This window comes from Aeromonas sp. EU05-FHT14A05 (assembly GCF_058791175.1).
This window is the reverse complement of record NZ_JBYTDH010000006.1, coordinates 54725-170067: the sequence shown is the minus strand read 5'-3', so window position 1 is coordinate 170067 and position 115343 is coordinate 54725. Positions and strand designations below refer to the sequence as shown.

At 61.6% G+C, this 115343-nt stretch carries 103 protein-coding genes and 1 pseudogene (2 of these 104 running past the window's edge); 44 read left to right on the top strand and 60 right to left on the bottom strand.

Annotated elements, in window-relative coordinates:
* Window positions 1-3333 carry the 5' portion of an AAA family ATPase gene (locus AC3WR3_RS11165; protein WP_492291877.1) on the bottom strand. 42 nt of this gene lie to the left of the window's left edge, so 3333 of the gene's 3375 nt are visible here — the first part of the coding sequence; it begins with the start codon at window positions 3331-3333; its stop codon lies beyond the left edge, outside the window.
* Window positions 3334-3720: 387 nt separating this feature from the next.
* Between AC3WR3_RS11165 and cysZ the strand changes: the two genes are divergently transcribed.
* Together cysZ and AC3WR3_RS11155 are read left to right on the top strand one after the other, a co-directional pair.
* Window positions 3721-4485, top strand: coding sequence for a sulfate transporter CysZ (gene cysZ, locus AC3WR3_RS11160; RefSeq protein WP_042649502.1), 765 nt, complete (start codon window positions 3721-3723; stop codon window positions 4483-4485).
* Between the two features lie 134 nt (window positions 4486-4619).
* Window positions 4620-5234 carry a trimeric intracellular cation channel family protein gene (locus AC3WR3_RS11155; protein WP_042649503.1) on the top strand — a complete coding sequence of 205 codons (615 nt, stop codon included), beginning with the start codon at window positions 4620-4622 and terminating at the stop codon, window positions 5232-5234.
* Window positions 5235-5328: 94 nt separating this feature from the next.
* On the opposite strand, the gene AC3WR3_RS11150 is transcribed toward AC3WR3_RS11155, so the two are convergent.
* From AC3WR3_RS11150 to AC3WR3_RS11135, 4 genes are all read right to left on the bottom strand, one after another.
* A complete protein-coding gene (locus tag AC3WR3_RS11150) occupies window positions 5329-5580 on the bottom strand; it encodes a DUF3862 domain-containing protein (RefSeq protein WP_202046917.1) in 252 nt (83 codons plus the stop codon).
* Between the two features lie 61 nt (window positions 5581-5641).
* A complete protein-coding gene (gene mepK, locus AC3WR3_RS11145; RefSeq protein WP_342058097.1) occupies window positions 5642-6187 on the bottom strand; it encodes a peptidoglycan L,D-endopeptidase MepK in 546 nt (181 codons plus the stop codon).
* 148 nt (window positions 6188-6335) lie between these two features.
* Window positions 6336-7817, bottom strand: coding sequence for a L,D-transpeptidase family protein (locus tag AC3WR3_RS11140; protein WP_492291876.1), 1482 nt, complete (start codon window positions 7815-7817; stop codon window positions 6336-6338).
* Between the two features lie 91 nt (window positions 7818-7908).
* A complete protein-coding gene (locus AC3WR3_RS11135; RefSeq protein ID WP_492291875.1) occupies window positions 7909-8676 on the bottom strand; it encodes a substrate-binding periplasmic protein in 768 nt (255 codons plus the stop codon).
* A gap of 310 nt (window positions 8677-8986) precedes the next feature.
* Between AC3WR3_RS11135 and AC3WR3_RS11130 the strand changes: the two genes are divergently transcribed.
* The 5 genes from AC3WR3_RS11130 to AC3WR3_RS11110 all read left to right on the top strand — a co-directional run bounded on the left by AC3WR3_RS11130 (window position 8987) and on the right by AC3WR3_RS11110 (window position 14526).
* A complete protein-coding gene (locus tag AC3WR3_RS11130) occupies window positions 8987-9532 on the top strand; it encodes a hypothetical protein (protein ID WP_025327877.1) in 546 nt (181 codons plus the stop codon).
* Window positions 9533-9588: 56 nt separating this feature from the next.
* A complete protein-coding gene (locus tag AC3WR3_RS11125) occupies window positions 9589-10626 on the top strand; it encodes a glycosyltransferase family 2 protein (protein ID WP_492291874.1) in 1038 nt (345 codons plus the stop codon).
* Window positions 10623-10994, top strand: coding sequence for a GtrA family protein (locus AC3WR3_RS11120; RefSeq protein ID WP_005324511.1), 372 nt, complete (start codon window positions 10623-10625; stop codon window positions 10992-10994). The genes AC3WR3_RS11125 and AC3WR3_RS11120 overlap by 4 nt, the downstream gene beginning before the upstream one ends.
* Window positions 10994-12160 carry a hypothetical protein gene (locus AC3WR3_RS11115; RefSeq protein ID WP_139436507.1) on the top strand — a complete coding sequence of 389 codons (1167 nt, stop codon included), beginning with the start codon at window positions 10994-10996 and terminating at the stop codon, window positions 12158-12160. The genes AC3WR3_RS11120 and AC3WR3_RS11115 overlap by 1 nt, the downstream gene beginning before the upstream one ends.
* 239 nt (window positions 12161-12399) lie before the next feature.
* Entirely contained in the window at window positions 12400-14526 is a 2127-nt protein-coding gene (locus tag AC3WR3_RS11110; RefSeq protein ID WP_492291873.1) for an alpha-amylase, read from the top strand.
* Window positions 14527-14597: 71 nt separating this feature from the next.
* On the opposite strand, the gene AC3WR3_RS11105 is transcribed toward AC3WR3_RS11110, so the two are convergent.
* Window positions 14598-15224, bottom strand: a complete 627-nt coding sequence (locus AC3WR3_RS11105) for a glutathione S-transferase N-terminal domain-containing protein (RefSeq protein ID WP_492291872.1) — start codon at window positions 15222-15224, stop codon at window positions 14598-14600.
* Window positions 15225-15383: 159 nt separating this feature from the next.
* On the opposite strand from AC3WR3_RS11105, the gene AC3WR3_RS11100 reads away from it, so the two are divergent.
* The 5 genes and pseudogenes from AC3WR3_RS11100 (at window position 15384) to AC3WR3_RS11080 (ending at window position 19232) form a co-directional block, all read left to right on the top strand.
* On the top strand, window positions 15384-16028 hold the full coding sequence (locus AC3WR3_RS11100) for a response regulator (RefSeq protein ID WP_005324525.1): 645 nt from the start codon (window positions 15384-15386) through the stop codon (window positions 16026-16028).
* 235 nt (window positions 16029-16263) lie between these two features.
* Window positions 16264-16365 (top strand): annotated as a pseudogene (locus AC3WR3_RS11095) (DNA-binding response regulator); the annotation flags it as partial.
* A gap of 88 nt (window positions 16366-16453) precedes the next feature.
* Window positions 16454-17035: a TetR/AcrR family transcriptional regulator gene (locus AC3WR3_RS11090; RefSeq protein ID WP_139436515.1), complete on the top strand. Its 582-nt coding sequence runs from the start codon at window positions 16454-16456 to the stop codon at window positions 17033-17035.
* 71 nt (window positions 17036-17106) lie between these two features.
* Complete coding sequence (locus AC3WR3_RS11085; RefSeq protein ID WP_492291871.1) at window positions 17107-17964, top strand: alpha/beta hydrolase; 858 nt, start codon at window positions 17107-17109, stop codon at window positions 17962-17964.
* Between the two features lie 122 nt (window positions 17965-18086).
* Complete coding sequence (locus AC3WR3_RS11080) at window positions 18087-19232, top strand: patatin-like phospholipase family protein (RefSeq protein ID WP_492291870.1); 1146 nt, start codon at window positions 18087-18089, stop codon at window positions 19230-19232.
* A 67-nt stretch (window positions 19233-19299) separates the two neighbouring features.
* Here the strand turns inward: AC3WR3_RS11080 and AC3WR3_RS11075 are convergent, their stop codons facing one another.
* Window positions 19300-21252, bottom strand: a complete 1953-nt coding sequence (locus AC3WR3_RS11075) for a cation:proton antiporter domain-containing protein (RefSeq protein WP_492291869.1) — start codon at window positions 21250-21252, stop codon at window positions 19300-19302.
* A gap of 252 nt (window positions 21253-21504) precedes the next feature.
* On the opposite strand from AC3WR3_RS11075, the gene AC3WR3_RS11070 reads away from it, so the two are divergent.
* On the top strand, window positions 21505-22407 hold the full coding sequence (locus AC3WR3_RS11070; protein ID WP_492291868.1) for a GGDEF domain-containing protein: 903 nt from the start codon (window positions 21505-21507) through the stop codon (window positions 22405-22407).
* 27 nt (window positions 22408-22434) lie between these two features.
* On the opposite strand, the gene tilS is transcribed toward AC3WR3_RS11070, so the two are convergent.
* Window positions 22435-23772 carry a tRNA lysidine(34) synthetase TilS gene (gene tilS / locus AC3WR3_RS11065; protein ID WP_492291867.1) on the bottom strand — a complete coding sequence of 446 codons (1338 nt, stop codon included), beginning with the start codon at window positions 23770-23772 and terminating at the stop codon, window positions 22435-22437.
* Between the two features lie 127 nt (window positions 23773-23899).
* Between tilS and AC3WR3_RS11060 the strand changes: the two genes are divergently transcribed.
* The 4 genes from AC3WR3_RS11060 to AC3WR3_RS11045 all read left to right on the top strand — a co-directional run bounded on the left by AC3WR3_RS11060 (window position 23900) and on the right by AC3WR3_RS11045 (window position 29207).
* Window positions 23900-25930 carry a M13 family metallopeptidase gene (locus tag AC3WR3_RS11060; RefSeq protein ID WP_492291866.1) on the top strand — a complete coding sequence of 677 codons (2031 nt, stop codon included), beginning with the start codon at window positions 23900-23902 and terminating at the stop codon, window positions 25928-25930.
* Window positions 25931-26045: 115 nt separating this feature from the next.
* A complete protein-coding gene (locus tag AC3WR3_RS11055) occupies window positions 26046-26483 on the top strand; it encodes a PliI family lysozyme inhibitor of I-type lysozyme (protein WP_492291865.1) in 438 nt (145 codons plus the stop codon).
* A 365-nt stretch (window positions 26484-26848) separates the two neighbouring features.
* Window positions 26849-28588 (top strand): ABC-F family ATP-binding cassette domain-containing protein, encoded by a 1740-nt coding sequence (locus tag AC3WR3_RS11050; protein ID WP_492291864.1) that lies wholly within the window; start codon window positions 26849-26851, stop codon window positions 28586-28588.
* 82 nt (window positions 28589-28670) lie between these two features.
* Window positions 28671-29207 (top strand): GNAT family N-acetyltransferase, encoded by a 537-nt coding sequence (locus AC3WR3_RS11045; RefSeq protein WP_492291863.1) that lies wholly within the window; start codon window positions 28671-28673, stop codon window positions 29205-29207.
* 59 nt (window positions 29208-29266) lie between these two features.
* Here the strand turns inward: AC3WR3_RS11045 and yjeH are convergent, their stop codons facing one another.
* Together yjeH and AC3WR3_RS11035 are read right to left on the bottom strand one after the other, a co-directional pair.
* The gene (gene yjeH, locus AC3WR3_RS11040; protein WP_492291862.1) at window positions 29267-30544 is read right to left on the bottom strand and encodes an L-methionine/branched-chain amino acid transporter; all 1278 of its coding nucleotides are present in this window, start codon (window positions 30542-30544) and stop codon (window positions 29267-29269) included.
* Between the two features lie 135 nt (window positions 30545-30679).
* Window positions 30680-31972 carry an HAAAP family serine/threonine permease gene (locus AC3WR3_RS11035; RefSeq protein ID WP_319917172.1) on the bottom strand — a complete coding sequence of 431 codons (1293 nt, stop codon included), beginning with the start codon at window positions 31970-31972 and terminating at the stop codon, window positions 30680-30682.
* A gap of 496 nt (window positions 31973-32468) precedes the next feature.
* On the opposite strand from AC3WR3_RS11035, the gene AC3WR3_RS11030 reads away from it, so the two are divergent.
* Together AC3WR3_RS11030 and AC3WR3_RS11025 are read left to right on the top strand one after the other, a co-directional pair.
* Entirely contained in the window at window positions 32469-33377 is a 909-nt protein-coding gene (locus tag AC3WR3_RS11030; RefSeq protein WP_139436644.1) for a LysR family transcriptional regulator, read from the top strand.
* A 101-nt stretch (window positions 33378-33478) separates the two neighbouring features.
* The gene (locus AC3WR3_RS11025) at window positions 33479-34885 is read left to right on the top strand and encodes an MATE family efflux transporter (RefSeq protein WP_492291861.1); all 1407 of its coding nucleotides are present in this window, start codon (window positions 33479-33481) and stop codon (window positions 34883-34885) included.
* Between the two features lie 76 nt (window positions 34886-34961).
* Here the strand turns inward: AC3WR3_RS11025 and accA are convergent, their stop codons facing one another.
* The 17 genes from accA to rpsB form a co-directional block, all read right to left on the bottom strand.
* Entirely contained in the window at window positions 34962-35912 is a 951-nt protein-coding gene (gene accA, locus AC3WR3_RS11020) for an acetyl-CoA carboxylase carboxyl transferase subunit alpha (RefSeq protein WP_025327902.1), read from the bottom strand.
* A gap of 16 nt (window positions 35913-35928) precedes the next feature.
* Window positions 35929-39408, bottom strand: a complete 3480-nt coding sequence (gene dnaE, locus AC3WR3_RS11015; RefSeq protein ID WP_492291860.1) for a DNA polymerase III subunit alpha — start codon at window positions 39406-39408, stop codon at window positions 35929-35931.
* Entirely contained in the window at window positions 39409-39999 is a 591-nt protein-coding gene (gene rnhB / locus AC3WR3_RS11010) for a ribonuclease HII (protein ID WP_492291859.1), read from the bottom strand. It lies immediately after the preceding gene.
* A gap of 80 nt (window positions 40000-40079) precedes the next feature.
* A complete protein-coding gene (gene lpxB, locus AC3WR3_RS11005; RefSeq protein WP_139436539.1) occupies window positions 40080-41219 on the bottom strand; it encodes a lipid-A-disaccharide synthase in 1140 nt (379 codons plus the stop codon).
* Complete coding sequence (lpxA, locus tag AC3WR3_RS11000) at window positions 41212-42003, bottom strand: acyl-ACP--UDP-N-acetylglucosamine O-acyltransferase (RefSeq protein ID WP_139436541.1); 792 nt, start codon at window positions 42001-42003, stop codon at window positions 41212-41214. Before lpxA ends, lpxB begins: the two co-directional genes overlap by 8 nt.
* A gap of 2 nt (window positions 42004-42005) precedes the next feature.
* A complete protein-coding gene (gene fabZ / locus AC3WR3_RS10995; protein ID WP_010673414.1) occupies window positions 42006-42467 on the bottom strand; it encodes a 3-hydroxyacyl-ACP dehydratase FabZ in 462 nt (153 codons plus the stop codon).
* 24 nt (window positions 42468-42491) lie between these two features.
* Window positions 42492-43511, bottom strand: a complete 1020-nt coding sequence (gene lpxD / locus AC3WR3_RS10990) for a UDP-3-O-(3-hydroxymyristoyl)glucosamine N-acyltransferase (RefSeq protein ID WP_139436543.1) — start codon at window positions 43509-43511, stop codon at window positions 42492-42494.
* Window positions 43512-43514: 3 nt separating this feature from the next.
* A complete protein-coding gene (locus AC3WR3_RS10985) occupies window positions 43515-44027 on the bottom strand; it encodes an OmpH/Skp family outer membrane protein (RefSeq protein ID WP_139436545.1) in 513 nt (170 codons plus the stop codon).
* A gap of 142 nt (window positions 44028-44169) precedes the next feature.
* The gene (gene bamA, locus AC3WR3_RS10980) at window positions 44170-46593 is read right to left on the bottom strand and encodes an outer membrane protein assembly factor BamA (protein WP_139436547.1); all 2424 of its coding nucleotides are present in this window, start codon (window positions 46591-46593) and stop codon (window positions 44170-44172) included.
* A gap of 34 nt (window positions 46594-46627) precedes the next feature.
* Window positions 46628-47980, bottom strand: a complete 1353-nt coding sequence (rseP, locus tag AC3WR3_RS10975) for a sigma E protease regulator RseP (RefSeq protein WP_492291858.1) — start codon at window positions 47978-47980, stop codon at window positions 46628-46630.
* Between the two features lie 64 nt (window positions 47981-48044).
* Complete coding sequence (gene ispC / locus AC3WR3_RS10970) at window positions 48045-49241, bottom strand: 1-deoxy-D-xylulose-5-phosphate reductoisomerase (RefSeq protein ID WP_492291857.1); 1197 nt, start codon at window positions 49239-49241, stop codon at window positions 48045-48047.
* The gene (locus AC3WR3_RS10965) at window positions 49241-50098 is read right to left on the bottom strand and encodes a phosphatidate cytidylyltransferase (RefSeq protein WP_041206258.1); all 858 of its coding nucleotides are present in this window, start codon (window positions 50096-50098) and stop codon (window positions 49241-49243) included. The genes ispC and AC3WR3_RS10965 overlap by 1 nt, the downstream gene beginning before the upstream one ends.
* 27 nt (window positions 50099-50125) lie before the next feature.
* A complete protein-coding gene (gene uppS, locus AC3WR3_RS10960; protein ID WP_139436553.1) occupies window positions 50126-50902 on the bottom strand; it encodes a polyprenyl diphosphate synthase in 777 nt (258 codons plus the stop codon).
* Window positions 50903-50974: 72 nt separating this feature from the next.
* Complete coding sequence (frr, locus tag AC3WR3_RS10955) at window positions 50975-51532, bottom strand: ribosome recycling factor (RefSeq protein ID WP_139436556.1); 558 nt, start codon at window positions 51530-51532, stop codon at window positions 50975-50977.
* A gap of 96 nt (window positions 51533-51628) precedes the next feature.
* Complete coding sequence (gene pyrH / locus AC3WR3_RS10950) at window positions 51629-52363, bottom strand: UMP kinase (protein WP_025327915.1); 735 nt, start codon at window positions 52361-52363, stop codon at window positions 51629-51631.
* Window positions 52364-52434: 71 nt separating this feature from the next.
* Window positions 52435-53316, bottom strand: coding sequence for a translation elongation factor Ts (gene tsf / locus AC3WR3_RS10945; protein WP_139436558.1), 882 nt, complete (start codon window positions 53314-53316; stop codon window positions 52435-52437).
* A 104-nt stretch (window positions 53317-53420) separates the two neighbouring features.
* Window positions 53421-54149 carry a 30S ribosomal protein S2 gene (gene rpsB, locus AC3WR3_RS10940; protein WP_025327917.1) on the bottom strand — a complete coding sequence of 243 codons (729 nt, stop codon included), beginning with the start codon at window positions 54147-54149 and terminating at the stop codon, window positions 53421-53423.
* Between the two features lie 358 nt (window positions 54150-54507).
* Here rpsB and map point away from each other — a divergent pair, with 358 nt between their 5' ends.
* The 4 genes from map to AC3WR3_RS10920 all read left to right on the top strand — a co-directional run bounded on the left by map (window position 54508) and on the right by AC3WR3_RS10920 (window position 59628).
* Complete coding sequence (gene map, locus AC3WR3_RS10935) at window positions 54508-55296, top strand: type I methionyl aminopeptidase (RefSeq protein ID WP_139436560.1); 789 nt, start codon at window positions 54508-54510, stop codon at window positions 55294-55296.
* Window positions 55297-55382: 86 nt separating this feature from the next.
* The gene (gene glnD / locus AC3WR3_RS10930; RefSeq protein ID WP_492291856.1) at window positions 55383-58028 is read left to right on the top strand and encodes a bifunctional uridylyltransferase/uridylyl-removing protein GlnD; all 2646 of its coding nucleotides are present in this window, start codon (window positions 55383-55385) and stop codon (window positions 58026-58028) included.
* Window positions 58029-58204: 176 nt separating this feature from the next.
* A complete protein-coding gene (gene dapD / locus AC3WR3_RS10925) occupies window positions 58205-59032 on the top strand; it encodes a 2,3,4,5-tetrahydropyridine-2,6-dicarboxylate N-succinyltransferase (protein ID WP_005330795.1) in 828 nt (275 codons plus the stop codon).
* Window positions 59033-59244: 212 nt separating this feature from the next.
* Complete coding sequence (locus tag AC3WR3_RS10920; RefSeq protein WP_202046941.1) at window positions 59245-59628, top strand: DUF3461 family protein; 384 nt, start codon at window positions 59245-59247, stop codon at window positions 59626-59628.
* Between the two features lie 178 nt (window positions 59629-59806).
* On the opposite strand, the gene ptsG is transcribed toward AC3WR3_RS10920, so the two are convergent.
* The 6 genes from ptsG to AC3WR3_RS10890 form a co-directional block, all read right to left on the bottom strand.
* Window positions 59807-61237, bottom strand: coding sequence for a PTS glucose transporter subunit IIBC (ptsG, locus tag AC3WR3_RS10915; protein WP_139436569.1), 1431 nt, complete (start codon window positions 61235-61237; stop codon window positions 59807-59809).
* Window positions 61238-61666: 429 nt separating this feature from the next.
* Window positions 61667-62650, bottom strand: a complete 984-nt coding sequence (locus AC3WR3_RS10910; RefSeq protein WP_492291855.1) for a MalM family protein — start codon at window positions 62648-62650, stop codon at window positions 61667-61669.
* A gap of 71 nt (window positions 62651-62721) precedes the next feature.
* Window positions 62722-63972, bottom strand: a complete 1251-nt coding sequence (locus AC3WR3_RS10905) for a maltoporin (RefSeq protein ID WP_492291854.1) — start codon at window positions 63970-63972, stop codon at window positions 62722-62724.
* Window positions 63973-64491: 519 nt separating this feature from the next.
* Window positions 64492-64932, bottom strand: a complete 441-nt coding sequence (locus AC3WR3_RS10900) for a flavodoxin (protein ID WP_139436573.1) — start codon at window positions 64930-64932, stop codon at window positions 64492-64494.
* Window positions 64933-65117: 185 nt separating this feature from the next.
* Window positions 65118-65864, bottom strand: coding sequence for a tRNA pseudouridine(65) synthase TruC (gene truC, locus AC3WR3_RS10895; RefSeq protein WP_139436575.1), 747 nt, complete (start codon window positions 65862-65864; stop codon window positions 65118-65120).
* A 70-nt stretch (window positions 65865-65934) separates the two neighbouring features.
* A complete protein-coding gene (locus AC3WR3_RS10890; RefSeq protein ID WP_139436577.1) occupies window positions 65935-66270 on the bottom strand; it encodes a YqcC family protein in 336 nt (111 codons plus the stop codon).
* Window positions 66271-66482: 212 nt separating this feature from the next.
* On the opposite strand from AC3WR3_RS10890, the gene AC3WR3_RS10885 reads away from it, so the two are divergent.
* From AC3WR3_RS10885 to AC3WR3_RS10865, 5 genes are all read left to right on the top strand, one after another.
* Window positions 66483-67508, top strand: coding sequence for a DUF3549 family protein (locus AC3WR3_RS10885; RefSeq protein ID WP_492291853.1), 1026 nt, complete (start codon window positions 66483-66485; stop codon window positions 67506-67508).
* 71 nt (window positions 67509-67579) lie between these two features.
* Window positions 67580-67876, top strand: a complete 297-nt coding sequence (locus tag AC3WR3_RS10880; RefSeq protein WP_025327929.1) for a DUF3301 domain-containing protein — start codon at window positions 67580-67582, stop codon at window positions 67874-67876.
* A gap of 66 nt (window positions 67877-67942) precedes the next feature.
* Window positions 67943-68179: a DUF2789 domain-containing protein gene (locus AC3WR3_RS10875; protein ID WP_025327930.1), complete on the top strand. Its 237-nt coding sequence runs from the start codon at window positions 67943-67945 to the stop codon at window positions 68177-68179.
* Between the two features lie 193 nt (window positions 68180-68372).
* Window positions 68373-68669 carry a hypothetical protein gene (locus AC3WR3_RS10870; RefSeq protein WP_041207059.1) on the top strand — a complete coding sequence of 99 codons (297 nt, stop codon included), beginning with the start codon at window positions 68373-68375 and terminating at the stop codon, window positions 68667-68669.
* A 9-nt stretch (window positions 68670-68678) separates the two neighbouring features.
* Window positions 68679-69464 carry a Zn-ribbon-containing protein gene (locus AC3WR3_RS10865; RefSeq protein ID WP_342058074.1) on the top strand — a complete coding sequence of 262 codons (786 nt, stop codon included), beginning with the start codon at window positions 68679-68681 and terminating at the stop codon, window positions 69462-69464.
* A gap of 94 nt (window positions 69465-69558) precedes the next feature.
* Here AC3WR3_RS10865 and syd read toward each other — a convergent pair whose 3' ends face one another.
* Window positions 69559-70107 carry a SecY-interacting protein gene (gene syd / locus AC3WR3_RS10860; RefSeq protein ID WP_202046948.1) on the bottom strand — a complete coding sequence of 183 codons (549 nt, stop codon included), beginning with the start codon at window positions 70105-70107 and terminating at the stop codon, window positions 69559-69561.
* 105 nt (window positions 70108-70212) lie between these two features.
* Here syd and queF point away from each other — a divergent pair, with 105 nt between their 5' ends.
* The 7 genes from queF (at window position 70213) to AC3WR3_RS10825 (ending at window position 79296) form a co-directional block, all read left to right on the top strand.
* Window positions 70213-71061, top strand: coding sequence for an NADPH-dependent 7-cyano-7-deazaguanine reductase QueF (gene queF / locus AC3WR3_RS10855; protein WP_265436251.1), 849 nt, complete (start codon window positions 70213-70215; stop codon window positions 71059-71061).
* A gap of 114 nt (window positions 71062-71175) precedes the next feature.
* Complete coding sequence (locus tag AC3WR3_RS10850) at window positions 71176-73446, top strand: hypothetical protein (protein ID WP_492291852.1); 2271 nt, start codon at window positions 71176-71178, stop codon at window positions 73444-73446.
* 85 nt (window positions 73447-73531) lie between these two features.
* Window positions 73532-75127 carry a GGDEF domain-containing protein gene (locus AC3WR3_RS10845; RefSeq protein ID WP_492291851.1) on the top strand — a complete coding sequence of 532 codons (1596 nt, stop codon included), beginning with the start codon at window positions 73532-73534 and terminating at the stop codon, window positions 75125-75127.
* A 158-nt stretch (window positions 75128-75285) separates the two neighbouring features.
* Window positions 75286-76641 (top strand): nucleotide 5'-monophosphate nucleosidase PpnN, encoded by a 1356-nt coding sequence (gene ppnN / locus AC3WR3_RS10840; protein WP_041206266.1) that lies wholly within the window; start codon window positions 75286-75288, stop codon window positions 76639-76641.
* Window positions 76642-76773: 132 nt separating this feature from the next.
* Window positions 76774-77583 carry a flap endonuclease Xni gene (xni, locus tag AC3WR3_RS10835; protein ID WP_429107272.1) on the top strand — a complete coding sequence of 270 codons (810 nt, stop codon included), beginning with the start codon at window positions 76774-76776 and terminating at the stop codon, window positions 77581-77583.
* A gap of 142 nt (window positions 77584-77725) precedes the next feature.
* The gene (locus tag AC3WR3_RS10830; RefSeq protein ID WP_025327939.1) at window positions 77726-78733 is read left to right on the top strand and encodes an isocitrate dehydrogenase; all 1008 of its coding nucleotides are present in this window, start codon (window positions 77726-77728) and stop codon (window positions 78731-78733) included.
* A 119-nt stretch (window positions 78734-78852) separates the two neighbouring features.
* On the top strand, window positions 78853-79296 hold the full coding sequence (locus AC3WR3_RS10825; RefSeq protein ID WP_202046953.1) for a hypothetical protein: 444 nt from the start codon (window positions 78853-78855) through the stop codon (window positions 79294-79296).
* A gap of 81 nt (window positions 79297-79377) precedes the next feature.
* On the opposite strand, the gene rlmM is transcribed toward AC3WR3_RS10825, so the two are convergent.
* The 6 genes from rlmM to dinB all read right to left on the bottom strand — a co-directional run bounded on the left by rlmM (window position 79378) and on the right by dinB (window position 85986).
* Window positions 79378-80472, bottom strand: coding sequence for a 23S rRNA (cytidine(2498)-2'-O)-methyltransferase RlmM (gene rlmM / locus AC3WR3_RS10820; RefSeq protein ID WP_025327941.1), 1095 nt, complete (start codon window positions 80470-80472; stop codon window positions 79378-79380).
* A complete protein-coding gene (locus AC3WR3_RS10815) occupies window positions 80465-80851 on the bottom strand; it encodes a DUF423 domain-containing protein (RefSeq protein WP_043130931.1) in 387 nt (128 codons plus the stop codon). The genes rlmM and AC3WR3_RS10815 overlap by 8 nt, the downstream gene beginning before the upstream one ends.
* Window positions 80852-80885: 34 nt before the next feature.
* Complete coding sequence (locus AC3WR3_RS10810) at window positions 80886-81524, bottom strand: alpha/beta family hydrolase (protein WP_404836980.1); 639 nt, start codon at window positions 81522-81524, stop codon at window positions 80886-80888.
* A 4-nt stretch (window positions 81525-81528) separates the two neighbouring features.
* Window positions 81529-82449 (bottom strand): transcriptional regulator GcvA, encoded by a 921-nt coding sequence (locus AC3WR3_RS10805; protein ID WP_042649544.1) that lies wholly within the window; start codon window positions 82447-82449, stop codon window positions 81529-81531.
* A gap of 282 nt (window positions 82450-82731) precedes the next feature.
* Complete coding sequence (locus AC3WR3_RS10800) at window positions 82732-84867, bottom strand: methyl-accepting chemotaxis protein (RefSeq protein WP_139436601.1); 2136 nt, start codon at window positions 84865-84867, stop codon at window positions 82732-82734.
* Between the two features lie 66 nt (window positions 84868-84933).
* Window positions 84934-85986, bottom strand: a complete 1053-nt coding sequence (gene dinB, locus AC3WR3_RS10795; protein WP_492291850.1) for a DNA polymerase IV — start codon at window positions 85984-85986, stop codon at window positions 84934-84936.
* 200 nt (window positions 85987-86186) lie between these two features.
* On the opposite strand from dinB, the gene AC3WR3_RS10790 reads away from it, so the two are divergent.
* Window positions 86187-86399, top strand: a complete 213-nt coding sequence (locus AC3WR3_RS10790; protein ID WP_139436605.1) for a hypothetical protein — start codon at window positions 86187-86189, stop codon at window positions 86397-86399.
* A gap of 73 nt (window positions 86400-86472) precedes the next feature.
* Here the strand turns inward: AC3WR3_RS10790 and nqrM are convergent, their stop codons facing one another.
* The 9 genes from nqrM to AC3WR3_RS10745 form a co-directional block, all read right to left on the bottom strand.
* On the bottom strand, window positions 86473-86697 hold the full coding sequence (gene nqrM / locus AC3WR3_RS10785) for a (Na+)-NQR maturation NqrM (RefSeq protein WP_005330718.1): 225 nt from the start codon (window positions 86695-86697) through the stop codon (window positions 86473-86475).
* Window positions 86698-86791: 94 nt separating this feature from the next.
* Entirely contained in the window at window positions 86792-87835 is a 1044-nt protein-coding gene (locus AC3WR3_RS10780) for an FAD:protein FMN transferase (RefSeq protein WP_139436607.1), read from the bottom strand.
* Window positions 87836-87838: 3 nt separating this feature from the next.
* Window positions 87839-89062 carry an NADH:ubiquinone reductase (Na(+)-transporting) subunit F gene (nqrF, locus tag AC3WR3_RS10775; protein WP_025327948.1) on the bottom strand — a complete coding sequence of 408 codons (1224 nt, stop codon included), beginning with the start codon at window positions 89060-89062 and terminating at the stop codon, window positions 87839-87841.
* A gap of 17 nt (window positions 89063-89079) precedes the next feature.
* Window positions 89080-89676, bottom strand: coding sequence for an NADH:ubiquinone reductase (Na(+)-transporting) subunit E (nqrE, locus tag AC3WR3_RS10770; RefSeq protein ID WP_005330713.1), 597 nt, complete (start codon window positions 89674-89676; stop codon window positions 89080-89082).
* 3 nt (window positions 89677-89679) lie between these two features.
* Entirely contained in the window at window positions 89680-90312 is a 633-nt protein-coding gene (locus AC3WR3_RS10765) for an NADH:ubiquinone reductase (Na(+)-transporting) subunit D (RefSeq protein WP_005303545.1), read from the bottom strand.
* Window positions 90305-91093, bottom strand: a complete 789-nt coding sequence (locus AC3WR3_RS10760; protein ID WP_202046957.1) for a Na(+)-translocating NADH-quinone reductase subunit C — start codon at window positions 91091-91093, stop codon at window positions 90305-90307. Before AC3WR3_RS10760 ends, AC3WR3_RS10765 begins: the two co-directional genes overlap by 8 nt.
* Window positions 91083-92312, bottom strand: a complete 1230-nt coding sequence (locus tag AC3WR3_RS10755; RefSeq protein WP_042649549.1) for an NADH:ubiquinone reductase (Na(+)-transporting) subunit B — start codon at window positions 92310-92312, stop codon at window positions 91083-91085. Before AC3WR3_RS10755 ends, AC3WR3_RS10760 begins: the two co-directional genes overlap by 11 nt.
* A gap of 3 nt (window positions 92313-92315) precedes the next feature.
* Window positions 92316-93659 carry a Na(+)-translocating NADH-quinone reductase subunit A gene (locus AC3WR3_RS10750; protein WP_492291849.1) on the bottom strand — a complete coding sequence of 448 codons (1344 nt, stop codon included), beginning with the start codon at window positions 93657-93659 and terminating at the stop codon, window positions 92316-92318.
* Between the two features lie 438 nt (window positions 93660-94097).
* The gene (locus AC3WR3_RS10745; RefSeq protein WP_041204526.1) at window positions 94098-94406 is read right to left on the bottom strand and encodes a BolA family protein; all 309 of its coding nucleotides are present in this window, start codon (window positions 94404-94406) and stop codon (window positions 94098-94100) included.
* Window positions 94407-94625: 219 nt separating this feature from the next.
* On the opposite strand from AC3WR3_RS10745, the gene AC3WR3_RS10740 reads away from it, so the two are divergent.
* The 6 genes from AC3WR3_RS10740 to AC3WR3_RS10715 all read left to right on the top strand — a co-directional run bounded on the left by AC3WR3_RS10740 (window position 94626) and on the right by AC3WR3_RS10715 (window position 99822).
* Complete coding sequence (locus AC3WR3_RS10740; protein ID WP_202046958.1) at window positions 94626-95759, top strand: methyltransferase; 1134 nt, start codon at window positions 94626-94628, stop codon at window positions 95757-95759.
* Window positions 95760-95788: 29 nt separating this feature from the next.
* On the top strand, window positions 95789-96361 hold the full coding sequence (locus AC3WR3_RS10735) for a YajG family lipoprotein (protein WP_139436616.1): 573 nt from the start codon (window positions 95789-95791) through the stop codon (window positions 96359-96361).
* Between the two features lie 15 nt (window positions 96362-96376).
* A complete protein-coding gene (locus tag AC3WR3_RS10730) occupies window positions 96377-96928 on the top strand; it encodes a peptidylprolyl isomerase (RefSeq protein ID WP_106886050.1) in 552 nt (183 codons plus the stop codon).
* A gap of 112 nt (window positions 96929-97040) precedes the next feature.
* The gene (locus AC3WR3_RS10725; RefSeq protein WP_492291848.1) at window positions 97041-97370 is read left to right on the top strand and encodes a hypothetical protein; all 330 of its coding nucleotides are present in this window, start codon (window positions 97041-97043) and stop codon (window positions 97368-97370) included.
* An 85-nt stretch (window positions 97371-97455) separates the two neighbouring features.
* Window positions 97456-98859: an AmpG family muropeptide MFS transporter gene (locus AC3WR3_RS10720; RefSeq protein ID WP_139436620.1), complete on the top strand. Its 1404-nt coding sequence runs from the start codon at window positions 97456-97458 to the stop codon at window positions 98857-98859.
* A gap of 156 nt (window positions 98860-99015) precedes the next feature.
* The gene (locus AC3WR3_RS10715) at window positions 99016-99822 is read left to right on the top strand and encodes a nucleoside-specific channel-forming Tsx family protein (RefSeq protein WP_005330693.1); all 807 of its coding nucleotides are present in this window, start codon (window positions 99016-99018) and stop codon (window positions 99820-99822) included.
* A 109-nt stretch (window positions 99823-99931) separates the two neighbouring features.
* Here the strand turns inward: AC3WR3_RS10715 and AC3WR3_RS10710 are convergent, their stop codons facing one another.
* Window positions 99932-100414, bottom strand: a complete 483-nt coding sequence (locus tag AC3WR3_RS10710) for a YajQ family cyclic di-GMP-binding protein (protein WP_139436622.1) — start codon at window positions 100412-100414, stop codon at window positions 99932-99934.
* 214 nt (window positions 100415-100628) lie between these two features.
* On the opposite strand from AC3WR3_RS10710, the gene AC3WR3_RS10705 reads away from it, so the two are divergent.
* Window positions 100629-101576, top strand: coding sequence for a ketopantoate reductase family protein (locus AC3WR3_RS10705; RefSeq protein WP_492291847.1), 948 nt, complete (start codon window positions 100629-100631; stop codon window positions 101574-101576).
* A 32-nt stretch (window positions 101577-101608) separates the two neighbouring features.
* Entirely contained in the window at window positions 101609-102184 is a 576-nt protein-coding gene (locus AC3WR3_RS10700; RefSeq protein WP_492291846.1) for a DJ-1 family glyoxalase III, read from the top strand.
* Window positions 102185-102300: 116 nt separating this feature from the next.
* Here the strand turns inward: AC3WR3_RS10700 and AC3WR3_RS10695 are convergent, their stop codons facing one another.
* The 10 genes from AC3WR3_RS10695 to AC3WR3_RS10650 all read right to left on the bottom strand — a co-directional run.
* Window positions 102301-103044: an immunity protein TsiV2 protein gene (locus tag AC3WR3_RS10695; RefSeq protein WP_492291845.1), complete on the bottom strand. Its 744-nt coding sequence runs from the start codon at window positions 103042-103044 to the stop codon at window positions 102301-102303.
* Complete coding sequence (locus AC3WR3_RS10690; protein WP_492291844.1) at window positions 103044-106229, bottom strand: T6SS effector BTH_I2691 family protein; 3186 nt, start codon at window positions 106227-106229, stop codon at window positions 103044-103046. The genes AC3WR3_RS10695 and AC3WR3_RS10690 overlap by 1 nt, the downstream gene beginning before the upstream one ends.
* Window positions 106226-107089 carry a DUF4123 domain-containing protein gene (locus AC3WR3_RS10685; RefSeq protein WP_492291843.1) on the bottom strand — a complete coding sequence of 288 codons (864 nt, stop codon included), beginning with the start codon at window positions 107087-107089 and terminating at the stop codon, window positions 106226-106228. The genes AC3WR3_RS10690 and AC3WR3_RS10685 overlap by 4 nt, the downstream gene beginning before the upstream one ends.
* A 5-nt stretch (window positions 107090-107094) precedes the next feature.
* The gene (locus AC3WR3_RS10680; protein ID WP_492291842.1) at window positions 107095-109125 is read right to left on the bottom strand and encodes a type VI secretion system Vgr family protein; all 2031 of its coding nucleotides are present in this window, start codon (window positions 109123-109125) and stop codon (window positions 107095-107097) included.
* 368 nt (window positions 109126-109493) lie between these two features.
* Complete coding sequence (gene hcp1, locus AC3WR3_RS10675; protein ID WP_025327970.1) at window positions 109494-110012, bottom strand: type VI secretion system effector Hcp1; 519 nt, start codon at window positions 110010-110012, stop codon at window positions 109494-109496.
* A 231-nt stretch (window positions 110013-110243) separates the two neighbouring features.
* Window positions 110244-111011 (bottom strand): LuxR family transcriptional regulator, encoded by a 768-nt coding sequence (locus tag AC3WR3_RS10670; protein ID WP_492291841.1) that lies wholly within the window; start codon window positions 111009-111011, stop codon window positions 110244-110246.
* A 620-nt stretch (window positions 111012-111631) separates the two neighbouring features.
* A complete protein-coding gene (gene arsB, locus AC3WR3_RS10665) occupies window positions 111632-112702 on the bottom strand; it encodes an ACR3 family arsenite efflux transporter (protein ID WP_492291840.1) in 1071 nt (356 codons plus the stop codon).
* The gene (arsJ, locus tag AC3WR3_RS10660) at window positions 112702-113940 is read right to left on the bottom strand and encodes an organoarsenical effux MFS transporter ArsJ (protein WP_492291839.1); all 1239 of its coding nucleotides are present in this window, start codon (window positions 113938-113940) and stop codon (window positions 112702-112704) included. The genes arsB and arsJ overlap by 1 nt, the downstream gene beginning before the upstream one ends.
* A 6-nt stretch (window positions 113941-113946) precedes the next feature.
* Window positions 113947-114963, bottom strand: a complete 1017-nt coding sequence (locus tag AC3WR3_RS10655; protein WP_492291838.1) for an ArsJ-associated glyceraldehyde-3-phosphate dehydrogenase — start codon at window positions 114961-114963, stop codon at window positions 113947-113949.
* 10 nt (window positions 114964-114973) lie between these two features.
* Window positions 114974-115343, bottom strand: the 3' portion of a protein-coding gene (locus AC3WR3_RS10650) for a phosphatase domain-containing protein (protein ID WP_492291837.1). Its footprint extends 128 nt past the window's final position; 370 of the gene's 498 nt are visible here — the last part of the coding sequence; its start codon lies off the right edge, out of view — the gene reads right to left on this strand; the stop codon is at window positions 114974-114976.

The window sequence follows — 115343 nt, the reverse complement described above, 5'->3', positions numbered from 1 at the left end:
CGACACGATGCGAGAAACCCCGGGCTCTTGCATCGTGACGCCTATCAGCTGCTCGGCCATCTCCATGGAGACCTTATTATGACTGATGTAAACGAACTGTACTGTGCTCGACATCTCTTTGACAAGAGAACAGAAGCGACCCACGTTCACTTCATCGAGCGGTGCATCCACCTCATCCAGCAGACAGAAGGGTGCTGGATTGAGTCTGAAGATGGCAAAAACCAGCGCAAGGGCGGTTAACGCCTTCTCCCCCCCGGAAAGCAGGGCAATGGTAGCATTCTTCTTGCCCGGAGGTCTTGCCATGATGCTCACTCCGGCTTCCAAAAGATCGTCCGAGGTCAGCTCAAGCCAGGCACTGCCCCCCCCGAACACTTTCGGGAACAGGGATTTTAAATCTTCGTTGACCTTATCGAAAGTGTCGCGGAAGCGTATTTGTGTTTCTTTATCAATTCTTTTAATGGCTTGGCTCAGGGTTTCCAGCGCCTGCTCGAGATCCTGGCACTGGTTTTCCAGGTAGCTTGCCCGGGTTTTCGCCTCTTCATACTCCTCCAGCGCCGCCAGGTTGATGGCGCCAAGTGCCTCCACCTGTGTCTCCAGGGTCTGGATCTCCTGGCGCAGCTTGCCACGATCGGCGGCGATCAGCACCGCCTGATCGAGATCCACCAGACGCACGCCCAGCTCTTCGAACTGCTCGTGCAGCCCCTGTCGCCGGGTCAGGTTGCGCTCCCGCTCCAGCCTGAGCTGGGCGAGCTTCTCCTGCAGGGCCACCAGCTGCTTGTGGTCGGCGCTTCTGGCCTGCTCCAGCTCGGTCAGCTGACGCTCCAGCTCGGCGAGCCGCTGATGGCAGGCGAGCTGCTGCGCCTCCAGGTTGCGTTGCTCCGCCAGCAGGGGCGAGATGTCCTGCACCGCCTGGGCGTCCGGCCCCTTGAGCTCGGCCAGTTCCAGCCCGAGCCGGGCCAGCTCCTGCTCGCGCAGGGAGATGAGCTGCGCCAGATTTTGCTGCGCCAGCTGCCAGCGCTGGCAGCTGGCCTGCTGCTGCTCCCGGCGCGCACGCGCCTCCTCCAGCGCCCGCTCGGCACTGGCGACCCCCTCCTGGGCCAGCAAGAGAGCCTCCGCCAGCGGCTCCCCCTGCTCCTGCAGCTCGGCAAGATGCGCCTCTTCCAGCTCGAGCTGCTGCTGGGCCGCAGCCAGCCGCTCGGCCTCCTCGGCCTGCTCCTTGTCCAGCCGGGTCAACTCTTCCCCCAGCTGGCCGAGGCGCAGCAGCCGCTCCTGACGTTGACCCTGCTGCAGGCTCCAGGCTTCCCGCAGTTGCTGCCATCGCAGCTCCTGCTCGCGCAGGGTGCGCTGGCTCGCCTCAAAGGCGCTGTGCAAATGGGCACGGTCGGCATCGGCGGCCTTCAACTGGGCATCCAGCTGAACCAGCGCCTGCTCCCCAGCGGCCAGTTCGGTGTGTAACCGCTCACGTTCACCGAGCAGCGCCAGGGTGCCGAGGGCGCCGCCCTGGCCGAGATCGGCCCAATTCGGGCCAAACCAGTCCCCCGCCGGGGTCAGCACAGACTCACCGGCCAGGAGGGATGACTGGCGGGCCAGGGCCGCCTCCCTGTCATCGGCCAGCCAGATGACGTTGAGGAAGGCGGGGATGTGATCCCCCTCGATCCGGGCCGCCAGGGTGCCGGGCACCGCAGGGTGAGCCGGGCCAATCCAGAGCCCGCCCTGCTCGAGGTCGCACTGGTCCCCCGGCTGGGCGGTGAGCCAGCGCCCGAGCACCTTGTCCAGCGCCTGGGCCCACTCGGGGGCGACCTGCAGCCGATCCGCCAGGGTCGCGCCCTGCATCTGCTCCCCCAAAATCTGGTTAAGGGTGGTGAGGCGGGCGCCGAGCTCGCGCAGCAGGCCGCCCTGCCGATCCCGCTGTCCCTTGAGGGCCTCGTGGCTGGCCACGCCGGCCTGCCACGCCTGTTCCAACGCCTCGTGGCGGGCACGAGAGAGTGCCAGCTCATCCGACAGGGCATCCAGCGCGGGCTGCAGGCTCTCACCTTCCCCGCCGAGGGGGCCTGCCTGTTCATCCTCCAGCTTGAGTCGCGCCAGCCGGGTCTTGGCCTGCAGCTCCTGCAGGCCGCTTCGCTGGGCACGGGTCTGGTTGAGCCTGCCCTGTGCCTGACCGAGCTGCTGCTGCCACTGCTGCTGGTGTTGGCGGGCCAGCTCAAGCCGCTCGCCAGCCGCTAGGCGAACGGCCTGCTGATCGGCAAGTAACTGCTCACACTGCTCGAGGCGAGCCGACTCCAGCTCCCCCTGGAGGACGCCCTCGGCCTGCTGCTCCTGCTGGCTGACCAGCTGGGCCTTGATGCCGTCGATGCGCTCGCCGAGGGCCTGGCGCCGCACCTGCCAGTCGCGACCGAGCTCGGTCTGGTGAAGCTGCTGCTGTTCGAGGCGGGCGATGGCCTGGCCGCCGAGGAAGATCTGCTGCTGACGGCTCGCCTGCTCGGCCTGGGCCTCCTGGCGGGCCACCGACAGGGTGACGTGGCGCCCTTCGCCCGCGGTGCGCTTGGCATCGAGCGCCGCCAGCGCCTGCTCTGCCTGGGCCAGCTCGTTCTTGGCCTCGCCGAGGCGGGTCTCCAGCGCCCACAGCTCGGAGCCGATGAGCTCGGCCCTTGCGGCACGACTGCGGCTCTTGAGCTGCTTGTAGCGCTCGGCGGTTTCGGCCTGGGATTTGAGGTGCTCGAGGCGGGAACCCAGCTCGCCACGAATGTCGCCGAGGCGCTCCAGGTTCTCCTGGGTGTGACGGATGCGCTGCTCTGTCTCCCGGCGCCGCTCCTTGTAGCGGGAGACCCCGGCGGCCTCTTCCATGAAGAGCTTGAGGTCCGCCGGGCGCGACTCCACCAGCCGGCTGACGGTGCCCTGCTCTATGATGGCGTAGCTGCGCGGGCCCAGGCCGGTTCCGAGGAAGAGATCGGTCACGTCCTTGCGGCGGCACTTCTGGCCGTTGATCTGGTAGTGGTTGGAGCCGTCACGCAGCACCTCGCGGCGCACCGAGATCTCGGTATAACGGCCAAATTCACCGGGCACCCGGTTGTGGGGATTGTCGAACACCAGCTCCACCGAGGCGCGGCCGTGGGGGCTGCGGTTGATGGAGCCGTTGAAGATGACGTCCGTCATGTTCTCGCCGCGCAGGTGGCGGGCCGAGCTCTCCCCCAGCACCCAGCGCACGGCGTCGATGACGTTGGATTTGCCACAGCCGTTGGGGCCCACCACGGCGGTCATGTCGGCCGACAGTTCGATGCGGGTCGGCTCGACGAACGACTTGAAGCCGGCGAGTTTGATCAGTTTCAGACGCATGGCGACCCGTGTCAGTGGCGAAATGAAGAGGCGGCGGGCGGGCTGTCAGCCCACGAATATCATCCGACGTCCGGCCTGACCGGACGGGATATCGGGAATAGTTCGCGACTTTACCAGATCCGGACCCGGCCTTGTTGGGACTACGTAGGCAGCCAGCACACCCATATCATCCGACGTCCGGCCTGACCGGACGGGATTTCGGGAATAGTTCGCGACTTTACCAGATCCGAACCCGGCCTTGTTGGGACTACGTAGGCAGCCAGCACACCCATATCATCCGACGTCCGGCCTGACCGGACGGGATATCGGGAATAGTTCGCGACTTTACCAAATTGGAGGCTTGTTTGTAATATGCTGGCACCCTACCCCTTCATTGATGGATCTCAGATGAGCCAATCTCCTCACATGGTCAAAGATTCGGTCAGCGGTGCAGACTACTTCCTGCGCGGCTTCTCCCTCATTCGCCAGCCGGGGATCCGCACCTTCGTGCTGATCCCCCTGCTGGTCAACTTCGTGCTGTTCGCCGGTGCCTTCTATGCCCTGCTGCTGCAACTCGACGGCCTGTTCGCCTGGCTCCATCAGCAGATCCCGAGCTGGCTCTCCTGGCTCGACTACCTGCTGTGGCCCATCGCCCTCATCACCATACTGGTGGTGTTCTCCTTCATCTTCAGCTCGGTGATCAACTGGATAGCGGCCCCCTTCAACGGCCTGCTGGCGGAGAAGGTGGAGCAGATCCTCACCGGCGAGGCGGTGAGCGACACCGGCATGCTGGACGTGGTCAAGGACGTGCCGCGCACCTTCAGCCGCGAGTGGACCAAGTTGAAGTATTACCTGCCCAAGGCCATCGGCTGCCTGATCCTGTTCCTCATCCCGGTGGTGGGCCAGACCCTGGCCCCCGTGCTCTGGTTCCTGTTCAGCGCCTGGATGATGGCGATCCAGTATGTGGACTACCCGTTCGACAACCACAAGATCGACTTCATCACCATGCGCGATGCCTTGAAGCAGCGCCGCGGCAAGTGCCTGAGCTTCGGTGCCCTGGTCACCCTCTTCTCCGCCATTCCCGTGGTCAATCTGTTCGTGATGCCGGTCGCCATCTGTGGCGCCACCGCCATGTGGGTGGATCAGTATCGCAGCGAGCAGCTTCGCCGCTGAGCCGGGCACTCATAACCAAAAACGGGGGCATAGGCCCCCTTTTCATTACTTAATCTAATGCAAACATGAGAGTGCTTGTCGTGCCAGACCAGGCTTGTTAGGATGCGGGGCTTTCTCGCACCCTGGGATAACTCATGTTACATGCACTCTTCTTGCTCGGCCTGGTGGCCGAAGGGATGACTGGCGCGCTGGCGGCGGGCCGGCGGCGGATGGATCTGTTTGGTGTCGTCATCATCGCCTCGGCGACGGCCATAGGGGGAGGTACCATCCGGGACGTGCTGCTGGGCCACTACCCCCTGCTCTGGGTGGAGCACCCCGAATATGTGCTGCTGGTGGCGGGGGCGGCCATGGCAGGCGTCATCTCGGCCCCGCTGATGCGCTATCTCGGCAAGCTGTTCCTGGCCCTCGATGCCCTGGGGCTGGTGGTCTTCTCCATCTTTGGCGCCGCCCGGGCGCTCGAGATGGGACACGGGGCCGGCATCGCCTGCATCATGGCGGTGGTCACCGGCGTCTTTGGCGGCGTGCTGCGGGATCTCCTGTGCCAACGCATCCCGCTGGTGTTCAAGCGCGAGCTCTACGCCGCCGTCTCCCTGGTGACGGCCGCCCTCTACTGCTTCGCGCTGGATCAGGGCCTGCCCAATGACTGGGCCGCCTTCGGGGCCATCGGCATCGGCTTCGTGCTGCGACTGCTGGCGGTGCGTTTCAAGTGGGGACTCCCCACCTTCAATTACCAGTACGCCACCCACTGAGCGCGCCAGTTTCTGGCCAGATCGGCTGGATTGCACGCAACAAAAAAGCGCCGGATGGCGCTTTTTTGTTGCTGATGACAGTGAGAAGACTGACTCAGTTGATCCCTTCCGAACTGAAGAAGGTGGCCTTGTCGGCAATGAAACGGATCTTGATGTTCTTGCCCTCACCGCCCCAGATACAGCTAGTGGTGCCGAGCGCATCGTCGCAACGCTCCGCCTTGCCGAGGATGGCGCTCGCCTCGGCATAGGTGATCCCCATCTTCAGCTTGTCGTAGTTTTCCCGGTTCAGCTTGCTGCACCCGGCCAGCAGCAGGGCGATCAGCCCGCCAAGCAAAATATGCTTCATCTGTCTCTCCTCTGGATAGTGTCCAGAGCCTAGCAGCTCAAGGCCACCCTGTGCCAACCCGTTACCAGCTGCGCACCGGCCCGGTATCCAGGTGGACGAAGTTGTCGGAGGGGTAGTAACCCACGCCGCCAACCTTGAGGTTCAGGGCCGCCTTGCGCAGGTGCGCCAGCTGCACGCCGGGGATGCGCACATCCACCGCCTGCCCCAGGGTGTGGTAGCTGTGCTTGGCGACACCACGGCTGCGCTGGCGCTTCTGGCGATTGGTGGCCGGGGAGCGATACCCCGAGATGAGCTGAATTTCCCCCTTGCGGCCCAGCTTGTGCTGCAGCAGGAACAGCTGATCGAACAGCTTCCTGTCGATGTTGAACACCTCGTTGCGACGATAGTCGCGGAAGATATGGTTGAGCTCCGCCAGGCCATCGTTCAGATAACGGCCATTCTCCCAATAGCTGGCGTTGACCCGCTCGCCGGTATTGAGGTTGAAGAAGCTGAGTTCACGCCCCGTCGTGCTGCGGCTCGCCACGGCCGGGAACGACAGCAGGCTGGTCCCCATCAGGCAACCGGCCCCCAGCAGCAGACGGCGTCGGCTTATCTCTTGGTCCAGCATCCGTTGTCCGTCCATTCCAGAGTGAAGTAACAGTGGTGAATGAATATGATACAGAGGCCGAAACTACCCGCCCGTAAAAGTCATGTCAAACCGCAAAGGGCCATGAAAAAGCCCGGCAGGAGCCGGGCGCTTCACTCTGTGGCGGGGATCACAGCAAGCGGCTCTGGAAGCTCACTCGATCGAATCCGTAAATGTCATTGCGCAGTTGCTGGCGCCCCTCTTCGTCGATCCAGCTGCTCCAGTAGACGGTGAAGACAGGGATAGGGGTGGTCAACGGCAGCCACTTGGTCTGGGTCTCTTTTAGTATGCTGGCCACCTTGTCCGGCTGATAGCGGGAGTCGGCGAGCAGCAGCTCGGCCAGATCGTCCGCGTGCTCGACCCGGATACAGCCGGAGCTGAAGGCGCGCGCCCCCTGCTCGAACAGGGCCTTGCGCGGCGTCGAATGCAGGTAGATGGCGTCGTTGTTCGGCAGGTAGAACTTGTAGCGCCCCAGGGCATTGTGATCCCCCGGCTTTTGCCGCAACCGGTAAGGGAAGCCCGACGCCAGCGCATGGTGCCAGCCATCCTCGCTGAACTGCACCGGGTTACCCTCGCCATCGATCACCTCGAACTGCTCGCGGTCCAGATAGGCGGGATCCCGACCCAGCTTGGGCAGAATGTCCTTGCTCAGGATGGAGCGCGGCACGTGCCAGGCGGGGTTGAGCACGATGGAGCGGATCTCGCTCGCGAGGATGGGGGTGGCCCGCTGCTCCTTGCCGACGATGACCCGGCTGGTGAAGACCTCGCTGCCGGACTCCACCACGCTCAGGCGGTAATCCGGGATGTTGACCAGCACGTAGCGACCGGCGAGGTGATCCACCAGATCCCGGCGCCACAGGTTGCGCAGCAGCAGGCTGGCGCGCACTTGCGGCCCGGTATTGAGCCAGGAGCGGGTCTGGCGACCTATGATGCCGTCTGCGGTCAGGCCGTGGCGGCGCTGGAACTGCTTGATGGCCTGCTCGGTGTCCGCGTCGTAGAGACTGTCCTGATGGGTGGGGGCACCGTCCCCCAATTCGTTGAGGATGGAGCGGATCTGCCCAAGCTCGGTGGCGCTCTCCCCGGCCCGCAGGGTCGGCATGTCCAGGGTCGGCCAGTGCTTGGCCATGGGCATGGCCAGCAGCTTGCGCACTTCGTCGCGCACGGCCTCGTATTCGGCGACCTGGGGCCTGAGCTGTTTGACCTGATCCAGCAGGTTGTCACCCAGGGGCTCGTGGGCCAGGGGCTTGGTCAGATCGAGCTTGAGGGTCTGCATCTGCTCGCGGGCGACCAGATCCATGGCGCGCCAGGCCTGCTGGAAACGCGCCAGCTTGCCGAAGGCTTCGTCATAGAGGGCGCCGCGCCTCTCGGCCGGGGTCTTCTGCAACTGCTGCCAGAGCCGGTAGAAATCCGGGTGCAACTGGGCAAGCACCGCCTCCTGCAGCTGCAGTTCGAGCTCATGGCGCGCCTGCTCTGCGGTGCTGTTCTGATACCAGTCATGCTGGATGCTGGGACTGGCCACCACCATCTGTTCTGCGCTGGCCTGGACCATGCCCGCCGGCCAGCAGCCCAGCCAGATAAGGTTTGCCAATGCCAACCAATACTTCTTACCCATGCTTCTTACCACGCTTACCTCATATCGGTTCACTTCGGCCTGTCAGGCGCCACGGTCAGGTGCCCATGATGCGTGAATGCTGGCGACTTTGCTAGCGGGCGGGCACGTAACGGCGCCAGATGAGCGCATGCTCCCCGCTCCTGCCAACGGCCTCGAGCGCCTGGTTGAAACGCTGCACAAATGCCTCCGACAAGGTCTTCTTGCTTAGCATGAAGAAGGTCGGCGTCTCATAGACCCCCATGATATGGGGGACTATCTCCTCTGCCAGTCCCTCTCTCTTCAGACCCCAGGGGGTGGCCAGAATATCCCCAAGAAATCCGTCTATCCGTCCCAGTTGCAGCTTGCGATAGTTTTGCACGTCGTTGACCTCGCTCACCTGGGTACGGTAGCGCTGCAGCAGACGGGCTATCTCGGGGCCATAGTTGTAGTCCCTGGTCACCCCCAGCCTGTTGCCCCTGGCCAGCCAGCTCGCCAGATCCTGCTCCCCCTTGTCACCGGACTTGCGCACCCAGAGTGCCGTGCGCCCCGGGTTGTAGGCGGTGGAGAACCAGGCATAGCGCGTCCTCTCTTCAACGAAATAGGCTTCCATGGCGATGTCCAGCCGACCCAGTTCCAGATCGTGCAACCCCCGCTTCCAGGGACGCTCCAGATAGACGAGGCGGCAGCCCAGCCTGGCAGAGACGGCGTTGAGATACTCGACCGCGAAGCCGCGCAGCTCACGGCGGCCGTTCTCCTGCTGGTAATAGTGATAAGGGGGCCAGTCGTCGAAACCGACGCGCAGGGGAGAAGTACAGAGCGGTTGGGCCAACAGCGAGTGAAGGGGCAGGCAGCAGAGCAGGCACAGGGCTAGCAGTCTCATGAGTCATCCTTGACGGCGGGACGGCTCATCTTAATTCTGCCAAAGGGAAATGGCGACAGATCCTGCCACAGCAATGCGCAATATCAGCCATTTGCCTGATGCGGCCATAGGCGGGACAGGGCCCCAGGCCGCGCTGCAAGCCCGCCGCGAAGGCAGGATGCGCACGACCCCAAAGTCCCTTGGTCTGCAGGGGGATTGGGGGTTAATATGTGAGCAAATTTATTTTTGTGATCCACTATGCTTTTTTTGCAATTGGATTAGCATATGCGCGAATCCAGCCTACCTATCCGTCGGGCATCGAGTGAGTAATATGACCTACAAAAAGTTCGGTTTTCTGGCTGCCATACTGGCATTGAGCGGTTTTTACCTTTACACCCTCTACCTGGCCGCTCACCCCAACGTGAGCCTGGCTTACAAGCTCTATTACCTGGAAGGCAAGACCCGCTTCTGGGAGCACAACTCCAGCATGACTTACCAGCCGGGCAACGAGCTCAACCTGACCAAGCCGAGCCGCTTCCTCTCCAGCGAAGGCTGGGCCAAGAAGCCCAGTGCCGAGGGTACCCAGCTCAGTGGCAAGGGAGGCCTCTATTTCGTGCTGCCCAAGCAGCAGGCCCAACCTGAGCAGCTCACCATCCAGGCCAGGATCAACAGCCCGGAAGCAGGCACCCTGCTCAAGGTGGCCCTGGGTCATGATTTCACCACCACGGTCAAGCTGGCCAAGGCGGGCATCAACGAGATCCGGCTCAACCTGCCGGGCGACTCCCTGACGGCCGATCCCAAGCATCCCAACTTCCTGGCGCTCTCCGCTCCGACACCGCTCAACGTCCAGTCGGTACGTCTGACCGTCGCTCAGTGAAGCTGAAGATCCCGGTAGCAGTCTTATAAAATAATTCTTTCAATAAGGAAGTTTCCATGTCCCGTGCCGATTTTCGACTCTCTCTGGTCGTGCCCGTTTACAACGAGGAAGAGAGCATTGACGCCTTCATCAGCGCGATAGATGCCGAACTGGCCCCCCTCAAAGACCGGCTTGAAATCGTGTTCGTCAACGACGGCAGCCGCGACCGCACCCGCGAAGTGGTCGAGCAGGCCATCGCCCGCGACCCGCGCGTGACCCTGGTCAACCTGGCCCGCAACTTTGGCAAGGAAGCGGCCATGACCGCGGGCCTGCATCAGGCCAAGGGCGATGCCATGGTCCCCATGGACGTGGATCTGCAAGATCCCCCTTCCCTCATCCTGGAGTTCGTCAAGCTGTGGCAGACCGGTGACTACGACACCGTCTACGGCATCCGGGTCGATCGCAGCGCCGACACCCCGATGAAACGGCTCACCGCAGGCGGCTTCTACCGCTTCTTCAACGCCCTCTCCACCAGCACCAAGCTGCCGGAGAACGCCGGTGACTTCCGACTCATCGATCGCAAGGTGGTCGAGGCTCTCAAGCAACTGCCCGAGCGCAACCGCTTCATGAAGGGGCTCTTCGCCTGGGCCGGTTTCCGTGCCGTCGGCGTTCCCTACGAGCGTCCCGCCCGCCACGCCGGCGAGACCAAGTTCAACTACTGGAAGCTGTGGAACTTTGCCCTCGACGGCCTGATGAGCTTCTCCAGCTGGCCGCTGCGGGTGTGGAGCTACGTGGGGGTTGGCGTCTCCTTCATCGCCTTCCTCTATATCCTCAAGATCATCACCCAGGTGCTCTTCTTCGGCATAGACGTGCCGGGTTACGCCTCCCTGATGTCGGTGATGCTGTTCCTCGGCGGCATTCAGCTGCTGTCGCTCGGCATCATAGGCGAGTACATAGGCCGCATGTTCGTGGAAGTGAAGCAGCGCCCCGTCTACCTCATCGAGGGCGTCTACGGCCAGTATGCCCGGCAGGATGCGGGCAAGCAGCCAGATGCGGCGGCAATCCAGAGTGAGAAGGCGCAGGATGCGGACAAGCAGGAGCCGGCGTCCCAATGATCTCCCGCGAGGAATTCTGGCGGCTGGTTCGCTTCGGTTTCGTCGGCGGGGGGGCCACCCTCGTCGATCTGGGCACCTCCATCGCCCTGTTCCACACCTGGCCCGCCATCTCTGAGCATCTGGTCACGACCCTGGCCTTTGCCATCGCGTTCTGGTTCTCGTTTTTCGGCCATCGCTACATCACCTTCCAGAAGCAAGGTGCCGCCAGCAAGTTTCTGCTGGTGGCCCTCTTCTCCCTGGCGGTGCGTAACCTCATCCTGAGCGGCCTGCTGTTTGCGGGCCTCTCCGGACTGCTGCCGGTGGTGATTGCCACCCTGACCGTTACCGTGCTCACCTACATACTCTCTCGCGTCTGGGTTTTTGCCTGATGAATGACATGACCAATACTCCTCCCCTCGCCGGGGATGCACTCCCCTATCGCCCGTCACTGCGCATCAGCAGCCGCGACTGGCTGATGATCATCGCCGCCTTCGTGCTGAGCCGGGTGGCCCTGTACGGCATGGGCTATTTCGGTGTCCAGCTCTACGGCGCCCCCGACATAGGCCCGTTGCAAGCCTATTGCCAGTTCGACTGCGTCTGGTTCCAGCGCATCATAGAGAACGGCTACGACCTCTACCCGCGCTGGCTGAGCAAGGGCAACGCGGCGAACTGGGCCTTCATGCCGCTCTACCCCATGCTCGCCGGCGGGCTCTCCAGCCTGCTCAACATGGAGAGCCTGATCGGCCTGATGCTGGTGGCCAACATCGCCTTCTTCATCAGCCTGCCGCTGATGCTGCTGGTGCTGCGCCAGCTCAAGCTGGGGGATGAGACCGCCCGTTTCGGGGTCTGGCTGCTGGCCTTCTCCCCCTTCTCCGCCTACTTCGTCTCCGGTTATACCGAGTCCATGTTCATGGCGCTGATGCTGGGGATGTTCCTGTTCGCCTACCGCGAGCAGTGGCTGATGGTCGCCTTCCTCGGCATCTTCATCTCCGGGACCCGCAACCTGGGGGTCATGATGGTGTTCCCCGTGCTGATCCTGGCGCTGCAGGCCTACGGCTGGCGCGAGTTCTTCCGCTTCACCGAGCGGGCCTTCAAGGTGGTGTTCACCCTCTGGCTCATCCCCCTCGGCCTCTTCTCCTACATGGTCTACCTCTATCACCTGACCGGGGATGCGCTCGCCTTCAAGCACATCCAGGTCGCCTGGGGTCGCTACATGGACAGCCCCCTGGACTGGTGGCTGAGCGGCTTCGAGCTGGGCGGTCGCAAGGCCTACCTCTCCATCATGGTGATCTTCGGCTGGTGCCTGAACGGCTACCTGTTCAGCCAGAAGCGCTGGGCCGAGGCGACCCTGATGTTCATCTGCTGCACCATACCGCTGATGACAGGGCTCAACGCCATGCCGCGTTACATGTTCGGCCTCTACCCGACCCTGCTGGCCATCATCCTGCTGGCCCATCGCTGGCCCTCCATCCGCCCTGCGGTGCTCTGCATCAGCGGCATGGTCGCCTCCTTCATCGCGGTGGCCTTCGTCAACTTCAAGTTCTTTACCGTCTGACGAGCGCTCGCCCGCAGGCGAACAGCCCCACCTGAACATGCCGGTCCATCGACCGGCATTTTTTATGGCGCCGCGCTCCGGGCAGCAGGGCGGCCATCACACTTTGCCTGGCTTGAAAACGTAACCATTTGAACTGACCTCACAAATCGGCATTTTGCCGGTCCAAGCCCACCCCCTGGGCCCCTAGAATGAGTGCCTCAACGGAACCCGATCTCCTCACTCAGCTCAAGGAATGGCCTATGCGTCCCTCGCCTCGTTTCGATCTCCGCCCATCCTCCCTGTGGCTCGCCCTGCTGGCCACCCCGCTGTTCGTCGGTCAGGCGCTGGCCGCCCCCGAGGTGCATCTCCATGTGGATGGCAAACCGGTGGCCGAGGCGCTGACGCTGGACAAGGGCACAGTCACCCTGACCCACAGGCTGGACAAGGGGAGCCACCAGATCCGCATCAGCGATGCGGGCAACAGCTGCGGCACCAGCTTCGGGCCGACCGAGGCCAGGCCCCTTCCCTTCGGCACAGCCCAGCCCATGGACAAGTGCAGCAAGGGGGCGAGTTTCACCCTGAGGGTGATGCTGGCCGGTGACTACGAGTTCACCTTCAACCCGGATACCCCCAGCCTCAAGGTGCTGCGGGCGACCAAGAAGAGCGAGTTCAAGCGCCAACCCCCCACAGAGCCCTGCATCAGCTGGGATGGCGGCCCGGTGACGGTGTCGCTGAAGGGGGTCTGGCCCGACGGCACCCGGCTGCGGGATGCCTACTCGAAACAAGAGGCCGTGGTCACACAGGGCAAGCTGACCCTGACCCCAAGCAAGGAGAGCGGCGGCCTGCTGCTGCTCGAGCCGGTCGAGGCGGCCAAGGCGGCCCCCTTCAGCTGGGATCAGGCGAGCGTCTATTTCCTGCTGACCGACCGCTTCCACAACGGCGACCCGGCCAACGATCACAGCTTCGGCCGCCAGAAGGATGGCCAGGACGAAGTGGCCACCTGGCACGGCGGCGACTTCAAGGGGCTGACCGAGAAGCTCGACTACATCAAAAGCCTCGGCATGAACGCCATCTGGATCACCCCCATGGTGGAGCAGGTGCACGGCTTCATCGGCGGCGGCGAGCAGGGCAGCTTCCCCTTCTACGCCTACCACGGCTACTGGGCGCTGGACTTCACCAGGATTGACCCCAACTACGGCGACGAGGAGAGCCTGAAGACCCTGGTGGACGAGGCCCACAAGCGCGGCATGCGGATCATCCTGGACGTGGTGATGAACCACGCAGGCTACGCCACCCTGGCCGACCTGCAGGATCTGGGGCTCACCGATCTTACCCAGAACAGCGGCAAACTGCCGACCCGCTGGAATGAGTGGCGCCCGAGCGGCGGCCTCAACTGGCATGGCTACAACCAGTTTATCAACTATCAATCGAGCGATTGGAGCAGCAAATGGTGGGGCCCTGACTGGGTGCGCGCCGGTCTGCCCGGCTACCCCCAACCCGGCACCGACGACGTCACCGGCTCGGTGGCGGGGCTGCCGGACTTCCTGACCGAGTCCAGCAAGCCGGTGGGCCTGCCGCCGCTGCTGGCGGCGAAACAAGACACCCGGGCCAAAGCCCTGCCCGACGCCACCGTGAGCGACTACCTCATCGCCTGGCACACCGACTGGGTGCGCCGCTTCGGTATCGACGGCTTCCGGGCCGACACCGTCAAGCATCTGGAGCCCGCGGTCTGGGCCAGACTCAAGCAGGCAGGCACGGCGGCGCTCAAGGAGTGGAAGGCCGCCAACCCGGACAAGGCCCTCGATGATCTGCCCTTCTACATGGTGGGCGAGGTGTGGGATCACGGGGTCGCCAAGGATTTCTGGTATCAGAACGGCTTCGATTCCCTGATCAACTTCGACTATCAGCGGGAATTCGCCCTGCCCCAGGCCCAGTGCATGGCGGGCGCCGAGCCCACCTATGCCAGCTACGCCAGCCGCATCAACCAGGATCCCGAGTTCAACGTGTTGAGCTACATCAGCTCCCACGACACCAAGCTGTTCTTCGGCGACTACCAGGACGTGCCGCTGCAACGACGGGTAGCCAACAGCTTTATGCTGCTGCCGGGGGGCATCCAGCTCTACTACGGGGACGAGTCCGGCCGCGGGCTGGCCAAGGATGGCGGCGTGTTCGATCAGAGCGTGCGATCCGACATGAACTGGCAGGAGCTGGGGAAAGGCGACAAGGCCGAGCTGGTCAAGCACTGGCAGCAACTCGGCCAGTTCCGCGCCGCCCACCCGGCGGTGGCGGCAGGCAGCCACAAGAAGCTGTCCGATGCCCCCTACGCCTTCGTGCGGGAGAAGGGGGAGGACAAGGTGGTGGTGGTGTTCGCCGGCCGGCAGCCATAATCGGGCCCGTATCGGACAAACGATGAGGGGAGCCAGTGGCTCCCCTCTCTCATTGCGCAGGCCCGTTCACCTCATGCCGGCTGGCCGGCCGCGGCCGGCCACTGCAGCCGCGCCTTGACCAGGGTCTCCTGCCACAGGGGCCAGGCCAGCAAGGCTTGCTGATATACGCCCGCCTGACCGGGCAGCGAAATGCCATAGCTCGCCAGCCGATAGGCCATCACCCCATAGAAGGCATCCAGGATGCCCGCCTCCTCAAAGTAGAAGGGCCCCCGAGCCTGTGACCAGAGCGTCTGCAGCCGGGCCAGCTCCCCCAGAGTCTCCACCGTGGGCTCGCTCTGGGTCGGTGCGCCGAGGAAGAAGGGCAGACGGCTGCGGATCTGGCCAAAGCCCGAGTGCAACTCGGCGCAGAGGCTGCGGGCCAATGCCCGCTCGGCCCGGTCCAGGGGGTAGAGGTGGCGCGACGGGCACAGCTCGTGGAGATACTCGGCGATGGCGAGGGAGTCGTGGATCCGCAGCTCGCCGTCGTCCAGCCAGGGCACCAGCCCGGCCGGCGCCGTGCGCTTGAGCCGCGCCAACGCCTTGGCATCCTCCAGATCGAACACCTGCTCCTGCCACTCCAGCCCGCTCATGGCGAGCACCAGCGACGCCCGCATCGCCCAGGTGGAACCTGTGCCTACCGTCAATACCAGGGATCCCATGGATTGCCTCCTGCGTTGGGTTGTTCATGACCATCCCGTCGGCCCCGCTGGCACGACATCCGACGGTCGCCTCACATTTGCGCACCCGCGGGTTTGACCCCCTTGGGGAGCAGTGCTAGTTTGATTTTTCAAAACAATCAGTTAGCAAAAATGTGAGCAATGGACAGCCAATTTACCATCGTCATCGCAGATGACCACCCCCTGTTTCGGGGCGCCCTCTATCAAGCGGTGCACATGGCCATCGACGAGGCCAGGCTGCTGGAGGCCGACTCCATCGACAGCCTGACCCACCTGCTCGCGGAGCACCCGGAAGTCGATCTGCTGCTGCTCGATCTCAAGATGCCCGGCGCCAACGGCTTCGAGGGGCTGGCCTATCTGCGTGGCCAGTACCCGGATCTCCCCATCGTCGTGGTCTCCGCCTCGGAAGATGCCGCCATCATCCAGCAGGTGCTGCGACTCGGCGCGCTCGGCTTCATTCCCAAGTCGGTGCCCATGAAGGAGCTGGTCAGCGCCCTCAATACGGTGATCGGGGGGGACAACTGGGTGCCGGAAGGGATCTCCCTCCACCCCGAGTCCGAGGATGGCCCCGACTTTGCCAGCAAGCTGGCCAGCCTCACCCCCCAGCAATACAAGGTGCTGATCATGCTGCGGGACGGCAGCCTCAACAAGCAGATCGCCTGGGAGCTCAACGTCTCCGAAGCCACCATCAAGGCACATATCACCGCCATCTTCCGCAAGCTCGGGGTCAAGAACCGCACCCAGGCGGTCATCGCCCTGCAGCAAATGGACATCAAGGACAGCTGAGCCCCTTGCCACCCTCAGGGCCCATATCACGCCCATCCTTCAGAAAACTCGAGGTCAAGAACCGCACCCAGGCGGTCATCGCCCTGCAGCAGATAGGCATCAAGGACAGCTGCGCCCCTTGCCGCCCTCAGGGCCCATATCACGCCCATCCTCCGCAAGCTCGGGGTCAAGAACCGCACCCAGGCGGTCATCGCCCTGCAGCAAATGGATATCAAGGACAGCTGAGCCTCTTGTCACCCTCAGGGCCCATATCACGCCCATCTTCCGCAAGCTCGGGGTCAAGAACCGCACCCAGGCGGTCATCGCCCTGCAGCAGATGGATATCAAGGAGAGCTGAGCCCCTTGTCTCCACTACAACGACGGTTTGCGGCTCGACAATTAGCACGATCGTACTTTATGCTGCAGAACCCAGAGAGGAGAGTGCGATGAGCAAGGGCCGCCTGACCCGCGACACCATTTTGCAGACAGCCTTCGAGCAGGCGAGCCAGCAGGGGCTGGAGAGCCTGACCATAGGCTCCCTGGCCAGTGCGTGCGAGATGTCCAAGAGCGGCCTGTTTGCCCATTTCCAGTCTCGCGACAACCTGCAGATCGCCGTGCTCACCCATTCCGCCGAGGTGTTCAGGGAGCGGGTGATCCAGCCGGTGCGCCAGCAGCAGCACGGCACCCAGCAGGAGAAACTGCTGGCCCTGCTGCAGGCCTGGCTGGCCTGGAACCAGAGCTTTGCCGGACGCTGCATGTTCCTCGACGCCTGGACCTCGGCCCAGGAGGGGGAGGTGCAACAGGCGGCCCGCCAACTGGTGCGCTTCTGGCTCGACTACCTGGCTCGCCAGGTGGTACAGGGCCAGGAGAAGGGAGAGTGGCGCAGGGATCTGGATCCCTGGCGCGCCGTCTACCGGCTCTATGGCCTCTATCTGGGAGATCAGGTGTTCAATGCCCTGGACTTGTGTCAGGATCCGGCCCGCCACTTCTGGCCCGAGGTGGAAGATCTGCTGACCAGCTGGCGCTGAGGTTCTGGCCCTTCTTTTTAAAAACAGACAAAAAAGCACGACCGTTCGCACATAAAAACCACAGGATGACCATGAGCAGCAAGATCTATTTCAACACCCGCCGCGTCAGCCCGAGCAAGTTGCTGCTGGGGCTTGGCACCCGTCTGCACCACGCGCTGGCTCCGGCCCACGCCAAACGCACCGCCAGCAAGTTGCTGCTCACCCCCCAGCGCCCCACCCGGGAGGTCGCCGCCCCTGCCGGGCTGGTGCAGCAGGCCATCCACACCGGCGAGGGCACCCTGATGAGCTACCGGCTCGGCCAGGGGCCGGTCTGGCTGCTGATGCACGGCTGGTCCGGCAGTGCCAGCCAGTTCTACCCGCTGATGAGCCACATCGCGGCCCAGGGCTTCACGGCGCTGGCCTATGATCACCCCGCCCATGGCCAGAGCGAGGGCAGCACGGGGCACCTGCCCCGCTTCGTGCGCGCCTTCGACGAGATCCTTGCGCGCGTCGGCCCGGTCCAGGGAGTCATCACCCACAGCATGGGGGGCGCCGTCACCCTCAGCAGCCACCACCCCGCCCTCGACGCGCTGCCGCTGCTGCTCATCTCGCCCGTGCTCGACTACGTGCCCCAGCTCTATGGCATGGTGGCCCGCTCCGGCTACTCCATCCGGCTGTTCGATGCTGTGGTCAAGGAGATAGAGCACGAATACCAGCATCCCCTGAACACTGTCGATCCCCTGGGTCGCCTCGCCCGTCGTCAGGGGGCGGCCCTTATCGTTCACGACGAGGAGGACAGGTTCGCCCCCCATAAGGACTCGTTGCGGGCGGTAGAGGATGGCCGTACCCGGCTGGTCAGTACCCGTGGGCTAGGCCATGGTCGCATCCTGGCGAGCCCGCCCGTCTTCGCCGCCTTCGATCAGCTGACCCAGCCCGGAGGCACGGCCTGATCCCGCTGTACCGGTCGCCTCAAAAAATGATGAGGCGGCCCATTTTTATCCGGGATACAACGTCTTATAGTTAAATTGCGCGGTGGCAACCCGCCCTTGCAATCACAATAAGGCGCAGCAGCATGGCCAAACCCAATACAGCTCTCCTGTTGACCGGTGGTGGTGCTCGCGCCGCCTATCAGGTCGGCGTCCTCAAGGCGGTGGCCGAGCTCTACCCCCGCAACCTCGGCATCCCCTTCCCCATTTTGTGCGGCACCTCGGCGGGGGCCCTCAACATCACGGCACTGGCCTGCTACGCCTCCTGTTTTCACCTGGGGGTGCGCAAGCTGGAGTGGGTCTGGCGCCGCTTCGAGACCCATCACATCTTCGACTTCCATCCCTGCCAGCTGCTGTGGCGCACCCTCTATCAGGGCTCGGCCGGTCTCATCAGCCCCCAGAGCAACCGCGCCTTCCACCTGTTCGACAACGCCCCCCTGCGCCGCCTGCTGGATCAGCTCATCGACTATCACCGCATCGATGACAACATCCTTTACGGCAGTCTGGAGGCCATCGCCATCACCGCCTCCGACTATGACGACGGCCTCTCCACCACCTTCTTCCAGGGGCGGGCCGAGCATCAGCCCTGGGAGCGGGCCAGGCGGCGCGGCCTGCGCACCCTGCTCACCTCGGATCATCTGCTGGCCTCATCGGCCCTGCCCTTCGTTTTTCCGGCCACCCCCATCGGCGAGCGCTTCTACGGTGACGGCTCCATCCACCAGCTGAGTCCGCTGAGCCCCGCCATTCACCTGGGGGCGGAGCGGATCCTGCTGGTGACCCTGGACTCCCCCCGTCAGGAGAGCGCGACCCCCCGTCAGAGCCACCTGACCAGCTCCAACATCGCCAGCCACCTGCTCAACACCGTCTTCTCCGACACCCTCAATTCGGATCTGGAGCGGCTGGGGCGCATCAACCAGACCCTCTCCCTCATCCCGGCGCGGGAGCGCAACCGTCTCAAGCTGCGCCAGGTAGACACCTGCGTCATCAGGCCGAGCCAGGATCTGGATCTCATCGCCCTCGACTACCTGCCCAGGCTGCCGACCCAGTTGCGCCGCCTGCTGCGGGTGCTGGGGGTGAACGGCCAGGAGAGCAGCAGCCTGGCCAGCTTCCTGATGTTTCACCCGGGGTACTGCCAGCAGCTGATAAGTCTGGGGTATCAGGATGCGCTGGATCAGCGCCAGCACATCGAGTCCTTCCTCGACATCGAAGAGCGGATCCGCGAGGAGGCCTGAACAGGCTTGCTGTCACCAGGGATAGCCGCCACCTGGGCTCGGGCCCTCAAGCCTGTTGAGGGCAGAGCTAGTGCCCCTCCAACAGGCGCTGCTCCGCCTGCTCCATGGCCACGGCCGTTCCAAACAGCACCAGCCGATCCCCCGCCACCAGCCTCAGATCGGCCCTCGGCTCCAGACTTCGCTCCCCGCGATGCACCGCCTTGATACGCACCTCCCCAAGGGACAGCTCCCGCACCCGGCGCCCCACAGCCCAGGCCTGATCATGCAGCAGCACGGGGTGCAGCCGCTCCAGCAACTGATCCGTCTCCAGGTTGCCCGCACTCTGATCCCCCCAGTAGAAGCCGTGCAGGAAGCGGTACTGGCTGCTGCGCTCGTGCTCCATGCGCCGGATCACCCGGCCTAGGGGGACGTCACAGTTGACCAGCAGGTGGGAGACCAGCATCAGGGCCCCCTCCTGGGACTCAGGAATCACCTCGAAGGCTCCGACCTGCTTGTAGTGCTCGAGGAAACTGTCGTCCCGGGTGCGCACCAGCACCTTGAGATCCCCCGCCAGCGCCCGGATCTGCATCAGCATGGCATCGACCCGCTTGCGATCGTCGAAGGTGATGATCACCAGGCGGGCCCGCATCAGACCGGCCGCCAGCAGGATGTCGCGCCGGCTGGCATCACCGAACGCCACCTGCTCTCCCGCCAGCTTGGCCTCGCTCACCCGTTCGGGATCGAGATCCAGCGCGAGAAAGGGGATCTCCTCGAGCTTGAGGAAGCGGGCGCAGGTCTGCCCGGTGCGCCCGAAGCCGGCGATGATGACGTGCTGGTGCTTGCTGAGCCCTGACTGGGCGACCCCGGCACGGGAAAGCAGGGCCGCGTCGGTGAGGGAGTGGGCCAGCCCCAGGGCCCGCTGCACCAGCCAGGGGGTGAGAGAAATGGTGATGACGCCGACACCGATGAGCAGGGAGACCATCTCGTGACCGAGCAGGCCATGGTGGCTCGCCAGCGCCAGCAGCACGAAGCCGAACTCGCCGACCTGGCTCAGCATGATGCCGGCCGCCATGGCATCGCGCTTGCGCTCCCCCATCAGCCGGCCCGCCAGCAGCACCAGCAGCGACTTGCACAGGATGAGCCCGAGTACGCAGAGCAGCACCTGCCACCAGGCGTTCGCCACCAGTGTCCACTCCATGGTCATGCCGATGGTGATGAAGAAGAGCCCCAGCAGCACGTCCCGAAACGGCTTGATGTCCACCTCCAGCTGATGGCGGTAGTGGGACTCCCCCAGCATCATGCCGGCCAGGAAGGCCCCGAGAGCCATGGAGAGCCCCATCCACTGGGTGAGGGAGGCCGCCAGCAGGGCCACCAGCAGGGTGCTGAGCACGAACAGCTCGTCGGAGCGCGCCCGCGCCACCTCGTGAAACACCATGGGCAGCAGCCACTTTCCCACCGCGAGCAGCACCGACAGGGCGAACAGCCCCTTGAGGGAGGCCCAGGCCACCTCCGCCAGCAGGGCACTGCCCTGCACCTCGGGTTGGGCCAGTATGGGGATCATCACCAGCAGCGGCACCACCGCCAGATCCTGAAACAGCAGGACGCTCACCCCGAGCTGGGCACGCCGGGTATGGAGTTGCTGCAACTCCCCGAGCTGCTTGATCACCACGGCGGTGGAGGAGAGGGCCAGGGTGCCGGACACCACCAGCGCCTGGGGGAGACTCAGGCCCCACCACCAGCCGAGCCAGAAGAACAGCAATGAGGTGAGCAGCACCTGCAGGCCGCCGACCCCCAGCACCAGCTTGCGCATGGCGAGCAGGCGCGGCAGCGAGAACTCGAGCCCGAGGGAGAACATCAGGAAGACGATGCCGAGCTCCCCTATGGTCTGCATCATGGCCTGCCCGGTGACGATGGCCGCGCCATGGGGGCCGAGCAGCATGCCGACGAACAGGTAGGCGAGGATCACCGGCTGGCCCAGGCGTCGGAAGATGGCCACCAGCAGGACGGCAGAGAGCAGCAGGATCAACACATCGGCGTACACACGTCCCTCCCTCTTATCTGTCCCCAAGGCCCGAAGATGCGGTGCCTCAACCCTTGATCACTCCGGCCATCGTCGCTGCCGGGCAGGATCCCGACCTGGCCGCGGGCGCTCTGCCGGCGGCGCACAGGGGTTATTTCCCCTCCCGTTTCATGTTGCTAAGCCTAGCCAGCCCCCTTGTTTTCCATCGAACATATTTTGGGCACGGGGATTGCAAGAAACCGGTCAATGAGTGGAGAGGTGTAAGGCTGCAACGTGGAAAACACATCGTCTTTGAACGGCTTCGGACATGGCATAGAGCAGTGGTTTCAGCAGATGGAGCGGCTCACGCCGCTGACCGGGCAGGATACTTATCAGCAGCTTCAGGAGCTGCTGAGGCAACGGGATCTTGACGCCCTGCTGGCAATCTTTGCCGAGCGGGTGGCAAAGATTGTCCGGATCCACACGCTTCACCTCGACTGCGGTCAGCCCCACAGCCTCATCGCCCACGCCCCCCAGGCCCGGCAGGTGCTGCATAGCTATCGCTTCGAGCTGCGCGGCCAGCACGAGCAGTTGCTCGGACAGCTGCAATACGAGCTGGAGCAGCCCCTGAGCGACAGCCAGCGGCGGCAGCTGGGGCAATATCACCAGCTGTTCTGCCTGCCCCTGCCGCTCTACCTGCGGCTGAGCCGGCTGGAGCAGCAGGTGCGGCTCGATCACCTGACCGGGCTTGGCAACCGTTCCTATTTCGACGAGGCCATAGGCCGGGCGGTGGAGCAACACTGCCGGGAGCCCCACGGTCTGGTGCTGGTGCTGCTGGATCTCGATCGCTTCAAACAGGTCAACGACACCTGGGGTCATCCGGTGGGGGATCTGGTGCTGAGCCGCTTCGCCCAGCTGCTGCAGGGCTGCATCCGTGGCACGGATCAGGCGTTTCGCCTCGGCGGCGACGAGTTCGCCCTGCTGCTGCAACCCGCCGATCCCGAAGCCTGGCGCCCGGTCTGGCTGCGGCTGCAACATGTGCTGCACAGCCACAAGGAGCTCAGCGCCTTCTCGGTGGGCTGCAGCCTGGGGGCCGCCAGCTGGCACTCTGGCATGGACGTGCAGCGCCTCTATGCCACGGCGGATGCCCACCTCTACGCCCGCAAGAAGGCCGGGGTAAACGGCCCGTCAGAATAGGGCGGCCTCACGCCATCGCAGCTGCGTTCAATCAAGATCCGGGGCGACGACTCGCCGCCACTCCCCCTTGATGCCCCCCCCGGACGCCAGAAATCCGTCGCAGACGAAGAGTCCGGCCACCAGCGCCACCTGCTCCCCGTAATAGAGGATGGGGATGCGCCCCCGTTGCCAGGAGGGCACCCCGTACTCTTGCAGCAACTTCTTCAGGCGCCGGCTGCCCACCCGACCCACCGGTTTGAGCATGGCGCCTGGCGCCACCTGGAAGCGCACCGACAGGGGCTCGTCCGCCCGTGGCGGGCGCAGCCCTTCTGCCCCATCCGATGACAGCAGCCTGAAGGTCCCCAGCCCGTCCGGCAGGCAGAGCGTCTCCCCCACCCGGATGGGCAGCACCTCCTCACGGGGGACAAGGCCGGGCGGCACCAGATGGAGTCGCCCCTGAAAGCGGCGGCACTCCAGCCCCTGCAGGCTCAGCCTGGGGTTGGCGTCTTCGCGCGCCAGCGCCACCTCCTGCCACAGCAGCCCCAGCAGCTCCCGGGACGGCATCTCCCCCCCCTGGCGGCGGATCCAGTGGCGCAGCAGGTTGTTGCGCCGCACCGGAGAGAGCGGCCGCAGCGCCTCGATGCGCAGCGCATCGCGCTCCCCGGCCTGTTGCCAGTCCGCCTCCGCCAGCTCGTTGATCAGGGCCTCCTGCTCGGCGCACAGGGCCATGCTGCGCGCCGCCGTCTGGGCCATGGCGGGCCAGCGCGCCTTGAGCTGGGGAATGAGCTGCTGGCGCAGGAAGTTGCGATCGTAGCTCACATCCTGGTTGCTCTCATCCTCCACCCAGCCATAGGGCAGGGTCTCGGCCAGCGCCGCCAGCTCGGCCCGGCTGACCTCGAGCAGCGGGCGCAGCAAGCGGCCGCCGGCGAAGGGCTGGTCCGGCACCATGCCCGCCAGCCCCCGCAGTCCGGCGCCGCGCTTGAGCGCCAGCAGCAGGGTCTCCAGCTGATCGTCCTGATGATGGGCGGTGAGCAGCCACTCCCCCTCCCCCAGGCATGCGGCGAGGCGCTGGTAGCGGGCCTCCCGCGCCTGGGCCTCCAGGCTGTCGCCGCTGCCCCGCTGCAGTTGCACCCGCTCGACCATGAGAGGCACTCCCAGTTGCCGGCACACCCCTTCACAATGGGCCACCCAGTGATCGGCGTGAGGGCTCAGGCCGTGGTGGACGTGCAGGGCACGCAGGGCAAGGCCCTGCTCCCGGGCAAAACGCGCCGCCAGCACCAGCAGCACGGTGGAGTCGAGCCCGCCACTGAAGGCCACCAGCAGGCCCCGGGAACCTTCCGGCGCGGGCAGAGTCTGACAAAAACGAGAATAAACACGAGAAATCATAGGCTTCCCCAATACGACCAGGCCGATCTTAGCAGACTCGGGCTTATCAAGCGCTAACCCGACTGCTAGAGTGAGTCTCCTCCCGACCTGGGCCGGGACGCTGAGTAACCCGAATTGGAATCAGACAATGAACAATAAGAAAAGCATACTTGCCGGCCTCATCGGGCTGGCCTTGCTGGCCGGTTGCAGTCAGGGACCGGACCAGGCAGACAAGCACTCCGGCCTCGCGCTGGCCAACATGGACACCAGGGTCAAGCCCGGTGACGACTTCTTCCGATACGTGAACGGCCACTGGCTGACCACCGCCAAGATCCCGGACGACAGGCCCGCCGACGGCGCCTTCTACCTGCTGCGGGACAAATCCCTGGCAGACGTGCGGGTGCTGGTGGAAGGGCTGGACGGCAAGGCCGCCACCGGCACCCCGGCCCAGCAGATCCACGACCTCTACCAAAGCTATCTGGATCAGGCCACCCGCAACGCCAGGGGCACCACGCCCCTGCTGCCCCTGCTCGGCGACATCGATCAGATCCATGACCAGCAGGGTCTGGCCCAGGCCTTCGCCCGCGCCGGCAAGCTGGGGGGCAGCGCCCCCTTCGGCTTCTGGATAGATGCGGACGCCAAGGCGCCGGACAGCTATGCGGTCTACCTCTATCAATCCGGGCTCGGCCTGCCGGACCGGGACTACTACCTCAAGCAGGATGCCGCCAGCCAGGCGCTGCGCCAGAAATACGAGCAGCACATCGCCGGCATGCTGAGCCGCTTCGGCGAGGCGGATGCGGGGGCCAAGGCCAAGCGCATCCTGGCCCTGGAGACCCGGCTCGCCCAGATCCAGTGGGACAACGTCGCCCTGCGGGATCGGCAGAAGAACTACAACAAGGCCCCCGTCGGCGAGCTCAGGCGCCTAGCCCCCAGCATCGACTGGAACAGCTATCTGGATCAGGCCGGCTTGAGCGGCCAGCAGAGCCTCATCATAGGCCAGCCGAGCTACCTCACGGCCCTGGACGAGGTGATGAAGCAGACCCCCATGGGCGACTGGCAGGCCTACCTCAAGTGGCAGCTCATCACCGACTTCGCCCCCTACCTCGACAGCCAGACCGATGCCCAGAACTTCGCCTTCTTCGGCACTACCTTGAGCGGCACCCCCAAGCAGCGCGCCCCCTGGGAGCGGGCCCTGGGGGTACTGGACAACAACCTGGGGGAGGCGGTGGGCAAGCTCTATGTGGAGCGCTACTTCCCGCCAGAAGCCAAGGCCCGCATGGAGCAGCTGGTGGAGAACCTGCGCACCGCCTACGGCCAGAGCATCCAGGAGCTGGACTGGATGTCGCCGGCCACCAAGACCCAGGCCCTGGAGAAACTCGCCAAGTTCAGGCCCAAGATAGGCTACCCGGACAAGTGGAAGGACTACAGCGCCATCGAGATCCGCGCCGATGATCTGGTGGGCAACCTGCAGCGGGCCCGCGCCTTCGAATATGCCGACAGCCTGGCTCGCCTCGGCAAGCCGGTGGACAGGGACGAGTGGCACATGTCGCCCCAGACGGTGAACGCCTACTACAACGCGAGCAACAACGAGATCGTCTTCCCGGCCGCCATACTACAACCCCCCTTCTTCGACATGAGCGCGGACGACGCCGTGAACTACGGCGCCATCGGCGGGGTCATCGGTCACGAGATGGGCCACGGTTTCGACGATCAGGGGGCCAGGTCCGACGGTGACGGCGTGATGCGCGACTGGTGGACGCCCCAGGATCTCAAGGAGTTCCGCTTCCGCACCAGCCGGCTGGTGGCCCAGTACAACCGCTTCGAGCCCATCAAGGGGCAGTACGTCAACGGCCAGTTCACCCTGGGGGAGAACATCGGCGATCTCGGCGGCCTCACCATAGCCCACAAGGCCTACCTGCTGTCGCTGGATGGCAAGGAGGCCCCGGTGCTGGACGGCTTCACCGGGGAGCAGCGCTTCTTCCTCGGCTGGGCCCAGGTGTGGAAGGGCATGTATCGCCCCGAGCTGATGCAGATGCTGCTCGCCTCGGATCCCCACTCGCCGCCCGAGTACAGGGTCAACGGCGTGGTGCCGAACATCCCCGCCTTCTACGAGGCGTTCAACATCCAGCCGGGTGACAAGCTCTATCTGGACCCGGCCAAACGGGTCAAGATATGGTAAACACGAGGTTGACAGGGGCTGGCCGAGCGCCGGCCCCGGGTCGGCCACAGACAAGGCGGGGGCCAGGCCCCTGCCCACTGACACCGCAAGACAAGCAGCAACAAGGGTCACATCCATGAAAGCCTTACTCATTACTCTCGGCCTGCTCAGCCTGCCCCTGACCACCCAGGCGGCGGAGGGATTCTTCCAGCAGCTGACGCTGCCCACGGGCCAGGTGCTCACCGTCGGCGAGGGGCGCGGCGAGCCCGCCTCCACCGGCAGCTACGACGTGCGCCTCTACTCAGGCGCCAACCCCGAGTTTCCGCTGGATCAGTTCATCGACGGCAAGGTGATGCCCCGCGATGGCAGCATCAAAGCGCTCAAGCTGCTGGATCTCAACGGCGACAAGCAGCCTGAAGTCATCGTCGTGGTGGAGAGCGCCGGCAGCGGCAGCTACCTGAGCGCCGACGCCCTCACCATCAATCCCCAGGAGGGGCTGGAGAGCTTCAACCACGTGGAGGGACTGGCCCCCAATGAAGATGTGATCCAGGCGCTCAAGACACCCCGCGACTGATCCGCCACCGCCATCACAACGCCCCGCCTCGCGGGGCGTTTTGCTGTTGCCGCCCCTCTTTTCACCGGATCCCCCCAGCTATCCTGAGGCTGGCCCTCCGATAGACGGCTGTTTTTTATGCGCTTATAATCGCCTCACCCAGCCATCACTAAACACAAGGAGGTAAAAAATGGTTATCCAAGCGTGTCCGATGTTCTCGGCTCGCCTGTTCGGCACATTCGCCCGCTCTTGCCTGCATACCATCGCGCTGCGATAGCGGGTTCGAGCAAAGCCGACTCCTTCCACACCGAGACCTTTCTCGACCGTTGTCGCCAGCGCTCCTGATGACAGGGATCTTCGATCCCGCCATTTTAGAGAGCAAGAGCATGACGACACTGATGAGTACCCACTCCCTGCAAATGACTGCGGGACACCTCCCCTTGTTTGACCACCTCGATCTCGGCATCCAGAGCGGCGATCGCCTGGGCCTGATTGGCGCCAATGGCTGCGGCAAGAGCACACTGCTCGCCCTGCTGGCCGGTGAGCTGCAACCCCATGACGGACGGGTGCAGCAGGCCGCCCCCTGCCGCTGCGAGTTCGTGGCCCAGCACCTGCCCCCCAGGCTGCAAGGGCTCGGCACCCGGGCCGTGCTGCAGGATGCCCTGGGGGGTGACCCTGCCGCCGACTGGCAGGTGGACAAGATGCTGACCGAGCTGCAGCTCGAAGAGCAGGCCGAGCTCCCCGCCAGCGCCCTGAGCGGCGGCCAGCACACCCGGTTGCAGATAGGCCGCGCCCTGCTGCGCCAGCCGAACCTGCTGCTGCTCGATGAACCCAGCAACCACCTGGACCTGCCCGCCCTGCTCTGGCTGGAGCAGTTCCTCCTGGGCTGGCGGGGCGCCCTGGTGCTGGTCTCCCACGATGCCCGCCTGCTCGATCGGGTGACCCGCGAGACCCTGATCCTGCGGGACGGGCGACTCCATCGCTTCGCCCTGCCCTGCAGTCAGGCCAGGGTAGCGCTGGCCGAAGAGGACGAGCAGGCCCGCCTGCGCCGGGCCGACGAGCAGAAGGAGATAGATCGCCTGAGTGCCAGCAGCAAGCGCCTCGCCATCTGGGGACGGGAGCATGACAACGAGAAGCTGGTGCGCCAGGCCAAGTCCATGGAGAAACGCATCAGTCGCCTGCAGGAGGAGCAGAGCCAGGTCGCGGCGCCAGCCCCCTGGCGCCTCGAGCTGCACGGGCAGGCACTGCCCGCCGATGCCCTGTTGCGACTGGAAGCCCTCGAGGTGTGCCCCGCCCCCGGCTTGCCGCCCCTGCTGCGGGCCGAGGATCTCTGGTTGAGGGCCGGTGACAGGGTCGCCCTGCTCGGCGCCAACGGCACCGGCAAGTCCTCCCTGCTGCGCCAGTGCTGGCGCGAGGTATGCGATCAACAGCCGGGTGAGGGCTGGTATCGCCACCCAGGCGCCAGCATCGCCTACTACGATCAGTCCCTGCAGCAGCTGGATGGCGACGCCACCCTGAGCGACGCCCTCTATCCCCTAGCGCCCTTGCCGGAGGTGACCCGGCGCCAGGCGCTGATCCGCGCGGGCTTCCCCTACTCCCGCCATGGCCAGCGGGTGCACGCCTTGAGCGGGGGTGAGCGGGCCAGGCTGCTGTTCCTCGCCCTCTCTTTGGCGAGCCACCATCTGCTCTGGCTCGATGAACCCACCAACCACCTGGATCTGGCAGGCAAGGAGGAGCTGGCCGAGGCCTTGAACGCCTTCCCAGGGGGCGTCTTGCTGGTCTCCCACGACCGGGATCTGATCGAGCGCAGCTGCAACCGCTTCTGGCTGATCAGAGACGGCCGCATCCAGGAGGCACACAGCGCCGAGCGGGCCTATGCCGAGCTGCTCGGCGATGCGCCCTCGTTGGCTGCAGACAAGGCAAGCCTGGCCGCCTCCGCAATGGTGCAAGCCCCGGCCGGCCCGGCGGATAACGAAGAGGCCCTGCTGGCCCGCTGGTATGAGCTCGATGCCCTGCTGGCCGCCGATCTCGCCCGCAAGCCCAGGCACCAGACCCCGCGGCTGCAGCAGGAGTGGCGCCATGAGCTGGCAAGGCTGGCCGGCCTGCTCGGGCTGGTCGAATCATGAGCAGAGTCATGAACCATCTTGGCCATTCCCCCTGTTTGACTCAACACAAGCGGCCAGCCATGGCTGGTCGCAAGGAGCCCTCATGAATTCAACTTCACCGCCAGAGATCAGGCTGGATCCCGTCACCGAGGCCGACCTGCCCCACGTCTATCGCGGCCTGTCGGATCCGCGAGTCATCGCCTGCTACGGCGTCAGCTACGACAGCCTGACGGCATGCCAGGCCCAGATGGATTGGTACGCCGAGCTGAACATCACGGGCCGCGGTGCCTGGCACCTCATTCGCAATCCGCACACCAAAGAGCCGCTGGGGGCCATCGGCTACAACGATGCCGACCTTCAGCACCGGCGGGCCGAGATCGGCTACTGGCTCTATCCCGAACACTGGGGCAAGGGGGTGATGAGCGCGGCGCTGCGGCTGTGGCTCCCGCTCACTTACCGCACCACAGCGCTGCACCGGCTGCTGGCGGTGGTAGAGGAGCCCAACCTCCCCTCCGCCCGCCTGCTGGAGCGGGCCGGCTTTCGCTACGAAGGTACGGCGCGGGAGTGCGAGTGGAAGGGAGATGGCTTCATCTCCCTGCACCACTACGCCCTGCTGCGCAGCGACCTGCCTGACCTTTAAGCACCCCCATTTCTGATAGCCAGCAAAAAGCCCCGCACTGCGGGGCTTTTTTTGGGCGGCTACTTGATGGCGCAGACGTCGCCTGATGCCGAGCGACGGCGCCTGCGTCGCCACAGGGAGAAGCAGCCGTAGCCCGCGCTCAGCACCACGGCGTAGAGTACCTGGGAGGCGAGCGCCACCAGCACGGCCGCGCAGAGCAAGACGCTCACCCCCGCCAGCCCCTTGCCCGTGCCGCCGAGCAGGCGCCAGCCCGCCGCCATGCAGAGCAGATAGACCAGCACGAAGTTGCCGTTGGCGTAGCGGATCAGCTCATCGAGCGGCAACCGTAGCCAGAGGATCAGGGTGATGGAGACCAGGCAGATGGCGAGCACCCAGCACAGGGCATTGAGGGGGGCGCCCCGGGCCGAGAGCCGGGCCAGGGAGGCGGGCAGTTTGCCTTCCCGCGCCATGCTCCAGATAAGGCGCGCAAACCCCTGCAGGTAGATGTTGATGCTGGCGAAGCAGGAGAGATAGCCAAGCACCGCCACCAGCCACTTGGCGGTGGGGCCGAACAGCAGGGAGAGCAGGGCCGGGATGGCGGTGGCATTGGTCGCCTCGTCCCCATAGAGACCGTATTTGAGCACCACCAGGGAGTGCACCCAGTAGATGAGCCCCGCCAGCAGCACGCCGCCGAGCAGGGCCAGGGGATAGTCCCGCTCCGGCCGCTTGAACTCCTCCCCCATGTGGGCGAAGGCTTCCAGCCCCACGAAGCACCAGAACATCACCGCCAGCGCCGTGCCCATGGCGGGCCACTCGGCGGCCGTTGGCAGCGGTTGGGCCCCGTCGCGCCAGCTCAGATCCCCCTTGAACCAGATGAGCAGGGTCAGCCCCAATATGGCCAGGGCAATCAGCAGTTGCAGGTTGCCGGAGGAGCGCGCCCCCCTCAGCCCCAGCAGGAAGACCCCGAGCAGGGTCAGCAGCTGGATGGCCCACAGGGTCCACTCCCCCATGTCGAACAGGGCGTGCCAGAAACCGGCGGCTATGGTGAGGGCGGCGGGCAGCCCCACCGGCAGCACCGCCAGAAACAGGAAGGCGGAGAAGCGCTCGGCGCCGTTGCCAAAGGCGAGCCCGATGAGGTGCGGCGCCCCGCCCGCATGGGGATAGCGGCGCCCGAGACGGGCGAAGGTAAAGGCGATGGGCAGCACCAGTACGATGAGCAGCACCCAGGCCCAGAGCGAGGCCCCTCCCGCCAGCGAGGCCGCGGTCGCCGGCACCACGAAGATCCCGGTGCCGAGCAGTGAGGTGGCGAGCAGCCCCATCCCCTGCCAGAGCCCGAGATCCTTTTTCAACCCAGACATATCCTTTTGTCCTGTCTAGAAAAACATCCCGCCATGTTAGGCCGCTGCCACGGCTTTGTTAAGCACTCTGCGCCGCAAATAAAAAAGCCGCCTCTTGGGAGGCGGCTTCTTCATTCAACGGCGTAACCGGAATTATCAGGCAATCAGCTTGTAGATGATGCCGGACATGGCGATCAGACCAATCAGGGTCACGAAGCCGTTGCTGATGTTGCCGGCGTATTTGCGCATGGCCGGGATCTTGGCGATGGCGTACATCGGCATCAGGAACAGCAGCATGGCGATGATGGGGCCGCCCAGGTCTTCGATCATGCCGAGGATGCTCGGGTTGATGGTGGCGATGGCCCAGGTGGTCAGGATCATGAAGAGCGCGGTCACCTTGTTCAGCTGCTTGATCTCGACCTTCTTGCCCTTCTCGCGCAGCGCCTTGGCCATCAGGCCGTTCATGCCCTCTTGCGCACCCAGGTAGTGACCCAGGAAGGATTTGCTGATGGCAACCAGGGCGATCAGCGGTGCCACTGTGGCGATCACCGGGTTGTCGAAGTGGTTGGCCAGGTAGGAGAGGATGGAGATGTTCTGCTCCTTCGCCGCCGCCAGATCAGCCGGGGAGAGGCTCAGTACGCAGCTGAATACGAAGAACATCACAGTCATCACCATCATGACGTGGGCGCCCAGCAGTATGTTGCTGCACTTCTTCTCGGCACCTTCACCGTAACGACCCTTGTTGTCCACCGCGAAGGAGGAGATGATCGGGGAGTGGTTGAAGGAGAACACCATGACAGGGATGGCCAGCCACAGGGTCTTGATGAAGTCACCGTTGAAGGCGTCACCCAGAGCCGGAGCTTCAGTGATGATGGCACCGTTCCAGTGCGGGATCAGGTAGAGCGCCAGGCCCATCAAGGTGATCACGAAGGGGAACACCAGCACGCTCATCGCCTTGACGATCACCTGGCCGCCGAGGCGAACGATCGCCATCAGACCCAGGATCAGCACCAGGGAGAGGATGGCACGGGGAGGCGCCGTCATGCCCAGCTGGTGAACCATCAGGCTCTCGACTGTGTTGGTGATGGCCACCGAGTACATCAGCAGAATGGGGTAGATGGCAAAGAAGTAGAGCAGGGTGATGAACTTGCCTGCGGTCTTGCCAAAATGCTCTTCCACCACTTCGGTGATGTCGCCATCACGGGTGGAGCCGGACAGCACGAAGCGGGTCAGGCCGCGGTGGGCGAAGAAGGTCAGCGGCAGGGCCAGCACCAGCATGGCCACCAGCGGCCAGAGGCCACCGACGCCGGCATTGATCGGCAGGAAGAGGACACCGGCACCGATGGCGGTACCGTACAGGCCCAGCATCCAGACCAGATCGGCCTTGTTGATGCCACGGGAGGGGGCTTTGCTCAAGCTGCCTTCAACTGCAATATTCATGTCAGACATAGGGATGTTCCTGTCATCAAGGAAAGTGGATTCTTACTAGTCGGTGGGCATGGGCCCGGTTCCCTCTCCCTGGAACACCTGCTGTTCGTCCTTTTTTATTCTCAGGCCCCGGCTATCCGGCCATCACTCCATGTGACAACCAAATTGCAACAAACGAAGGCATGAGATCGTGATGCTGAGGGTGTCGCTCGCGCCATTTAACAAACTGGCAACGGCCACCTCATCCGATGAGCTGACTCTAGTTAAAAGCCCCTATTAATCACAGCGTTTTTTTGAATTAATCAACCAAAGTTTGATTCCAGTCGCCTTTCAAACGAGCAAGATCACATTACGTATGCCATGTTGCGAAAATTTTTTAACAAATCAAAAATGGGTGGTGATTTTTGGCCCCCCTGAAAGTGCAACAAAGCCGTTACAACTCCCGCGACAGCGTGCCGATTGTCTCCCGCCCGCCCTTGGCGTACCCTTGGTTTTCCCCCACTGCCCCTTGCTGAACATGACCATCACCCGCACCGATCTTGCCGAACTGGCGGTATTTGCCGCCGTCGCCCGCCACCGCAGTTTCAGCAGGGCCGCCCTCGAGCTCGGGGTCTCTGCCTCGGCCCTGAGCCACTCCCTCAAGGGGCTGGAGAGTCGTCTGGGAGTCAGGCTGCTCAATCGCAGCACCCGGGCCGTGGTGCCGACCGAGGCGGGGGAGCGATTGCTGACGCAGTTGTTGCCGACCCTGGGTCAGCTGGAGGAGGCGCTGGAGGAGTTGACGCGCCACGGGGATGAGCCGGTCGGCAGGCTGAAGATCTGTGCGCCCAGGGCCGCCATTCAGGAGGTGCTGGCCCCTGTGCTTATCGACTACCTGGTGCGCTATCCGCGCATGCAGGTGGAGGTGGTGGAGCAGGAGCTGATGCCCCGTCTCATCGAGGATGGCTATGACGCCGCCCTCTTCTACGGCGATCTGCTGCCCCAGGAGATGATAGCCGTGCCCCTGGGTCCGTTGCAGCGCTATCTGGTGGTGGGCTCCCCCGACTACCTGGCAAGGCGCGGCATCCCCCTGCACCCCTCCGAACTCAGCCAGCATGACTGCATCGGCTACCGCCTGACCCCCCACCACCACTATCGCTGGGCCTTTGCCGCCGACGGCGCTCTGCTGGAGATAGAGGTGAGCGGGCCGCTGACCACCAGCACCCCCGCCCTCTATCTGGGGGCGGCCGAGGCGGGTCTGGGACTGGCCTACTGCTACGAGGAGGAGGTGAGCGATGCCCTGGCGGCGGGTCGGCTGGTGAGCGTGCTGAGCGCCTGGAGCCCCACCTTTGCCGGCTTCCATCTCTTCTACCCCAGCCGCCACCAGCTGGGCCACGGCCTGCGGGCCCTGATAGACATGTTGAAGGCCCACCATAGCCCGCGAGACTGATGAGCATTACTCATCAATGCATCAAATAAACACCTGATTATCAATGGAAAGATAAGAATCTACACTGTGGCTTCGATCCCCGACCCGGCAGAAGCACAGATATGTCAGCCTATTTCATTCGCCGCCAGCGGGCCATGACCCGCCGTTTCTGGGGCTATGCCCTCCCCTCCATCATGGCCATGCTGGTCTCCGGCGCCTATTACCTGGTGGATGGCATCTTCGTCGGCCACTATGTGGGGGCCGCCGGTCTCGCCGGGATCAATCTGGTCTACCCGGTCATCATGGTGCTGATCGGCCTCGCCGCCATGATCGCCATGGGGGCGGCGACCGCCATCTCCCTCCAGCAGGGGGCCAGAAACGTCGCCCTGGCCCGCCAGGCCCTGGTCAATGCGCTCTGGCTGCTGGGGCTGCTGGGGGCCCTGGCGCCGCTGCTGCTGCACCACTGGCACATCGACATCCTGCTGGCCCTGGGCATCACACCGGACACCGAGACCTGGCAACAGGCCAGCGACTACCTCGGCTGGATCGGGGGCGGCACCCTGCTGCTGGCCAGCAACCTGGCGGTGCCCTATCTGCTGCGCAACGACGGTCGACCCCGCCTCGCCATGGTGCTGGTGAGCGGCGGTGCCCTGCTCAACATACTGCTCAACTACATCATGGTCGGCCGCCTGGGGCTGGGGCTGGTGGGCACGGCCCAGGCCACCCTCATCTCGGAAGGGGTGGTCAGCCTGCTTGGCCTTGGCTATTTCTTTACCTCCCGCGCCAGGTTGCGGCTGGACTGGCGTCAGCTGGTGCCCAGCTTCCCGGCCATGCCCAGGCTGCTGTTCACCGGGCTGCCGAGCCTGATCGCCCAGTTCAACCTGGGGTTGCTGCTGCTGCTGCACAACAGCCAGCTGATGGTGCACGGCTCGGTCAAGGATCTGGCGGGCTTCACGGTGGCGGGTTACACGGAGGCGGTGTTCATCGTGATCCTGCAGGGGCTGGCCTTCGGCATCCAGCCGCTGATCAGCCAGGCCACAGGAGCAGGGCGCCAGCGGGATCTCAGATTCCTGATGACCATGGGGCTCAAGATCACGCTCATCTACGGTCTGGCGGTCTGGCTGCTGATCCAGCTGCTGCCCCGCCAGGTCGCCATGCTCTACACCGGGGATCAGGATGCCGAACTGCTGGCCGCCGCCGTCAGCAGCCTGACCCTCAACCTCGCCGCCATACCGCTGGAGGGGATCATCATGTTCGGCATAGTGCTGCTGCAGTCCATGGCGCGCACCCGCCAGGCCCTGGTCATCTCGGCCGCCAAGACGGCGCTGCTGCTGCCCCTCATCTTCCTGCTGCCGCTCTGGTGGGGCCGCGACGGCGTGCTGCTGGCCCAGCCCGCGACCGTGCTGCTGCTGACCCCGCCGCTCTGCTGGCTGTTGTGGCGGGAGTGGCGTCGCCTCGCGCAGGCCAAGGCCCCCCGCCACCCGCGCCGCCCCCTGGTACAGGTGAGGCAGGAGGTGATGACGAGATGAGATCCCAGGTTTTCTGCCACCCATAAAAAAAGTCCCCGCAATGCGGGGACTTTTCACAAGAGATGATCGCCGGGCATCAGCAGTAGCCGTAACCCAGCAGGCGCTGGTAGCGCTGCTCCAGCAACTGGTCGCTGTCCAGCGGGCGCAAGGCCGCCAGGTCTTGCTTGATGCGATCCTTCAGGCGCTGGGCCATCAGCTCCACATTGCGGTGGGCGCCGCCGAGGGGCTCTTCGACGATGCTGTCGATGAGCTTCAGCTCCTTCAGGCGCTGGGCGGTGATGCCCATGGCATCGGCGGCCACCGGCGCCTTGTCGGCGCTCTTCCACAGGATGGAGGCGCAACCTTCCGGCGAGATGACGGAGTAGGTGGAGTACTGCAGCATGTTGACGCGATCGCCGACGCCGATGGCCAGCGCGCCGCCTGAGCCGCCTTCACCTATCACGGTGCAGACCACGGGCACGGTCAGACCGGCCATGACTTTCAGGTTGCGGGCAATGGCCTCGGACTGGCCACGCTCCTCGGCACCCACGCCGGGGTAGGCGCCCGGGGTGTCGATGAAGGTGATGATCGGCATCTTGAAGCGCTCGGCCATCTGCATCAGGCGCAGGGCCTTGCGGTACCCTTCCGGGCGCGGCATGCCGAAGTTGCGACGGATCTTCTCCTTGGTCTCACGACCCTTCTGCTGACCAATCACCATGACGGGCTCGCCGTCTAGGCGGGCGATGCCGCCGACGATGGCCTTGTCATCGGCGTAGGCGCGATCGCCGGCCAGCTCGTCGAAGTCGGTGAAGATCTGCTCGATGTAGTCGAGGGTGTAGGGGCGCTGGGGATGACGCGCCATCTGGGACACCTGCCAGGCCCCCAGATCGCCGAAGATCTTCTTGGTCAGCTCTTCGTTTTTCTTCTCCAGCCGACGGATATCTTCGCTGAGATCCACGGCACTGTTGTGCTCGCTCACATGGCGAAGTTCATCGATCTGAGCCTGCAATTCGGCGATCGGCTGTTCAAAATCCAGAAAAAGACTCATAGGGACAATAGATCCTCTAATCAAAAACCAATTCAACCCGCTCTCGTCCAAGCAGGACTCGCAAGTCATCTATCAGTTGATCGGTGGGCGTCACCCGCCACTCGGTACCGAGCGTCAATCGCGCCCGGGAGCCGGGCCGACGATAGTTTACCTGAACCGGACAGACTCCGGCACGGGCGGGCTCCAAAATCTCGCACAAACGCGGGAAAAAGCGTTCGTCAATGCGTTGTTCATCGAGGGAGATGCGGATCGCCCTGGCGAAACGCTCCCTCGCATCGTTGATATCCAGCAATTCGCGGGCCGACATTTTAAGGCCACCGGAGAAGTCATCAAAGCTGACCTGTCCAGAAACCACTAAAATACGGTCTTTTTGCATCAATTCTTCGTATTTTTCCAGCGCTTCACTGAAGAGGGTCACATCCAGACGGCCGGATCTGTCGTCCAGGGTGAAGATCCCCATCTTGTTGCCGCGCTTGGTCACCATGCTGCGGGCCGCGATCACCAGCCCCGCCGCCGTGGTCACCGTATCCCGGGAGGTGGGATGCAGATCGCACAGCCGGCCCGAGGTGTAGCGACGCAGCTCGCCGCTGTACTGGTTGATGGGGTGGCCGGTGAGATAGAGCCCGAGGGTCTCCCGCTCCCCTTCCAGCCACACCTTGTCGGGCCAGTGCGGCACGTTGGCGAACGCCTTCTTGACGTCGTCTATCTCCTCGGTAAGCACCCCGAACATGTCGACCTGCCCCACCGCCTGGGCCTTGGCGTGCTGTTCGGCGGCGCGCATGGCTTCTTCCAGCGTCGCCATCAGGGCGGCGCGGTGGGGGCCGAGCCGGTCCATGGCGCCGGAGAGGATGAGTTTTTCCATCACCCGCTTGTTGAGCTTCTTGATGTCGACCCGGTTGCAGAAGTCGAACAGATCCCGGAAGGGGCCGTCCTGATCCCGCGCGCTGAGTATCGCATCTATGGGGCCCTCGCCGACCCCCTTCACCGCGCCTATGCCGTAGACGATATGACCATCTTCGTTGACCGAGAAGCGATAGCGGCCGGTGTTCACGTCAGGGGGTATGACGGTGAGCCCCATCCGCTGACACTCGTCCACCAGCGTCACTATCTTGTCGGTGTTGTCCATGTCCGCGGTCATCACCGCCGCCATGAACTCGGCCGGGAAGTGGGTCTTGAGCCAGAGGGTCTGGTAGGAGACCAGCGCATAGGCGGCGGAGTGGGACTTGTTGAAGCCGTAGCCCGCAAACTTCTCCACCAGATCGAAGATCTTCATCGCCAGCTCGCCGTCGACGCCGTTCTTGATGGCGCCCTCCTCGAAACCGGCCCGCTGCTTGGCCATCTCCTCGGGTTTCTTCTTGCCCATGGCCCGGCGCAGCATGTCCGCGCCGCCCAGCGTGTAACCCGCCAGGGTCTGGGCTATCTGCATCACCTGCTCCTGGTAGAGGATGATGCCATAGGTGGGCTCGAGTATGGGCTTGAGGCTCTCGTGCTGCCACTTCTCGTCCGGGTAGGAGATGGCCTCCTTGCCGTGCTTGCGCTCGATGAAGTTGTCCACCATGCCGGACTGCAGCGGGCCCGGACGGAACAGGGCCACCAGGGCGATCATGTCTTCGAAGCAGTCGGGCTGCAGCCGCTTGATGAGATCCTTCATGCCGCGGGATTCGAGCTGGAATACCGCCGTGGTCTCGAAGCGCTGCAACAACGCGAACGACTTCTTGTCGTCGATGGGGATGGCGGCGATGTCGACCGGCGGCTTGCCCTCCTTGGCCAGGCGCGGGTTGATCATGCCGAGGGCCCAGTCGATGATGGTGAGGGTCCGCAGCCCCAGGAAGTCGAACTTCACCAGGCCGGCGTACTCCACGTCGTTCTTGTCGAACTGGGTCACCGGGTGGTGGCCGGAATCGTCGCAGTAGAGCGGCGCGAAGTCGGTGATCTTGGTGGGGGCTATCACCACACCACCGGCGTGTTTGCCGGCGTTGCGCACCACACCTTCCAGTCGGCGCGCCATGTCGATGAGGTCCTTGACCTCCTCGTCCTGCTCGTAGAGCTCCGGCAGCTTGGGCTCGGCCTCGAACGCCTTGGCGAGCGTCATGCCCGGATCCGGCGGAATGAGCTTGGAGATGCGATCCACGAAGCCATAGGGGTGGCCCAGCACCCGGCCCACGTCCCGCACCACCGCCTTGGCCGCCATGCTGCCGAAGGTGATGATCTGGGAGACCGCCTCCCGGCCATACATCTCGGAGACGTGGTCGATCACCTCGTCCCGTCTGTCCATGCAGAAATCGACGTCGAAGTCGGGCATGGAGACCCGCTCGGGGTTCAGGAAACGTTCGAACAGCAGATCAAACTCGAGGGGATCCAGATCGGTGATCTTGAGGGCGTAGGCCACCAGGGAGCCCGCCCCCGAGCCCCGGCCCGGGCCAACGGGGATGCCGTTGTCCTTGGACCACTGGATAAACTCCATCACGATGAGGAAGTAACCCGGGAAGCCCATCTGGTTGATCACCTTGAGCTCGATGTCGAGGCGCTCGTCGTACTCGCCACGCTTGGCGGCGCGGACTTGCGGATCCGGGAACAGGAAGGCCAGGCGGTCTTCCAACCCCTCCTTGGACTTCATCACCAGGAAATCTTCGGTGGTCATGTCGCCGGTCGGGAAGTTCGGCAGGAAGTACTCCCCCAGACGCACCGTCACGTTGCAGCGCTTGGCGATCTCCACCGTGTTTTCCAGCGCCTCCGGGATGTCGGCAAACAGCTCGCACATTTCTTCCTGACTGCGCAGGTACTGCTGCGGGCTGTAACGGCGCGGACGGCGCTTGTCCATCAGGGTGTAGCCGTCGTGGATGGCGACCCGGATCTCGTGGGCATCGAAGTCGTCGGCCCCGAGGAACACCACCTCGTTGGTGGCCACTACCGGCAACTCGAACTCGGCGGCGATGGCCACCGCCATGTGCAGGTAGACCTCCTCGTCTGGGCGGCCGGTACGCAGCAGCTCCAGATAGTAGGCATCCGGGAAGTGAGTCCGGTAGAAGGCGAGGCTCTGCTCCACCATCTGGCGGTTGCCCTTGAGCAGGAACTTGCCGAGATCCCCCTCGCGCCCGCCGGAGAGCACTATCACCCCCTTGGCGTGCTCGACCAGCCAGCCCTTGTCGATGACAGGCCGCCCCTGCACGTGGCCGCGCTGGTAGCCGCGGGAGATGAGCAGGGTGATGTTCTGATAGCCGTCATTGTCCATGGCGAGCAGGGTGAGGCGGAACTGCTCGTCGCCGAGCTCCTCGCTCTGCACCCAGAAATCCGCCCCGACGATGGGTTTGATCCCCTTGCCGTGGGCCGAGCCATAGAAGCGCACCAGGCCGCACATGTTCATCTGGTCGGTCAGGGCCAGGGCCGGCATGTTGTTGGCCGCGGCCGCCGAGACGATGGGGCCGATTTTCTGCAGGCCATCGACCATGGAGAAGTCGGAGTGGACCCGCAGGTGGACGAAGCGAGGATCGGCCATCTATTCGATCCCCAGCGCCCGGCGCACCGGTTTGAAGCTCTGCCGATATTCAGGCAGGGGGCCGCGCTCGGCCAATATGGCGAGGTGTTCGGCAGTGGGATAGCCCTTGTGGCGGGCGAAGCCGTACTCGGGATGACGGCCGTCAAGCTCGGTCATCTCGGCGTCGCGGGTCACCTTGGCGAGGATGGAGGCGGCGCTGATGGCGGCCACCAGGCTGTCCCCCTTGACCACGGCACGGGCCTCCATCGGCAAACTTGGACAGCGGTTGCCGTCGATAAAGACCAGCTCGGGGGTGATGGACAAGCCCGCCACGGCGCGCTGCATGGCCAGCATGGTGGCGTGCAGTATGTTGAGCTCGTCGATCTCCTTCGGGGTGGCGCGGCCGATGGACCAGGCCAGGGCCTTTGCCTTGATTTCGCCGTACAGGGCGAGGCGCTTCTTCTCGGAGAGCTTCTTGGAGTCGGCGAGGCCTTCGATGGGATTGGCGGGATCCAGGATCACCGCGGCGGTGACCACGTCACCCACCAGGGGGCCACGGCCCACCTCGTCAACCCCGGCAACCCGCTTGTCTTGTGGAATATCGATCGTCATATCACAGGCCTTGAATCAAAACCGGCCCCGCAGGGCCAGTATCAGCACAACATAACGCCAACAGCGCGCCGCCAGCCACCCTAACTGTCGAGCAGCTCGGCCACCGCCTCGGCGGCCTGCACATCGGCGTTGCAGCGGATCTTCTGGTGCAACTTGGTGAAGGTGGCGATGAGCTCGCTGTTGTCGTGCTCCAGCAACTTGCTGACCTCTTCCACCAGATTGGCCGCAGTGCACTCATGCTGAATGAGCTCGGGCACCAGCATCCTGTCTGCCAGCAGATTCGGCAGGGAGACGTACTCCGTCTTCACCAGCCACTGGGCCAGCCAGTAGCTCAGCGGCTTGAGCTTGTAGCCCACCACCATGGGGCGCTTCACCAGCATGGCCTCCAGCGCGGCCGTGCCGGACGCCAGCATCACCACATCGGCGGCAATCATGGCCTCACGGCCCTGACCGTCCAGCAGCACCATGTCGAGATCCGGCGCCACCTCAGCCTTGATGGCGAGGAACTGCTCGCGCCGCTTCTCGTTCACCAGCGGCACTATGAAGCCGAGATCCGGGCAGTGCACCGTCAGGTGCTTGCAGGCCTCGAGGAAGACGGGGGACATGAAGCCGACCTCGGCGCTGCGGCTGCCCGGCAACACCGCCAGCCAGCGGCGGCCCGGCTCGAGGCCGAGGGTCTCGCGCATCTCCTGCCGATCCGGCACCAGGGGAATGTCGTCCGCCATGGTGTGCCCGACGAAGCGGCAGGGGGCATCGAAGCGGTCGTAGAAGGCTTTCTCGAACGGCAGGAAGGCGAGCACCATGTCGGTGGCGGCCTTGATCTTGTGAATGCGGCCCTGACGCCAGGCCCAGACCGAGGGGCTGACGTAGTGGACCGTCTTGATACCGGCGCGGCGCAGTTTCAGCTCCACCCCGATATTGAAATCCGGTGCATCCACCCCGACGAAGATGTCCGGGGGATTGGCAATGAAGTGGCGCAGCAACTCGCGGCGCACCTGGAGGATCCGGGGCAGACGTCCCAGTACCTCGCTGATGCCCATGACGGAAAGCTCTTCCATCTCGAACAGGGCCTTGACGCCCAGGGCCTGCATGCGCGGCCCGGCGATCCCTTCGAACTGGGCATCGGGATAACGAACCAGCAGCTCGCGCACCAGACCGGCAGCCAGGATGTCGCCGGAGGTCTCTCCGGCGACTATGCCGATGCGGATGGGCTTAGGCACGGATGATCCCGCGCTCGTTGCCCTTGAGGAAATCCACATAGAGCTGGACAGCCGGCTCGGTGGCCGCCATCTCGCTCAGTACCGGCAGCACCTCTTCGATGGTCTTGCCGGAGCGGAAGATCTCCTTGTAGGCACGCTTGACGGCCGAGATGGCTTCGGGCGTGAAGCCGCGACGACGCAGCCCTTCGGAGTTGACCCCGAACGGCTTGGCGTAGTTGCCGGCGGCCATCACGTAGGGCGGCACGTCCTTGTTCAGGGCGGCGCAGCCACCGACGAAGGCGTGGGAGCCGACGCGGCCGAACTGGTGAATGGCAGACAGACCGCCGAAGATCACGAAGTCACCGATGTGAACGTGGCCAGCCAGGGTCGCGTTGTTGGCGAAGATGCAGTTGTCACCGATCATGCAGTCATGGGCCACGTGCACGTTGACCATGAAGAGGTTGCCGCTGCCAACCCGGGTCAGGCTCTGATCCTGGGTGGTGCCGCGGTGCACGGTGCAGTTCTCGCGAAACACGTTGTTGTCGCCGATCTCGAGGAAGGTGCGCTCACCGGCGTACTTCTTGTCCTGGCAATCCTCACCGATGGAGGTGTGCTGGAAGATCTTGTTGCCACGGCCGATCCTGGTCGGGCCCTTGATCACCACGTGGGACCCCACCCAGGTGTCGTCACCTATCTCCACCTCGGCACCGATGACGGTAAAGGGGCCGATTTCCACCCCTTTGCCGATCACGGCAGACTCATGGACGATGGCGGTATCGTGGATGATGGCAGTCTGGTCAATCACGGTTACACCTCGCGTTTGGCGCACATCAGTTCGGCAGTACAGACCACTTCACCGTCGACTGTGGCAACGCCGGTGAACTTGGCGATGCCGCGACGCTCCTTCAGAAACTCTACGTCGAGCACCAGCTGATCGCCAGGGCCGACCGGACGCTTGAAGCGGGCGTTGTCGATGGAGGCAAAGTAATAGAGCTCGTTGGGGGACGGCTTGCCCACCATGGTAAAGGCCAGGATACCGGTCGCCTGGGCCATGGCTTCCAGGATCAGCACGCCGGGGAACACCGGCTTGGCCGGGAAGTGCCCCTGGAAGATCGGCTCGTTGAACGAGACGTTCTTGATGGCGCGCAGGGTCTTGCGCTCATCGCTGATCTCGTAATTTTCCACCTTGTCCACCATCAGGAACGGATAACGGTGGGGCAGCAGATCCATGATTTCCTGGATCCCCAGGCTTTTCTTTTCAGTAGTCAAAACAGTACCCTATACCAATCGTGATTATTCTTGATCCAGCTTTTTCTCAAGTCGGCTCAACCGCTTGTGCATCTCTTCGATACGCATCACCCGGGCGGCGGTCTTGCGCCACTCTTTATTGGTTTGCAGGGGGATGCCTGAAGAGTAGATTCCGGGCTCGGTAATGGGTCGCATCACCATGGCCATACCGGTGACGGTGGCCTGGTCGCAGATCTCCATGTGCCCGTTAAAGACGGAGGCGCCGCCAATGATACAGTATTTGCCGACCTTGAGACTACCGGCCATCACGGTCGAGCCCGCCACGGCGGTGCCGTAGCCAATCTCGACGTTGTGGGCGATCTGGCACTGGTTGTCGATGATGACGTTGTCCGCGATGCGGGTGTCTTCCAGGGCACCGCGGTCTATGGTGGTGCAGGCACCGATTTCCACCCGGTTGCCTATGGTCACGCCGCCGAGCTGGGGGATCTTGATCCACTCGCCACGCTCGTTGGCATAACCGAAACCGTCGGCCCCGATCACGGTGCCGGCTTGCACCAGACAATCCGTGCCCAGGGTCACGTTATGATACAGGGTGACGTTGGCCCACAACCGGGAGCGTGCTCCCAGTCGGGTATCCTTGCCAACGAAACAGCCCGGGCCGATGCGGACATCATCCCCCAGCACGACGCCGGATTCGATGACCGCATTGGCGCCGATGGCCACTCTCTCGCCCAGTTGCACATCCGCCGCGATGACGGCACTCGGATGGATATCCGTGGCCGGCTGCGGTGTGGTGTCCAGCAGTTGGGCTACCCGGGCAAAGCCCACATAGGGGTCTTTGAGCACCAGGGCATTGGTGGGGCAAAACGGCAGGTCCGCCTCAGTGATGAGCACGGCAGTCGCCTTGCTCTGCTCCAGGAAATGCCGGTACTTCTTGTTGGACAGGAAGGCAATCTCCCCCTCCCCGGCTTTTTCCAGTGTCGCTACCTTGCGGATTTCCCGGGTCCCATCCCCATGGACCTCGGCCCCCAGTTGCTGGGCCAGCTGTGCGAGAGTGAATGCCATCAATTAGTTGCTCTTGCTTACCTGAGAGATAACCTGGCTGGAGATGTCCAGCTTGCTGGCGGCATAGGGAGCAGCATTGCGCTCCAGCACCAGATCGTAGCCATTGCTCTTGGCGATGGCGTCGATGGCAGCCTGCACCTTGGTCAGGATCTTGTTGCGCTCTTCAGCCTGACGACGGCCGTTGTCCTGCTCGAACGCCTGACGCTTCTGGTTGAACTCCATCTGCAGCTTGGCCAGCTTCTCCTGGTTCTGCTTCTTCTGCTCGTTGCTCATGAAGGCTTCGTCCTTCTTGAACTTCTCGACCAGAGCCTGACCGTCGGATTCCAGCTTCTGCAGCTCGCGCATGCGCGGCTCGAACTCGCCCTTCAGTTTCTTGGCCACGGCTTCACGCTGGGGCAGCTTTTGGAAGACTTCGCCCATGTCGACCACGGCGATCTTGGTCTCAGCCCAGGCGGAGCCCATACCGGCAGCCATCAGTGCAAAACTCAAACCAGCTACTTTCAACGCTTTATTCACACTTACTCCTTGGTCCCTCGGTCGAGGGCTACCTGATTTACCTGATTGTGCAAGCGATCTCTGGGACCGGCTTGTTACCTGGTGAGGCACGCAAGCTGCGCGTCCCATCATTGAATACCCCCTGCTGGGGGCGGGCCAGCCTTTAGAAGGTACGGCCGATGTTGAAGGAGAAGACTTCGGTATCGTCCCCTTCGTATTTCTTGAGCGGCTGTGCCAGCACGAACACCAGGGGTCCCATGGGGGAGAGCCACTGCAGTGACAGACCCGCCGACATCCGGATATTGGTGGGGTCAGAATAGTCCATCAGATAGTTACAGCCACTGAAGCAACGGTTCTGGTACTGACCATATTCGAAGGTGGTATCCCACACGGTACCGGCATCGATGAAGAAGCTGGTCCGCAGCTGGGGCTGGTAGCTTTCAGACGCGAACGGCGTCGGCACTATCATCTCGAGGGAGGCCACCGCCAGGGCATTGCCCCCCACCGAGCTGTCGGTACCCTGGATCACGTCGTTACCGCCCAGGTTGTAGTAGTAGAGCGCCTTCGGACCGACGGTGTTGCTCTTGAAGCCGCGCAGGGTGTCGAAGCCACCGGCGTAGTAGTTCTCGAAGAAGGGCAGCACGTGGTCGTAGTCACCGTTGCTGCCGTAGCCATTGCCGTAAGAGGCGCGGGCCTTGGCCAGCATGACCCACTGGTGGTCGGCATCAAACGGGAAGTAATGGGAGTCTTCGGCGTTGAGCTTGAAGTACTGCAGATCCATGCCAGGCACGGTCACCTTGGCGTTCACCCGCTGACGGTCACCGGCGGTCGGGAACTGACCCTTGTTGAGGGTGGAGCGAGTCCAGCCGGCGGTGACGTCCACGGTGTTGAACACCATGCGGTTGTCGCCATCCAGGTTGGCCTGATACACCTTCCAGAACTCATCCACCTGCACATAGGGGTTGGGCTGGGAGAGCTTGTTGTTCTCGTAGCCGAGGCTGAAGTCGAGACGGTTGTTCTCGTTGACCGGGAAACCGCTGGAGAGACGGAAACCTATGGTGGTGTTTTCGTAGTCGACGATGTTGGCATCGGCCGCACTGAACTTGTTGTAGTAGAGACGGCCGCCCAGGCTGACCCCATCGACGGTGAAGTAGGGATCGTTGTAGCTGAGATCGATGTTCTTCGAGTAGTCGTTGGTGCTGGCGTTGATGCCGATCTTCTTGCCGGTCCCCATGAAGTTGTCTTGCTGCAGGCCCGCCTGCAGGCTCAGACCAGACTCGGTACCGTAGCCGATGCCGGCGTTGATGGAGCCTGCCGGCTGCTCCTTGACCTTGAAGTCCAGATCGACCTGATCGTCGCTGCCCGCCACCCGCTTGGTGTCCACTTCCGCGGTCTCGAAGAAGCCGAGGCGGTTGAGACGGGTCTTGGACTGCTCGACGTTGTCGGAGGAGAGCCAGGTGCCTTCCATCTGACGCATCTCGCGACGCAGCACTTCGTCCTTAGTGGTGACGTTGCCGCTGAAGTTGATGTTGCGCACATAGACACGGGGACCCGGCTCTATGTTGACGATCAGCTCCACTTCCTTGGTCTGGTCATTGACCTGGGGGAAGGTGACCACTTTCGGGTAGGCGTAGCCATAACGGCCGAGGAACTTGGAGAGCACCTCTTCGGTGTGGGTCACCTGGCTGGCGGAGTAGACGCTGCCTGCCTCTATGGGGATGAGCCCCTTCATATCGCCGCCACGGTCGATGAGATCGCCCTTGAGCTGCACGCCGGAGACCTTGTACTGATCCCCTTCCTTGATGTTCAGGGTGACGTAGACGCCCTTCTTGTCAGGGGTCATGGAGACCTGGGTGGACTCCTGAGCGAAACGGATGTAGCCGCGGTCCATGTAGTAGGAGCGCAGCACTTCGATGTCACCGGCCAGCTTCTGCTTCTGATAGCGCTGATCGCCGGTGAAGTTCCACCAGGGCACATCGTCCTTCAAGGAGAGCTGGGCCAGCAGTTTCTCTTCCGGGAACACCTGGTTGCCGACTATGTTGATCTGCTGGATCTTGGCCGCTTCCCCTTCCACGAAGGTGAACTTGAGGTCGACCCGGTTGCGGGGCAGCGGGGTGACTATGGCCTTGACCTTGGCGGAGTACTTGCCCACGCCGTAGTAGAAATCTTCCAGTCCCTTCTCGAGGGAGCTCAGCACGGTGCGATCCAGGGGGTCGCCGACGCGGATGCCGGAGGACTCCAGGCTCTGGGTCAGCTGCTCCTCCTTGATGTCCTTGTTGCCGGAAAACTCGATGCTGGAGATGGTCGGGCGTTCCTTCACCACGACTTGCAGCACCTGGCCGTCACGATAGACCTTGACGTCCTCGAAGTTGCCGGAGGCATAGAGCTTCTTGATGGCGTTGGCCAGGGCCACCGAGTCCACGGAGTCACCGACCCGGACCGGCAGATTCAACAGGGCGGCGCCCAGGGTCACCCGCTGCAGACCCTCGACCTGAATGTCTTGCACCACAAAAGAGGCAGGGGCCGCCTGAGCCAGGAAGCTGGCTCCCAGCAGGCAACTCAACACCAATGCTTTTTTAACAGCCATTTTGTTCTTATGTGTCCTTGTTGATGCTCTAGCCTCAGAGGCGAGCGAAATCATTAAACAGCGCAATGCCCATCAGTAACATCAGAATGGCGGCGCCTATCCTGAACCCAATTTCCTGAATTTTTTCTGGTACCGGCTTGCCGGTGACTGCCTCGATGAGGAAGTAGACCAAATGGCCCCCATCCAGCACCGGCAGGGGGAACAGATTGATGATCCCCAGGTTGACGCTGATGAGCGCCAGGAAACCGAGGAAATAGACCAACCCGTAATCTGCGCTGCTGCCAGCCCCCTTGGCGATGGAGATGGGGCCGCTCAGGTTGTCCAGGGAGACGATGCCACCGATCAGCTTGCCGATCATGTCGAAGGTCAGCGTGATCAGGCTCCAGGTCTTCTGGACCCCATGCCACAGGGCTTGCAAAGGCCCATACTGTAACAGAACTCGATACTCATCCGGTAATGGAACCAGTTGCGGCGACAGGCCGACGAAACCGACCAGCTGGCCCCGTACTTTTTTCACATCCGGGGTCAGGGTCAGGGTCAGATCGCTGCCCTCGCGCTCCACCGTCACCTGCAGTGGCTGCTCCGGTGATTGCTGCACCCTCTCGACAAACTCGGTCCATTCGGTAATCGCCTGATCATCCACGCCCTTGATGCGATCGCCCACCTGCAGACCCGCCTTCTCGCTGGCGCTCGAGGGCACTATGGCCTGCACCACGGGCAGCACCTTGCCGCCGAGGGGGACTATCCCCAGGCTGCCGATGGGGGACTCCTTGTCCGGATCGAAGCTCCAGCTTTCCAGCATCAGCGTCTTGTCGACGGCGTAGCTGGCGCCAGGCGCCTTCAGCTTGAGCTGTACCGACTTGTCACCCAGGTGGCTGATGAGGGCATAGGTCACGCTCTCCCAGTCTCCGGTGGCCTCGTCGCCGACGCCGACGATCTCCATGCCAGGCTCTATGCCGGCCTGGGCCACGATGGACGCAGGGCGCACCTCGCCGACCACAGGCTTGACGCTCGGCACCCCTATCATGAACATCAGCCAGAAGGCGAACAGGGCGAATACGAAGTTCGCCATGGGGCCGGCCGCGACTATGGCCATCCGCGCCCAGACACTCTTGTGGTTGAAGGCCTGCGCTTCCTCCCCCGGCTTGAGTTCATCGACCCGGCCGTCCAGCATCTTGACGTAGCCGCCGAGCGGGATCAGGGCCAGCACATACTCGGTGCCATCCTTGCCGATGCGGCGCCAGATCGCCTTGCCAAAGCCGATGGAGAAACGCTCGACCTTGACGCCGCAGCGGCGGGCTACCCAGAAGTGGCCAAATTCATGCACCGCCACCAGCAGCCCAAGGGCCACGATGAAGGCGCCAATATTCCACAACACGCCGCCCATCAGAGCTTCACCTCGACATCATTCCCGAAGGCGTAGAGAGAGGCCGCTGGCCACCACAGTCCGTTCATCGAGCAAGCCCCTCTATCAGTTGCTGGGCATGGGCACGGGCCCTGCCATCCAGCGCAATCAGATCCTCCAGCGAACCTGCGGCACTGGTGCCCAGTGTCGTCATGATGGATTCGTTGACTCTGGCAATATCCATAAATCCAATGCGCTCTGCAAGAAAAGCCGCGACGGCCTCCTCGTTGGCGGCATTGAGAGAGGTGGTCGCCGCCTGCCCTTGCTGGCAGGCCGCCATGGCCAGTGCCAGGCAGGGATAACGGGCGTAGTCGGGGCGGATAAAGCTGAACTCTCCGACACTGAAGAAATCCAAAGGTTCCACGCCGGACTCAATCCTGGCCGGGTAGGCCAGGGCGTGGGCGATGGGGGTACACATGTCCGGGTTGCCGAGCTGGGCCAGCACTGAACCGTCCTTGTACTGCACCATGGAGTGGATCACCGACTGGGGGTGGATCACCACCTGGATCTGCTCCGGGAGGGCGTTGAACAGCCAGCGCGCCTCTATGTATTCCAGCCCCTTGTTGATCATGGTGGCGGAGTCCACCGAGATCTTGGCCCCCATGGACCAATTGGGGTGCGCCACCGCCTGGGCCGGCGTGACCCTGGCCAGCTCGTCGATGTCGGTATAGCGGAAGGGGCCGCCTGAGCCGGTCAGCAGTATCTTGCTGATGCCAGCCCCTGCCAGATCGCAGAAGCCCGGCTCGCGCTGGATGGCCTCGGGCAGGCACTGGAAAATCGCATTGTGTTCGCTGTCGATGGGCAGCAGCTCGGCGCCGTGATGGCGCACCGCCTCCATGAAGAAGGCGCCGGACATCACCAGGGCCTCCTTGTTGGCCAGCAGGATCCGCTTGCCTGCACGCACGGCGGCCATGGTGGGTGCCAGACCCGCCGCACCGACGATGGCCGCCATGACGCTGTGGGCGTCAGGGTGAGCGGCCACTTCGCACAGGGCAGCCTGACCACAGAGCACCCGGGTGGGGCAGCCGTGGGTCTTGAGTCGGCCGGCCAGATCGCTGGCGGCCTTCTCATCCACCATGACGGCGAAACGGGGGGAGAATTCGAGACAGTCCCGCACCATGGCGTCCACGCTGCGAGCCGCAGTCAGCGCCAGCACCTGCCAGCGCCCCGGATTCTGCCGCAGCACTTTCAGGGTGCTCTGACCGATGGAGCCCGAGGCTCCCAGAATGACCAGATTGCGCATCAGAACTCCTGACCGAGCAGCAGATAGCTGAGCAGGAAGACGGGCAGCGCCGCCGTCAGGCTGTCGATGCGATCGAGGATGCCGCCGTGGCCCGGCAGCAGGGTACCGGAATCCTTGATGCCGGCCTCCCGCTTGAACATGCTTTCGGTCAAGTCGCCGAGCACGGACGCCAGTACCGCCAGCAGGGAGCAGAGCAGCACGACCCCCATCTTGGCCGGCACGAAGCCCATGAACCAGGTCACGCCTATGGCCAGCACGCTGGCGGTAAAGAGGCCGCCCAGCATGCCCTCTATGGTTTTACCCGGGCTGACGGCCGGGGCCAGCTTGTGCTTGCCGAACGCCTTGCCGAAAAAATACGCGCCAGAATCTGCCGCCCAGACCAGGCCCATCACGAACAGCAGGATCCAGGCCCCCATCATGGGGTCGTGATAGAAGTTGTACCCACGGATGGCCACCAGGGACCAGAAGAAGGGCACCAGGGTCACCAGACCGAACAGGGACTTGAGCCAGACGGACTCTTTCCACAGCCTGGCGCTCCTGGGGTAACGCAGCACCAGCAGCAGCCCGAGCAGCCACCAGCTGATGGCGGTCCAGAGCACCCCCATCACCAGCGGATGCAGCTGGGGGATCCAGAGTTGCTCTACCGGCACCCAGAACAGGCTGGCACCGAGCAACAGACAGAACACCAGCGGCAACCATTGTTGCGGCTGGGCAGAGACGAAGGCGCTCCACTCACGGCTGGCCAGCAGAAAGACCAGGGCAGCGAGCAGGGCAAAGAATTTCAATGGCAGGAAAAACAGTGCCCCCAACACCAGGGGTACTAACAGTAATGCGGTAATAATTCGTTGTTTTAGCAAAAGAAACCTCTCTCTTGGGAGCGGGGTTTAGCCGGTCTGTTGCGCGGCGATCAATTCCCGTATCTGTTCACCCGTACACCCGAAGCGACGCTCGCGAGCAACGAAGGAGGCAACTGCCCCGCTGAACTCGGCCTCGTCAAAGTCGGGCCACAAGACCGGGGTAAAATAGAGCTCGGCATAAGCAAGCTGCCATAACACAAAATTGCTGATGCGATGATCCCCGCCGGTGCGGATCAGCAGATCCACCGGAGGCAGGTCGGCCATGCAGACCTGACGTGCCAGAGCCTCTTCATCGACCGCCTCTGCATCCAGCTCGCCCGCTGCCACGGCGCGAGCCAGCTTGCGGGCCGCCTGGGCTATGTCCCACTGACCGCCATAGTTGGCGGCGATGTTGAGGGTCAGTCCCTGGTTGCCGGCGGTCAGGGCCTCGGCCTTGGCGATCTTGGCCTGCAGCCGTTCACTGAAACGGGCGGTATCGCCGATCACCTTGAGCCGGATGCCATTGCTGTGCAACTTGTTCACCTCGCGGCCAAGCACCGTCATGAACAGCTCCATCAGGGCATTGACCTCCCCTTCCGGGCGGCGCCAGTTCTCACTGGAGAACGCGAACAGGGTCAGCGCCTCCATCTTGGCACGGGCGGCAAAGGCCACGGCCTCACGCACGGATTTCACGCCCGCCTTGTGGCCAGAGACCCGCATCTTGCCACGGTTCTGAGCCCAGCGACCATTGCCATCCATGATGATGGCGACGTGACGAGGCAAGGACGAGCTGGCGCTATCGCCTAGCGCTGCCAAAAGCGACATTCATTTCTCCCACAAAGACAAAAGCGCCGTGCAGGGGCACTACACGGCGCTCGTAATATACCTGTCGGAGGCTTAGATTTCCATTAGCTCCTTTTCCTTCGCGGCCAGGGCTTCATCCACCAGCTTGACGAAGGCGTCGGTCAGTTTCTGGATCTCTTCCTGGGCACGACGGTCGTCATCCTCGGAGATCTCCTTGTCCTTCAGCAGCGCCTTCAGGTCTGCGTTGGCATCGCGACGGATGTTGCGCACGGCAACCCGGGCGCCTTCGGCCTCGGCACGGACGATCTTGGTCAGATCGCGGCGACGCTCTTCGGTCAGCGGGGGCAGCGGCACACGCAGGGTCTGGCCGTTGCTGGACGGGTTCAGGCCCAGATCGGAGGTCAGGATGGCTTTTTCCACCGCCTGGATCATGGAGCGATCGAAGATGGAGATGGACAGGGTGCGGGCATCTTCTGCCACTACGTTAGCCAACTGTTTCAGAGGAGTGGCGGCACCGTAATACTCCACCTGGATACCGTCGAGCAGGCTCGGGTGAGCGCGGCCGGTACGGATCTTGGACATCTGGGTCTTGAGCGATTCTACGCTCTTGGCCATGCGGTCCTTGGCGTCGTTTTTAATCTCGTTGATCACAGTGGTTTTCCTTTTGGCGAACGAGCCGGCATGCGGCCCGTATCTATCTTGTTTACTGGCGTAATGGACAAGCGCGCCAGGCGGCTCAGGCTTGTCTTACTTGCTGACGTGGTGGATCAGGGTACCTTCCGGCTCACCCATGATAACCCGACGCAAGGCGCCCGGTTTGTTCATGTTGAACACCCGGATCGGCAGATCGTGGTCGCGGGCCAGGGTAAAAGCAGCAAGATCCATCACTTTGAGTTCTTTTTCAAGGACTTCATCATAACTCAGTTCTTGATAGAGCACTGCATCCGGGTTCTTGACCGGATCATCGGTGAACACACCATCGACCTTGGTAGCCTTGAGCACCACGTCGGCTTCGATCTCGATGCCGCGCAGGCAGGCTGCGGAGTCGGTGGTGAAGAAGGGGTTTCCGGTACCGGCGGAGAAGATCACCACCTTGCCGGCGCGCAGCTGGCTGATGGCCTCGGCCCAGCTGTAGGAATCGCAGACACCCTGCAGGGAGATGGCAGACATCAGACGGGCGTTCACATAAGCACGATGCAGGGCATCACGCATGGCCAGGCCGTTCATGACGGTCGCCAGCATGCCCATGTGGTCACCCACCACGCGGTTCATGCCCGCCTTGGCAAGACCGGCACCACGGAACAGGTTGCCGCCGCCAATGACCAGACCGACCTGAACACCCAGCTCAACCAGCTCTTTGATCTCTTGGGCCATCCGCTCCAGCACCGCTGGATCAATGCCAAAACCCTCGGATCCTTGCAGGGCTTCACCACTCAACTTCAGAAGAACACGTCTGTATGCAGGCTTGGGATTGGTACTCATGTCACTGATTCCTGGTCATATAAAGACCGCGACATAAGTCGCGGTCTGGGGAAACGGAAAAACCGGTTCGATTAGGCCTTCTGAGCGGCCGCGATCTGGGCTGCAACTTCAGCCGCGAAATCGGTCTCTTGCTTCTCGATGCCTTCGCCCACTTCGAAACGGGTGAAGGAAACAACGTCAGCGCCTTCTTTCTTCAGCAGCTCGGCCACGGTGATGGACGGATCCTTCACGAAGGGTTGACCAGTCAGGGAAACCTCACCGGTGAACTTCTTCATGCGGCCTTCAACCATCTTCTCGGCGATCTCTTTCGGCTTGCCGGAGTTGATGGCGATGTCGATCTGGATTTCGCGCTCTTTGGCAACGACTTCGGCAGACACATCTTCAGGCTTGACGAACTGCGGGCTGTTGGCAGCGACGTGCATGGCCAGATCTTTGGCCAGGTCGGCAGTACCGCCGGTCAGCTTGGTGATAACACCGATACGGGAACCGTGTACGTAGGTACCCAGGTTGTCACCTTCAACCAGCATCACGCGACGCAGGTTCATGTTCTCACCGATCTTGGCGATCAGGTTGGTGATGGTCAGCTCAACGGACTCACCGTTACCGAAATCGGCGGCCTTCAGGGCGTCGATGTCGGCAATTTTCTGGGTCGCGGCGATGTCGGCGATCTTCTGGCCCATGGCCATGAAGCTGGCGTCTTTGGCGACGAAGTCGGTTTCGCTGTTCAGCTCGATCATGACGGCAACGTTGCCTTCGGTGCGGGCGAAGATCACGCCTTCAGCGGCGATACGGCCCGCTTTCTTGGCGGCCTTGGCCTGACCGGATTTGCGCATGTTCTCAATTGCCAGCTCGATGTCGCCAGCGGCTTCTTCCAGTGCTTTTTTGCAATCCATCATGCCAGCGGCGGTGCGCTCGCGCAGTTCTTTTACCAGGGCGGCAGTAACGTTAGCCATGTCCAGTATCCTCGGTCTTGAATTGACAAGAAACAGGGGCCACAAGGGCCCCTGCTAACCAATTACATCAGCTTGGTTAATAAGGGCTTTACAGTCCTTATCAATTACTCAGCTTCAACGAAGCCATCTTGTTCGGCTTGAACAACGATGTCCTGAGCGCGAGCTTCCAGTACGGTGTCAGCAGCAGCATTCAGGTACAGCTGTACGGCACGGATAGCGTCGTCGTTACCCGGGATGACATAGTCAACGCCGTCCGGGTTGGAGTTGGTATCAACGATGGAAACTACCGGGATACCCAGGTTATTGGCTTCTTTGATAGCGATGTGCTCGTGGTCGGCATCGACAACGAACAGAACGTCAGGCAGGCCGCCCATGTTCTTGATACCACCCAGGCTCTTCTCCAGCTTGTCCATTTCGCGAGTACGCATCAGCGCCTCTTTCTTGGTCAGCTTGTCGAAGGTACCGTCTTGGCTCTGGGTTTCCAGATCTTTCAGGCGCTTGATGGACTGACGAACGGTTTTCCAGTTGGTCAGCATGCCGCCCAGCCAGCGGTGGTTAACATAGAACTGGTCGCAACGCTCAGCGGCTTCTTTTACGGCTTCAGACGCGGCACGCTTGGTACCTACAAACAGGACCTTGCCCTTCTTGGCAGCTACGGAGCTGATGAAGTTCATGGCATCGTCAAACATCGGAACGGTTTTTTCCAGGTTGATGATGTGAACCTTGCTGCGGGCGCCGAAGATGTAGGACTTCATTTTCGGGTTCCAGTAACGAGTCTGGTGACCGAAGTGAACGCCGGCTTGCAGCATGTCGCGCATAGAAACTTTAGCCATTTTATACCTCTGTATTGGGGTTAGGCCTCCACACATCCCATGTAACCGACCCCAAAGGGGCACCCCGGTACAGGTGTCGATGTGTGTGTGTTATTGAGTAAGGGTGATGGAAGGGGGCACAAGTTCCCCATTCCGGCGCGCTTTATACCATAACTTTGGTCAGGACACCACCAGCTGGGCCGCTAAAAATGGATCCCGGCGAGGGCTGCGACCGCTGGATAACGTTGCGATGACGATCACACTGGAAGTAAACGGGGGTTGGGGATAAAATTTTGCCCTGATTGCAAACGCATCTATTTTTCATTACCTGATTGTTGGGCATCGGCAGGATGCGCAGTCAGGCCCCAAGAGAGATCCCATGTCCATTAAAATCAAGACACCGGAAGAGATTGAAAAGATGCGCATTGCCGGCCAGCTGGCCGCCGATGTGCTGGTCATGATCGCCCCCCATGTCAAGGCTGGCGTCACCACTGACGAGCTGAACACCCTGTGCCACAACCATATCGTCGAGGTACAGCAGGCCATCCCCGCCCCGCTCAACTATCACGGCTTCCCCAAGTCCATCTGCACCTCGGTCAATGATGTGATCTGCCACGGCATCCCCAATCACAAGAAGCTGCGGGAAGGGGACATCATCAACCTGGACATCACCGTCATCAAGGATGGCTACCACGGCGACACCTCCGCCATGTTCATCGTGGGCCAGACCACGCCCCTGCGTCGCCAGCTGTGCAAGGTGGCGCAAGAGAGCCTGTACGCCGCCATCAAGCGGGTGCGTCCCGGCATGTGCATCACCGAAATCGGCGCCGTGATCCAGCCCATCGTCGAGCAGGCCGGTTTCTCAGTGGTTCGTGACTACTGCGGCCACGGCATCGGCAGCGAGTTCCACGAAGAGCCGCAGATCCTCCACTACCGCAATGGCGGCAAGCTGGAGCTCAAACCGGGCATGTGCTTCACCATAGAGCCCATGGTCAACAGCAAGAAGTACCACTGCCGCATCAATCCCAAGGATGGCTGGACTGTCACCACCAAGGATGGCGGCGACTCCGCCCAGTGGGAACACACCCTGCTGGTCACCGAGGATGGCTGCGAGGTGCTCACCCTGCGCCCCGACGACACTATCGACCGCGTCATCAAACACAGCTAACATCGAACCCCGGCCCTGACCTCAAAAGCGCCGGGGTTTTTACTGCCCGTTCCAGCCGTTTGCCTGCCACTTGTGTGTGAGATGCCATGGATGCCAGTCTGCTTTCCCCCCACCTGTTACCCGACGACCAGCTCACCCGTGACAACTGCAAGGAGTATCTGAGCCGCTTCCTTGTCTGGCTGCACGAGCGCTTCGATGCCGGTGACAACATCATCGAACTGGTGGCCACCCGCTCCGAGTACATGGACGCGCTGCTGACCAGGCTCTGGCACAAGTTCGGCTTCGACAAGACCAGCCTGACCCTGATCGCGGTGGGGGGCTATGGCCGGGGCGAACTGCACCCCCACTCCGACATCGACCTGCTCATCCTCTATGAAGGGGACGAGCTGGACGAGGTGCTGGGGCTGCGCATCGGCGAGTTCATCACCCTCTTGTGGGATCTCAAGCTGGAGGTCGGGCAATCGGTGCGCAACGTGAGCGAGTGCATCGAGCAGGGCCGCAGCGACATCACTGTCGCCACCAACCTCATCGAGGCGCGCTACATCACCGGACGCCTGGCGGGATTCGAACAGCTGCAGGCCGCCACCCAGCCCCAACACTTCTGGCCGAGCGAGGCCTTCTTTCGTGCCAAGCGCGAGGAACAGAGCCTGCGCCACCAGCAGTTTCTCGGCACCGCCTACAAGCTGGAGCCGGATCTCAAGAACAATCCCGGGGGACTTCGCGACATCCAGACCCTGGCCTGGGTCGCCCGCCGCCACTTCGGCGCCACTACCCTGTTCGAGATGACCAGCCACGGCTTCCTCAACCGGGCCGAGTACCGCGAGCTGCTCGACTGCCAGAACTTCCTGTGGAAGGTGCGTTTCGCCCTGCACATGGCCATCAACAAGGGGGACAACCGCCTCTTGTTCGACCGCCAGCGCACCGTGGCCCAGATGCTGGGCTTCGAGGGGGAAGGCAACGGCCCGGTCGAGCAGATGATGAAACGCTTCTATCAGACGGTCAGACGGGTGGCCGAGCTCAACGAGATGCTGCTGCAGCTGTTTGACGAGGCCATCCTCGGCAACACCGCCATGGATGTGCGCCGCATCAGCGACGAGTTCCAGCTCCGTGGCCGCCTCATCGATGCGGTGGATTCCGAGCTGTTTGGCCGCGACCCCGCCGCCATACTGCGGCTCTTCTACCAGATAGCCCAGCACCCGGACATCGCCGGCATCCACTCCGCCACCCTGCGCCAGCTGCGGGAGGCCAGACGCACCCTCAGCTGCTGGCTGCAGGACCTGCCCGAATGCCGTCGCCTCTTCATGGCGTTGCTGCGCCACCCCAACGGCATCGGCCAGCCCCTCACTCTTATGCATAAGTACGGGATCCTCGCGGCCTATCTGCCCCAGTGGAACCTCATCGTCGGCCAGATGCAGTTCGACATGTTCCACGCCTACACGGTGGATGAGCACACCCATCGCCTGCTCCAGAACATCCATCGCTTCCCGAATCCGGCCAGCCGCCAGACCCACCCGCTCTGCCACGAGGTGTTCGCCCAACTTCGCAAGCCGGAGTTGCTCAGCATCGCCGCCCTGTTCCACGACATCGCCAAGGGACGGCGGGGAGATCACTCCGAACTCGGCGCCGTCGATGCGCTGGAGTTCTGCCAGTTGCACGGGCTGGATCGCTACGAGAGCCGCCTGGTGGCCTGGCTGGTGCGCCACCATCTGCTGATGTCGGTCACCGCCCAGCGCCGCGACATCTACGATCCCGAAGTGGTCACCGACTTCGCCCACAAGGTGCGCGACGAACTGCACCTGGATCTGCTCTATTGCCTGACCGTGGCCGATATCTGTGCCACCAACGACACCCTGTGGAACGACTGGAAGGGCACCCTGCTGCGCGAACTCTACTTCGCCACCCAGAAGGCGCTGCGCCAGGGGCTGGAAAACCCGCCGGACATGCGGCTCAAGATCCGCGAGAACCAGCGTCAGGCCAGGCAGATCCTGGCCCAGCGCGAGGTGCCGGAGGAGGCCGTCAGCGCCCTCTGGAACGACTTCAAGGCCGACTATTTCCTGCGCCACAGCCCGGAGCAGATCGCCTGGCATTGCCGCAAGATCATCGCGCACGGCGACAATCCGGCCCCCCTGGTGCTCATCGGCAAGCACCCCATCCGGGGCGGCAGCGAGGTGTTCATCTATTGCCGCGACACCCCGAATCTGTTCGCCACCGTGGCCTCGGCGCTGGATCAGAAGAACCTCAACATCCACGACGCCCAGATCATGAATTCGCGCAACGACTACGTGCTGGACACCTTCATCGTGCTCGAACCCAATGGCGAACCCATCAGCCCCAACCGCACCGCCACCATCAAGAAGGCGCTGGAGAAGGCGTTGCAGGAGCCGGGCAAGCTGGTGCTGCGCAACAAGCCCCTGTCCAGGCGCCATCGCCAGTTCAGCGTGCCGACCCGGGTGGTCTTCTTGCCCCACAAGGGGGAAAGCCGCCACACCCTGCTGGAGCTGACCGCCCTGGATACCCCGGGCCTGCTGGCCCGCATCGGTGCCGTCTTCCAGCAGTGCGGCATCGAATTGCATGCCGCCAAGATCACCACCATAGGCGAGCGGGTGGAAGACTTCTTCAGCCTCACCACCCTGGCCGGCGAGCCGCTGAACCAGGCCGAACAGCAGGCGCTGGAGGAGCGGCTGGTCAATCAGCTCAACCCGCAGGAGCAGGGGGACGAAGAGGGGCGATAAGGCCCGGGCAAGGCTTCACAAGACACCGTTTATTGTTCTGATTTATCAATCAGAACAAGTGGTTGGGCCACTTAAGTACAATAAATCGCCTTTCTTTTGAAGAAATCGGCCAGAGCCCTTAAAAACGATTGGAAAAGTGTGATACAACAAACAGAATTTTTTAAAGGAAACCTGTCATGACCCAGTTGCAACAGACCATCGAAGCGGCCTTCGAGCGCCGTGATTCCATCACCCCCGGCTCCGTCGATGCCGCCACCAAGGCCGCCATTCTGGAGGCCATCGATCTGCTGGACTCCGGCAAGGCCCGGGTCGCCGAGAAGATTGCCGGTGAGTGGGTCGTCCACCAGTGGCTGAAGAAGGCCGTGCTGCTCTACTTCCGCATCAATGACAACGGCATCATCAAGGGCGACGACGCCCAGTACTACGACAAGGTTCCCCTCAAGTTCTCCGACTACACCGCCGAGCAGTTCAAGGCGGCGGGCGTGCGCGTGGTGCCGCCGGCCACCGCTCGCAAGGGTTCCTTCATCGCTCCCAATACCGTGCTGATGCCCTCCTATGTCAACATCGGCGCCTTCGTCGATGAAGGCACCATGGTCGATACCTGGGCCACCGTGGGCTCCTGCGCCCAGATCGGCAAGAACGTGCACCTCTCCGGCGGCGTCGGCATCGGCGGCGTACTGGAGCCGCTGCAGGCCAACCCGACCATCATCGAGGACAACTGCTTCATCGGTGCCCGCTCCGAAGTGGTTGAAGGGGTGATCGTCGAGGAGGGCTCCGTCATCTCCATGGGCGTCTTCATCGGCCAGTCCACCCGCATCTATGACCGCGAAACCGGCGAGATCCACTATGGTCGCGTGCCGGCCGGTTCGGTGGTGGTCTCCGGCTCCCTGCCCTCCAAGTGCGGCAAGTACAGCCTGTATGCCGCCGTCATCGTCAAGAAGGTGGATGCCAAGACCCGCGCCAAGGTCGGTATCAACGCCCTGCTGCGTTCCATCGACGAGTAATCCGCGTTGCCGTGCATAAAAGGGCGCCTTATGGCGCCCTTTTTGATGGTTGTGAGCCAGCCACACTATTTTGGGTGGTCCTCATGCACGACCGAGCAGCGAAAAAAGGGATCTTTTGGGACCCTGGTAATTTTGGCGCTCCTGTCACAGGCAAGCCACCGTGACTCGGTTAAGATAGATGGGTCAGGATCGTTTCAAACCGAGGAAGCCCGATGTACGAGAATCTGAAGAGCCTGGGGATCCAGGAGCCCACCTCAGTGGACAGCTATACCCTGCGCCAGGAGGCCAACCACGACATCCTCAAGATCTATTTCAAGAAGCAGAAGGGGGAGTTTTTCGCCAAGAGCGTCAAGTTCAAGTATCCCCGTCAGCGCAAGACCATGCTGATAGACTCGGGCACCCATGAGTACAAGGATGTCACCGAGATCAACGCCAACCTCAAGTACGTGGTGGATGAGCTGGATAACCTGACTCAGGGCGTACAGGTCGAGATCGATCAGGACATCAAGCAGAAAATCCTGCGCGATCTGCGCCACCTGGAAAAAGTGGTGCAGAACAAGATAAGCGAGATAGAGCGGGATCTGGAAAAACTCTAGGCAGTTTCCCATCCTGCACAAGGCGCCATCAGGCGCCTTTTTTAATGCCGATCCACAGGGGAGCAGCCAATCCCCTCCCCCCGGATCTGCTCGGCCCTCCGTCCAGCGGGCTGACAAGCGCCCAGCAAAAAGGGAGGCTTGCGCCTCCCTTTTCGGAACTCTCGATGTCAGGCAACCATTAGTTGCTCTTCATCCAGATGTCCATCTCGGTTTTCAGGTTGTCGGACTTGGTACCGAAGATGGCCTGTACACCGGAGCCAGCAACCACCACACCGGCGGCGCCCAGCTTCTTCAGACCAGCCTGGTCAACCTTGGCCACATCCTTCACGCCGACACGCAGACGGGTGATGCAGGCATCCAGGGAGGCGATGTTCTCTTTACCACCGAAGGCAGACACCAGGGCAGCAGACATCTCGTCTTTGCTTTGACCAACGGTCTCTTCGGCAGCTTCGTCTTCGCGACCCGGGGTTTTCAGGTTCATGGCACGGATCACCACGGTGAAGACCACGTAGTAGATGACGGCGTAGACCAGGCCCAGACCGACCAGCAGCAGCATGTTGTCGGCACGGGGCGATTGCACCACGAAGTCGATGAAGCCGTTGGAGAAGGTGTGACCGTGTACGACACCCAGGGAGTTGGTCAGCACATAGGCCAGACCAGCCAGCAGGGCGTGAATCGCATACAGTACCGGTGCCACGAACAGGAAGGAGAACTCGATAGGTTCGGTGATACCGGTCAGGAAGGAGGTCAGGGCAGCAGAGGCCATGATACCAACTATCTTGGCACGGTTTTCCGGCTTGGCTGAGTGAGCGATGGCAAACGCGGCAGCAGGCAGACCGAACATCTTGAACAGGTAACCACCGGCCAGCTGACCGAAGCCGTTACCGGCAGCACGGGAAGCGTCATCTGCAGTCAGGAAGCAGGTCATGATGCCGTGTACGGTTTCGCCAGCGGCGTTGACACAGGTACCCGCCTGATAGAAGAAGGGGACGTTCCAGATGTGGTGCAGACCGAACGGGATCAGGGAGCGCTCAACCACGCCGTAGATACCGAAGGCCAGTACCGGGTTCTGGTTGGCAGCCCAGTCGGAGAAGGCACCGATGGCACCACCGATCGGCGGCCAGATGAAGGAGAGCACAACACCCAGGCCGATGGAGACGAAGCCGGTGATGATGGGCACGGCACGCTTACCGGCGAAGAAGCCAAGGTACTCGGGCAGCTGGATCTTGTAGAAACGGTTGAACGCCCAGGCAGCGACACCACCGGCGAGGATACCCCCCAGCACACCGGTATCTATGCTTTCGACGCCCATCACAGGTGCCATGACCTTCAGGGTCGCGACCATGATGCCGTAGCCGACGATGGCTGACAGACCGGATACACCGTCGTTATTGGTAAAGCCAAGTGCCACGCCGACGGCGAACAGCAGGGCCATCTGACCAAACACTGAACCACCGGCCTGCTCCATCAGCTGGGAGACAATTTCCGGCAACCAGCTGAAGTGAGCAGCGCCCACCCCCAGCAGAATACCTGCAACGGGCAAGACCGATACGGGCAGCATCAGCGCCTTACCGACCTTTTGCAGATTAGAGAAAGCATTTTTTAACATGTGTGCGCTCCTGAATGGATTTTTTTCCGTCAACGACTCAGTGCAGCTATAGATGACGACCTTCTTCATCTGACGTAGTACTGGATACGTTTCCCGGGTTGCTTATTTTGACCAACAGAATATAACCCAGCAGCTTTTAAAATGCCTGCGCCGCACCCAAGGGAATAATAAATTTGGAGGAGAGATCACAAGATAATTAAATAAGGGGAAGTGAGGGAATCTTGAATATTATTTCGCATTGTTATAGTCGCGCGGCAAAAAGAAATGAATCACTTCAAAATAAATCACAGAGAAACCATATGATACCCAAGGAAACTAATTGTAACTTAATGTAACGCATTGATGTTTTATATTATCCAGTCTACCGATTAAAAAGGCCTCCAACAAGGGAGGCCTGAAATAAATATAAGTCTACATAAATTCAGTCATTCAGTTTTTTTGTGAACGTTTCACCGCATCAATAAAGACGGATTTCGCCTTGGTTGAACCTGCCCGCTCGGCTTCACTCACCAGCTGCATCGCCTTGTCGATATCCCCGGCCTTGACCGCTTTCTCGATCTGGCTGTTGTAGAAGGTCTCTGTTTCGCTCAGCATGGGGGCGGCAGTTGCTCTGCTAGTAACGCCCGATGCAGCCACAGGAACGACCATCAGTTTGTTTGGTGTGGCCTCAACGGCAGGGGCTGGGGGCGGGATCGGCGCATCATAGGTCGGCTTGTAATAATTACTGCTAGTTTGCTTACCGCTCAGATCCTCTACCGAGAGCCGTACCACCCCCCATGGAGAGTGAGGGACCACAGGATCTTTGGCACCATAGTCCACCACCGACATAGACTTGGCCATTAGCTTGGTCTGGCTCATGACAGTTGTTGTCCCTCCCAACTTGGACTCGTCGGTGTAGATCACCAAATAGCTTTCGTTGTTGGGATTGCCGACTTGGGATCTATCCACGGTAAACACCGCTTCCATCCGGTCCCCGCTCATGAACCTAGCTGGCTCATACTTGAAGGTTTCTGGACCCAGTTTACGGGTTACCCGATGACGTGAGTCCAGCATCAAAGCGATGGGGTTGAACAATGTGTGGTCGACGATTCCCTCAACCGTGATCCGCAGATCACCGCTGTTCACAGGCAGATGATAGGCAGCAAAGTAGCTCTTTCCCTCTTCAAAACGGTAAACCGGTGATGAGGTATCAATAGGAACCACCTGTCCCGTGCTTACTGGAAGTTCCTTGTACGGCAAGGCGGAGAGATCACGGCAACATTCAGAAGCACTCGACAAGGCAGAGACTGCAGCATCCCGATTGCTGACTACAGACTTATATTGTTGTGTCGGCGCAACTTGGGCCTCGAAGGAAGAGCAACCGCCCATCACGAGCCCGCCGACCACGGTCAAGAAAAAAAGTTTCTGTTTCATAGTGATGCAAATCCATTTAGAAAAAAATGCCCCCGACTAGCGGGGGCACAGTGTATCAGGTAAGACTCAGATTACCACCAAGCTTCGGCTTGCACACCCACGGTCCAAGTGTCATCTTGCGGGGTACCATTGCTGTCGGCACGGAAGGCTTCATCCTGCTGCAGGTAGCTGGCAAAGACACGAAGCTCTGGGCGAGCCCACCAGCCTGGACCGGCAGACCAAGCCTGTGCCAAGGTGAACTTGGAACCATCGTTGGTCTCTTCAGAAGAGCCTTGCTTAGTCTGATGATCCTTGAAGTAACCAGCTTCCAGGTAGGTCTTCATGTAATCGTTCCACTTATAAGCCGGGCGAACTACTACAGAGAAGGTGTCACGATCATCAAATTTAGTGAGGCCTTCGGAGAAGTCACTGGACTTGCCGTAGACCAACTGGTGACCCATTTCAACTTTCTCACCGAGTGAAATTACACCGTGATTGATCAGGCGGAAGCCATCGCCACTGGAGGAATTTGCCTGCAGGCCACTACCGGAACCACTACCGTAGCTGGAAGCCTGACCAGACAAACCGTCAATAAAGTACTGGGCAACAGTCTTGTTGAAACCACCCATCACAGCCCAAGTCAGCTCTGCAGTGAGCATGTGTCCATCATCGATGTTCGGGAACTGAGCGTCCTGCTGGTCGGTCGGATTGGCATTGGCGAAGTCATAACCCAGTTCGAGGCTGGCATCTTGCCACAGGGGGATCCCAGCATAACGAAGATCGAAAACGTTGGTGTCGAGGGTGGTGGTATTATCACCAGCATCGTACGCATCCCACGGATCATTGCGTACAACAGCCACGGAGAGTTTACCAGGACCAGCTTGGATGTTCTCTACACCAGCACCAGCACCGGAAACATCCCAGTAGTAGAAGTCGGATAAGTGGATGTCATGACGTTGATAGAAACGCTTGCCAGCCCAGAGAGTTTCGCCGCCACCAAACAGGTTCTTGGCCTGTACGTTGAACTGACGCAGTGCGAAGTCGGCATCGCTGTTGTCAGCTTCCCAGTCACGCTTCTGACCGGAGGTCATGGCAAACATGGAGTCTACATAGAAAGTCTTGTTGTCTTTGCTGAATACTTCTTGACCCAGCTGGACTTCGCCGTAGGTTTCATTTTCGTTACCCAGACGGCCAACACGTTGTTTGCTCAGTGTTTGCATGTCGCCGTTGTCGGAAACACCAACACCTGAACGGAAGTAGCCGTGGAAATCAACGGCGAAGGCGGCTTGGGAAGCCAGGGCAGCGGTTACTGCTGCTGCAATCGGGAGCCACTTTGCTTTCATTTTCATTTTCCTTATTCCCGCTGGGAGTGTGATCCTGATATTCAAGTTCTTATCACTGAAAAACGTTTCAGCGATAACCGGGGTCGATTATATGTAGCCAATTTCGCGACAAACATGAGCTGATTCACAAAACGGTGACAAATCGCGCGCTCCCACCCCGGAGGACGCATATCAAGGAAGAAAATGCAAAAACAAGCAATAACAGACCAACAAATAACGATCCAAAGCAAAAACACACCAAAGAAATCGCTTTCAAGTATTAATTTGCGATGAAGATTAAGTGATTAACCCGTTGCGCCGTAACAAAAACATGATTGAAATCGCTTTCAGTGCGGAACTTTTAATTTTCTGATGTGTCGCCGTTCTGATGAATATGGGTCTGAGGAGTCCGATCTGGCGGGGAAAAATAACCCGATAAAGTGCGGGATATATTTCAAGGAAGATTAAGTGAATCCCAAAATAACACGCCCCCGTGAGCATGCTCACAGGGGCGAAATTTAAAATACGAAGGCAATCCGGCTACAGCCTATTTTCCCAGCTTTTCAACCAGGCCAGCGCCGCAACCTCAGGTTCATCTTCCAGTGTCGCGTCTATCTCCAGACGCGGCACCAGGGCGTCGGCAGCCAGCTCCTGCAGCAGCTCATCGAGCCTGCGTCCGGCACCGCAGAAATGCTCATAGCTGCTGTCCCCCATGGCGATGAGGGCATAACGCCATCCCTTCATATAAGGAGCGCGATCGGCCAGGGCCGTGGCGAAGGGTTGCAGATTGGGAGGAATATCCCCCTGCCCCGTGGTGGCGCTGACGATCAGCAAGAAGCGGGACGCGTCTATGTCAGTCAGCTCGGCTTCGTCGAAGAGCTGGCAGACATGTCCCTGGGCCTGCAGGTGATCCCGCAGTGTCTCGGCCACCAGCATGGCCGAGCCGTAGACGGTGCCGACCAGGATATCGATCTCGGCCATCAGCGACTCCTCGAGCGAAGGAGAGGGCCCGACTCTGGCACTGTGCCCGGAGTCTTGGCCCCGGACAGGGTCTGGGTGCGCGGGGTTGCTAGCGGGGTATCTCGTTGAGCCATAAGTGGTTCCTCTGACAGACGTGGCCTACAGCATGCCACAGCCCGGTCAGAGGCCACAAATGATGACGGGTATCAGGCGCCGTAGTCGCTCTCGCTGGCGGGCCACCCCAGCCTGGCGAACAGGCCCAGCACTTCAGGGCCGAGTGGTGCCTGGATCCGCATCGGCACCTTGAGCACAGGATGCTCGAAGCTCAAGCGGTGGGCGACCAGCAGCAGCCGCTCGCAACCATAGTGCTCGCGAAAGAAGCGATTATGACGGCCATCACCATGAGTGGTGTCACCGACTATGGGGTGGAACAGGTGATCCAGATGACGACGCAACTGATGCTTGCGACCCGTCTTGGGGAAGAGCCGAACCAGGCTGTAGCGACTGGTGGGATGCTTCTTGGAGACGGCGTGGGGCAGCTCGACCCGATGCAGACGACGAAACGCCGTCACCGCCTCCTGGGCGGGGCGATCGGGGTCGCTCATGGCATCGGCTATCTTGTCCAGCTGCTCCTTGAGGGGGTAGTCGATCAGCCCCTGCTCCGGGGCCCAGCCCCGCACCAGCGCCAGGTACTCCTTGTGCACCCGACGGGCGGCAAACGCCTCGGTCAGGGTCCGGGCCACCGCCGGATCCAGCGCAAACAGCAACACCCCGGAGGTGGGTCTGTCCAGCCGGTGCACGGGGTAGACATGACGCCCCCCGATAAGATCCCGGGTCATCTGCATGGCGAAACGGGTCTCGGCCTTGTCGAGCCAGCTGCGATGCACCAGCAGGCCCGACGGCTTGTTGACCGCCACCAGCCAGTCATCCTGATAGAGCAGGGTCAGTTTCATGCCGTCACCCGGGTATCGCCAATGCAGCGCGCCGCGGCCAGGGCCCGTGGCTGGGCAGGCAGGGTATTGATCATTGATCCACCACTTTTCCGGTCAGCAGCAGATCGAAACGACCGATGAGGCGCAGCAGGCCGGCCACCTCGGCCAGCTCGTCCTTGTAGGCTTCGCTCGCCATGGGATAGAGGGATACGCTGGTGGGCAGCGGCGCCTGCAGCAGCACCAGCTGCTCCATGCGCGGTATCAGCACGAACTGCAACCATTGATCGAAGCTCAGGGTATCGACGCAAAACGGCAGCTCGCTCGCCAGCGCCTCGGCCCCCGGATGCTCGGCTTGCCAGCGTTCGAGGCGTTGCAACTCGGCGGTGAGTTCACCCAGCAGACCGGCGACCAGCAAATATTGATTCATCTCGTCCTCTTCCTCGTCTCGACGTCCATCCCGCTGCCAGAGGGCAGGGATCCCGTCTTCTTCAAACACGCATGCCAAAAAGGGGCGTTACTATACACCGCCCCCGGGGTGGCTGCCATGCTGCCATCACTTTCATGGCCCGCACCTGCGCCACTGGCTATCTGATGCAGCCTCCTTATAATCGCCCGCATCACATTTTGCCGGATGCCCTCATGTCTGCCATCAATACCCTGACCGAATTTCTGACCCAGGCCGAGACCCAGTTCCAGCTGTTCGACATGGGCCGCCAGGTGCGCCCGTTGGCGAGCGATCTCTTCGTTCGCATCGAACAGCAGGAGCCCTACCCCTGGCCATTGCAACAGCATGCCTGGCTCGGTGTGCACTTCTTCCAGCCAGCCGAATCCAGGCACTACCTCTGGTTCCTCAAGTTTGCCCTCGACGAGCATGGCCTGCTCATCGCCAGCGGCCCCAAGCACTTCATGGATCAGGTGGTCGAGACCCTGGGCTACAAGCTCACCGGCGATCTGGACGAGGAGAAGGCGCAGCGACTGGCCGACAACCCCTACACCTTCCGGCCGGCCGAGGCCAAGATGGCCAGCCTGCATGCCAAGCTGGCCCGTCAGCTGGAGCAGGCGCCTTCCGCCTACTACGAGGCCCTCTGCCACTACCTGGCGGCGCCAGGGGAAGAGGGGTGGCAAGCCCTGGGGCTGCAAGGCTTCGCCGATCTGGCGGAGCGGTTGCAGGATGAACGCAATCTGGCCCTGGTGTGCAAGGCGCTGCCCAGGCTGCCTCTGGAACCGCTCTACGCCCTGTGCCAGAGCCTGGAAAACGCCCCCCTGCCGCCGGCACTGCAGGGTGCCCTGCTCGAGCGCATCGGCAAGGAGCAGGAGTGCGCCGAACCCAATGCCGAGACCCTGGCCTACCTGTGCCGGGCGCTGGCCTCCTGCTCCGGCAATGCCTTGCGCAGCAACAAGCTGCTGACCCTGCTGCACACCCGGCCAAGCCCGGCCCTGCTGCTCGCCATCGCAGGCCGTCTCTGGCCCGATCTGAAAAACCCCGAGCTGCTCGGACTGTTTCTGGAGCAACTCGCCCTGCAGCCCACCCAGTTCTTCAATCAGGTCTTTGCCGAGCTGGTGACACTGCCCGCCCTGCGCAATGATATGCTGGCAAGACTGCGTGACCCCGAGCGCAGCGAGGCCCTCGGCCAGGCCATAGGCCGACTGTTCGCCTCGGTATAACCACTCTCGGTGCGGCCGTGCTTTCCCCGGGAAGCACGGCCCAGGCCATACATCACAGAAGGAACCCGCTGATGGGAGAAATGCTTGGAATCTTGCTGCTTGGCGCCATCGGCTGGGCCTTCTGGCAACAACGCCGCCAGGCGGAGCTGGCCTGGCAATATATGCGGCGCTACTGCCAGCACCACGATCTGCAACTGCTGTCGCTGGCCCGCACCCATCGCGCTCTGGGGCACAAGCCCCTGCGCCTGCTGACCTATTACCAGTTCGAGTTCTCCAGCGACGGGGAGAGCCATTACCAGGGCCAGCTCTGCATGCAGGGCCTGCATGTCGCCGGGGTCGAGCTGCCGCCCCATCGCCTCCCCTCCTAGCCCATGGGGGCAAGGCCGTGGCGGCTGGCTATAATTCTCGACAATCGCCCTTCAAGGAGACTCGAGATGGAATTGCTGACCCATGACATGCCTGCCCTCTTCGCCCAGCTGGGCCTGGCCAATGACGAGATAAGCCTGCACCGCTTCATCCGCGAGCACCATCTGGACAATCAGACCCTGCTGCCGGAGGCCAGCTTCTGGAGCCCCTCCCAGGCCGTGTTCCTGCGTGACGCGCTCTGGAACGACTCCGACTGGTCCGAAGCCATCGATCAACTGGACGTGATGCTGCGCCAGGCAAACTGAGCCGGCCCGCGTCCCCCGCTTTCCCGAGGGCCGGGGTTTGAGCTCTGTGCCACCCATCAGATCTCAATCCCCCTGGCTTCTCCACCTCAACAATCTGGGCCTCCCCCCTTAGCGCCGCTTTCCTGATGGGCAGGCTTTGATTAAGCTCTGTGCCACCATCCGCAAGCAGCAAGAGCGCCGCGCAGGAGCCAAGATGTCAGCCCAAGAGATCATCCAGATAGCCAACGAACTGAGTGCCAGGGGGATCACCCCCTCCACCGCCATGGTCAAGGCCCGCCTCAGTCACCCCGTGCCCATGGCCGAGCTGCTCAAGGTGTTGAGCCAGTGGAAGCAACAGCCCCAGTCGGCAGACCCGGCCCCGGCCAGCGCCCCCGCCGTTGCCGCCCCGGCCCAGGCCGTCGATTTGCAACAACTGGGCGAGCAGCTCAATCGCCTCGAGCAGAAGGTCGATCGCCTGACCGCCCTGCTGCTCAAACAGCAGCAGGATTGATGGCTCCCCATGTACATCCTCGAACTCAATTTTGAATGCTACCGTGACACCTCCCTCGGCGAAGCCGAGCCGGCCATCGTCAACTACCTCGACATGCTGCGCTACCAGGGGCAGATCCTGGGGCGGGAGTTTCCCACCAGCATGCAGGATGGTTGCTTCGTCAGCCGGGTGGTCTGCCCGGAGCGGGACAGCCTGCACCCGGACAACCAGAGCGAGCAGGTCGCGCTGGCCGAACAGGGCCTGCACCAGGCGGGGCTGCTGGCCCCCAAGCCCCAGCTGCTCGGCATGGATCTGCTCTCCGACAGCACGGATCCTTGCGGCGAGCAGGGAGAACGGCCGAGCTGGATGCTGCTCTACACCAGCTTTGTGCACACTTGCTCCCCCCTGCGCTGCGGCGATCATTTCGCCCCCATTCCGCTCTACCGCCTGCCTGCCATCGCCAACGGCGACCACAAGCAGATCATCAAGTGGCAGGAGGATTGGGAGGCCTGCGATCAGCTACAGATGAACGGCTCCATCGCCGAGCACGCCGTGCTGCACGAAATCGGCGAGGTGGGCAGCCGCCTGCAGCGCCGGGGCAGTGATCTGGCCAGACGGCTGGAGGGGCTCTGCGGGATCCCGACCTACTACTACCTCTACAGGGTCGGCGGCCTGAGCAAGGCGGCGGAGTTGGCACGCCCCTGCCCGGGCTGTGGCAACGACTGGGCACTGGCAGCGCCATTGCACGAGATCTTCGACTTCAAGTGCGATCCCTGCCGACTGGTCTCCAACCTCTCCTGGGACTTCAAGGACTAGCTCCGCCTGCGCCGTTTCCCCCATGACATGAAAGAAGGGCCTTGCCAGATGGCAAGGCCCTTCTTTACATACTGGGCGAGCGAAAACGGGTCGCTTACTGCGGCAAGGTTTCCAGCCGTGCGAGGAAGGCCGGCAGGGAAGGGGCCAGCACCAGACGGCGACCGGAATCCAGCCACTCCAGCCACACCTGGCCACTCTCGTTGTCGAGCGACACCAGCGTCATCTCGTTGCGGGTGGTGGCGATGAAGAGCGACGGCGTGCGTTTGAGTTTGCGCAGCATCAGCAGGTGGCCGATGAGGTTCTCCTTGAGCAGGTCCAGATCGGCCTCGTTCCATGGCAGTATGAGTTCGATGCGCAGCCCCTTGTAGGAGCAGGGGAGCGGGCGGCTGAACCAGTGGCCAAACAGGGCAAGGGCGCTCGGGTGCAGGGTCAGCTCGAGGGCATCTGCCATGGCCGCAAAGTCGGCGGGCACAGGGCGCCGGTGGGGACGCCAGGCCACCCGCCCCTCTCTGGGCTCATCCAGCTCGCAAGGGGAGCGCCAGTCGGCCTCCCACTCGCACAGAGGCAGCCCCCGCCTCGCCTCGCCATCGCGCTGCCAGCGTAAAAAGAACTGCTCCAGGGCAGACAGGACTTGATCCGACATCGATATTCCCCACAATAGCGGCCTCTGATCGCCGCAAGAACCTGACCGAAAAATCCGGGCATTGCACCATCAAACCCTTTATCAGACAAGCGTGAGCAAACAAGCATGAGCAAACAAGAGAGATACGCAGGCGCCAGCGCGTTGCAGGGCCTGAGCCTGGGACAGCAGTCTGCCTACATCAGCCAGTACACCCCGTCCCTGCTGCAACCCGTGCCACGCAGTCTGAATCGCGACGATCTCGGCCTTGGCGAGACGCTGCCCTTCCAGGGTTGCGACGTCTGGACCCTGTACGAACTCTCCTGGCTCAATGCCAAGGGCAAGCCCGTGGTTGCGCTCGGCGAAGTGGCCGTGCCCGCCACCAGCCCTAACCTCATCGAATCCAAGTCGTTCAAGCTCTACCTCAACTCCTTCAACCAGACCCGCTGCGACTCTCTGGCGGCGGTGCAGGCACTGCTGGCCAAAGACCTGAGCGCCTGTGCCGGGGCAGAGGTGAGCGTCACCCTGTTCCCCCTCGATCAGGCCCCCCACCAGATAGTGCAGTTGCCGGGTGAGTGCATCGACGAGCAGGACATCGAGATCGACAGCTACGAGTTTGACCAGACCCTGCTGCAAGGGGCCGCAGAGGCGGACATAGTGGAAGAGACACTGCACAGCCATCTGCTCAAGTCCAACTGCCTGGTCACCAGCCAGCCGGACTGGGGATCCCTGGTGATCCACTATCGCGGCCCGCGCCTCAATCGGGAGAAGCTGCTGCGCTACCTTATCTCCTTCCGCCAGCACAACGAGTTCCACGAGCAGTGCATAGAGCGCATCTTCATCGATCTCAAGCACTTCTGCGCCCCGCAGCAGCTGACCGTCTATGCCCGCTATACCCGCCGCGGGGGCCTGGACATCAACCCCTTCCGCAGTGACTGGGAGCCGGTGCCCGCCAACCTGCGCCTCATCCGCCAGTAAAGCCGGCGCTACAAGCCGGGGGATCAGGCCCATCACCCATGTCAGCAATGAACTCTGGACGGGCGGGGGTGGGCTTGGATAACATGCCTGCACCTCCGTGCCGTTCTTAATCCAATGAATCAACTGTTTTTTCTGGCAATGATGATGTCCTCCCTGTCGGCTCCGGATCTGGATCTGGCCAAGGAGCAGTTGTCTATCGATCTGCAGCAGGCACAGACCCTGGTGCTGACCAATCCCGCCAGATGTGTCCAGATTGCCACCTCTTTCCTCGAACGCACGGCCAATAACCCCAAGCAAATCATCAGCAACCGCCAGGAATACGGCTATCGTGAGCCGATCCTGAGCTATGGCACTGCGACCCAGACCACGGGGGCCTACCTGCTCCAGGGCGAGTGCCTGCAACAGCTGGGGCAGAGCCAGCCAGCCCAGGACGCCTTCGACAAGGGCATCGCCATGGCCGAGAAGGAGCAGCAGTTCGAGCTGCAGGCCCATGGCCTCTATCTCAAGATCCGCAGCCGGGAGATGCAGGAGCATGCCCCTGGCGCCAGCACGATGGCGCTCGAACAGCTGGACAAGCTGCTGACCAACCCCGGCCTCAAAGAGAGTCAGCTGCAGGTCTACAGCCGGCTGCTACACGTCAACGCCAGCATGGCGGGGCGGCAGTTCGATCTGGCCAAACGCCAGCTGACCGAGGCGCGTCAATGGGCAGAGCAGGCCAAGAACCCCCTGGCCAGGGCCTGGGTCAGCGCCGTGGGAGGGGATCTCTATCAGGCGCTCGGGCAGCCCCAGCTCGCCCTCGGGGAGTACATAGACGCCCAGCAGCAGGCCAGGAATCTGCAGGATCCCCTCTTCCTCGGCCTGCTGTCGAACCAGATGATCAGCCTCTATCAGGCGGAGCAGGAGCCGCAAAAAGCGCTGCAGTATGCCAACGAGGCGGCCAACTACTTCCATGCCCTCGGCAACCCCTCCCTGCTCAGCGACGCCCTGATCGTGCTCGCCCGGCTCAACCGGGATCAGGGAGAGATGAACATGGCGCTGGTCTACTTCTTCAACGCCCTGGATCTGCTGGACGAGAGCAAGAACCGCACCCGCATCGCCCACCTCAAGTTCGAGATAGGCAAGACCTATCTGCAGACCGGCAACCTGACCCTGGCCCGCAACTACCTCAATGCGGCGCGCCAGTCCCACGAGCTGGGGGACGACAAGGAGTCGCTGATCGATACCCTGTTGCTGCTGGGGGAGCTGCACCTCAAGCAGCAGGAGGCGGGCATTGCCATCCTGCAGCTGGAGAATGCCCTGACCCTGGCCAACCGGATTGGCGACATCCGCCGCCAGTTTGAAATCTTCCGGCTGCTCGCCATCGCCTACGAGCAGAAGGGCTACCTCCAGCAGGCCCTCGAGAGCTACAAGAACTATCACCAGCGCAGCGAGCTGGTCCGCCAGCAGCAGCTCGATCTGGAGCAGGAGGCGGTCCGCGACAACTATGCCCAGGTGGAGCGCGCCCAGCAGGTCAAGGAGCTGGAGCAGCGCCTCGACCAGAGCCAGCATCAGCAGGAGCGCTATCTCTGGACCAGCGTCAGCACGGGCCTGCTGCTGGTCCTGTTCATCTACCTCTTCTTCACCCTCTGGCTCAAGCTGCGGGTCGCCCGCCTCAATGCCAGACAACTGGGGGAGGCCCTGCTCATCGAGCCGCGCAGCGGCCTGGCCAACTGGCAGCGACTGATGAGCCGCTGGCCGCGCGAGATGGCCAAGCGCCAGCAAAAATCCGATCGCTGGTACCTGAGCGAGCGCCCCACCAGCGAATTTGACGACAAGCTCCACTACCTGCTGTTCCGGGTGCCCTTCCTGGTCAACAGCCTGGAGCAGCATGGATATCAGGTCAGCCGCGAGATTGAACAGGCCTTCGGCCACTACATCAATCAGCTGACCCCCCAGGATGGCCGCATCTACGATCTGCGCGAGGGACACCTGCTCTATGTGGTGCCCCAACGCCATGTGGCCCAGCTGCACCAGCTGGCACAGGAGCTGCTGGACACCCTGGCCGCCTTCCCCTGCGAATACCCGCTGGACAGGCACATCAGCCTCGGCATCGTCAGCCATCCCTTCCTGCCCAAGGCGGCCATGGCCCTCGATCATCACGGCCTGTTCGACCTCTGTTATCTGGCGCTCTCGGGGGCCATGCAACTCAGTGAAAAATACCAGCAGAGCGTCTGGCTGGAGCTGGCGGCCATCGATTGCCAACAGGCCGCATTTTTTAATGGCGATGTGTGGCAATGCTGCTTGATGGCAATTGACAAGGGACTGGTAAAAGTAAATTCTTCTCATGAAAAGCAATGGGTTAATTGGCTTTTGCTTTCACGGACGAAAGTGCCGGATAACCCATAACAAAAAGGTACTCAACGGGGTCTTTCATTGGCTTACTGTTGCTGGACGACACAAAAACGATAATGACAACAGGGCGACCTGAACAATGAATGATATCGCTGCCGTAACAGGACAACTGGCAAGACTCAGGGAATCCCTTCAGCAAAAACAGCAGGAGCTCGATGGCATGGCCACGTTCTCCGATGCCGAACGCACCCGCAGCATCCAGTTCATCGGCAAGCTGATGCAGGCCTGCCGTGGTCACGATCGTGAACTGGACAGCCGGCTCGCCAAGCTCAAGCAGAAGCTCGATGGCAACCCTCCCCTCTCCTCGCTCGACGCCGATCTCGCCGTCATCGAGAAGCTGTTGCAGCAACATGGCCACGCCATGGAGGAGTCCATCAGTCTGACCCGGGCCGCCATCGATCTCGGCAGCAAGCAGCTCAAGTCCTTGAAGGGCTTTCCGGAAGATACCCGTCGCTCCCTCAAGGAGTTTCTCGCGAGCCCCGAGGGCTATGGCATAGGCGATCACCAGAGGAAGGTGATCCGCTTGCTGGAGTTCTACCAGCAGGCCATCAAGATCCAGCTGCTGCCACGCCAGCCCCTGCTCGCCCCGGAGATGGCCACCGAGCTCTCCAACCCGGTGCCCACCGACTCCTTCGATATCAAGGCCCACGCCCAGATCTCCGATGAGCTGCAGCGGCTCATCACAGAGCTCGACTTTGCCGGCGCCGTGGGGGAAAGCCTGGCGGACATCCGTCGCCAGTTGCTGGGGGGGATCACCCCGCCCCTGCTGGCGGAGATCTGCCTGCAGATCATCGAGCTCATCATAGAGGGGACCCGGGAGGAGCGTAAATCTTCCCAGGCCTTCCTCAGCTCCCTCAACGAGAGCCTCTCGGCGGTGCACTTCAACTTCACCGAGTCCCTGGACGAGGGGCGGGCGCTGCAAAATGCCGCCCACCTCAGCGGCCAGGCGCTGGAGCGGGAGCTCGCCGCCATCGATCGCACCATGGCGACCCACAACTCCCCGCTGTCCCTCAAGGGAGCCATCTCCAGCCATCTGGACACCATACGCCGCCTGCAGCAGGAGCGGGAGGCCATGGCCAGCCGCGAGCGTCACCTGCTCACCCACCTCTCCAACATGGAAGCCAAGCTGCGACTGATGAAGGAGGAGACGGCCGAGTACAAGAAGCGGCTCACCATCCAGAAGCACAAGCTGTTCCTCGACAGCCTGACCCAGGTGCACAACCGGGCGGCCCTCGACGAGCGGCTCGAGCTCGAGTACAAGCGCTGGCTGCGGTACGGCACCCCGCTGTGTCTGGCCATCATCGACATAGACCACTTCAAGAACATCAACGACAACTACGGCCACATGGCCGGGGACAAGGCCTTGAAGGTGGTCGCCAAGGCCCTGCAGAACGCCTTGCGCGACACCGACTTCATCGCCCGCTTCGGTGGGGAGGAGTTCGTGGTATTGCTGCCGAACATCAATCCGGACAAGTACCAGAAACCCCTGGAGAACCTGCGCCAGACGGTCAAGAGCATTCCGTTCAGGTTCAGAGACGCCAGGGTCGAGATCACCATCTCCATCGGCGCCACCCTGTTTCGCGAAGGGGATCACACCACGGACGCATTCGAGCGCGCCGACAAGGCACTCTACAGCTCCAAGAATCTGGGCCGGGATCAGGTCAATCTGGCCTGATCCCGGGTTGAACTGCGGCTAAAAAACAGGCAAACGCACCGACCCCCTATTCCCCTGCCCCACCCCTTGCCTCTACTATCGAACTCGAGGGATGCCATGGCATCCCGTTTTCTCCCCAGGGAAAGCACAACGATAACAAGCGAGTGAAAGGGGAAATTATGATTACACACATCAATCCCGTGGGCAGCATGGACCTGCTGTCCCAACTTGAGGTGGATCGCCTCAAGCAGACTGCCTCCAGCGATATCTATCAACTGTTTCGCAACTGCTCGCTGGCGGTGCTCAACTCCGGCAGCCACACCGACAGCTCCAAAGAGATATTGGAGCGCTTCAAGTCCTTCGACATTCATGTGATCCGGCGCGAGCGCGGGGTCAAACTCGAACTGTTCAATGCCCCCGAGCACGCCTTCGTCGATGGCGAAATCATCCGCGGCATCCAGGAGCACCTCTTCTCCGTGCTGCGCGACATCCTCTATGTCTCGACCCAGCTGGAGTCCAATCGCCTGGTCAACCTCACCAACTCCACCCACATCTCCAACGTGGTGTTCGCCATACTGCGCAACGCCAAGGCGATCCTGCCCGGCGCGGATCCCAACCTGGTGGTCTGCTGGGGGGGTCACTCCATCAACGAGGTGGAGTACCAGTACACTCGTGCCGTGGGCAGCGAGCTGGGCCTGCGGGAGCTCAACATCTGCACCGGCTGCGGCCCGGGTGCCATGGAAGGCCCCATGAAGGGGGCCGCCGTCGGCCACGCCAAGCAGCGGGTGCGCAACGGCCGCTATATCGGCCTCACCGAGCCCTCCATCATCGCCGCCGAGCCGCCGAACCCCATCGTCAACGAGCTGGTGATACTGCCGGACATCGAGAAGCGGCTGGAGGCCTTCGTGCGTCTGGGCCACGGCATCATCATCTTCCCGGGCGGGGTCGGCACCGCCGAGGAGCTGCTCTATCTGCTCGGCATCATGATGCACCCGGCCAACGAGCGGCAGCCCATGCCCATCATACTGACCGGTCCGAAGGAGAGCGCCGACTACTTCCGCGCCATCGACGACTTCGTCAAGGCCACCCTGGGTGAGCCGGCCACCAGCCTCTACCGCATCATCGTCGGGGATGCCCCGGAAGTGGCGCGGGTGATGAAGGAGGCGATGCCGAAGATCCGCGAGTACCGCAAATCCGTGGGGGATGCCTACTCCTTCAACTGGTCCCTGCGCATAGAGCCGGAATTCCAGCTGCCGTTCGAGCCGGATCACGCCAGCATGGCGAGCCTGGATCTGCACCGCAACCAGCCGCCCCAGCTGCTGGCGGCGAACCTGAGGCGCGCCTTCTCCGGCATCGTCGCCGGCAACGTCAAGGAAGGGGGCATTCGCGCCATCGAGAAGAAGGGCCCCTTCAAGCTGCACGGCGACAAGGAGCTGATGCACCTGATGGACAGGCTGCTGGAGAGCTTCGTCAGGCAGCAGCGGATGAAGCTGCCTGGCAGCCAGTACATTCCCTGCTACGAAATCGTGAAATAAGGGCGCTGCGCCCGTGATGACAGGAGGGGCCCCAGGCCCCTCTTTCACTTCCCGGCCCTGGCGTCCGGGGTTAGCATGACGCCCATCCCTTGTTACAATGGGCCGTCCCGACCGCCAAGAGTGCTCCCTGCCATGCAACACCTCAGGCCACACCTGCTCATCATCGATGCCCTCAACCTCATCCGCCGCCTGCACGCGGTGCAGGCCCAGCAGGCGCTGACCCCGGCCCAGGCCCTGCTCGCCACCCGCGCCAACCTCATCAATACCTGCAAGAAACTGCTGGCCGGCAGCGAGCCGACCCACGTCATCGCCGTGTTTGACGGCGAGGTGCACAGCTGGCGCAAGGAGATCTATCCGGCCTACAAGGAGGGGCGCACCCCCATGCCACAGGAGCTGAGGGAGGGGCTGGCCGACTTGCAGGACGCCTTCTGGGAGTGCGGTGTGGATGCCCTGCTCTCCCAGACCGACGAGGCGGACGATCTTATCGCCACGTTAGCCAGTGGAATTGCCCAGCACGGGGCCAGGGCCACCATCATCTCCACCGACAAGGGCTTCTGTCAGCTCATCTGCCCGCAGATCCGGGTGCGGGATTACTTCAACAAGCGCTGGCTGGATGAGGCCTTCGTCCGGCAGCAATATGGCGTCGCCCCGGCGCAGCTGGTGGACTTCTGGGCCCTGACCGGCATCGGCGGCTCCAACATCAAGGGAGTGCCGGGCATAGGGCCAAAGACGGCGACCCAGCTGCTGCAACAATATGGCGATCTGGCCGCCATGCTGGATGCCTGCTTGCAAGAAGACGCGGGCAAGCCTCTGCTCAAGCTGCGCCAGCACAAGGAGGAGGCCCTGCTGGCCCAGCGGCTGGTGCGGCTGCAGCGGGACATCCCCCTCGGTTTCAACCTGAGGGAGATCCGCTACCCGCCCGAGCCCGACCCGGGGGCGTGATCCCCGGCACACTATTCCCCGAAACAGGCCGTACCTGTTGACATAAATGGGAAAAATGTAAAGAAACATGGAGGAAGTGGTGCAAAAATGGTATAAAACCGCCGAATCCTCCCCCTCTGTTCCCTAGAAGTGGATACGTCTCATGTCAAAAAGAAAAATTACCGTCATTCCGGGCGACGGCATAGGCCCCAGCATCATCGAATCCGCCATCCAGATCCTGACCCACGCCGGCTGTGATTTTGACTATGACTACGCCGATGCCGGCCTGGTCGCGCTGGAGAAGCACGGCGAGCTGCTGCCCCAGTCCACCCTCGATTTGATTGAGAAGAACAAGGTCAGCCTCAAGGGCCCCCTCACCACGCCGGTCGGCGGCGGCTTCACCTCCATCAACGTCTCCCTGCGCAAGAAGTTCAACCTCTACGCCAACGTGCGCCCGGTGATCTCCTTCAAGGGCACCAGGAGCCGTTACGACAACATCGACATCATCACGGTGCGTGAAAACACCGAGGGCATGTACTCGGGCGCCGGCCAGAAGCGCAGCGATGACAACCAGAGCGCCGAGGCGATGAGCATCATCACCCGCGACGGGGCCGAACGCATCGTCACCTTCGCCTTCGAGCTGGCGCGCCAGGAAGGGCGCAAGAAGGTCACCATCATCCACAAGGCCAACATCCTCAAGTCCACCTCGGGCCTGTTCCTGGAAGTGGCGCGCGAGGTGGCTGCCCGCTATCCGGATATCCAGAACGAAGAGATGATCGTCGACGCCGCCTGCATGAATCTGGTGATGTACCCGGAGCGGTTCGATGTCATGGTCACCACCAACCTGTTCGGCGACATCCTCTCGGATCTCTGCGCCGGTCTGGTAGGGGGCCTAGGCATGGCCCCAGGTGCCAACATAGGTGAGGGCGCCGCCATCTTCGAGGCGGTGCACGGTTCGGCACCGGACATCGCTGGCAAGAACATCGCCAACCCGACCTCGGTGATCCTCGCCTCCATCCAGATGCTGGAGTACCTGGGCATGCAGGACAAGGCCGAGCGCATCCGCGAGGCAGTGCGGGCGACCATCGAGTCCGGTGATCGGGTGACCCGGGATCTGGGGGGCACGGCCTCCACCAGCGAATTCACCCAGGCCATCATAGACCGTCTATAAATCATATCTAACTGATTGATTTAAAAAGGGAGCTTCGGCTCCCTTCGTTTTATACCGGATCCCCCTATCTCCCTTGTCAGATGAATACTATGTTCATATGAAGGATAAGGAGATCCATCATGCGTGCTACTTTCATCTTGCTGATCTTCAGCAGCAGTACCATGGCATTAGACAGGCCCATCGACAACGCCTGGTTGACACCGCCCCCTCAGCACGAGCCGCCGGCCAAGCAGACCTGGCAGTCCACCATAGACACCAACGACCTGCTCAAGAGCCCCAAGCCGCTCTCCCTCGGCGTGGACATCATGACCGACAGCAACGGCACCCAGCGGGTCACGCCCTACCAGAAACTCAATCTGACGGCCGAGAAGAGCGTGAGCCTCTCCTTCGAAAAGCACAAACCCAGGATCAAGTTCAACGCCGGTGGCCTCAATACCTCGGTCAAGCTCCGGGGGGACGGCGTCAAGATGCAGTTCAATCCCACCGACAAGACCATTCCGCTTCAGATCGAGCTCAAGATCACCGATGACGAGTCCATGATGCGTTTCGACTACCGCTTCTGATGGCACCAGAAAACAAAAAACCGGACGGGGTCAGCCGTCCGGTTTTTATTTGGCGTCATACCAGGTGACCGGGTGCCCTGCTCAGGACTTGGGTTCGAGCTTGGAGACCCAGAACTTGTTGTAGACGTGCACTGTGATCTCTTCCCGATCGTGGTAGAGCTGCTTGGCCTGGATCACGAACGCATTGTCGATCTCCTTGAGCATCTCCCGCAGCACCTCTATGTTGTGCACCGCCTCGGCATAGCGCTTCTTCATCGGCAGCTTGAGGTTGAACATGGCCTCCTGGCAGTCGTTCTCGCGGAACCAGTCGGCGATCATGTGAACCACCCGCGCCGGCTTGTCCACCATGTCGCACACCAGCCAGTAGGTGTTCTTCTTGCCTGGCCGCCAGACGAAGCCGTCGTCGCGAATGTGCTTGACCTGGCCGGTATCCATCAGGGACTGGGCCATGGAACCGTTGTCCACTGCGGTCACCATCATGCCACGGCGCACCAGCTGATAGGTCCAGCCGCCCGGGCAGGCACCCAGATCGACGGCCTTCATGCCGGAGGTGAGGCGCAGCTCCCACTCTTCCCGCGGCACGAACACATAGAAGGCCTCTTCCAGCTTGAGGCTGGAGCGGCTCGGGGCGTCCGGCGGGCAGCGCAGGCGCGGAATGCCCATGTGGAATTCGGAGTTGTTGAAGGAGTAGGAGTACCCCAGCAACAGGTGATCATTGGCCATGAAGAAGGCGTGGAACACCGGACGGTGCGGCGTCTCCTTCTTGGTCAGGATCTCGTTGCCACGCAGCGCCTGGCGCAGCGGCACCGTGAACTTGCGGCAGAAGGCAGAGAGCTCCTTCGCCTCGTTGGTGTCGGCCGTTTCCACCCGCAGATCGCCACAGATGGCATAGTCACGGGTCGCCTCTATGATGGGGGAAACCCGATCGGAGAGGTCCAGATCCTTCAGCTCATGGGTCACCACCAGCATCTGGCGGATGAAGATGAGCTCACGGAACGGCAGCTTGCGGGCCAGCAGATCCGCCTGCTCCTCGTCATACAGCTCGAAAATCACGTAACCGCTGTCGTCCTTGACCCGGGCGAAGCCGTAGCACTGCATGTTGCTGGCTCGTTCGGTGATCTCTGCCGCCGCCTCTTTCTCAAAACCCGGGCGGCAATAAAGCAGCAGATTATTCATTTTTTCCTCCAAGACGACAGCCGGCCCATATCAGAGCCGCCCATCCCAACATAAAACAGAGGCCACCGGCCGGGGTGATAAGCCCCAGCCCCTTGCTGCCAAGCAGCACCATGGCGTAAATACTGCCGGAGAATCCCAGGATCCCCAGCACAAAGGCCGTGCCCGCAAAGGTAATCACCTTGCTGCGCACGCCGCACCACCCCAGCACCAGCAGGGCCAGGGCGTGAAAAAACTGATACTGCACCGCGGTGTTGAACGCCGCCAGCAGTGAAGGGGCTATGCCGGTCGCCGCCAGCCCGTGAGCCCCATAGGCTCCCAGCATGGTGGCCGTCAGGCCGAAACAACCCGCCAGCACCAGCCAATGTCGATGGACTTGCATCCTCTCTCCTCGTTCTCTGCGCGCGGCCATCCCTTCAGACGCAGCGGGACGGGGTCGCCGCGATAAACCCCTTGATCCGCTCCGCAGCCTGTCGCAGGTTCTCCTGCTCGCTCACGCCGCTGGCCTTCCTCGGCTTGAAGCCATGATCCCCATCGGTCAGCCAGTGGACCGATACGGCGGGGGAGAAGGGGAAATCGGCCAGCTCGGCGCGAGAGCCAAAGGTGTCGCGCTCCCCCTGCAGCAGCAGGGTCGGCGTCGTGATCTGCTTGAGCACCTCACCCCGCCAGCGGTCGGGGCTGGCCGGGGGGTGGAAAGGATACCCGAGAATGAGCAATCCTGCAGCATTCATCTCGTCGCCCCCTTCGTGATAGAGCTCGGCCGCCATCCGCCCTCCCATGGACTTGCCCGCCAGAAACAACCTGGGGTGGGCAAACGCGCGCACCATCTCGCGCCAGTGGGCGAGCAGCACGGGCTGCCGGTCCGGCGGCCTGCGCTTGCCGTCCAGGGCCCGTTTGCTCATGTAGGGGAAGTTGAAGCGCACCACCTCGATGTCCGGCCCCGCCAGCAGGCGCGACAGCTCGGCGAGAAAAGCATGGTCCATGCCGGCGCCCGCGCCGTGGGCCAGCAGAATGCGAACGGGGGCGTCGCTCGCCCCCTCTCTTGTCACATCCATCCCCTCAGGCATCGGCGAGACGGGCCCGGCGACGGGCCTCCTCCTGCTCCACCAGCTCCAGCATCCAGTCGCGGAAGGCCACTATCTTGCCCTGATCGGACTGCTGCTCCTGGCACACCAGGTAGAAGGCATTCTTGCTCACCAGCACCTGCTCGAACGGGCAGATGAGGCGGCCCGCCTCGATCTCGGGCTGGGCCAGCACGCTGTGACCGAGCGCCACCCCCTGACCGTGGATCGCCGCCTGGATCACCATGGTGGAGTGGCTGAAGATGGGTCCCTGGTTGACGTTCGGGGCATCGATGTCGAGCTGGCGGAACCAGGCCTTCCAGTCGCGTCGGGAGGTGTCGTGCAGCAGGGTGTGCCTGGTCAGATCCTCCGGGGTGCGCAGGGGCTTGGGGCCGGTCAGCAGCAGGGGGGAACAGACCGGGATCAGGTACTCGGTGTGCAGCTTGTCCGAGCGCAGCCCGGGCCAGTTGCCACGGCCGTAGTAGATGGCCACGTCCACGTCGTCGGTCAGGGAGCCCTCGTCCATGTCCACCGCCTTGATGCGCACATCGATGTCGGGGTGGCGCTCGCTGAACTTCACCAGCCTGGGCACCAGCCACTGGATGGCGAAACTCGGCTGCAGGGAGACGGTGAGCGCCCCCTTGGCGCTGCGGGCCAGCAGCTTGTCGGTGGCCTCTGAGATGGAAGCGAAGATGTCCTTGATGTCGAGGAAGTAGCTCTGCCCCTCCTCGGTCAGCAGCAGGGAGCGGTTCTTGCGACGGAACAGCTTGATGCCGAGGTACTCCTCCAGCGCCTTGATCTGGTGACTGATGGCGGCCTGAGTCACAAACAACTCTTCTGCTGCGCGGGTAAAGCTTAAGTGGCGAGCCGCTGCTTCGAATGCTTTCAGGGCATTGAGCGGGGGTAAACGACGAGACATGACACCAGCCGACGATGAGTTTTTCTAATGGGGCGCATTATAAATTGTCGGTTGCGGGTCGACCAGTGAATAAACATAATTCGCCACGCAATCCGTTGCCATATGGCTCACACCTTCTCTTCCATGTTGGTTTACATGTGGTTTTTGTGAGTGGGCCGGCAGCGATTGTGGTGTTGTGTTTCTTCCTCTGCGGGAAGAAGGGCTAAATCGATGCGATTTAACCCAGTCTGTCATCTGAATGTGTTTGGCGCCTCCGGTTGGATGGCGCCTTTTTTCTTATCTCTATACCCTGAACTGCCCCACCAGTTGCTGCTGTTTGTCCGCCAGTTGCGACAACTCGCGCCCGTTGTCGGCCGAGGTGGCCGCCTCTGCCCTGATGGTGTGGCTCACGTCGCGGATGTTGCTGACGTTGCGGTTGATCTCGTCCGCCACCCCGCTCTGCTCCTGAGCCGCCCTGGCAATCTGCTCGTTCATCTGATGGATGGTGGCCACCGCATGGATGATCTGCTCCAGCACGCTGACCGACAGCTCCACCTTGCCGAGGGTCACATCCGCCTGGCTGTGGCCCGTCATGATCGCCTTCACCACAGCCTCTGTGCCCGACTGCAGCTCGGTGATCAGCGTCTGGATCTCGACGATGGCATTCTGGGTACGACCCGCCAGGTTGCGCACCTCGTCGGCCACCACGGCGAAGCCGCGGCCCTGTTCACCGGCCCGCGCCGCCTCGATGGCGGCATTGAGCGCCAGCAGGTTGGTCTGTTCGGCTATTCCCTGGATGACGATGAGGATGTCGTTGATGTTGTCGCTGTTGGCGGCCAGCCGCTCCACCACGGGCTTGGCATCGCTGATCACCGCCATCAGCCTGGACATGGCCTGCTGGGTATCGGCGACCACGGACTTGCCCTCCTGGGCCGCCATGTCCGCCTGGTTGGCCGCGCTCACCGCCGAGCTGGCATTGCCCGCGACCTGCAGGGCGGTGGCGCTCAGCTCCTCGAACGCCGTGGCCACCAGATCCACCTCCTGATACTGGGACTGCATGCCGGCACTGGTGCGCTCGGCCCCTTGCGCCGCCAGCGCCGCGCTGGCCCGGGTGCCGGCCACGGTATCGATCACCTGGCTGATGGTGGACTGCAGCTTGTCCAGGAAGTTGTTGAACCACTTCGCCAGCTCGCCTATCTCGTCATCGCGACGCAGGTCGATGCGCTGGGTCAGATCCCCCTCGCCGCTGGCGATGTCCTTGAGGCGGGCCACCACGGTGCGGATGGGGGCGACGATGCGCTGGGCCATCAGCCAGATGCAGAGCAGGGCAAGGGCTGAGATGGCCCCGCCGATCAGCAGCTGGGTGGCGACGCTGCGCTGGGACTGGCCCTCCAGCTCATCCTGCAGTTGCAGGGCGGAGGCGAGCACCACGGCGCGGGGCAGTTCGATGTAGATGCCCCACTTGCGATCCGTCCCGCGCATGCTGACCGGCACGAAGGTCTGCAACAGGGCGCCATCCGGGCTCCAGCGCGTGACCACCTCCCCCTTGGCGAGCCAGCCGTTGAGATCCGCCGACAGCCCCTGCTGATCCAGAGGCTCCCCAAGGGCGACCTTGAACCCTTCGACCCCGGCCACCCGCCCCTCGTGACTGAGCAGCAGCACCTTGCCCTGCCCGTCATAGAGCGTCTTGTCCATCTCCTCCACCAGGCTCTGCAAGGTGGCCAGCGAGATGTCGACCCCCACCATGCCGAGCAGATTGCCCTCTTCCAGCAGGGGGGCCGTCACCGAGGTCATCAGCACCTGCCGGGTGCCCACCTCGTCCACATAGGGATCGAGCAGACAGAGGGCCTTGCTGCGAATGCTGCAGCTGTACCAGTCATTCTCCAGGCCGCCGTGCCCGGACGGCTTGTCGTCGGCCAGCAGCGCCTCGTCCATCACCTCCAGGGTCACCTTGCCATCGACTCTGGCCCAGTAGCTGGAGAAGCGCCCCTTGTCGTTGGCCCCGAGCGCGGTCGAGCCCTGATAGTTGTCGTCTTCGCCGTCGAGCTGGTTGGGTTCGAATACCGCATAGACCCCGAGCAGATTGGCCGACGACTCCGCCGCGTCCTGCAACTGCTGGTTCACGGCATTGCGCAGCGCCTCGGAGTGAACGAAGTTGTCCGCCGCGTTCTTGCGCTGGAACAGTATGCCCTCCGCCAGCAGGGTGGCCCTGAAATAGGCCTCGTCGAGGTAGCTGGTCACTCTGGCCGCCTGGGTGGACCCCATGGCCTTCATCCAGTTTTCTGCCGCGTGCTGCCCCTCCAGGGTGGTGGAGGTGAGCACCTGCTCCTGCATGCGGGCCGCGTTGAAGAGGGAAGAGGCGACCAGTGCGGCGGCACTGGCCAACAGACAGCAACCGGCGATCAGGGTGATCCGTCCCTGAACAGAAAGAGAACTCATGCCACATTTCCTAACGTCTACAGATGTGAACACTGTATCGGTTTTGGACACAAAAACTTAACTAAATCAGCAGAGATCCAGGCTCAATTGGTTGATCTCCCCCGCCCCTGGCAGACCGACCACCAGACCGAGCAGGCGAATGGGTTTTCCTTGAGACCGTTGCAGCCCCTCGTGCAGCAGATCGTGGAAACGGCTCGCCTGGTAGCTCCCCTTGCGATAGACGGTGGTCTGGTGGAAATCGGCAAACTTCAGCTTGATCCCCTGCCCCATCAGCGCCTCCGCAGGGCAAGCCCTGGCAAAGCGCAGCTCCAGCTCGGGAATGAGCCGGCCGAGCACCTCCCGGCAGGCGGCTTCATCCAGCACGTCGCTGGCGAGGGTCGTCTCCACCCCTATGCTCTTGCGTATCCGCCGGGCCTGTACCGGCTGATCGTCATGTCCCCAGATGCGACCGGCCAGCATCTCCCCGAGCTTGCCGAAACGGCTCACCAGCTCCTCGTTGCCGAGCTGGCGGGCATCCTCGCAGGAGTAGAGTCCGAGGGACTCCAGCCGCTCCGCCGTCTTGCGGCCTATGCCGGGCAGCTTGCCGAGGGGCAGCTGGCGCACGAACTCGTCCACCTCCTGGGGGCGGATGACGAACAGGCCGTCCGGCTTGCGCTGCTCGGAGGCGAGCTTGGCCAGAAACTTGTTCGGCGCCACCCCGGCCGAGGCGGTCAACCCCAGTTCGAGGACGATGGCGGCGCGGATCTCGGCCGCCATCAGGGTGGCGCTGCCGCCGCAGTGGGGGCTGTCGGTGACATCCAGGTAGGCTTCATCGAGGGAGAGCGGCTCCACCTGCTCCGTGTAGCGCAGGAAGATGGCCTGCAACTGGCGGGAGGTCTCCTTGTAGACGGCCATCCGCCCGGGGATCAGCACCAGCGGCGGGCAGAGTTTCCTGGCCAGGGCGCTCGGCATGGCGGAGCGTACCCCGAAGCGGCGCGCCACATAGTTGCAGGTGGAGATGACGCCGCGCCTGTCGGCCGAGCCGCCGATGGCCAGCGGCACCTCCCGCAGGGCCGGGTTGTCCCGCATCTCCACCGCGGCGAAGAAGCAGTCCATGTCGATGTGAATGATCTTGCGCATGCCAGAGTCTGTTGAGCCGTCGGCGCCTGCCGCATGGTTGGGTGCACCGCCGCTGTCGTGACGAGGCGGCGACACCACTGTATGAATAACCAGTCAAGGCCCCATGCTACCCCAGCCCTGTCATTTCTGCCAGCGCACGGGAGGAGAGGGACGGATAGACTCTCAAGGCACCATCCACATCAGACTCAAGGAGGAGAGAGATGAGAGCAATCTGGCCGGGACTCTGCCTGCTGCTGTTGCCGCTGACAGGCATGACCAAGGACCATCCGACCGCCGAGTGCAGCTGGCTGTTTGAGCGCATAGAGATACTGGAGAAGGCCATCAAGCAGGGGGACGAGCTGGGCACAAGGGAGGAGCTGGCAAAGCGAAAGGCGGAGTTTCACAACAAGGCCTGCAGCCAGTACGACTACTGAGCGCCATGAAAACGCGAGCCGACCCAGGGTCGGCTCGCGTGCATTCGATGCACCCGCACGCGGGTGCTCGCCCTCAGAGGATGCGGTTGTCCACCAGCATCTTGCGACGGGCCTCTTCCTTGGCCATCTTCTTCTTGCGATTGTCGCAGGGCTCCGGGCAGTCGCACTCCTTCTCGATCCCTATGGTGCCAAGGCCGCCACAGGAGCCGGAGATGGTCTTCTTCTGGAAGATGTAGCCGATGGCCATGGCCACCACCACCACCAGAAACACCCCGAAGGTGATCAGAAAGATCTGCATGGTATTACCCCTTTACTGTTTAACCAGATACGGCTCGACGGCATCCGGCGACAAGATTCCCAGGCGCCGCCGAGTGATGGCGGCGCCTTCAAGGTTAACCGGGCTGCTTGGCCAGGTAGGGCTTGAAGGCATCCGAGTAAGCCTCCTCGAAGCCCTCGTCCGTCTTGGTGATGACGAAGATGGCCAGACCCCGCTCCTTGGCATAGGCCAGGCTCTTCTGCGTTCCCATGACCGTCAGCGCCGTGGCCAGCCCGTCTGCCGTCATGCAGGAGGGGTGGATCACGGTGACCGACACCATGCGATGGGTGATGGGCTTGCCCGTCAGCGGATCCATGGTGTGGGAGAAGCGCTTGCCATCCAGCTCGTAGTAGTTGCGATAGTCCCCCGAGGTGGCGACGCCGTTGTCCCCTGGCACTATCACCTCCTGCACCGAGCCGGCATTGGCGGTCGGCTTCTCGATGGCGACGCGCCAGGGGTGACCCTTGCCGTTGACGCCATTGATCCGCAGCTCGCCGCCGATCTCCACCAGGTAGTTGCGCGCCCCCAGGGATTCCAGGTACTCGGCCACCTTGTCCACCCCGAAGCCCTTGGCGATGGCGGAGAGATCCACGTAGAGATCCGGGATGTCCTTTTGCAGGGTGTCGGCGTCGACCGAGGTTACCACATGCAGATTGCCGAGGCCCGTCTTCTGCCGGGTCTGGGCGATCAGCTCGTCGGATGGCACCTTGGTCGGTTTGGCATCCGGCCCAAAGCCCCACAGATTGACCAGGGGGCCCACGGTGACGTCCAGCGCCCCGCGGCTCTCGCGGCCAATGTGAATGGCCTCGGTCACCACCCGGGCTGTGTCACGGGAGACCACCACAGGGGTATTGTCCTTGTGCTGGTTGAAGCGCGACAGCTCGGAATCCGGGCGGTAGGTCGACATCTGATCGTTGACCCGCTCCAGCAGGACGTCGACCTCGGCCTGCAGCTTGGCGGCATCCGTGACGGCGGCATCCGCCACCTTGATGGAGTAGTAGGTGCCCATGGTGCTGCCGGTGATGTGGATCTCCGGCTTGGATTGGACCGATTCCTGACCGCACCCAGTCAAGAAAAAGGCTAGCCCGAAGGCTAGCCAGGTCTTTACAACACTGTGCATGGATTAACCACCAAAGTCATCCAGGAGGATGTTTTCGTCTTCAACGCCGAGGTTTTTCAGCATGTTGATGACGGCAGCGTTCATCACGGGAGGTCCACACATGTAGAACTCGCAATCTTCCGGCGCCTCGTGGTTCTTGAGGTAGTTCTCGAACAAGACGTTGTGGATGAAGCCGGTGTAGCCATCCCAGTTGTCTTCCGGTTGCGGATCGGACAGGGCGACGTGCCACTGGAAGTTGTCGTTCTCGGCGGCCAGCATGTCGAAGTCCTCGACATAGAACATCTCGCGCTTGGAACGGGCACCGTACCAGAAGCTCATCTTGCGCTTGGACTTCAGGCGGCGCAGCTGGTCGAAGATGTGGGAACGCATCGGCGCCATGCCGGCACCACCACCGATGAACACCATTTCGGCGTCGGTGTCCTTGGCGAAGAACTCGCCGAACGGACCCGAGATGGTCACCTTGTCCCCAGCCTTCAGGCTGAAGATGTAGGAGGACATCTGGCCGGGAGGGGCAGTCCAGTTGCTCGGCGGCGGGGTCGCGATCCGCACGTTCAGCATGATGATGCCGAACTCTTCCGGATAGTTCGCCATGGAGTAGGCACGGATAATAGGCTCGTTGACCTTGGACTCCAGTTCGAAGATCTTGAAGCGATCCCAGTCCCCGCGATACTCCTCGGGAATGTCGAAGTTCTTGTACTGCACGTGGTGGGCAGGGGCTTCGATCTGGATATAACCGCCGGCGCGGAACGGGACGCTCTCGCCATCGGGGATCTGCAGCTTGAGCTCCTTGATGAAGGTGGCCTTGTTGTCATTGGAGATGACGGTACAGTCCCACTTCTTCACGCCGAAGATCTCTTCCGGCAGCTCGATGTCCATGTCGGAACGCACGGTGACCTGGCAGGCCAGGCGCTCGCCGTGACGGGCTTCGCCCTTGCTGATGTGATCCAGCTCGGTCGGCAGTATGTCGCCGCCGCCGGCTTTCACCCGCACCTTGCACTGACCACAGGAGCCGCCGCCGCCACAGGCGGAGGAGACGAAGATACCACTGCCGGCGAGCACGCCAAGCAGCTTGCCACCCGCCGGGCTGGTCACAGCCTTGGCCGGGTCGCCGTTGATGCTGATTGTCACGTCACCGGCGGTCACCAGCTTGGACTTGGCGAACAGAATGACTGCCACCAAGGCCAGCAGGATCACGGTGAACATGACCACACCCAGAATAATTTCCATCTATATTTCCTTTCCGATTACAGGGAAATACCAGAGAAGGACATGAAGCCCAGCGCCATCAGACCCGCGGTGATGAAGGTGATGCCGAGGCCACGCAGGCCTTCCGGAACATCGGAATACTTCATCTTCTCGCGGATCCCCGCCATCGCGACTATGGCCAGCATCCAGCCTGCACCCGACCCCACGCCATAGACCACGGACTCCACGAAGTTGTAGTCACGCTGCACCATGAAGGAGACGCCACCGAAGATGGCGCAGTTCACCGTGATGAGCGGCAGGAAGATGCCGAGGGCGTTGTAGAGCGCCGGGAAATACTTGTCCAGCGCCATCTCCAGGATCTGCACCAGGGCCGCAATCACCCCGATGAAGGTGATGAAGCTCAGGAAGCTGAGATCCAGGCCGGAGACCAGGGCACCGTCCTTGAGCACGTAGTTGTAGATCAGGTTGTTGGCCGGAACGGCAACGGTCTGAACCACGATAACGGCAATGCCGAGGCCCATGGCGGTCTTGACCTTCTTGGACACCGCCAGGAAGGTACACATCCCCAGGAAGAAGGAGAGCGCCAGGTTTTCGATGAAGATCGAACGAATCAACAGACTCAGATAGTGTTCCATACCTTAATCCTTTGCCTCCACCTGCTTGGGATCCTTGGTGCGTACGCCCCAGATGATCAGACCAATGATGAAGAATGCACTCGGCGGCAGCAGCAGCAGGCCGTTCGGCACATACCAGCCACCATTGTTCACCAGCGGCAGCAGTTCGATGCCGAACCAGGTGCCTGACCCCAGGATCTCGCGCACAGTCGCCACGGTCAGCAGCACGGCGCCATAGCCCAGACCGTTGCCGATGCCGTCCAGGAAGGAGGGCAGCGGGGCGCTCTTCATGGCATAGGCTTCGGCACGACCCATCACGATACAGTTGGTGATGATGAGGCCGACGAACACCGACAGTTGCTTGGAGATGTCATAGGCATAGGCCTTGAGCACCTGGTCAACCACGATAACCAGCGAGGCAATCACCGCCATCTGGGCGATGATCCGCACGCTGTTCGGGATCTGGTTGCGGATCAGGGAGATGAACAGGTTGGAGAAGGCGGTGACCGCGGTAACGGCCAGCGTCATCACGAACGCCGTCTTCATCTGGCTGGTAACGGCCAGCGCGGAACAGACACCCAGCACCTGCAGTGCGATGGGGTTGTTGCCGAGCACAGGCGTCAACAGCAATTTTTTCATTTCGCTCTTGTCAGCCATTGTTGATTTCTCCTGCACGTACCTTGGCCAGGAAGGGACCGAAGCCCTTGGGGCCCATCCAGAAGTCGAAGGTGTGCTGTACGCCATTACCGGTCAGGGTTGCGCCAGACAGGCCGTCGATTTCATGCTCGGAACCAGCCGGAGCATGTCCCTTGATCACCCGCAGCGCAGGCTGACCGTCCTGATCGAACAGCTTCTTGCCGACGAACAGTTCGCGCCAGGCCGGGTTCTCGATCTCGCCGCCCAGACCCGGGGTTTCACCGTGGTCATAGTAGGTGATGCCCTTGATGGTCTGGCCATCGGCCGCGACCGCCACGAAGGCATACATGGTGGACCACAGACCCTGGCCGTAGATCGGCAGTATGATGTTGTCGACCTTGCCTTGCGCATCTTTCGCGAAGAACACCGGGATCAGCTTGGAGATCTGGCGCAGGCCGGCCTTGTCGTCGGCAGGTGCCAGACGAACACTCTTGGCCGGATCCTTGGCTGCCAGCTTGGTGTCGAAGTTGTCGGCATCGCCGTCAACGAACTCACCGGTGGCCAGATCCACCAGACGCGCTTCAATCTTGTCGCCGTACAGCTGGGCCAGGTCACGCTTGGCCACCGAGCTGACATCGACACCGGCAACGGACAGTATGTTGCTTTGCTTGTCCAGCGCCTTGTTTTCCAGCTGGGCCGGACGCAGACCCACGGCGGCCACGGAGACCACGATGGAGCAGACCAGACACAGACCGGTGACTACGGCGAGAGTGCCGGTAGTAGAGTCTTTATTAAACGCCACGTGCGATCCTCCGCTTGATGTTCGCCTGCGCCACGAAATGGTCAAACAAGGGGGCAAACAGGTTGGCAAACAGAATGGCCAGCATCATGCCTTCCGGGAACGCGGGGTTCACGACACGGATCAGCACGACCATGACGCCGATGAGGGCGCCGTACCACCACTTGCCCTTGTTGGTAAAGGCGGCGGAGACAGGATCGGTCGCCATGAAGGCCATGCCGAACGCGAAGCCACCCAGCACCAGATGCCAGTGCCACGGCATGCTGAACATGGGGTTGGTATCGGAACCGATGACGTTGAACAGCAGGGAGGTCGCCACCATGCCGATCATGACGCCGGCGATGATGCGCCAGGAGGCGATCCGCATGTAGACGATCATGGCCGCACCGATGAGGATCATCAGGGTGGAGACTTCACCGATGGAGCCCGGCAGGTTGCCGAGGAAGGCATCCATCCAGCTGATGGCTTCGCCGGTGGCACCGTTGATCAGCGCCATCTGGCCGCCCTGGGCCCACTGGCTCAGGGCAGTCGCGCCTGAATAGCCATCAACGGCCACCCAGACCGCATCGCCGGAGATCTGGCCCGGGTAGGCGAAGAACAGGAACGCACGACCCGCCAGGGCCGGGTTCAGGAAGTTCTTGCCGGTACCGCCGAACACTTCCTTGGCCAGCACCACGCCGAAGGTGATGCCGAGCGCGGCTTGCCACAGGGGCAGCTCGGGCGGCACTATCAGGGCGAACAGGATGGAGGTCACGAAGAAGCCTTCGTTGATCTCGTGCTTGCGCACCATGGCGAACAGCACTTCCCAGAAGCCACCGACCAGGAACACGGTCAGGTAGATGGGCAGGAAGTGCGCCGCACCGATCAGCATCTTGCTGCCGATGCCGGCCACGGCCGGATCCAGCGAGGCACCCAGCAGGGTCGCTATGGTGTATTGCCAGGTATCGGCACCGGCCGCGCTGCCCAGATGGGCGATGGCGGCGATGGACTGGTTGCCGACGTTGTACATGCCCCAGAACATGGCCGGGAACACGGCCAGCCACACCATGATCATCATGCGCTTCAGATCGATCGCATCACGGACGTGGGCGGCATTGCGGGTCACGGAACCCGGGGTATAAAACAGGGTATACGCCGCCTCGAACAGGGCATAGTACTTGGCGTACTTGCCACCCGGCTCGAAGTGATGTTCCATATTTTCAAGAAGTTGCTTGAAACTCATCGCTTAACCTTCCAGTTCTATCTTGGTCAGGCACTCACGCAAGACTGGGCCGTACTCTGTCTTGCCGGGGCAGACGAAGGTACAGAGCGCCAGATCTTCCTCATCCAGCTCCAGGCAGCCGAGCGCTTGTGCGCTGTCGGTGTCGCCGGAGATCAGATCCCGCAGCAGCAGGGTCGGCAGGATGTCGAGCGGCATCACGCGCTCATAGTTGCCGATAGGCACCATGGAGCGATCACTACCGTTGGTGGTGGTAGTGAAGTTGATGAGTTTGCCCTTCATCAGATGAGAGAGGGTGGTACGGGTGATGGAGAACTTGTCGGCACTGGGTTTGACCCAGCCCAGGAACTCTTTCTCACGACCTTCGCCCAGTACGCTCACCTGATTGTGGTAGCGACCCAGGTAGTCATGAACCCCTTCGGCCTTGGCACCGCTCAGCAGGGAACCGGAGATGATGCGATTCTCGTCCGCACGCAGCTCGTTGTTGGTCAGCTGGCTGATGCAGGCGCCCAGACGGGTGCGCAGCAGGCGCGGCTTGATCACGTTCGGGCCGGCCAGGGAGATCACCTTGTCGGTGAAGATCTGACCTGTGGTGAACAGCTTGCCGTAGGCGATCACATCCTGATAGTTGATGTGCCACTGCACTTTCTTGGCACCGACCGGGTCCAGGAAGTGGATGTGGGTACCGGGCAGGCCGGCAGGGTGCGGGCCGACGAACACGGCTTCCTTGACCTGGGCCAGGGAGGCGTGCGGCAGGCTGGCTTCGCCCTTGCAGACGTGGACAGTGCCATCGGTCAGGCGGCTCAGCACGGCCAGACCATCGAGGAAGGCCTGGGCCTGTTCCTTGATGATGATCTCGGCGTTGGCGGCCAGCGGGTTGGTGTCCATGGCGGTGACGAAGATGGCACGCGGGGCAGAGCCCACTGCCGGCACCTTGCTGAATGGACGGGTACGCAATGCGGTCCATTGGCCTGATGCGACCAGGATCTCCTGCACCTTGCTGCGCTCGAGCTGTGCCAGCTCGGCAGACGCAAAGTGTTCAAAGGTCACCTGTTCGTCAGAACCATCGATGTCGATGACAACGGATTGCAGAACACGCTTGGCACCACGGTTGATCTCAGAAACCACACCGGTGGCAGGGGCCGTGAATTTAACGCCGGGATTCTTCTTATCTTCGAAGAGCTCCTGACCTTTAATGACGCGATCACCTACTTTGACGAACATAGTAGGACGCATCCCCACGAACTCTTCGCCGAGTGTAGCAACACGGGTGATGGCCGGGCCATCGTAGATTACTTGCTCCGGAGCACCCAGCACGGGGATGTCCAGTCCTCTTTTAATTGTAATCATACTCACTTGCACTACCGTTAAGGGAAGACAGGTTGGTTAGCGCCGAGAAATACATCACGACGAGTTGTTGAATGAGCCCGTCAACATCACGGAAAACTGTCGAAGAAACAAACAAATCAGCAACATACAGGATCATTCAAAAGCGCCTGAGTTTACCACCTTAGACAAGTCAGTCGCCACGCCAAATGGGGAAAATCCCCGTCCTATCACAAAATTAACCTCCAATGAATATTTCCCTTCCATCCCTGCAACCCGTGGTTTTAAAGGATTTTTTGTTTTACTACCCACATAGAGGTAATTTAACTCGCCCAAGAGGTTGATTAGAAAAAGTAATCATTACCCTGATCCAACGCACACAGGGCCGGCGGCTGGCGCCCCGGCCCTGTCGTGATGGTTTTGTTAATTGGTCGACAATCGGGTAATGAAAAGGTCAAAGGCTCAGGCAAAGGGGGACTTGCTGACACAGCCCGGGGTCTTGGGGGCCTGCTCCCGGGCCTGCCACTCCGCCTCGGTATAGGTATGCAGCGCCAGCGCATGGATAGCCCCTGCCAGCTCCTCTGCCAGCACGCCGTTGACCTGACGATGGCGCCCCAGCAGGCGCTGTCCTTCGAAGGCCTGGCTCACCACTATGACCTTGAAGTGGCTCTCGGATCCCGGCTCCACCCTGTGCATGTAGCTCTCGTTGATCACTTCCAGATGACTGGGGGACAAGGCGGCGGCCAGTTTGGCCTCTATCTGTTGTTGCATGCTCACGGGCAAGACTCCCTCGTTGGATATCCGGCCATTGTAGCCAGGGTTGCATGCCGGATGCATCAGGGCCGCTGTAAATAGAAGGAGGCCGGGCGCCTCCTCGCTGCGGGCTGGTGAAATTCTCCGTCGCCGCTAGAATAGCGCCACTTTCCCTGCCTGCCGGGCAACACGGTGCGGGCGGGCGTCATCTATCAGCAACACGTTGGACTCATTCTTATGCAAACCCTGCTCGACACTGCCCATTGTCGTCTGACCCTGTATCGCTACCCACGGCAGAGCCAGGATCCCCTGCAGGCCTGGGATGCGGCGGACGAGTACCTGATCAACACCCTGGCCGAGACGCCGCTCGAGCAGGATGGCCCCGTCATCATCATGAACGACGGCTTCGGCGCCCTGGCCGCCTATCTGCACGGCCATGGCCCGGTCTGCGTGAGCGACTCCCATATCAGCGAGCGTGCCACCCTGGCCAATCTGACGGAGAACGGGCTGGATCCCGCACAGATCACCCTGCAGGACGCCCTGGCCCCGCTGCCCGATGCCCCTGCACTGGTGGTGATCAAGGTCTCCAAGTATCAGGCGCTGCTGGAGCAGCAACTGCTGGCACTGCGCGAGGTGGTCACCCCGGCCACCCGCATCCTGGCCGCCGGCAAGGCCAAGGACATCCACAGCTCCACCCTCAAGCTGTTCGAGAAGTATCTAGGGGAGACCCGCACCTCGCTCGCCTGGAAGAAGGCGCGCCTCATTCACTGCGAGCCGCAGGCCGAGCGCTCGACCCTGGCCAACCCCTTCCCGACCGTCTGGCCGCTGGAGGGCACCGACATGCTCATCCACAACCATGCCAACGTGTTTTCGCGCACCAGCCTGGATATAGGCGCCCGCTTCATGCTGGACAATTTGCCGATCCACAGCGCGCGCAAGGTGATAGACCTTGGCTGCGGCAACGGGGTGCTGGGTCTCTCGCTGCTGGCAAAAGACAGCGAGGTGGAGGTGACCTTCATCGACGAATCCCACATGGCGGTCGCCTCGGCGCGCCTCAACGTCGAGCACAACCTGCCAGCTGCCCTGCCGCGAGCCCACTTCATGGTCAACAACTGTCTCGACGGCGTGGCGGTCGGAGCGGCGGACAGGATCCTCTGCAATCCCCCCTTCCATCAGCTGCAGGCGATCACCGATCACATCGCCTGGCAGATGTTCACCGACGCACACCGGGTGTTGCCTCAGGGGGGTGAACTCTGGATAGTAGGCAACCGTCATCTGGACTATCACAACAAACTCAAGCGCTTGTTTGCCAACGCACAAGTCGTTGCGTCGAACAGCAAATTCGTTATTTTGAAAGCCATCAAACGCTGAAAGCCATCAAACGCCAAAGGAAAACCATGATGAAAAAGTCACTCTTGCTGCTGGCCGCCCTGATACTGGGTGGTTGTGCCACCCACTGGCCGGAGACGGCGCTGCTCAATCCGCAAGTCATCCCCTCCAACCAGCAGTACTACTCTGGCAACCGTATCACCATGGAAGGGGTGGACAAGCGCGAGGCCGCCTATGTCTTCTCCATCAAGAAGAAAGAGAAGGCTCCCGTGCTGGTCAACAGCAGCCAGCCCCTCAACAACCTGCTGGCGGAAAAACTGGCGGAAGGGTTGCGCAGCCAGGGCCTCGAAGTGGGCAACAGCGGCACCACCAACCTGACCCTGGCCATCTCCACCGCCGCCGTCACCGTGGAAGAGAAGACCTTCACCTATGTCACCAAGTCCAAGGTCAGCCTGCAGGTGATCGCCGACTTCCAGGGCAACAGGCTGACCAAGCAGTTCAACATGTCTTCCAGCAAGGAAGAACCGGGTGAGCCGACCATGGCCGATCTGGAGTCCACCCTGAACCAGCAGCTGGGTAGCGTGCTGCAACAGATCATGGCCGACGAGGCGTTGCGCGGTTATCTCAAAGGCCAGCCGAGCTGAGCAAGGAGCATATAAATGAAGAAACTCTGGTTACTGGCCACCCTGATCGCCCCCCTGGCGTTCGCCGGACAAAAAGTCCAGATGGAGACCAACCACGGCAACATAGTGGTGGAGCTGGCCCCCAAGCAGGCGCCGCAGACGGTGAAGAACTTCCTGCGCTACGTGGCGGATGGCAGCTATGACGGCAGCCTGTTCCACCGGGTGATCCAGAACTTCGTGGTACAGGGCGGGGGCTACAATCAGCAGTTCCAGCCACTGCCGACATTCGACCCCGTGGTCAACGAGTCCAGGGGCGGCCTGCCCAACAAGCGTGGCAGCATCGCCATGGCCCGCACCCAGGCGGTCGACAGCGCCACCCGTCAGTTCTACTTCAACCTGGTGGACAACGACAACCTCAACGCCAATGCCGGCGCCGGTTATACGGTGTTCGGCCAGGTAGTGCAGGGCATGGAGGTGCTGGACAAGCTGGCTCAGGTCCAGACCGGCTACAGCTCCATACTGCGCGCCAATGACGTGCCGACCAGCCCCATCATACTGAAAAAAGTGGTGCTGCTGGCGGACAAATAACGGGGGGCGGATCACATTCCGTCACCACCTGGCCCGGGTCACCGGCGCCCTTTTCTATACTCTGCCCTTGTCCTGTGTGCGGGACATGGCCAGGCAGAGAGAGGAGGTTCCGGTGACTTGTCACGATTACATTGCCCAACACGCCATTGAGCTGGCTCAGGCGGTTCGTCACTTCCTGGCACGGGAAATCCCCTATCGACAGCTCGAGGATCTGAGCTGGCAACTCCTTTCCCGCTGGCAGGCACTGCCCACCATCCCGATTGACAAAGAACCCGCCACCGAGCAGGAGGGGGTGTTCTGGCACCTGCTCCACAGCCTGCATCTGTGGGACGAGCATCAGCTCGTCACCGACACCTGGCTGCGTCAGCAACTGATGGCCTGCGCCACCTTCCTCGTGGCCGAGGGGCCCTGTCCGCGCCACTGCATCGGCTCACGACCCTGAATCCCGGGCAGCCCCGTTCGGCTTGCCTTGGCTATCCCCCTCGAACCTGACAAAATGACCCCCTTTTCTCTGAGGAGTCAGGCAGTTGAACAATCTCCGCCCGCCCAGCCATACCCCGGACCGCGCCACAAGCTGGCGAGACGCCCTCGCCGTCTATCTGGAAGCGCGGGTACTCACCCTGTTTGCCATGGGCTTCTCCTCCGGCCTACCCTTGCTGCTGGTCTTCGGCACCCTCTCCTTCTGGCTGCGCGAAGCCGATGTCAGCCTGACCGACATCGGCTACATGAGCTGGGTGGCGCTGGCCTATGGCTTCAAGTGGCTGTGGTCCCCCCTGGTGGATCGACTGCCGCTGCCGCTGCTCTCCCGGCTGCTGGGACGGCGGCGCAGCTGGATGCTGCTCTCCCAGGTGCTGATCGCCCTCTCCCTGGTGGGCATGGCCTATTGCGATCCCAAGACCCAGCTCGCCCAGCTCGCCCTGTTCGCCCTGCTGGTGGCGTTTTGCTCCGCGACCCAGGATATCGTCATCGATGCCTACCGCATCGAGTCGGCACCCGAGCGCCTGCAGGCGGCCATGGCGGCCTCCTACATGACGGGTTACCGGCTCGCCATGATCATGGCGGGAGCGGGGGCGCTGGCACTGGCGGCCTGGCTTGGCAGCAACGACAGCTACGACTACCGCGGCTGGCAGCTCACCTATCTGCTGATGGCGGGGCTGATGTCCCTCGGCATCCTCACCACACTGCTCAGCCACGAGCCGGATATCGACCTCCATCGCCAGAACGAGCAACAGATGGAGCGCAAGGCGCTGCTGCTCGAGCGGGGCTGGCCCAGGACCCTGGCCGGGCTGGGCGCCTGGACCTATGAAGCCATCTGGTGTCCCTTTGCCGATTTCTTCCGCCGCTACGGCGGCTCGGCCCTGTTGATCCTGGGGCTCATCGCCTGCTATCGCATCTCGGATGTGGTGATGGGGGTGATGTCCAACAGCTTCTATGTGGATCTGCAGTTCAGCAAGACGGAGGTGGCCACCATCACCAAGGTGTATGGCGTCATCATGACGCTGGTGGGGGCGGCCCTGGGGGGCGTGCTGGTGATGCGCTTCGGCACCCTGCGCATCCTGTTTCTCGGCGCCGTGCTCACCGCCAGCACCAATCTGCTGTTCGCCCTGCTCAACGAAGTGGGTCACGATCTGGAGCTGCTGACCCTGATCATCTCCCTGGACAACCTCAGCGCCGGCATTGCGACGGCGGCCTTCGTGACCTATCTGTCGAGCCTGACCAACGTCGCCTTCTCGGCGACCCAGTACGCCCTGTTCAGCTCCATCATGTTGCTGATGCCCAAGCTGCTGGCGGGTTTTTCCGGTCAGGTGGTCGAGCAGATCGGCTACAGCAGCTTCTTCGTCGGCACCAGTCTGCTCGGCATCCCGGTGATGATACTGATCATCATGGTTGCCAAACGAGGCGATGCTTTGTTACCACAAGCGGACAAATAGCAAGCGTTTGCGCCATTTTGGGGGTGATTAGATTCACAAAACCGGACAAAGTTCCCTGGCTCTTGTTTATCCGATGAATTTATTTGGCTAGAATCCCTTCCGCTCCTTGTGGGCAGGCTACGGAAAACCTCAACTAACGCACAAGAGACCAATAAAATGGCCAAATTTACCAAGACTCTGATCGCTGCCGGTCTGCTGGCTGCATCCGCCACTCCGGCCTTTGCTGCCGATTACAGCGGCGACATCCACAAGAACGACTACAAGTGGTTCCAGTTCAACGTGATGCACACCATTGATCAGCTGCCCTACAGCGAATCTGAAGGTGGTTACAACGATACCTACTTCGAAATGGAGTTTGGTGGCCGCTCTGGTATCTTCGATCTGTACGGTTACGTCGACGTGTTCGACATCTTCCAGAACCGTCACGACGACAAGCACAACCAAGACAACCTGTTCATCAAGTTCGCACCGCGTATCTCCATCGATGCCATGACCGGCAAAGATCTCTCCTTCGGCCCGGTGCAGGAAGTCTACATCGCCAACCTGATCAACGTGGGTGGTCCGGATGGTCTGTTTGAAGCCATGACCGGTCTGGGTGCAGACGTACAAGTGCCCTGGTTCGGCAAGGTTGGCATGAACCTGTATGCCCGTCACGTCAACGAAGGCGGCGGCGAGCAGGGCTGGAACGGCTATCAGTTCTCCATGAACTGGTTCAAGCCTTTCTACACCTTCTCCAACGGCAGCTTCGTAGCCTATCAGGGCTACCTGGATCACCTGTTTGATGCCAAGGACACTTCCACCGACGGTACCGCCATGTTCAACGGCCTGTACTGGCACTCCGACCGCTACGCCGTCGGTTACGGTCTGAAGTACTTCAACGACATCTATGGCATCCAGAACGGTTCCTACGGTCTGAAGACCACTGGTTTCGGCCACTACTTCTCCGTGACCTACAAGTTCTAATCGAACTCGTCACACGGACACAAAAAACCGGAGCAGCTGCTCCGGTTTTTTTATGGCGCTTCCTCGATGCTCGATGAGGGAAGTGACCAAGGTCCTCCCCTCTTCATCATCAATCGCGGAAGTTCTGGAACTGCATCGGCTGACCCAGCTCGGCGCCACGCACCAGTGCCATGGTCTCCTGCAGATCGTCACGCTTCTTGCCGGTGACGCGCACCTCGTCACCCTGGATGGCAACCTGCACCTTGATCTTGGAATCCTTGATCAGCTTCACCAGCTTCTTGGCGATCTCTTTCTCGATCCCCTGCTTGAATTTCACCGTCAGGTGGAAACGCTTGCCGGAGTGAACGCTGTCGCCCACTTCCATGGAACTGTTCTCGATCTGGCGCTTGAGCAGGGCGCCGCGCAGGATCTCGACCATCTGCTTGAGCTGGAAATCCGCATCGGCTTCCAGCTTCACCTCTTCCTTGTTCAATTCGAAGCTGGCTTCCACACCACGAAAATCGAAACGGGTCGCCAGTTCACGATTGGCGTTATCGACGGCGTTCAACACCTCGTTCATTTTGACTTCAGAGACAATATCGAATGACGGCATAGCCGGGCTCCTCATGCTGTACTTCAGGTTGTGCTGACAAAGGGGCAAATCTACCAGAAAACCGGCAAATTTGCTGATTTCAATGGGATTGCTCTGCTAGAATCCCCTGCGCACAGGAATGGCGAGACCCGTTAGTGTCCGCCTAGCGACATCTTCACTTATCCCCGGTAGCGGGTTGTTCGGAACGCAGCCACTACCCTGATTGAGCCTCTCCATGCCAAGCGGATTACGCGACAACAACCTGAAAAACAGCCAACACCCCTCCTCCCCTCACTGGTCCTTGCTGGGCTGTGGTGCCCTGGGCGGCGTCTTCGCCTCCTTGCTGACCCAAAGTGGCCAGCCGACCCGTGTCCTGCTGAGCGAGCGGCACCGCGCCACCCTGCACCCCGGCATCGATTTCACCTCCCTCGAGGGCCACACCCAGCTGCTCGCCATCGAGCGGGGTTTCATCGACAAGCCCGGCCCCATCCAGCGACTGCTGGTGATGACCAAGGCGGGTCAGGTGGTGTCGGCCCTGACGCCCCTGGCAGGCAAGCTGGCGGCAGGGGTTCCCATCGTGCTGCTGCACAATGGCATGGGCATAGCCGAACAGGTGGTGCAGCTGTTTCCGCACAACCCCGTCATTGCCGGTGTTACCAGCCACGGCGCAATGCAATGCGGCCACTTCGTGTTCCGCCATACCGGCAAGGGCGAAACCTGGCTCGGTCCGATCAATGAGGCCGCCAAGGCCCATTCCGCCCTGGCAGACCAGCTCGCCACCGCTCTCGGTCAAGCCGGCTGGGATGAGCAGATCCTGACCCGCCAGTGGCAAAAGCTCGCCATCAACTGCGCCATCAACCCGCTCACTGCGCTTTACAAGCTCAAGAATGGCGAGCTGGCCGGCCCGCGCTTCGCCGATGTGCTGCAACAGATCTGCGTGGAAGTCGCCGACGTGATGCAGGCCGAAGGCCAGCCCACCGGCAGCGACGAGCTGCTGCGCCGGGTGATGACTGTGGTGGAACTCACCGCCGACAATTACTCTTCCATGTATCAGGACATGGAGCAGGGGCGTGAGACCGAGATCGAGTCCATCACCGGCTTCCTGCTCGGCAAGGCCGCCGCCCACGGCATCGCGGTGCCGGTCAATCAGGGCCTCTATCAGGCCGTCAAAGAGAAGCGCTGAGCCCGGGATCGCGGGCGATGGAGGAGTGCAGGATGAGCGTATTGGTACTGGTAGCCCCTGGGTCGGAAGAGATAGAGACGGTCGCCATCGTCGACACCCTGGTGCGCGGCGGCATAGAGGTGGTGCTGGCCTCCTGCTGCCCGGCGGGGCAGCGCCAGATCCGCGCCTCCCGCGGGGTGCAGCTGGTGGCCAATTGCCATCTCGACGAGCTGACCAGCCGCGACTTCGAAGCCATGGTCGTGCCGGGTGGCCTGCCCGGCAGCGAAGCTATCCGCGATACCCCCCTCGCCATCGACCTGCTGAGGGTGCAGGCCGCACTTGGCCGCTGGCGTGCGGCCATCTGCGCCGCCCCCGCCGTGGTGCTGCACCATCACGGCTTGCTGGGGGATGCCAACGCCACCTGTCACCCAGGCTTTCAGGCCCGCCTGCCCGCCGCGCAACTGAGCAAGGCGCGGGTGGTGCGGGATGATGCCCATCGTCTCATCACCAGCCAGGGCCCCGGCAGCGCCATCGAGTTTGCCCTCGAGATAGTACGGGTGCTGCGCGGTGACGAGGCCGCCCGCGCGGTCGCAGGCCCCATGGTGCTTCCCCCTTCGGTCTTGCCATAACCGCACCAACACTCCTCTGAAAACGACAAAGCCCCCTTGCTACTGGCAAGAAGGCTCTGTTTTGGACGCTCAGACGGCATGGAGATGGTCTTAACCTGACAGGTAGAATATATAAATCAGGTCATTGGATGACCTTTTATGTATTTTATCTCGACGCATTCAATCTGATTTTTAATCAGTTCAACAATCCGTTCAAAGTCCTGTGACTTACAATATAAATTATCACTATATGATATTTTAAAGGGATTTGATTCAAACCTTACAGCCTTCTTTTTATTGGATATAAAAAGTGTATAGGCCCAATCCTTTTTAAACATGGTTTCATGCTCTGTTACTTCACTTTTAAAATCAGTGAAAAACACTGCTAAAAGTGCCATCCCACCAGCCCCCACCAGAGCAAATGGTCCTAATACAGCAACCGCAATTAAACAGACCACCACACCAAGCCAAGCCAAACCACGGACTATCGTATAAGCCACTTCTGGAATAACATCCTGACAAGTGACAATAACACCTTCCGTTGTAAGACGATAATGATAGTTTTTATCTGCCATTACTAAATAACGAAAATAAGGAATCATTGCTATAGCAACGCTGAATGCTAGATAAGCAAACCCCCAATCAACATCACCTAAAAGCAATACACAACCTACAGCAAATAACGTCATGATTGCAGTGACTATAAAAATAATTAGCCAAGCGAATGGTGTAGGAACCCGAACATTCCACTCATGAAGCATTGGTGCTTCACGCACCTTTTTTTGATTGGCATCGAGAATACGTTGTTGCTCTTCCTGTGGTAATAGACGAAAAGGAATCTCCTGCTCACTCACATCAATGTCCTCGTTTGCCTTATCCATTATTTATTCCCTTGCTTGCCGACCACCAACGCGGGCATGGTACCCAGATCACCGCTGCTGCCATTCAATGTGACAGGACCGCTACCGCTACTGCTGCCTTTGAAAATAAACTCCCGCTGAATCATGCCCCCGAGATAGCCCAGTTCCAGTTTGATGGCTGAATTGGTATCAACCCCCAGCGGCAGGAAATAGACCATGTCATCCCAGCGCCCGCGTAGTGTCTCAATAACCTTGGGTTTCATTGCAGCCAGATAACGGTCCAGTTCCTGTTTGGAGCGCGCCGGGATCATCTGGCCAGCACTCGCTAGTGGTTGAGAAGTGACATTTAACCCTATGGTTTGTCCTCGTAAATGGGCGGGAAGTGAGAGTTGTAACTGCCACTGGGGGCGACCAGTGTCCATCCACCCCTGAGGCCTGGAGCGAACCACAGTCAAGCTGGCCCCAGGCTTATTGACCAGCATTTCAAAGCGAGTCAGTTCGTCCTCGGCAGACCAATTGGCAGGCTGCTTTCCCCAAGTGGATTGTAGCAACCACTTTTCCAGATCAGAACGTTTAAAGATATTCAGCAGCACTGTTAGAGCCAGATAGGCGATACCCAGCACAAAAAGTCCAACTATCATCCAAGGCGCAAAAATAGCAGCGATGGATGAAAAACCTAAACCATTGGCACCTAAATACGCAAGCTGGATAAGGAAGATGCCACCTTGCCCAAATAGCACCCCTGCCTTCATCTGCAACAGTGTTTTTTCCATGCCACTTATCAGGGGATCTTGGCTAGCCTGCCAACTGTCCAAAGCTTCAAGCCCTGCCGCTGCCAAACCTAGACTAGAAAACACCAGCATCCGTAGAGAGAAGGCTTTAACCAAGACGCTATGCTCACCCTCTTTTATCGCTGTTTTTATCGAAATGGCTGTCAGGGCTCTCTTACCCCCATCAGCAGTGAGGGGCTTCAAATCCCCCCACACAGCTCCTTGATAAAGCGCAGCGATGGCATTGCCCGTCCAAGCCAAAGCTGACCCCAATTGCATACTGGCTCGTGACTGGCCGACAGACTTGGCATTTTGCGCAGCCCCATCAATGACCACTGTCAGATTCCAGAGGTTGAGCAGGGCAACCAGCCCGCCAAAGGTCGCCAGATTGGGGACTCTCTCTATATTGTTCATGGCCGTGATACGTTGACTCACGCCGCTGCGCACGCTCGCCAGATAGTCGCCGATATATTGTCTGGCCTGCTGCTGATATAGATCGCCTTTCAGCTTCACCAGCAGGGGCATTTCGCTGGCAATCAGGGAATCAAGCTGTTGCTGCAAGGTTTTTAGCTGACCATTGATGGCCTTCACCGTGGTGCTGCGCCCGGGAGGGGGGGAGCTGATAGCCGATATCTCCTTGACTATGATCCAGACCTTCTGCTGGAAGCGGTTGTGGAGCATCCGATAGTCTCGGTTGACCTGCAGTGGCTGGTCGCCGAGCAGCGACTCCAGCAGTACGAGCCTGAGGTTGCCTGCCAGGCTGTTCTTCCAGGCATGGGGCAAGATGGCCGCCATGATCTGGGCGTGAGCGCCCTTGGCCATGGATTTTCCAGCCACTTTCATGGCTTCAATGACGGCTTCGATCGTATGGAACCAGGATTTTTGCTTGAATCTCTCGTCCCCCAGTAGCGTCTCCAGATCAGCCGTTCTGCCAAAGAGGGCCGTCATATCCCCAGAGGAGGTGCTGAGCCAGACATTGTCTACCGTCAGCTCGCTCAATCCCTTGTGCAGCTCGGCATCAAAACCATAAGGGGCAAGCGCCAGCAAGTTGTCGCGGCTCTTTTCGCCCAGCAGTTTCTCCAGCGCTTTCTTCCTCTCCTCCGTGCGGCAGCTAAGAGAGAGTGCCTGCCCGGCTTCGGCAAACAGGGTCTGCAGATAGGCTTGTCCCCTGGTCGTTCTGTTGTCCAAACCAAAGGGCAGAGGATCGGCCTTGAGACGGGTCACGCCATCGAACAGGTCTTCATGAGCCCGCGTCAGGGCCAGCTCCAGCTCATTGAGTGGCACTTGATACTGCTTGATAAAGGCATTGAGCCCGCTCCAGTTGACCTCATCCTGGAAGGCGGCGCGCTCTTTCCATTGGGAAACCTGTTTTTGGGATGGGTTGAAACCATATTGTTCCCGCAGGGTCTGCAGCTTGGCATCGGCCCGTTTCTCCATGGGGGAGTTGAACCGCACCATCCCGGGCTCTGCCGTCATATTCTCAATGTCGGCGAGATAGCGATCCCCAAGATAATCATCCAGCGCCTCTTCAAAGGCCTGAGTCCTGGCGACATTGCCCCTGACGGAGGCGGGCAACTCCTTCTCGTCGAGCCTCACCTTGGCCAGGTTGCGCGTGACCTCCGCCATCATCAGCTTGTGGCTGTTCACCTTGATGGTGGCATCATCTTTCCCCAGCAGTGCTTCGCGCTTGGCGAGCAGTTGATTGACCTTCATGGAAAGGTCGGCAAGGTCGGCCAGCGGATCCTCCAGGGCGACCACCATGGCGCTCTTGGGATCCGGTATGCCCGCCTTGTAGGTGGCCGGTGAACCCGCAGGTTTGTGAGCCAGCAGCTTGATCCCCTGCTTGTCCTCTTCGGCAGGCTTGGCAAGGGGGGTAGAAGAGAGCACAAATCCCTTGTTGGGCATCCCTAAGTCCGCAACCTTGTCGAGCACATCGGGCAGACCGCAATGGGGGGCCTTCATGGTGCTGGCAAAACTGCCCAGTTTGACTTGCCGCATCCAGACGCTGCGCAAACCGCTGCTCTTTTCCATCTCTTTCCTGATGCGCCCCGTCCAGCGCTGGGGAGAATAAACGAGGGAGAGGGTGTGACTCGCCGGGTAGAGCAGATGACCCTTGCTCCCCTTGCTCTGGCTGATGAAGGTCGCCTCCTTTACCTCGTATTCATCGAATGTCTTGGCCTTTTCGTCATACACATAGAGCCAGCCATCACGCAGTTGACGCAAGGCATAACCGCTCTCTTTCAACTTGAGAGGCACCACAAAGCCTGCTCCGGCGGGGACTGGGTGAGGCTGCTTTTGTGGCGGGGAGAACGGCTCATCCAGGGCATAACGTACCGGGATGATGGCAATCTTCTTGTTCTTGAGCGGACAGACTCCTGCCGGGCTCTTGCTGTCGGTCGTGTTTGCACACTGGGCGGCTTGATTGGGCGTACTCATGCGTCTTGGTCCTTGTTGCTCAATGCTTCAGCGAGCTCGGCGGCCTGCTCGATACGTTGCGAAGGGGTCTGGGGCGAACGTTGGGTAATCAGCGTCTTGATCCGGGGATCTTCATCTTCATCAAACCAGCCAGTGCCGAGATACCCCATCACATTGAAAAACAGCAGCAGATCCCGCTCACTCTCGAATCCCTTGCCATAGGCATAATCTGCCCAGTGGGCAATCCATTCACCCGGTGCGGGTTGCTCCTGCAAGCGGGCAGGAAACCAGGTCTGCATGTGCTCTCTTATCCCATCGAGGGTGTGCAACCAGCTCACCTCTCCCAGACGGCGCCACTGCACATCGGAAAGTCGCAGGCGATCCCCCATGAGAGATCCCATATCGGGCGCGGCAACCTTGTGTTGCCACTCCTGACCCTCCCCCTGCCTTATCGGGATCCAGACTTGTGCCACCCCTTGCCAGAGCCAGGGATCATCGTCCATAAACAGCCGCCACATGGTCTCAGGCATCGCCAGCTTGAGCAAAATCCTGCTGCCATAGGGACTCTCCACCTCGATAAGGGCGCGCAGTCGCTCGGCCAACGGCAACAGAGAAAGAGAGGACGATAACAGGTAACCCCATGATGCTTCATGGTTTTGTATAAACCAATCCAGCAGAGCAGGGGTCGCACATACCAGACAGGGGCTCACTTCGCGCAAGCTGTCCCAGGGGGCGTGAAGATAAATAGGCTGATAGGCAGGCGATGCATCCTGCTCGAACAACACGCGCTCCAGCGCGGCAATCCGCGCCCCATCTAGCAACAGATAGAGTTGCTCACCGCTGTTCAGCTCGATATCGGGGCGCTCAGCAATGGAAGCCATAGCCATCAACCACCTGCCTCCTGCTTGGCCAGTTGCTCACAGATCTCGCACACAGGTTCGGCAGACTTGAGCGTCGCAATCTGACGTGCGGGGTCCATGGGAGGTGGCGGCGCCACCACCTCAATCGCACCAGGCTGGATCGGCATCTGGCCACCCCAGCCAGAACCCGCCCCTGGGCTGCCGCCTGAGTTCATCTTGATGGAGCCACCCGAGAGGGTGACACCGCTCGGGTCGATTTTGACGAAGCTGCCGCCCACCTTGAGGGTCAACTCGGCACCGGCCTCCATCACGATTTTCATGCCCGCCTTGTGGTGCACTTCACTGGCCGCCTCCACCAGCAGGGACTGGCCGAGCTTCTGATGCAGGCTGGCATCCACGGTGAGGGAATAGTCCCCCTTGATCTGGTCGCGCTTCTCCCCCTCCACCGTCAGGTGGTCATTGACCTTGATGCGGGTCACCCGCTCATTGTCGATGTCCCTATGCTCGTCATGCTTGATGTGCCAGGCGGCATCGTTTTCGATGAGGAGGTTCAGGTCTTTCTGACCGTGGATGTAGATCTCTTCCTGCCCCGCCTGGTCTTCGAAGCGCAGCTCGTTGAACCCCTCCCCCTGGTGGGTTTCGGTGCGCAGCACGGTACGGGTCTTGTTGGCTGGCAGTTCATAGGTCGGCCGGTTGGTGGCGTGGAAGGTGCGACCGGTGACGATGGGCTGGTCCGGGTCCCCTTCCAGGAAACTCACGATAACCTCGTGGCCGATGCGCGGGATGGCCATCATGCCGTATTGACCCCCCGCCCAGCCCTGGCTGACTCGTACCCAGCAGGAGCTCATATCGTTGCTAGAGCCATAGCGATCCCAGGGGAACTGCAGCTTAACCCGGCCGTGCTCGTCGCAATAAATCTCCTCCCCCTCCGGCCCCACTACGATGGCGATTTGCGGACCGTCCACCATGGGCCTGGCCAGCATCAGCGCTCGCCAGGTAGTGCTCGCTTTCACCACCCCAAACTCGTTGTGGTAGACGGTGGGGCCGCTGCCCCCCTCCTCTTCCAGCGCCTGGGGCTGCAAGCCGGTGTGGCTGATGCGCACCACTTGCCAGTCGGCATTGAGCGCCCCGTTAGGGTGCTCGGTGAGGGCGAAGGTCTGACCCGGCAGCAGGGCCGCACAGTTGGACTTGCCACTGCCGGTGACAGCGTCATTGCGCAGGGCATCCAGCCGGTGTTGGGCAAAGGCCTTGCCGCTCGGGTCCAGCTTGTAGCGGCCCGGGTAGTCGAAGTGCTGGTAGGTATCGCGCTGGTGCGCAAGCTCTGCCCCCAGCTTCTTGTGGGAGAGGCCATAGGCCGGGGTCTTGAAGCTGTAGTCCTTGAGCTCCACATCCGAGGGGCGCACCGCTTCCCGGTAGTGGAACTGGCGCACATAGGGGCCCTGTTCCAGGGAGCGGTTGCCGAGGTTGAAGAAGAGCTCGGGGCCCTGAGTCAGTGCGGCTGCGTCGTCGGCAAAGACGATGCGATGCTTGCCCTGCTCGAACTCAAAGAAGTAGAAGAGCCCCTCTTCGGCAGCGAGGCGATTGACGAAGTCGAGGTCGGTCTCCCGGTACTGGACGCAGTATTCCCGTTTGGCATGCTCGTTCTTGAGCGCAAAGGCGTAGTCGGTGATGCCGTGCTCTTGCAGCAGGATGCTGAGGATTTCGTCGGGCTTCTGCGCCTGGAAGATGCGGGAGTTCTGGCGAAGGGAGAGCCGCCATAGCGCCGGTTTAACATCAAGGGTGTAGCGGGTACGGCGAAAACCGCTGTCCCCCTGCGCCATGTCGCTCACCACACCGCACACCCGGCGCTGCAGCTCGCCGTTGTACCACACCAAGAGCTCACAGGGCTGGTCCAGCGCGGCGCCGAAATCCACATCGGGCTCGGGGCTTGCCAGCTCAAGGCGCAGGTTGAACGGTCGGTTCAACCCCTCTTCCAGGGCAAACTCCGCCACCACAAAGGTGCTCTCGGGCAGGGCGCCCACCTTGACGGTAAATTGTAATCCTGTGCTGTCTGCCATCAGTGACTCCTTATCCTGCCGGTCCGCTGCTTGCGCCTATCACCATGCAAGCGATGGCGAAGCTCCCATTGCGACGAGTTTGCCATCGAGGAGCAGATCAGGACTGGCTACAACTAGCTGAGAAAGGGAAACCCTTGGTGGTCGGCACCTATGTCACCGAGCAATGCCATGGTGGGACACATCAAGACCGGCCTCTGTTGTGTTTTGCCATAAGGCCGCCTTGCGGCCATATGGCAAAACACAAAAGCTCCGACCACATCCGGTTGAACGGGTCGGAGAAAGCTTGCACGGGTCTGGCGACCGCTGACACTGACGACGCCAGAACCCTGGGGCACTACAAAGGAATAACGTTGATAAAAAATCGGGGCTTATGCCTCGATCGGGGCACGCCAGTCATCGGCGCCAGAGGTGCCGGCCACTGTGTGTTCCCAGTCGATCTTGCGATAGGCCATGGAGACCTGGATCAGCTGGGTGAAGTCAGACTTCGCCGGATCCTGGCAGTGAGGCATCTGGCAATCGATGTCGACTATGGTGGCATCGGTCAGCACGGTAGAGAAGAAGTGCTCCTGCTTGCCCTCCACCGAGGTGCGGTACCACTTCAGGGTCACTTTCGGCAACATCTCGCCGGAGGCCAGGGAGTTGTACATCAGCGGTACGGCCTTGTTCAGGGCCACGGTGAATTTGAACGGCTTGTGGACACGCTGGCCCGCAGGCTGACCGGATTGCGGATCGGTCGGGACTGTGACGATGTGTTGAAACTCTTGTACCAGCATCTCGTCTTCATGACCCTGCACGAAGATGTTGCCGACGGAGTCGGAGGTGAAGGCACCGGCGGTGATGTTGCCCTGGGTTTTACCTTCGATGCTGATATAACATGGAGTTGGCATGGGTTTGCTCCTGATGGGTTGAACGGTAATGACACTCGACCGAAACCATTAGCAGTGACCATGCCATTCTTTTTAATTTAGCAATTTCAATAGGTTACCATCTCACTACGACAATGCCGCAGCATGTCCAGCGCAACAAGTTGTGTTTCTTAACGTTTTCGTCCACCAATGATTGCCTGACCAGTTTAATATTCCGCTTTTTGAGCAATGTATTGCGCCATGCGGACGAGATCACTGCTGCTCATCCACATTGGCAACGGACGCCAGCTCCACATTCAAGCGGACGACCCCCTGCTTGAGCGCCCAGGAGATGGCCTGGCACTTGCTGCTCGCCCCCAGCTTGCTCACCACATTGTTCAGATGAAATGTCACCGTACGGGGGGTGATCCCCAGGATCTGGGCAATATCGCTCACCTGCTTGCCCTCCGCCGCCCAACGGCATACTTCCAGTTCACGCAGGCTCAGGGCATCGTGAGGTGACGACCCCACCAGACAGATCCGTACCACGGCCTCGAAGATATGCATGGACAACCAGGTCAGTGAAGGCACGACCGCCAGCCACTCCTGCTCGCTGCGAGGTTCACGGGTGATCAGGGAGAGCAGACCCACATGCCCGTTGGCGCCATGCCAGGGGAAGGTGATGCCGTCACGCAGCCCAGCCTCCTGCGCCAGCGTCATGACTGCCAGGCTCTGCTCATCACATGCCCCCTGCGCCATGAGCTCGGCCCACAGTATGGGCGTGCTCTGCACCATGCCACGCTGCACCACGGGATCGATGGCAAAGAAATTTGCCTGGGTATACGCATCCACCCAGTCTTGGGGGCAACCATTGAAGATGATGACATCCGGGCGTTGTATGGTGCTGGGAAACAGCAGAGCCAACCGGAAATAGTCAAAGCCTGCCTCTACCGTCAACTGGCGCAGCAACGCCACTATGGTGCGTTCATCACTGGCCTGCTCGAACCGGGCGATGAGGTCTAATGCGTAGGTTGTATTCATGTGATCAAGTTGCTTATAAACGGTGACCATATTGTTCAGCATGAATCCCAATAGGGGCTGAATCACATGCCAACAAGTGGAAATGACACGCTACCGAGGCCTGAAGTGTGGGCGACCCGGAAGTGGCAGCGACATGGCAAGCCCCAACAGAACAGGGTTAACCAATAGAGAAAAATGCTACCAATGGTAAACAGGCAGCATCTAATATGTGAAACTATATTAATTACATATGATTAATATAATGATTGCACTAAAAACAAGCCTTTTTCGCTTAAAACAGAGATCGTGATCACCACAGTGCCTGAGCCTGCCAGGCAACCTGTTCGCAAAAAACCTTGCACTTTCCTGCCGCCCCCCTGGCTGCCAGCATGCTCCCCTACGCCTGATTTGCGCTTTGGCCTGACCCTGATGCCGTCCTGACTCCCTGTTCTTATCGGCCCGTGCGTTGCCCCTTACTCATATCGGCAATGAGAGCCCAAGAGTCTCGCGGCTCGGCTGTAATTCCAGACAATGAATGACGGCGGCCTCACACCCGGAGTTGCAGATCGGCGCCAGCGAGTTGCGCCAAGTGCCGCACGCCGGGTTGTGGCAGATGGTGCCCAAGGGGCCGCCATACATGCTCAAACCTCGGCGTTGCCATAGTTGCGCTTCATGCGCAGGGCCACATTGACCAGGGCGATCAGCACGGGCACTTCCACCAGCGGGCCTATGACGCCGGCGAAGGCCTGATCCGAACTCAAGCCAAACACGGCGATGGAGACCGCAATGGCCAGCTCGAAGTTGTTGCCGGTCGCGGTAAAGGCGATGGAGGCATTCTTGTCATAGGGAATGCCCAGCTTCTTGCCCACCAGGAAGCTGGTGAAGAACATCAACACGAAATAGACCACCAGAGGCAAGGCGACCCGCAGCACATCCATGGGCAGCTCGACTATCATCTCCCCCTTGAGGCTGAACATCAGCACGATTGTGGCCAGCAAGGCGATCAGCGTGATGGGGGAGATGGCCGGAATGAAGCGCTCGCTGTACCACTTATCCCCTTTCGCCTTGACCAGATAGTGACGGCTCAGAAAGCCTGCCAGGAAGGGAATGCCGAGATAGATCAGCACACTTTCGGCGATATCCAGCATGGTGATACCCACCGCGAAGCCCTGCAGGCCGAACAGCGGCGGCAGCACTGTGATGAACAGCCAGGCCATGAAGCTGTAGGTGAGGATCTGAAACGCGCTGTTGAGCGCCACCAGGCCAGCACCATACTCCTTGCTGCCACCGCCGAGATCGTTCCACACCAGCACCATGGCGATGCAGCGCGCCAGGCCGATCAGGATGAGGCCCACCATGTAGCCCGGCTCGTCATGCAAAAACACCAGGGCGATGACAAACATCAGGATGGGACCCACCAACCAGTTCATCACCAGTGAGAGGGTAATGGCCTGACGGTCACGGGTCATGGTGCCCATGGTGGCGTAGTTCACCTTGGCGAGCGGCGGATACATCATCAGGATGAGGCCTATGGCCAGCGGCACATTGGTGGTGCCGACCGACATAGCCTCATTCCACTGGGCCACCTGAGGGAAGAGATAACCGATCCCCACCCCGATGGCCATGGCGACGAAGATCCAGAGGGTGAGATTGCGGTCGAGGAAACGCATTTTTTTGCTGACGGGCAGGTCAGTGCAGGCGGTTGTACTCATCAAGAGACTCCCTGAGAGGATGAAACGGGCGGCTGCTGGCGGGGCAAACCGATTGAAATCAACGCCGCCAACAGAATAAAGAGGGTGGAGATCCAGAGGCAGGCCTCAAGACCGTAGAGCTGGAATACCAGCCCGGAGAGCAGGGTGCCGAGCAGGCGCCCCAGGGCATTGGCCATGTAGTAGAAGCCCACATCGAGCGATACTCCATCGGCTCCTGCATAGCTGACAATGAGGTAGCTGTGCAGGGAGGAGTTGATGGCAAACAGGGTGCCGAACACCATCAAGCCACCTACCAGGCTGATGGCCGGATGCAGATCGACATGCAGCGACAGGGCAATCAGGGCCGGGATCAGGGCCAGCACCATAGCCCAGCCCATGGCGGCCTTGCCATCGGGTACCCGCCCCTCCCGCTTGCCGGTAAAGCGCGGCGCCTGGGTCTGAACCACGCCGTAGGCGATGATCCAGAGCGCCAGGAAGCCCCCCACATACCAGTGATCCCAGCCAAAGCTGGATGCGAGGTAGACAGGCAGTGCCACCACAAACCAGACATCGCGGGCACCAAACAGGAACAGGCGGGCGGCGGAGAGGTAATTGATGGCGCGGCTCTTGGAGAAGATCTCCCTGAACTTGGGCTTGTTCTTGGCCTTGCCGAGATCCCGTTTCAGGGTCAGCATGCTGACGCCCCACACCAGCGCCAACGCCAGTGCCATAACCAGCACGGCCCCCTGAAACCCGAGCAGGGTCAGCAGGGCGCCACCGAGGAAGAAGCCCATCCCTTTCAAGGCATTCTTCGAGCCCGTCAAGAGCGCTACCCACTGGTAGAGCTGACCCTGCGCCTCTCCCGGCACCAGCAACTTGATGGAGCTCTTGGCACTCATCTTGTTGAGATCTTTGGCCACTCCCGAGAGCGCCTGCGCCCCCATCACCCAGGGCACCGTCAGCCAGAGCGGAGGCACCAGCAAGATGCCGAGCGCCAGCACCTGGAGGGCGAGGCCGATATTCATGGTGCGGTTGAGCCCGAGGCGAGCCCCGAGCCAGCCCCCCACCAGATTGGTGACCACCCCGAAGATCTCGTAGAAGAGAAACAGGGAGGCGATGGCCAATGGGCTGTAACCGAGCCCATGAAAGTAGAGCACCACCAACATGCGCAGAGCGCCATCGGTCAGGGTAAAAGCCCAGTAGTTGCCGGTCACCAGCAGATACTGGCGAGCCTCGGGGGAGAGTCGGGTCAGTACCATGGCGGGTTATCCTTGCGCCTTGTCCATTTGACCGACCATGCGCATCAGCTCGGCGGTGCGGTTGGCATAGCCCCACTCGTTGTCATACCAGGCGTAGATCTTCACCTGGGTGTCGCCCACCACCATGGTGGAGAGCGCATCTATGGTGCAGGAGCGCGGATCCGTCTTGTAATCCACCGACACCAGCGGGCGCTCTTCATAACCCATGATCCCCTTGAGCTCGTTCATGGCGGCCGCCTTGAGCAGGCCGTTGACCTCGGCTTCGGTGGTGGGACGATTCACCTCGAACACGCAGTCGGTGAGGGAGGCGTTGGCCAGCGGTACCCGCACCGCGTGACCGTTCAGCTTGCCCTTGAGCTCGGGGAAGATGTGGGTGATGGCGGTGGCAGACCCCGTGGTGGTGGGGATCAGGCTCAGGCCGCAGGCGCGGGCACGGCGCAGATCAGCATGGGGGGCATCCAGGATGGTCTGGGTGTTGGTGATGTCATGAATGGTGGTCATGGAACCGTGCCTGATGCCGAGCTGCTCGTGGATCACCTTCACCACGGGCGCCAGACAGTTGGTGGTGCAGGAGGCCGCCGTCACTATGGGGTGCTGCGCCTTGTCGTAGAGATGGTGGTTGACCCCCATGACGACGTTCAGGACACCCTCTTCCTTGACCGGCGCGGTGACCACGACGCGCTTCACCCCTTGCTCCAGATAGGCACCCAGCAGGGCCTTGGTTTTCATCTTGCCGGAGGCCTCGATCACCACATCACAGCCGGACCAGTCGGTCTGGCCTATCTCCTTGTTGCGGGTGCAGAGGATGCGCTGATTGCCGATCACCATCTCATCCCCCTCGCTGCTGGCTTCATGGTGCCAGCGGCCATGGACCGAATCGAAGGTGATGAGATGTGCCAGGGTGGCGGCATCCCCAGCCGGGTCATTGATGCGCACAAACTCCACATCCGCCCAGTCGAAGGCGGCGCGAAACGAGAGGCGGCCCATGCGGCCAAACCCGTTGATACCCACTTTGATGGTCATGCTGTTTTCCTTAACCGGCGAATGCATGGTGGTTGTTGAGGTAGTTGACGTGCGCTGCCAATGTCAGCGCCTTGGGGCGCAGCCCTTGCACCAGCGTCTTGACAGCGGTGGGGGCGTAGCCCGCCTCCAGCAGCAGGATGGCCGCCATCAGTCCGGTCCGTCCCGAACCGCCACGGCAATGAATGGCCAGGGTCTGACCTGCCGCCAGACGCGCCAGCAGCTCCGCCTTGTGGTTGGCAAAGGCTTCGGCAAACGGTGCTTCGGGGGCGCAATCGTCCTCCACCGGTAGCTGGAACCAGGCCAGTCCCAATGCCTCGCACTCGGCGGGCAAGGCATCGGCCTTGAACCGCGCCAGCTCGGCCCCCGGCATCAGGGTGATC

Excerpts from the sequence above, each read along its gene's own strand:
- AC3WR3_RS10865 (WP_342058074.1), top strand. The coding sequence starts at position 68,679 with ATGTACATCCTCGAACTCAATTTTGAATGCTACCGTGACACCTCCCTC.
- AC3WR3_RS10800 (WP_139436601.1), bottom strand. The coding sequence starts at position 84,867 with ATGAGTTCTCTTTCTGTTCAGGGACGGATCACCCTGATCGCCGGTTGC.
- pyrH (WP_025327915.1), bottom strand. The coding sequence starts at position 52,363 with ATGAGTACCAATCCCAAGCCTGCATACAGACGTGTTCTTCTGAAGTTG.
- AC3WR3_RS10890 (WP_139436577.1), bottom strand. The coding sequence starts at position 66,270 with ATGAATCAATATTTGCTGGTCGCCGGTCTGCTGGGTGAACTCACCGCC.
- AC3WR3_RS10780 (WP_139436607.1), bottom strand. The coding sequence starts at position 87,835 with ATGCACAGTGTTGTAAAGACCTGGCTAGCCTTCGGGCTAGCCTTTTTC.
- AC3WR3_RS10740 (WP_202046958.1), top strand. The coding sequence starts at position 94,626 with ATGCAAACCCTGCTCGACACTGCCCATTGTCGTCTGACCCTGTATCGC.
- AC3WR3_RS10685 (WP_492291843.1), bottom strand. The coding sequence starts at position 107,089 with ATGGCTTCCATTGCTGAGCGCCCCGATATCGAGCTGAACAGCGGTGAG.
- dinB (WP_492291850.1), bottom strand. The coding sequence starts at position 85,986 with ATGCGCAAGATCATTCACATCGACATGGACTGCTTCTTCGCCGCGGTG.
- rseP (WP_492291858.1), bottom strand. The coding sequence starts at position 47,980 with ATGGGCGGCGTGTTGTGGAATATTGGCGCCTTCATCGTGGCCCTTGGG.
- nqrM (WP_005330718.1), bottom strand. The coding sequence starts at position 86,697 with ATGCAGATCTTTCTGATCACCTTCGGGGTGTTTCTGGTGGTGGTGGTG.
- AC3WR3_RS11025 (WP_492291861.1), top strand. The coding sequence starts at position 33,479 with ATGTCAGCCTATTTCATTCGCCGCCAGCGGGCCATGACCCGCCGTTTC.
- rlmM (WP_025327941.1), bottom strand. The coding sequence starts at position 80,472 with ATGAATAATCTGCTGCTTTATTGCCGCCCGGGTTTTGAGAAAGAGGCG.
- queF (WP_265436251.1), top strand. The coding sequence starts at position 70,213 with ATGAGCAAACAAGAGAGATACGCAGGCGCCAGCGCGTTGCAGGGCCTG.
- AC3WR3_RS10690 (WP_492291844.1), bottom strand. The coding sequence starts at position 106,229 with ATGAGTACGCCCAATCAAGCCGCCCAGTGTGCAAACACGACCGACAGC.
- AC3WR3_RS10825 (WP_202046953.1), top strand. The coding sequence starts at position 78,853 with ATGCGTGCTACTTTCATCTTGCTGATCTTCAGCAGCAGTACCATGGCA.
- AC3WR3_RS10790 (WP_139436605.1), top strand. The coding sequence starts at position 86,187 with ATGAGAGCAATCTGGCCGGGACTCTGCCTGCTGCTGTTGCCGCTGACA.
- xni (WP_429107272.1), top strand. The coding sequence starts at position 76,774 with ATGCAACACCTCAGGCCACACCTGCTCATCATCGATGCCCTCAACCTC.
- yjeH (WP_492291862.1), bottom strand. The coding sequence starts at position 30,544 with ATGTCTGGGTTGAAAAAGGATCTCGGGCTCTGGCAGGGGATGGGGCTG.
- AC3WR3_RS10880 (WP_025327929.1), top strand. The coding sequence starts at position 67,580 with ATGGGAGAAATGCTTGGAATCTTGCTGCTTGGCGCCATCGGCTGGGCC.
- AC3WR3_RS10680 (WP_492291842.1), bottom strand. The coding sequence starts at position 109,125 with ATGGCAGACAGCACAGGATTACAATTTACCGTCAAGGTGGGCGCCCTG.
- AC3WR3_RS10750 (WP_492291849.1), bottom strand. The coding sequence starts at position 93,659 with ATGATTACAATTAAAAGAGGACTGGACATCCCCGTGCTGGGTGCTCCG.
- AC3WR3_RS11115 (WP_139436507.1), top strand. The coding sequence starts at position 10,994 with ATGAATGACATGACCAATACTCCTCCCCTCGCCGGGGATGCACTCCCC.
- cysZ (WP_042649502.1), top strand. The coding sequence starts at position 3,721 with ATGAGCCAATCTCCTCACATGGTCAAAGATTCGGTCAGCGGTGCAGAC.
- AC3WR3_RS11090 (WP_139436515.1), top strand. The coding sequence starts at position 16,454 with ATGAGCAAGGGCCGCCTGACCCGCGACACCATTTTGCAGACAGCCTTC.
- AC3WR3_RS11105 (WP_492291872.1), bottom strand. The coding sequence starts at position 15,224 with ATGGGATCCCTGGTATTGACGGTAGGCACAGGTTCCACCTGGGCGATG.
- AC3WR3_RS10735 (WP_139436616.1), top strand. The coding sequence starts at position 95,789 with ATGAAAAAGTCACTCTTGCTGCTGGCCGCCCTGATACTGGGTGGTTGT.
- ptsG (WP_139436569.1), bottom strand. The coding sequence starts at position 61,237 with ATGTTAAAAAATGCTTTCTCTAATCTGCAAAAGGTCGGTAAGGCGCTG.
- nqrF (WP_025327948.1), bottom strand. The coding sequence starts at position 89,062 with ATGGAAATTATTCTGGGTGTGGTCATGTTCACCGTGATCCTGCTGGCC.
- truC (WP_139436575.1), bottom strand. The coding sequence starts at position 65,864 with ATGAAACTGACCCTGCTCTATCAGGATGACTGGCTGGTGGCGGTCAAC.
- AC3WR3_RS11130 (WP_025327877.1), top strand. The coding sequence starts at position 8,987 with ATGACCTACAAAAAGTTCGGTTTTCTGGCTGCCATACTGGCATTGAGC.
- arsJ (WP_492291839.1), bottom strand. The coding sequence starts at position 113,940 with ATGGTACTGACCCGACTCTCCCCCGAGGCTCGCCAGTATCTGCTGGTG.
- AC3WR3_RS11060 (WP_492291866.1), top strand. The coding sequence starts at position 23,900 with ATGAACAATAAGAAAAGCATACTTGCCGGCCTCATCGGGCTGGCCTTG.
- ppnN (WP_041206266.1), top strand. The coding sequence starts at position 75,286 with ATGATTACACACATCAATCCCGTGGGCAGCATGGACCTGCTGTCCCAA.
- lpxD (WP_139436543.1), bottom strand. The coding sequence starts at position 43,511 with ATGGCATTCACTCTCGCACAGCTGGCCCAGCAACTGGGGGCCGAGGTC.
- AC3WR3_RS10700 (WP_492291846.1), top strand. The coding sequence starts at position 101,609 with ATGAGCGTATTGGTACTGGTAGCCCCTGGGTCGGAAGAGATAGAGACG.
- AC3WR3_RS10850 (WP_492291852.1), top strand. The coding sequence starts at position 71,176 with ATGAATCAACTGTTTTTTCTGGCAATGATGATGTCCTCCCTGTCGGCT.
- AC3WR3_RS10755 (WP_042649549.1), bottom strand. The coding sequence starts at position 92,312 with ATGAGTTTCAAGCAACTTCTTGAAAATATGGAACATCACTTCGAGCCG.
- nqrE (WP_005330713.1), bottom strand. The coding sequence starts at position 89,676 with ATGGAACACTATCTGAGTCTGTTGATTCGTTCGATCTTCATCGAAAAC.
- AC3WR3_RS10765 (WP_005303545.1), bottom strand. The coding sequence starts at position 90,312 with ATGGCTGACAAGAGCGAAATGAAAAAATTGCTGTTGACGCCTGTGCTC.
- dnaE (WP_492291860.1), bottom strand. The coding sequence starts at position 39,408 with ATGGCCGATCCTCGCTTCGTCCACCTGCGGGTCCACTCCGACTTCTCC.
- AC3WR3_RS10730 (WP_106886050.1), top strand. The coding sequence starts at position 96,377 with ATGAAGAAACTCTGGTTACTGGCCACCCTGATCGCCCCCCTGGCGTTC.
- AC3WR3_RS11140 (WP_492291876.1), bottom strand. The coding sequence starts at position 7,817 with ATGGGTAAGAAGTATTGGTTGGCATTGGCAAACCTTATCTGGCTGGGC.
- accA (WP_025327902.1), bottom strand. The coding sequence starts at position 35,912 with ATGAGTCTTTTTCTGGATTTTGAACAGCCGATCGCCGAATTGCAGGCT.
- AC3WR3_RS10815 (WP_043130931.1), bottom strand. The coding sequence starts at position 80,851 with ATGCAAGTCCATCGACATTGGCTGGTGCTGGCGGGTTGTTTCGGCCTG.
- AC3WR3_RS10905 (WP_492291854.1), bottom strand. The coding sequence starts at position 63,972 with ATGAAAGCAAAGTGGCTCCCGATTGCAGCAGCAGTAACCGCTGCCCTG.
- AC3WR3_RS10830 (WP_025327939.1), top strand. The coding sequence starts at position 77,726 with ATGTCAAAAAGAAAAATTACCGTCATTCCGGGCGACGGCATAGGCCCC.
- AC3WR3_RS10910 (WP_492291855.1), bottom strand. The coding sequence starts at position 62,650 with ATGAAACAGAAACTTTTTTTCTTGACCGTGGTCGGCGGGCTCGTGATG.
- AC3WR3_RS11100 (WP_005324525.1), top strand. The coding sequence starts at position 15,384 with ATGGACAGCCAATTTACCATCGTCATCGCAGATGACCACCCCCTGTTT.
- AC3WR3_RS11055 (WP_492291865.1), top strand. The coding sequence starts at position 26,046 with ATGAAAGCCTTACTCATTACTCTCGGCCTGCTCAGCCTGCCCCTGACC.
- AC3WR3_RS11050 (WP_492291864.1), top strand. The coding sequence starts at position 26,849 with ATGACGACACTGATGAGTACCCACTCCCTGCAAATGACTGCGGGACAC.
- AC3WR3_RS11080 (WP_492291870.1), top strand. The coding sequence starts at position 18,087 with ATGGCCAAACCCAATACAGCTCTCCTGTTGACCGGTGGTGGTGCTCGC.
- AC3WR3_RS10705 (WP_492291847.1), top strand. The coding sequence starts at position 100,629 with ATGCCAAGCGGATTACGCGACAACAACCTGAAAAACAGCCAACACCCC.
- AC3WR3_RS10805 (WP_042649544.1), bottom strand. The coding sequence starts at position 82,449 with ATGTCTCGTCGTTTACCCCCGCTCAATGCCCTGAAAGCATTCGAAGCA.
- AC3WR3_RS11045 (WP_492291863.1), top strand. The coding sequence starts at position 28,671 with ATGAATTCAACTTCACCGCCAGAGATCAGGCTGGATCCCGTCACCGAG.
- AC3WR3_RS10870 (WP_041207059.1), top strand. The coding sequence starts at position 68,373 with ATGTCAGCCCAAGAGATCATCCAGATAGCCAACGAACTGAGTGCCAGG.
- rnhB (WP_492291859.1), bottom strand. The coding sequence starts at position 39,999 with ATGACGATCGATATTCCACAAGACAAGCGGGTTGCCGGGGTTGACGAG.
- AC3WR3_RS11035 (WP_319917172.1), bottom strand. The coding sequence starts at position 31,972 with ATGTCTGACATGAATATTGCAGTTGAAGGCAGCTTGAGCAAAGCCCCC.
- map (WP_139436560.1), top strand. The coding sequence starts at position 54,508 with ATGTCCATTAAAATCAAGACACCGGAAGAGATTGAAAAGATGCGCATT.
- AC3WR3_RS11155 (WP_042649503.1), top strand. The coding sequence starts at position 4,620 with ATGTTACATGCACTCTTCTTGCTCGGCCTGGTGGCCGAAGGGATGACT.
- AC3WR3_RS10745 (WP_041204526.1), bottom strand. The coding sequence starts at position 94,406 with ATGCAACAACAGATAGAGGCCAAACTGGCCGCCGCCTTGTCCCCCAGT.
- hcp1 (WP_025327970.1), bottom strand. The coding sequence starts at position 110,012 with ATGCCAACTCCATGTTATATCAGCATCGAAGGTAAAACCCAGGGCAAC.
- AC3WR3_RS11135 (WP_492291875.1), bottom strand. The coding sequence starts at position 8,676 with ATGAGACTGCTAGCCCTGTGCCTGCTCTGCTGCCTGCCCCTTCACTCG.
- AC3WR3_RS10900 (WP_139436573.1), bottom strand. The coding sequence starts at position 64,932 with ATGGCCGAGATCGATATCCTGGTCGGCACCGTCTACGGCTCGGCCATG.
- AC3WR3_RS10710 (WP_139436622.1), bottom strand. The coding sequence starts at position 100,414 with ATGCCGTCATTCGATATTGTCTCTGAAGTCAAAATGAACGAGGTGTTG.
- AC3WR3_RS10695 (WP_492291845.1), bottom strand. The coding sequence starts at position 103,044 with ATGGATAAGGCAAACGAGGACATTGATGTGAGTGAGCAGGAGATTCCT.
- AC3WR3_RS10715 (WP_005330693.1), top strand. The coding sequence starts at position 99,016 with ATGGCCAAATTTACCAAGACTCTGATCGCTGCCGGTCTGCTGGCTGCA.
- AC3WR3_RS11030 (WP_139436644.1), top strand. The coding sequence starts at position 32,469 with ATGACCATCACCCGCACCGATCTTGCCGAACTGGCGGTATTTGCCGCC.
- AC3WR3_RS10655 (WP_492291838.1), bottom strand. The coding sequence starts at position 114,963 with ATGACCATCAAAGTGGGTATCAACGGGTTTGGCCGCATGGGCCGCCTC.
- tsf (WP_139436558.1), bottom strand. The coding sequence starts at position 53,316 with ATGGCTAACGTTACTGCCGCCCTGGTAAAAGAACTGCGCGAGCGCACC.
- AC3WR3_RS11125 (WP_492291874.1), top strand. The coding sequence starts at position 9,589 with ATGTCCCGTGCCGATTTTCGACTCTCTCTGGTCGTGCCCGTTTACAAC.
- syd (WP_202046948.1), bottom strand. The coding sequence starts at position 70,107 with ATGTCGGATCAAGTCCTGTCTGCCCTGGAGCAGTTCTTTTTACGCTGG.
- AC3WR3_RS11110 (WP_492291873.1), top strand. The coding sequence starts at position 12,400 with ATGCGTCCCTCGCCTCGTTTCGATCTCCGCCCATCCTCCCTGTGGCTC.
- AC3WR3_RS10875 (WP_025327930.1), top strand. The coding sequence starts at position 67,943 with ATGGAATTGCTGACCCATGACATGCCTGCCCTCTTCGCCCAGCTGGGC.
- mepK (WP_342058097.1), bottom strand. The coding sequence starts at position 6,187 with ATGCTGGACCAAGAGATAAGCCGACGCCGTCTGCTGCTGGGGGCCGGT.
- AC3WR3_RS10885 (WP_492291853.1), top strand. The coding sequence starts at position 66,483 with ATGTCTGCCATCAATACCCTGACCGAATTTCTGACCCAGGCCGAGACC.
- AC3WR3_RS10845 (WP_492291851.1), top strand. The coding sequence starts at position 73,532 with ATGAATGATATCGCTGCCGTAACAGGACAACTGGCAAGACTCAGGGAA.
- AC3WR3_RS11085 (WP_492291871.1), top strand. The coding sequence starts at position 17,107 with ATGAGCAGCAAGATCTATTTCAACACCCGCCGCGTCAGCCCGAGCAAG.
- dapD (WP_005330795.1), top strand. The coding sequence starts at position 58,205 with ATGACCCAGTTGCAACAGACCATCGAAGCGGCCTTCGAGCGCCGTGAT.
- bamA (WP_139436547.1), bottom strand. The coding sequence starts at position 46,593 with ATGGCTGTTAAAAAAGCATTGGTGTTGAGTTGCCTGCTGGGAGCCAGC.
- ispC (WP_492291857.1), bottom strand. The coding sequence starts at position 49,241 with ATGCGCAATCTGGTCATTCTGGGAGCCTCGGGCTCCATCGGTCAGAGC.
- tilS (WP_492291867.1), bottom strand. The coding sequence starts at position 23,772 with ATGATTTCTCGTGTTTATTCTCGTTTTTGTCAGACTCTGCCCGCGCCG.
- AC3WR3_RS10920 (WP_202046941.1), top strand. The coding sequence starts at position 59,245 with ATGTACGAGAATCTGAAGAGCCTGGGGATCCAGGAGCCCACCTCAGTG.
- AC3WR3_RS10670 (WP_492291841.1), bottom strand. The coding sequence starts at position 111,011 with ATGAATACAACCTACGCATTAGACCTCATCGCCCGGTTCGAGCAGGCC.
- glnD (WP_492291856.1), top strand. The coding sequence starts at position 55,383 with ATGGATGCCAGTCTGCTTTCCCCCCACCTGTTACCCGACGACCAGCTC.
- arsB (WP_492291840.1), bottom strand. The coding sequence starts at position 112,702 with ATGAGTACAACCGCCTGCACTGACCTGCCCGTCAGCAAAAAAATGCGT.
- rpsB (WP_025327917.1), bottom strand. The coding sequence starts at position 54,149 with ATGGCTAAAGTTTCTATGCGCGACATGCTGCAAGCCGGCGTTCACTTC.
- AC3WR3_RS11150 (WP_202046917.1), bottom strand. The coding sequence starts at position 5,580 with ATGAAGCATATTTTGCTTGGCGGGCTGATCGCCCTGCTGCTGGCCGGG.
- uppS (WP_139436553.1), bottom strand. The coding sequence starts at position 50,902 with ATGTCGCTTTTGGCAGCGCTAGGCGATAGCGCCAGCTCGTCCTTGCCT.
- AC3WR3_RS10810 (WP_404836980.1), bottom strand. The coding sequence starts at position 81,524 with ATGGATGTGACAAGAGAGGGGGCGAGCGACGCCCCCGTTCGCATTCTG.
- AC3WR3_RS11120 (WP_005324511.1), top strand. The coding sequence starts at position 10,623 with ATGATCTCCCGCGAGGAATTCTGGCGGCTGGTTCGCTTCGGTTTCGTC.